The organism is Bosea sp. BIWAKO-01 (assembly GCF_001748145.1).
Classification (GTDB): domain Bacteria; phylum Pseudomonadota; class Alphaproteobacteria; order Rhizobiales; family Beijerinckiaceae; genus Allobosea.
This window is the reverse complement of the sequence record NZ_BCQA01000001.1, coordinates 1,547,501-1,658,822: the sequence shown is the minus strand read 5'-3', so window position 1 is coordinate 1,658,822 and position 111,322 is coordinate 1,547,501. Positions and strand designations below refer to the sequence as shown.

112 protein-coding genes, 1 tRNA gene and 1 riboswitch (2 of these 114 cut by a window edge) are annotated in these 111,322 nt (G+C 65.8%); of the genes, 44 read left to right on the top strand and 69 right to left on the bottom strand.

What is annotated here, in order from left to right; all coding sequences use genetic code 11:
* Together nirK and BIWAKO_RS07635 are read left to right on the top strand one after the other, a co-directional pair.
* A protein-coding gene (gene nirK / locus BIWAKO_RS07640; RefSeq protein ID WP_069882262.1) for a copper-containing nitrite reductase crosses the window boundary here: on the top strand, positions 1-526 show its 3' end. The gene continues 605 nt to the left of window position 1, outside the view; 526 of the gene's 1,131 nt are visible here — the last part of the coding sequence; its start codon lies beyond the left edge, outside the window; the stop codon is at positions 524-526.
* Positions 527-576: 50 nt separating this feature from the next.
* Positions 577-1,458 (top strand): formylglycine-generating enzyme family protein, encoded by an 882-nt coding sequence (locus tag BIWAKO_RS07635; RefSeq protein WP_069878049.1) that lies wholly within the window; start codon positions 577-579, stop codon positions 1,456-1,458.
* 151 nt (positions 1,459-1,609) lie between these two features.
* Here BIWAKO_RS07635 and BIWAKO_RS07630 read toward each other — a convergent pair whose 3' ends face one another.
* The 5 genes from BIWAKO_RS07630 to BIWAKO_RS07610 all read right to left on the bottom strand — a co-directional run bounded on the left by BIWAKO_RS07630 (position 1,610) and on the right by BIWAKO_RS07610 (position 7,265).
* Positions 1,610-2,248: a redoxin domain-containing protein gene (locus BIWAKO_RS07630; protein WP_069878047.1), complete on the bottom strand. Its 639-nt coding sequence runs from the start codon at positions 2,246-2,248 to the stop codon at positions 1,610-1,612.
* A 22-nt stretch (positions 2,249-2,270) separates the two neighbouring features.
* Positions 2,271-4,451 (bottom strand): protein-disulfide reductase DsbD family protein, encoded by a 2,181-nt coding sequence (locus BIWAKO_RS07625; RefSeq protein ID WP_069878046.1) that lies wholly within the window; start codon positions 4,449-4,451, stop codon positions 2,271-2,273.
* 264 nt (positions 4,452-4,715) lie between these two features.
* The gene (locus BIWAKO_RS07620; protein WP_084651208.1) at positions 4,716-5,480 is read right to left on the bottom strand and encodes an ABC transporter ATP-binding protein; all 765 of its coding nucleotides are present in this window, start codon (positions 5,478-5,480) and stop codon (positions 4,716-4,718) included.
* A complete protein-coding gene (locus BIWAKO_RS07615; RefSeq protein ID WP_069878042.1) occupies positions 5,468-6,220 on the bottom strand; it encodes an ABC transporter permease in 753 nt (250 codons plus the stop codon). Before BIWAKO_RS07615 ends, BIWAKO_RS07620 begins: the two co-directional genes overlap by 13 nt.
* Before the next feature lie 19 nt (positions 6,221-6,239).
* A complete protein-coding gene (locus BIWAKO_RS07610; RefSeq protein WP_069882261.1) occupies positions 6,240-7,265 on the bottom strand; it encodes an ABC transporter substrate-binding protein in 1,026 nt (341 codons plus the stop codon).
* A gap of 160 nt (positions 7,266-7,425) precedes the next feature.
* On the opposite strand from BIWAKO_RS07610, the gene BIWAKO_RS07605 reads away from it, so the two are divergent.
* Positions 7,426-7,893, top strand: coding sequence for an Lrp/AsnC family transcriptional regulator (locus BIWAKO_RS07605; RefSeq protein ID WP_069878041.1), 468 nt, complete (start codon positions 7,426-7,428; stop codon positions 7,891-7,893).
* Between the two features lie 9 nt (positions 7,894-7,902).
* Here BIWAKO_RS07605 and BIWAKO_RS07600 read toward each other — a convergent pair whose 3' ends face one another.
* Entirely contained in the window at positions 7,903-8,793 is an 891-nt protein-coding gene (locus BIWAKO_RS07600) for a hypothetical protein (RefSeq protein ID WP_141740015.1), read from the bottom strand.
* Positions 8,794-9,125: 332 nt separating this feature from the next.
* Between BIWAKO_RS07600 and dnaK the strand changes: the two genes are divergently transcribed.
* Both dnaK and dnaJ read left to right on the top strand, forming a co-directional pair.
* A complete protein-coding gene (dnaK, locus tag BIWAKO_RS07595) occupies positions 9,126-11,051 on the top strand; it encodes a molecular chaperone DnaK (protein ID WP_069878037.1) in 1,926 nt (641 codons plus the stop codon).
* Between the two features lie 153 nt (positions 11,052-11,204).
* Positions 11,205-12,344: a molecular chaperone DnaJ gene (gene dnaJ / locus BIWAKO_RS07590; RefSeq protein WP_069878036.1), complete on the top strand. Its 1,140-nt coding sequence runs from the start codon at positions 11,205-11,207 to the stop codon at positions 12,342-12,344.
* A gap of 75 nt (positions 12,345-12,419) precedes the next feature.
* Here dnaJ and BIWAKO_RS07585 read toward each other — a convergent pair whose 3' ends face one another.
* Positions 12,420-12,611: a CsbD family protein gene (locus BIWAKO_RS07585; protein WP_043234134.1), complete on the bottom strand. Its 192-nt coding sequence runs from the start codon at positions 12,609-12,611 to the stop codon at positions 12,420-12,422.
* An 89-nt stretch (positions 12,612-12,700) separates the two neighbouring features.
* On the bottom strand, positions 12,701-13,537 hold the full coding sequence (locus BIWAKO_RS07580) for a helix-turn-helix domain-containing protein (RefSeq protein WP_069878034.1): 837 nt from the start codon (positions 13,535-13,537) through the stop codon (positions 12,701-12,703).
* Positions 13,538-13,679: 142 nt separating this feature from the next.
* Here BIWAKO_RS07580 and BIWAKO_RS07575 point away from each other — a divergent pair, with 142 nt between their 5' ends.
* Entirely contained in the window at positions 13,680-14,090 is a 411-nt protein-coding gene (locus tag BIWAKO_RS07575) for a hypothetical protein (protein WP_069878032.1), read from the top strand.
* Positions 14,091-14,307: 217 nt separating this feature from the next.
* A complete protein-coding gene (locus BIWAKO_RS07570) occupies positions 14,308-16,509 on the top strand; it encodes an esterase-like activity of phytase family protein (protein ID WP_069878030.1) in 2,202 nt (733 codons plus the stop codon).
* A gap of 140 nt (positions 16,510-16,649) precedes the next feature.
* On the opposite strand, the gene BIWAKO_RS07565 is transcribed toward BIWAKO_RS07570, so the two are convergent.
* The 6 genes from BIWAKO_RS07565 to BIWAKO_RS07540 all read right to left on the bottom strand — a co-directional run bounded on the left by BIWAKO_RS07565 (position 16,650) and on the right by BIWAKO_RS07540 (position 20,240).
* Entirely contained in the window at positions 16,650-17,045 is a 396-nt protein-coding gene (locus tag BIWAKO_RS07565; protein WP_069878029.1) for a cupin domain-containing protein, read from the bottom strand.
* Between the two features lie 158 nt (positions 17,046-17,203).
* Positions 17,204-18,004, bottom strand: coding sequence for a MetQ/NlpA family ABC transporter substrate-binding protein (locus BIWAKO_RS07560; protein ID WP_069878027.1), 801 nt, complete (start codon positions 18,002-18,004; stop codon positions 17,204-17,206).
* 43 nt (positions 18,005-18,047) lie between these two features.
* Complete coding sequence (locus BIWAKO_RS07555; RefSeq protein WP_069878025.1) at positions 18,048-18,713, bottom strand: methionine ABC transporter permease; 666 nt, start codon at positions 18,711-18,713, stop codon at positions 18,048-18,050.
* The gene (locus tag BIWAKO_RS07550) at positions 18,703-19,809 is read right to left on the bottom strand and encodes a methionine ABC transporter ATP-binding protein (RefSeq protein WP_069882260.1); all 1,107 of its coding nucleotides are present in this window, start codon (positions 19,807-19,809) and stop codon (positions 18,703-18,705) included. The genes BIWAKO_RS07555 and BIWAKO_RS07550 overlap by 11 nt, the downstream gene beginning before the upstream one ends.
* A 7-nt stretch (positions 19,810-19,816) precedes the next feature.
* Complete coding sequence (locus tag BIWAKO_RS07545) at positions 19,817-20,002, bottom strand: hypothetical protein (protein WP_069878024.1); 186 nt, start codon at positions 20,000-20,002, stop codon at positions 19,817-19,819.
* Between the two features lie 13 nt (positions 20,003-20,015).
* Complete coding sequence (locus BIWAKO_RS07540; protein WP_069878022.1) at positions 20,016-20,240, bottom strand: hypothetical protein; 225 nt, start codon at positions 20,238-20,240, stop codon at positions 20,016-20,018.
* Positions 20,241-20,682: 442 nt separating this feature from the next.
* Here BIWAKO_RS07540 and BIWAKO_RS07535 point away from each other — a divergent pair, with 442 nt between their 5' ends.
* Together BIWAKO_RS07535 and BIWAKO_RS07530 are read left to right on the top strand one after the other, a co-directional pair.
* Positions 20,683-21,087 carry a hypothetical protein gene (locus BIWAKO_RS07535; protein WP_141740014.1) on the top strand — a complete coding sequence of 135 codons (405 nt, stop codon included), beginning with the start codon at positions 20,683-20,685 and terminating at the stop codon, positions 21,085-21,087.
* A 108-nt stretch (positions 21,088-21,195) separates the two neighbouring features.
* Positions 21,196-21,675 (top strand): copper chaperone PCu(A)C, encoded by a 480-nt coding sequence (locus BIWAKO_RS07530; RefSeq protein WP_069882259.1) that lies wholly within the window; start codon positions 21,196-21,198, stop codon positions 21,673-21,675.
* Positions 21,676-21,738: 63 nt separating this feature from the next.
* Here the strand turns inward: BIWAKO_RS07530 and BIWAKO_RS07525 are convergent, their stop codons facing one another.
* From BIWAKO_RS07525 to BIWAKO_RS07470, 12 genes are all read right to left on the bottom strand, one after another.
* Positions 21,739-22,668 carry a dihydrodipicolinate synthase family protein gene (locus BIWAKO_RS07525; protein WP_069878017.1) on the bottom strand — a complete coding sequence of 310 codons (930 nt, stop codon included), beginning with the start codon at positions 22,666-22,668 and terminating at the stop codon, positions 21,739-21,741.
* A gap of 22 nt (positions 22,669-22,690) precedes the next feature.
* Entirely contained in the window at positions 22,691-23,377 is a 687-nt protein-coding gene (locus BIWAKO_RS07520; RefSeq protein WP_069882258.1) for a fumarylacetoacetate hydrolase family protein, read from the bottom strand.
* A gap of 109 nt (positions 23,378-23,486) precedes the next feature.
* Entirely contained in the window at positions 23,487-24,161 is a 675-nt protein-coding gene (gene thiE, locus BIWAKO_RS07515; protein WP_069878015.1) for a thiamine phosphate synthase, read from the bottom strand.
* On the bottom strand, positions 24,158-24,907 hold the full coding sequence (locus BIWAKO_RS07510) for a hydroxyethylthiazole kinase (protein WP_069882257.1): 750 nt from the start codon (positions 24,905-24,907) through the stop codon (positions 24,158-24,160). Before BIWAKO_RS07510 ends, thiE begins: the two co-directional genes overlap by 4 nt.
* Before the next feature lie 8 nt (positions 24,908-24,915).
* The gene (gene thiC, locus BIWAKO_RS07505) at positions 24,916-26,778 is read right to left on the bottom strand and encodes a phosphomethylpyrimidine synthase ThiC (RefSeq protein ID WP_069878013.1); all 1,863 of its coding nucleotides are present in this window, start codon (positions 26,776-26,778) and stop codon (positions 24,916-24,918) included.
* A 78-nt stretch (positions 26,779-26,856) separates the two neighbouring features.
* Positions 26,857-26,961, bottom strand: a riboswitch (TPP riboswitch).
* Between the two features lie 82 nt (positions 26,962-27,043).
* Positions 27,044-27,244: a hypothetical protein gene (locus tag BIWAKO_RS07500; RefSeq protein ID WP_069882256.1), complete on the bottom strand. Its 201-nt coding sequence runs from the start codon at positions 27,242-27,244 to the stop codon at positions 27,044-27,046.
* 108 nt (positions 27,245-27,352) lie between these two features.
* Positions 27,353-28,267 carry an OmpA family protein gene (locus BIWAKO_RS36590; protein WP_141740013.1) on the bottom strand — a complete coding sequence of 305 codons (915 nt, stop codon included), beginning with the start codon at positions 28,265-28,267 and terminating at the stop codon, positions 27,353-27,355.
* A 1,497-nt stretch (positions 28,268-29,764) separates the two neighbouring features.
* A complete protein-coding gene (locus BIWAKO_RS07490; RefSeq protein WP_069878010.1) occupies positions 29,765-30,664 on the bottom strand; it encodes a polysaccharide deacetylase family protein in 900 nt (299 codons plus the stop codon).
* A 12-nt stretch (positions 30,665-30,676) separates the two neighbouring features.
* Positions 30,677-32,404 (bottom strand): dipeptide ABC transporter ATP-binding protein, encoded by a 1,728-nt coding sequence (locus tag BIWAKO_RS07485; protein WP_069878008.1) that lies wholly within the window; start codon positions 32,402-32,404, stop codon positions 30,677-30,679.
* Complete coding sequence (locus BIWAKO_RS07480; protein ID WP_069878006.1) at positions 32,401-33,279, bottom strand: ABC transporter permease; 879 nt, start codon at positions 33,277-33,279, stop codon at positions 32,401-32,403. The genes BIWAKO_RS07485 and BIWAKO_RS07480 overlap by 4 nt, the downstream gene beginning before the upstream one ends.
* Positions 33,279-34,250, bottom strand: coding sequence for an ABC transporter permease (locus BIWAKO_RS07475; protein WP_069878004.1), 972 nt, complete (start codon positions 34,248-34,250; stop codon positions 33,279-33,281). The genes BIWAKO_RS07480 and BIWAKO_RS07475 overlap by 1 nt, the downstream gene beginning before the upstream one ends.
* A gap of 25 nt (positions 34,251-34,275) precedes the next feature.
* Complete coding sequence (locus BIWAKO_RS07470; protein ID WP_069878003.1) at positions 34,276-34,977, bottom strand: creatininase family protein; 702 nt, start codon at positions 34,975-34,977, stop codon at positions 34,276-34,278.
* 93 nt (positions 34,978-35,070) lie between these two features.
* Between BIWAKO_RS07470 and BIWAKO_RS07465 the strand changes: the two genes are divergently transcribed.
* The 10 genes from BIWAKO_RS07465 (at position 35,071) to BIWAKO_RS07415 (ending at position 44,249) form a co-directional block, all read left to right on the top strand.
* A complete protein-coding gene (locus tag BIWAKO_RS07465; protein ID WP_069878002.1) occupies positions 35,071-35,613 on the top strand; it encodes a MarR family winged helix-turn-helix transcriptional regulator in 543 nt (180 codons plus the stop codon).
* Between the two features lie 222 nt (positions 35,614-35,835).
* On the top strand, positions 35,836-37,428 hold the full coding sequence (locus tag BIWAKO_RS07460) for an ABC transporter substrate-binding protein (RefSeq protein ID WP_069878000.1): 1,593 nt from the start codon (positions 35,836-35,838) through the stop codon (positions 37,426-37,428).
* Between the two features lie 203 nt (positions 37,429-37,631).
* Positions 37,632-38,600, top strand: a complete 969-nt coding sequence (locus tag BIWAKO_RS07455; protein WP_069877999.1) for an isoaspartyl peptidase/L-asparaginase family protein — start codon at positions 37,632-37,634, stop codon at positions 38,598-38,600.
* Between the two features lie 2 nt (positions 38,601-38,602).
* The gene (locus BIWAKO_RS07450) at positions 38,603-39,640 is read left to right on the top strand and encodes a ketopantoate reductase family protein (RefSeq protein ID WP_069882255.1); all 1,038 of its coding nucleotides are present in this window, start codon (positions 38,603-38,605) and stop codon (positions 39,638-39,640) included.
* Positions 39,613-40,368, top strand: coding sequence for an SDR family NAD(P)-dependent oxidoreductase (locus tag BIWAKO_RS07445; RefSeq protein ID WP_069877997.1), 756 nt, complete (start codon positions 39,613-39,615; stop codon positions 40,366-40,368). The genes BIWAKO_RS07450 and BIWAKO_RS07445 overlap by 28 nt, the downstream gene beginning before the upstream one ends.
* A 126-nt stretch (positions 40,369-40,494) precedes the next feature.
* On the top strand, positions 40,495-40,704 hold the full coding sequence (locus tag BIWAKO_RS07440) for a cold-shock protein (RefSeq protein ID WP_043234173.1): 210 nt from the start codon (positions 40,495-40,497) through the stop codon (positions 40,702-40,704).
* A gap of 565 nt (positions 40,705-41,269) precedes the next feature.
* Positions 41,270-42,937, top strand: a complete 1,668-nt coding sequence (gene aspT, locus BIWAKO_RS07430; RefSeq protein WP_084651206.1) for an aspartate-alanine antiporter — start codon at positions 41,270-41,272, stop codon at positions 42,935-42,937.
* Between the two features lie 301 nt (positions 42,938-43,238).
* Entirely contained in the window at positions 43,239-43,448 is a 210-nt protein-coding gene (locus BIWAKO_RS07425) for a cold-shock protein (protein ID WP_043234255.1), read from the top strand.
* Between the two features lie 145 nt (positions 43,449-43,593).
* Entirely contained in the window at positions 43,594-43,860 is a 267-nt protein-coding gene (gene rpsU / locus BIWAKO_RS07420; protein ID WP_069877991.1) for a 30S ribosomal protein S21, read from the top strand.
* A gap of 134 nt (positions 43,861-43,994) precedes the next feature.
* Positions 43,995-44,249, top strand: coding sequence for a hypothetical protein (locus tag BIWAKO_RS07415; RefSeq protein WP_069877989.1), 255 nt, complete (start codon positions 43,995-43,997; stop codon positions 44,247-44,249).
* A gap of 64 nt (positions 44,250-44,313) precedes the next feature.
* Here the strand turns inward: BIWAKO_RS07415 and BIWAKO_RS07410 are convergent, their stop codons facing one another.
* Both BIWAKO_RS07410 and BIWAKO_RS07405 read right to left on the bottom strand, forming a co-directional pair.
* Positions 44,314-45,552, bottom strand: a complete 1,239-nt coding sequence (locus BIWAKO_RS07410; RefSeq protein WP_244523374.1) for a multidrug effflux MFS transporter — start codon at positions 45,550-45,552, stop codon at positions 44,314-44,316.
* A 159-nt stretch (positions 45,553-45,711) separates the two neighbouring features.
* Positions 45,712-46,347: a glutathione S-transferase family protein gene (locus BIWAKO_RS07405; protein WP_069877988.1), complete on the bottom strand. Its 636-nt coding sequence runs from the start codon at positions 46,345-46,347 to the stop codon at positions 45,712-45,714.
* Between the two features lie 111 nt (positions 46,348-46,458).
* Here BIWAKO_RS07405 and BIWAKO_RS07400 point away from each other — a divergent pair, with 111 nt between their 5' ends.
* A complete protein-coding gene (locus BIWAKO_RS07400) occupies positions 46,459-46,845 on the top strand; it encodes a SpoIIAA family protein (protein ID WP_069877987.1) in 387 nt (128 codons plus the stop codon).
* 146 nt (positions 46,846-46,991) lie between these two features.
* Entirely contained in the window at positions 46,992-48,257 is a 1,266-nt protein-coding gene (locus BIWAKO_RS07395) for an alkyl sulfatase dimerization domain-containing protein (protein ID WP_069877986.1), read from the top strand.
* Between the two features lie 55 nt (positions 48,258-48,312).
* Here BIWAKO_RS07395 and BIWAKO_RS07390 read toward each other — a convergent pair whose 3' ends face one another.
* From BIWAKO_RS07390 to ugpB, 5 genes are all read right to left on the bottom strand, one after another.
* Positions 48,313-49,392 (bottom strand): sn-glycerol-3-phosphate import ATP-binding protein UgpC, encoded by a 1,080-nt coding sequence (locus BIWAKO_RS07390; RefSeq protein ID WP_069877985.1) that lies wholly within the window; start codon positions 49,390-49,392, stop codon positions 48,313-48,315.
* A gap of 71 nt (positions 49,393-49,463) precedes the next feature.
* Complete coding sequence (ugpE, locus tag BIWAKO_RS07385) at positions 49,464-50,312, bottom strand: sn-glycerol-3-phosphate ABC transporter permease UgpE (RefSeq protein WP_069877984.1); 849 nt, start codon at positions 50,310-50,312, stop codon at positions 49,464-49,466.
* Positions 50,312-51,070, bottom strand: a complete 759-nt coding sequence (locus BIWAKO_RS07380; RefSeq protein WP_069877983.1) for a creatininase family protein — start codon at positions 51,068-51,070, stop codon at positions 50,312-50,314. The genes ugpE and BIWAKO_RS07380 overlap by 1 nt, the downstream gene beginning before the upstream one ends.
* Positions 51,070-51,951, bottom strand: a complete 882-nt coding sequence (gene ugpA / locus BIWAKO_RS07375; RefSeq protein ID WP_069877982.1) for a sn-glycerol-3-phosphate ABC transporter permease UgpA — start codon at positions 51,949-51,951, stop codon at positions 51,070-51,072. The genes BIWAKO_RS07380 and ugpA overlap by 1 nt, the downstream gene beginning before the upstream one ends.
* A 61-nt stretch (positions 51,952-52,012) precedes the next feature.
* Positions 52,013-53,335 carry a sn-glycerol-3-phosphate ABC transporter substrate-binding protein UgpB gene (gene ugpB, locus BIWAKO_RS07370; protein WP_069877981.1) on the bottom strand — a complete coding sequence of 441 codons (1,323 nt, stop codon included), beginning with the start codon at positions 53,333-53,335 and terminating at the stop codon, positions 52,013-52,015.
* 207 nt (positions 53,336-53,542) lie between these two features.
* On the opposite strand from ugpB, the gene BIWAKO_RS07365 reads away from it, so the two are divergent.
* The 4 genes from BIWAKO_RS07365 to BIWAKO_RS07350 all read left to right on the top strand — a co-directional run bounded on the left by BIWAKO_RS07365 (position 53,543) and on the right by BIWAKO_RS07350 (position 58,621).
* Positions 53,543-54,721, top strand: a complete 1,179-nt coding sequence (locus BIWAKO_RS07365) for a fumarylacetoacetate hydrolase family protein (protein ID WP_069882253.1) — start codon at positions 53,543-53,545, stop codon at positions 54,719-54,721.
* Positions 54,718-55,656 carry a PfkB family carbohydrate kinase gene (locus BIWAKO_RS07360; RefSeq protein ID WP_069877980.1) on the top strand — a complete coding sequence of 313 codons (939 nt, stop codon included), beginning with the start codon at positions 54,718-54,720 and terminating at the stop codon, positions 55,654-55,656. The genes BIWAKO_RS07365 and BIWAKO_RS07360 overlap by 4 nt, the downstream gene beginning before the upstream one ends.
* Before the next feature lie 13 nt (positions 55,657-55,669).
* Positions 55,670-56,698: a proline racemase family protein gene (locus BIWAKO_RS07355; protein WP_069877979.1), complete on the top strand. Its 1,029-nt coding sequence runs from the start codon at positions 55,670-55,672 to the stop codon at positions 56,696-56,698.
* 210 nt (positions 56,699-56,908) lie between these two features.
* A complete protein-coding gene (locus BIWAKO_RS07350) occupies positions 56,909-58,621 on the top strand; it encodes a hypothetical protein (protein WP_141740012.1) in 1,713 nt (570 codons plus the stop codon).
* Positions 58,622-58,634: 13 nt separating this feature from the next.
* Here the strand turns inward: BIWAKO_RS07350 and BIWAKO_RS07345 are convergent, their stop codons facing one another.
* Complete coding sequence (locus BIWAKO_RS07345) at positions 58,635-59,537, bottom strand: methylated-DNA--[protein]-cysteine S-methyltransferase (RefSeq protein WP_069882251.1); 903 nt, start codon at positions 59,535-59,537, stop codon at positions 58,635-58,637.
* Between the two features lie 199 nt (positions 59,538-59,736).
* Here BIWAKO_RS07345 and BIWAKO_RS07340 point away from each other — a divergent pair, with 199 nt between their 5' ends.
* Together BIWAKO_RS07340 and BIWAKO_RS35890 are read left to right on the top strand one after the other, a co-directional pair.
* A complete protein-coding gene (locus BIWAKO_RS07340; RefSeq protein ID WP_069877978.1) occupies positions 59,737-60,339 on the top strand; it encodes a class I SAM-dependent DNA methyltransferase in 603 nt (200 codons plus the stop codon).
* Between the two features lie 162 nt (positions 60,340-60,501).
* Positions 60,502-61,713, top strand: coding sequence for an HD-GYP domain-containing protein (locus tag BIWAKO_RS35890; protein WP_069877977.1), 1,212 nt, complete (start codon positions 60,502-60,504; stop codon positions 61,711-61,713).
* A gap of 91 nt (positions 61,714-61,804) precedes the next feature.
* Here the strand turns inward: BIWAKO_RS35890 and BIWAKO_RS07330 are convergent, their stop codons facing one another.
* Positions 61,805-62,191: a YybH family protein gene (locus tag BIWAKO_RS07330; RefSeq protein WP_069877976.1), complete on the bottom strand. Its 387-nt coding sequence runs from the start codon at positions 62,189-62,191 to the stop codon at positions 61,805-61,807.
* Positions 62,192-62,260: 69 nt separating this feature from the next.
* A complete protein-coding gene (locus BIWAKO_RS07325) occupies positions 62,261-62,800 on the bottom strand; it encodes a DUF2244 domain-containing protein (RefSeq protein WP_069877975.1) in 540 nt (179 codons plus the stop codon).
* Positions 62,801-62,820: 20 nt separating this feature from the next.
* Here BIWAKO_RS07325 and nth point away from each other — a divergent pair, with 20 nt between their 5' ends.
* From nth to BIWAKO_RS07305, 4 genes are all read left to right on the top strand, one after another.
* Positions 62,821-63,522 (top strand): endonuclease III, encoded by a 702-nt coding sequence (nth, locus tag BIWAKO_RS07320; RefSeq protein ID WP_069877974.1) that lies wholly within the window; start codon positions 62,821-62,823, stop codon positions 63,520-63,522.
* A gap of 104 nt (positions 63,523-63,626) precedes the next feature.
* A complete protein-coding gene (xylF, locus tag BIWAKO_RS07315) occupies positions 63,627-64,676 on the top strand; it encodes a D-xylose ABC transporter substrate-binding protein (RefSeq protein ID WP_069877973.1) in 1,050 nt (349 codons plus the stop codon).
* 64 nt (positions 64,677-64,740) lie between these two features.
* A complete protein-coding gene (locus BIWAKO_RS07310; protein ID WP_084652168.1) occupies positions 64,741-65,982 on the top strand; it encodes a sugar ABC transporter permease in 1,242 nt (413 codons plus the stop codon).
* A 15-nt stretch (positions 65,983-65,997) separates the two neighbouring features.
* Positions 65,998-66,804 carry an ATP-binding cassette domain-containing protein gene (locus BIWAKO_RS07305; protein WP_069877971.1) on the top strand — a complete coding sequence of 269 codons (807 nt, stop codon included), beginning with the start codon at positions 65,998-66,000 and terminating at the stop codon, positions 66,802-66,804.
* Positions 66,805-66,874: 70 nt separating this feature from the next.
* Here the strand turns inward: BIWAKO_RS07305 and BIWAKO_RS07300 are convergent, their stop codons facing one another.
* The 12 genes from BIWAKO_RS07300 to BIWAKO_RS07245 form a co-directional block, all read right to left on the bottom strand.
* Entirely contained in the window at positions 66,875-67,237 is a 363-nt protein-coding gene (locus tag BIWAKO_RS07300) for an SPW repeat protein (protein ID WP_069882250.1), read from the bottom strand.
* Positions 67,238-67,451: 214 nt separating this feature from the next.
* The gene (locus tag BIWAKO_RS07295) at positions 67,452-68,810 is read right to left on the bottom strand and encodes an esterase-like activity of phytase family protein (protein ID WP_069877970.1); all 1,359 of its coding nucleotides are present in this window, start codon (positions 68,808-68,810) and stop codon (positions 67,452-67,454) included.
* Positions 68,811-68,912: 102 nt separating this feature from the next.
* Entirely contained in the window at positions 68,913-69,857 is a 945-nt protein-coding gene (locus BIWAKO_RS07290) for a 2-hydroxyacid dehydrogenase (protein ID WP_069877969.1), read from the bottom strand.
* Positions 69,854-71,182: a thymidine phosphorylase gene (gene deoA, locus BIWAKO_RS07285; protein ID WP_069877968.1), complete on the bottom strand. Its 1,329-nt coding sequence runs from the start codon at positions 71,180-71,182 to the stop codon at positions 69,854-69,856. The genes BIWAKO_RS07290 and deoA overlap by 4 nt, the downstream gene beginning before the upstream one ends.
* Positions 71,182-71,943, bottom strand: coding sequence for a deoxyribose-phosphate aldolase (gene deoC, locus BIWAKO_RS07280; protein ID WP_069877967.1), 762 nt, complete (start codon positions 71,941-71,943; stop codon positions 71,182-71,184). The genes deoA and deoC overlap by 1 nt, the downstream gene beginning before the upstream one ends.
* Before the next feature lie 2 nt (positions 71,944-71,945).
* Positions 71,946-72,758, bottom strand: a complete 813-nt coding sequence (locus tag BIWAKO_RS07275) for a purine-nucleoside phosphorylase (RefSeq protein WP_074471518.1) — start codon at positions 72,756-72,758, stop codon at positions 71,946-71,948.
* A 57-nt stretch (positions 72,759-72,815) separates the two neighbouring features.
* Complete coding sequence (locus BIWAKO_RS07270) at positions 72,816-73,229, bottom strand: cytidine deaminase (protein ID WP_069877966.1); 414 nt, start codon at positions 73,227-73,229, stop codon at positions 72,816-72,818.
* Positions 73,229-74,203, bottom strand: a complete 975-nt coding sequence (locus BIWAKO_RS07265) for an ABC transporter permease (RefSeq protein ID WP_069877965.1) — start codon at positions 74,201-74,203, stop codon at positions 73,229-73,231. The genes BIWAKO_RS07270 and BIWAKO_RS07265 overlap by 1 nt, the downstream gene beginning before the upstream one ends.
* 2 nt (positions 74,204-74,205) lie before the next feature.
* Positions 74,206-75,306, bottom strand: coding sequence for an ABC transporter permease (locus BIWAKO_RS07260; protein WP_069877964.1), 1,101 nt, complete (start codon positions 75,304-75,306; stop codon positions 74,206-74,208).
* The gene (locus tag BIWAKO_RS07255) at positions 75,303-76,829 is read right to left on the bottom strand and encodes an ABC transporter ATP-binding protein (RefSeq protein WP_069877963.1); all 1,527 of its coding nucleotides are present in this window, start codon (positions 76,827-76,829) and stop codon (positions 75,303-75,305) included. The genes BIWAKO_RS07260 and BIWAKO_RS07255 overlap by 4 nt, the downstream gene beginning before the upstream one ends.
* The gene (locus tag BIWAKO_RS07250; protein ID WP_069877962.1) at positions 76,826-77,563 is read right to left on the bottom strand and encodes an MBL fold metallo-hydrolase; all 738 of its coding nucleotides are present in this window, start codon (positions 77,561-77,563) and stop codon (positions 76,826-76,828) included. Before BIWAKO_RS07250 ends, BIWAKO_RS07255 begins: the two co-directional genes overlap by 4 nt.
* Before the next feature lie 61 nt (positions 77,564-77,624).
* On the bottom strand, positions 77,625-78,626 hold the full coding sequence (locus BIWAKO_RS07245; RefSeq protein ID WP_069877961.1) for a BMP family lipoprotein: 1,002 nt from the start codon (positions 78,624-78,626) through the stop codon (positions 77,625-77,627).
* A gap of 160 nt (positions 78,627-78,786) precedes the next feature.
* On the opposite strand from BIWAKO_RS07245, the gene BIWAKO_RS07240 reads away from it, so the two are divergent.
* Positions 78,787-79,575, top strand: a complete 789-nt coding sequence (locus BIWAKO_RS07240; RefSeq protein ID WP_069877960.1) for a HesA/MoeB/ThiF family protein — start codon at positions 78,787-78,789, stop codon at positions 79,573-79,575.
* Between the two features lie 87 nt (positions 79,576-79,662).
* Here the strand turns inward: BIWAKO_RS07240 and gshB are convergent, their stop codons facing one another.
* The 3 genes from gshB to rsmI form a co-directional block, all read right to left on the bottom strand.
* On the bottom strand, positions 79,663-80,613 hold the full coding sequence (gshB, locus tag BIWAKO_RS07235) for a glutathione synthase (protein WP_069877959.1): 951 nt from the start codon (positions 80,611-80,613) through the stop codon (positions 79,663-79,665).
* Between the two features lie 70 nt (positions 80,614-80,683).
* Positions 80,684-81,064: a YraN family protein gene (locus tag BIWAKO_RS07230; protein ID WP_069877958.1), complete on the bottom strand. Its 381-nt coding sequence runs from the start codon at positions 81,062-81,064 to the stop codon at positions 80,684-80,686.
* The gene (gene rsmI / locus BIWAKO_RS07225) at positions 81,061-81,981 is read right to left on the bottom strand and encodes a 16S rRNA (cytidine(1402)-2'-O)-methyltransferase (protein WP_069877957.1); all 921 of its coding nucleotides are present in this window, start codon (positions 81,979-81,981) and stop codon (positions 81,061-81,063) included. Before rsmI ends, BIWAKO_RS07230 begins: the two co-directional genes overlap by 4 nt.
* Positions 81,982-82,174: 193 nt before the next feature.
* Here rsmI and BIWAKO_RS07220 point away from each other — a divergent pair, with 193 nt between their 5' ends.
* Positions 82,175-83,380, top strand: a complete 1,206-nt coding sequence (locus tag BIWAKO_RS07220) for a penicillin-binding protein activator (protein WP_244523373.1) — start codon at positions 82,175-82,177, stop codon at positions 83,378-83,380.
* Positions 83,381-83,482: 102 nt separating this feature from the next.
* Here the strand turns inward: BIWAKO_RS07220 and hemW are convergent, their stop codons facing one another.
* The 3 genes from hemW to rph are packed head-to-tail and all read right to left on the bottom strand — an operon-like array spanning position 83,483 to position 86,048.
* Complete coding sequence (gene hemW / locus BIWAKO_RS07215) at positions 83,483-84,685, bottom strand: radical SAM family heme chaperone HemW (RefSeq protein ID WP_244523372.1); 1,203 nt, start codon at positions 84,683-84,685, stop codon at positions 83,483-83,485.
* Positions 84,682-85,329, bottom strand: coding sequence for an RdgB/HAM1 family non-canonical purine NTP pyrophosphatase (gene rdgB / locus BIWAKO_RS07210; protein WP_069877956.1), 648 nt, complete (start codon positions 85,327-85,329; stop codon positions 84,682-84,684). The genes hemW and rdgB overlap by 4 nt, the downstream gene beginning before the upstream one ends.
* A gap of 2 nt (positions 85,330-85,331) precedes the next feature.
* The gene (gene rph, locus BIWAKO_RS07205; protein WP_069877955.1) at positions 85,332-86,048 is read right to left on the bottom strand and encodes a ribonuclease PH; all 717 of its coding nucleotides are present in this window, start codon (positions 86,046-86,048) and stop codon (positions 85,332-85,334) included.
* A 142-nt stretch (positions 86,049-86,190) separates the two neighbouring features.
* Between rph and hrcA the strand changes: the two genes are divergently transcribed.
* The 3 genes from hrcA (at position 86,191) to BIWAKO_RS07190 (ending at position 88,424) form a co-directional block, all read left to right on the top strand.
* Positions 86,191-87,273: a heat-inducible transcriptional repressor HrcA gene (gene hrcA / locus BIWAKO_RS07200; RefSeq protein ID WP_069877954.1), complete on the top strand. Its 1,083-nt coding sequence runs from the start codon at positions 86,191-86,193 to the stop codon at positions 87,271-87,273.
* Complete coding sequence (locus tag BIWAKO_RS07195) at positions 87,270-87,932, top strand: ankyrin repeat domain-containing protein (RefSeq protein WP_244523371.1); 663 nt, start codon at positions 87,270-87,272, stop codon at positions 87,930-87,932. Before hrcA ends, BIWAKO_RS07195 begins: the two co-directional genes overlap by 4 nt.
* Before the next feature lie 249 nt (positions 87,933-88,181).
* Positions 88,182-88,424, top strand: a complete 243-nt coding sequence (locus BIWAKO_RS07190; protein WP_069877953.1) for a DUF3297 family protein — start codon at positions 88,182-88,184, stop codon at positions 88,422-88,424.
* An 11-nt stretch (positions 88,425-88,435) separates the two neighbouring features.
* On the opposite strand, the gene BIWAKO_RS07185 is transcribed toward BIWAKO_RS07190, so the two are convergent.
* Positions 88,436-88,915: an anthrone oxygenase family protein gene (locus tag BIWAKO_RS07185; RefSeq protein ID WP_244523370.1), complete on the bottom strand. Its 480-nt coding sequence runs from the start codon at positions 88,913-88,915 to the stop codon at positions 88,436-88,438.
* A gap of 89 nt (positions 88,916-89,004) precedes the next feature.
* Here BIWAKO_RS07185 and BIWAKO_RS07180 point away from each other — a divergent pair, with 89 nt between their 5' ends.
* The gene (locus BIWAKO_RS07180; RefSeq protein ID WP_069877951.1) at positions 89,005-89,478 is read left to right on the top strand and encodes a MarR family winged helix-turn-helix transcriptional regulator; all 474 of its coding nucleotides are present in this window, start codon (positions 89,005-89,007) and stop codon (positions 89,476-89,478) included.
* Here BIWAKO_RS07180 and BIWAKO_RS07175 read toward each other — a convergent pair.
* Together BIWAKO_RS07175 and BIWAKO_RS07170 are read right to left on the bottom strand one after the other, a co-directional pair.
* Entirely contained in the window at positions 89,475-90,014 is a 540-nt protein-coding gene (locus tag BIWAKO_RS07175) for a GNAT family N-acetyltransferase (RefSeq protein WP_371331861.1), read from the bottom strand. The two genes, BIWAKO_RS07180 and BIWAKO_RS07175, sit on opposite strands and share 4 nt — an antisense overlap.
* On the bottom strand, positions 90,011-90,610 hold the full coding sequence (locus BIWAKO_RS07170) for a helix-turn-helix domain-containing protein (RefSeq protein ID WP_069877950.1): 600 nt from the start codon (positions 90,608-90,610) through the stop codon (positions 90,011-90,013). The genes BIWAKO_RS07175 and BIWAKO_RS07170 overlap by 4 nt, the downstream gene beginning before the upstream one ends.
* 113 nt (positions 90,611-90,723) lie before the next feature.
* Here BIWAKO_RS07170 and lepA point away from each other — a divergent pair, with 113 nt between their 5' ends.
* Positions 90,724-92,529 (top strand): translation elongation factor 4, encoded by a 1,806-nt coding sequence (lepA, locus tag BIWAKO_RS07165; protein WP_069877949.1) that lies wholly within the window; start codon positions 90,724-90,726, stop codon positions 92,527-92,529.
* Positions 92,530-92,615: 86 nt separating this feature from the next.
* On the opposite strand, the gene BIWAKO_RS07160 is transcribed toward lepA, so the two are convergent.
* Together BIWAKO_RS07160 and BIWAKO_RS07155 are read right to left on the bottom strand one after the other, a co-directional pair.
* Entirely contained in the window at positions 92,616-93,926 is a 1,311-nt protein-coding gene (locus BIWAKO_RS07160) for an MFS transporter (protein ID WP_069877948.1), read from the bottom strand.
* A 78-nt stretch (positions 93,927-94,004) separates the two neighbouring features.
* Positions 94,005-94,619, bottom strand: coding sequence for an HAD family hydrolase (locus tag BIWAKO_RS07155; RefSeq protein ID WP_069877947.1), 615 nt, complete (start codon positions 94,617-94,619; stop codon positions 94,005-94,007).
* 116 nt (positions 94,620-94,735) lie between these two features.
* Between BIWAKO_RS07155 and BIWAKO_RS07150 the strand changes: the two genes are divergently transcribed.
* Complete coding sequence (locus BIWAKO_RS07150; RefSeq protein ID WP_074471658.1) at positions 94,736-95,632, top strand: protein-methionine-sulfoxide reductase heme-binding subunit MsrQ; 897 nt, start codon at positions 94,736-94,738, stop codon at positions 95,630-95,632.
* Positions 95,633-95,691: 59 nt separating this feature from the next.
* Positions 95,692-97,422 carry an MFS transporter gene (locus BIWAKO_RS07145; protein ID WP_084651201.1) on the top strand — a complete coding sequence of 577 codons (1,731 nt, stop codon included), beginning with the start codon at positions 95,692-95,694 and terminating at the stop codon, positions 97,420-97,422.
* Positions 97,423-97,500: 78 nt separating this feature from the next.
* On the opposite strand, the gene corA is transcribed toward BIWAKO_RS07145, so the two are convergent.
* Positions 97,501-98,469: a magnesium/cobalt transporter CorA gene (gene corA, locus BIWAKO_RS07140; RefSeq protein ID WP_069877945.1), complete on the bottom strand. Its 969-nt coding sequence runs from the start codon at positions 98,467-98,469 to the stop codon at positions 97,501-97,503.
* A 148-nt stretch (positions 98,470-98,617) separates the two neighbouring features.
* Complete coding sequence (locus tag BIWAKO_RS07135; protein WP_069877944.1) at positions 98,618-99,415, bottom strand: undecaprenyl-diphosphate phosphatase; 798 nt, start codon at positions 99,413-99,415, stop codon at positions 98,618-98,620.
* 244 nt (positions 99,416-99,659) lie between these two features.
* Between BIWAKO_RS07135 and BIWAKO_RS07130 the strand changes: the two genes are divergently transcribed.
* Genes BIWAKO_RS07130 through BIWAKO_RS07120 form a run of 3 tightly spaced genes read left to right on the top strand, consistent with a single transcriptional unit; the run spans position 99,660 to position 102,351 of the window.
* Positions 99,660-100,352: a glutathione S-transferase family protein gene (locus BIWAKO_RS07130; protein WP_069877943.1), complete on the top strand. Its 693-nt coding sequence runs from the start codon at positions 99,660-99,662 to the stop codon at positions 100,350-100,352.
* Complete coding sequence (gene queG, locus BIWAKO_RS07125; protein ID WP_084651200.1) at positions 100,250-101,488, top strand: tRNA epoxyqueuosine(34) reductase QueG; 1,239 nt, start codon at positions 100,250-100,252, stop codon at positions 101,486-101,488. The genes BIWAKO_RS07130 and queG overlap by 103 nt, the downstream gene beginning before the upstream one ends.
* Positions 101,485-102,351 carry an SDR family oxidoreductase gene (locus BIWAKO_RS07120; protein ID WP_069877942.1) on the top strand — a complete coding sequence of 289 codons (867 nt, stop codon included), beginning with the start codon at positions 101,485-101,487 and terminating at the stop codon, positions 102,349-102,351. Before queG ends, BIWAKO_RS07120 begins: the two co-directional genes overlap by 4 nt.
* Positions 102,352-102,358: 7 nt before the next feature.
* Here BIWAKO_RS07120 and olsB read toward each other — a convergent pair whose 3' ends face one another.
* From olsB to BIWAKO_RS07090, 7 genes are all read right to left on the bottom strand, one after another.
* On the bottom strand, positions 102,359-103,222 hold the full coding sequence (gene olsB, locus BIWAKO_RS07115) for a l-ornithine N(alpha)-acyltransferase (RefSeq protein ID WP_244523625.1): 864 nt from the start codon (positions 103,220-103,222) through the stop codon (positions 102,359-102,361).
* Positions 103,223-103,410: 188 nt separating this feature from the next.
* Positions 103,411-105,492, bottom strand: coding sequence for an ATP-binding protein (locus tag BIWAKO_RS07110; protein ID WP_244523369.1), 2,082 nt, complete (start codon positions 105,490-105,492; stop codon positions 103,411-103,413).
* Between the two features lie 134 nt (positions 105,493-105,626).
* The gene (locus BIWAKO_RS07105) at positions 105,627-107,165 is read right to left on the bottom strand and encodes a YifB family Mg chelatase-like AAA ATPase (RefSeq protein ID WP_069877939.1); all 1,539 of its coding nucleotides are present in this window, start codon (positions 107,163-107,165) and stop codon (positions 105,627-105,629) included.
* 69 nt (positions 107,166-107,234) lie between these two features.
* Positions 107,235-107,360, bottom strand: a complete 126-nt coding sequence (locus BIWAKO_RS37090) for a hypothetical protein (RefSeq protein ID WP_274533577.1) — start codon at positions 107,358-107,360, stop codon at positions 107,235-107,237.
* Between the two features lie 98 nt (positions 107,361-107,458).
* Positions 107,459-108,433 (bottom strand): TAXI family TRAP transporter solute-binding subunit, encoded by a 975-nt coding sequence (locus BIWAKO_RS07100; protein ID WP_069882242.1) that lies wholly within the window; start codon positions 108,431-108,433, stop codon positions 107,459-107,461.
* A 263-nt stretch (positions 108,434-108,696) separates the two neighbouring features.
* On the bottom strand, positions 108,697-109,353 hold the full coding sequence (msrA, locus tag BIWAKO_RS07095; RefSeq protein WP_069882241.1) for a peptide-methionine (S)-S-oxide reductase MsrA: 657 nt from the start codon (positions 109,351-109,353) through the stop codon (positions 108,697-108,699).
* A gap of 81 nt (positions 109,354-109,434) precedes the next feature.
* On the bottom strand, positions 109,435-109,758 hold the full coding sequence (locus BIWAKO_RS07090; protein WP_069877938.1) for a hypothetical protein: 324 nt from the start codon (positions 109,756-109,758) through the stop codon (positions 109,435-109,437).
* Positions 109,759-109,908: 150 nt separating this feature from the next.
* On the opposite strand from BIWAKO_RS07090, the gene BIWAKO_RS07085 reads away from it, so the two are divergent.
* A tRNA-Ser gene (locus BIWAKO_RS07085) sits at positions 109,909-109,998 on the top strand.
* A 218-nt stretch (positions 109,999-110,216) separates the two neighbouring features.
* Here BIWAKO_RS07085 and BIWAKO_RS07080 read toward each other — a convergent pair.
* Positions 110,217-111,322, bottom strand: the 3' portion of a protein-coding gene (locus BIWAKO_RS07080) for an MFS transporter (RefSeq protein ID WP_069877937.1). It continues 475 nt past the right edge of the window; 1,106 of the gene's 1,581 nt are visible here — the last part of the coding sequence; its start codon lies beyond the right edge, outside the window — the gene reads right to left on this strand; the stop codon is at positions 110,217-110,219.

Genomic DNA, 111,322 nt, shown 5'->3' with positions numbered 1-111,322 from the left:
TCGCGTCTACTACATCGGCGAGCATGATTATTACGTTCCGCGCGACGAAAAGGGCAAATTCAAGCAGTACGACACGCATGGCGACGCCTACATGGACACGATGGAGGTCATGCGAAAGCTGGTGCCAAGTCACGTCGTGTTCAACGGTGCGGTCGGAGCCCTGACGGGCAAGAACGCGATGCCCGCAAAGGTCGGTGAGAACGTGCTGATCGTGCATTCCCAAGCAAGCCGCGACACACGTCCACATCTGGTCGGCGGGTTCGGAGACTATGTCTGGGAGACCGGCAAGTTCTCGAATCCTCCCGAGACCAATCTCGAAACCTGGTTCATTCGGGGCGGATCCGCGGGCGCGGCGCTCACCAAATTCCTTCAGCCCGGCATTGTCGGTTACGTGAACCACAACATGATCGAGGCCTTCGAACTTGGTGCGACAGCCCATTTCAGGGTCGAGGGTCAATGGAATGATGACCTGATGACCCAGGTAGTGGCGCCCGAACCGATTCTGAGCAACGTCGCGCACAAATGATCTGACCATCACCCGCCTAGGGCCGTCGGACGGCCGCCTCGGGAGGCATCATGCTGTCCGCGTTCAAACTCATGGCCCTGGCCACCGCGGCGCTCGCACCCATCGCGATCTCGGCCCTCGCGCCAGGATATGGCACGGGCCCGGCGACACCGCATGTTCCGCTTCCAGAGTTCGTGGAACTCCGGCCCGGCACGATCCAGTTCCGTGCCAGCGGCGAGTTCCTGGGGGGCGGGAAGCCGATCGTCGCGCCAATCGTGGCGGTCACGGTCGACAGGTCTCTGGCCGTGATGAAAAGCCAGGTCACGGTTGCTGACTATCAACGCTGCGTCAAAGCCGGAGCATGTCCGGTGGCGGGCTCCGGCGAGACCGCCTCCAACCGTCCCGTCGTCGGGGTGAGCTGGCGAGACACTCAGGCCTATATATCCTGGCTGTCGCGTGAGACGGGGACGAGATTCCGGCTGCCGACCGACGAAGAATGGGCTTACGCAGCCGCAAGCCGGTTCCACGACGATGCCCTGCCGGAAAGCCTCGATCGCAGCGACCCCGGCCAGCGGGCGCTTGCGATTTATGACAGGGACGCGAGTCGCGTGATGGCGGCCGGCAAGGCGCCACAGCCGATTGGAAGTTTCGGCGCGAACGAGAATGGTCTTCTCGATATGGCCGGCAATGTCTGGGAATGGACCGACACCTGCTTTCAGCGCATCACCCTTGATGCCGCGGGGGCGACGACGGCCGCCGTGGCCAATTGCGGGGTCCGCGTCGTTGAGGGCCTTCATCGCGCCTATATGACGGATTTTGTGCGCGATGCGCGTGCCGGCGGCTGCGTATCGGGCACGCCGCCGAGCAATTTGGGCTTCCGCCTCGTACGCGATGACGTGTCCTGGCCTGGGTTGAGCCTTGCCTTGGGGTTGGTCCGGCCGGCCGCGAGGTAGGCGACATTCAGCGTATCAGAAGCGTCCCAAGATCTTCCGCCGGACCAGCGCCCCGCTCGCTGAAGAGGCAGGTCATGCATCAGGTCGCGGTGGCGTCGGCGCGGGTGATGTGGCCGCAGCGCGACGGCGCTGGTGGCCACGCCCACTGCCGTCAGCTGAGCGGTGCGAGCTTGATCCCGCAGCCATAGGCCTTGGTCGTGGCTTCCGAGATCGGCTTGCCGGCCTTCATTTCGGCCACCGCCTGGCGCACATAGCTCTTGGCGCCGTTCAGGCTGGCCGCGCTGGCCGAGGGCTTGTCGTCGATCGCGCCCGCATAGACCAGCGTGCCCTTGCCATCGATGATGTACATATGCGGCGTGGTCTGCGCCCGATAGGCGCGGCCCATGGTGCCCTTAGGGTCGAGCAACAGGTCGCTGGGGGCGGCGTTGCGCGAGGCGGTCAGCCCCTTGGCCTGGGCGGCCGTGACATAGCCCTGCTCACCCGGCGGTGAGGAGACGACGCTCAGCCAGACAATGCCTTCCTTCGTCATATCGCGCTGCAGGCTCTGCATGGTGCCGCCGTTGTAGTGTTTGCGGACATAGGGGCAGTCGTGATTGGTCCATTCTAGGATCACGGTCTTGCCCGGGAATTCCGAGAGCGACCGGGTCCGGCCGTCGACATCGATCACTGAGAAGGCGGGAGCCGGCGCACCGATCCGCGGGGCGCTCTGCGCGAGCGCCGGGCCCGCTGCGACTGTGAGGCCCGCAAGGACCAGACTTGCGATGAAACTCTGACGTGTCACAGCTGTCATGTCTGCCTCCGTCTTCCGGGGATCAGGGTCGGTTCTGCGCGGTCCTAGCCTCTTTGCCGGCGGCACGGCTGGCAGCCTCGACCAGCATGTCGGTCGTCAGGAGTTGCGGCATGATTTCGGGCGGCGCGCCCTTCGTGCCGGGATAGAACAGGTAGAGCGGCACGCCGGCCCGGCCGTGCTCGGCAAGCGCGGCGGCGATGGTGGCATTCCGGTTGGTCCAGTCGGCCTTGAGATAGGCGACGTTCAGCTTGGCAAAGGTGTCCTTGACCTCCTGCCGGACCAGCGCGACCCGCTCATTGGCGAGGCAGGTGATGCACCAGGCCGCGGTGAAGTTGACGAAGACGGGACGCCCTTCCGCCTGCAGCGCGGCGACGCGCTCGGGAGACCAGGGCTCGATGTCGCCCGCCCGTGCTGTGTCCGTCGCGCTCGGAACGGCGCTCTGAAGCACGAAGGCCCCGGCGCCGACGGCGACGAACAGGGCGAGGGCCGAAAGGGCGATTCGGGTCCGCCCGCCAGCACTGCGGCCGAGGCCGAGCAGCCAGACGAGGAAGCCGGCCGCGAGGATCGCCGCCAGAGCGGCAAGCACGCCGCCGGGCCCGGCCTGGACGGAGGCGACCCAGACCAGCCAGGTCGCGGTCGCAAACATCGGGAAGGCAAAGGCCTGCTTGAGGATGACCATCCAGCGGCCGGGCTTTGGCAGCAGACGCAGCCAGCCGGGAGCGAAGGACAGGAGGACCACCGGCGCGGCAAAGCCGAGCGCGAGCGCCAGGAAGACCGCAAGTGCGATCTGCGGCGGTTGCGTTACGGCATATCCCATGGCCGCGCCCATGAAGGGGGCGGTGCAGGGCGTCGCGACGATGACGGCGAGCGCCCCGGTCATGAAGGCGCCCAAGCGTCCGCCGCTGGAGGCAAGCCCGTGCCCGGCGCCCTGGACGGAGCCGCCGATTTCGAATGCGCCGAGCAGGTTGAGGCCGATCAGCACCATGATGACCGCCAGCGCGATCACGACGGGCGGCGATTGCAGCTGGAAACCCCAGCCGATGCTGGTGCCAAGCGCTGCCAGCGCGATCACCGCGCCGGCAAGGATGATGAAGCTGGTAAGGACGCCGCAAAGGAAGAGCAGACCCTGCTCGCGCACCTCGGCGCGGCTCGCCTGTGCGGCCTGGGCGAAGCCGAGCGCCTTGATGAACAGCACCGGCAGCACGCAAGGCATCAGGTTGAGGATCAGGCCGCCGGCGAAGGCGAAGGCCAGTGCTGCCCAGAGCGTCAGGTTGCTTTCGGGCGCTGCGGCGACGCGCACCACGGCCAGGGCCTGGGCAGCTTGCGGCGCCGCTGCCGCAGGCGTGGAATTGACCAGCGCAGGCTCGACATCGGCCATCAGGCTGAGCGCGCGCGGCACGCCGGCCTCGCGATAGGTGATGACCCCGTTGAGTTCGGTCTCGCCGATCTTGAACGAGCTGGAACGGGCAAGTCGCAAGACCGTGCCGTCGGAAGAGTTCGTCGCGGTCTGCGGAGCGGCATGCTCGATCAACGTCTCGAGCAGCGGGAAGTAGCGCAGCTCCTCGACGGGCTGCCCGAGGCCCGGCAGCGCGAGGGCTAGAGCATCGCCGTCCTGCGTCAGCTTCGCCCGGAAAGCGGCAGGTTGCGGCAGCGCGGCGCGGGCCGCATCGATCCGCGACTGTGCCGCCTCATCGGCGACCGGGGCCGGGCCGACCTTGAGGTCGAGCGTGAAGGAGCCTTCCTCGGGGATGCAGATCTTTTCGCAGACCAGCCAGGTCGCGTTCGCCTTGAGGGTAAGGCGCTCGCCCGGCTGTGCGCCTTCGGGAACGGTGATCTCCACCGGCAGCAGCACGGCGTCGCTGAAGCCGAAATTGACGAGCGGCTCGACCGGGAGCGCCTTCGGCGCCGGCCATTGGATCGCACCGGCGCTGTAGCCCGCAGGCAATGTCCACTCGATCCGCGTCGGCTCGCCGGAATCGCCGGGATTGGCCCAGTATGTGTGCCAGCCCTTGGCGATCTTCTGGCTGAGCGCGACCTGGAAGCGCTCGCCGGGCGCAACGACGTCGCGGCTGGAGAGCAGGGTCGCAGTGACGCGGGGGCTGGTGACCGCGGCCGATTCAGCGGCAAGGGCGGCGCCGGGCAGGAGCAGTGCGAGGATGAGAAGGCCCCGCCGCAGCAAGCCGTTTGTAATGCGCTCGACCATGTTTTCCGTCGTCAAATCCGTAAAAGCCTCAGCTCACCTGCCCCAAATTGGCGCTGCGCGCCAATGACAAGCCGGTGATAGCGCGTGAGCAGGGCCTTCTTCGGGCATCGGGCGCAAGGATGCCCCGCGCCATGATGTCGCCCCGCGCACGGGAGCTTCACCATTCCGGGTAAGCCGGGCCGCGGCGCCGCTCCGGGCGCCCTTCGAGAGCGTCCGAGGCTATGCTGCGCTGCGGCTGGAACGACGACGTGGTGTGAGCGGCAATCAGATCGCTGCGCCATCCGCGACGATATCGGCGCCAAGTCCGCGGCGCACGGCACGCACGATCTCGGTCTCGGCAGCGGCTCCGCGGCGGCGCGGGCGCGGAGCGGTGATCCGATGCTCGGCGATGATCTGGCCGGGTGCGCCCGAGAGCACGACGACGCGGTCGGCGAGATAGGCAGCCTCGTCGATGTCATGCGTGACGAAGAGCACGGTCTTGTCGGTGCTTTGCCAGACTCGGATCAGCTCGTCCTGCAGGGTTTCGCGCGTCAGGGCGTCCAGTGCCGAGAAGGGCTCGTCCATCAGCAGGATCTCCGGCTCGACCGCGAGCGCGCGCGCCAGCGAGACGCGCTGGCGCTGGCCGCCTGAGAGCTGCTGGGGCCAGCGCTGTGCGAGCGGACCGAGCCCCACGAGATCGAGCATCTCCTGAGCCTGCTTGAGCCGCGCGGGGCGCGAGGCCCGCCCCTCGAGCCCAAAGCCGACATTGGAGATCACCTTGCGCCAGGGCAGCAGGCGCGAATCCTGGAAGACCAGAGCGACCGGCCGGCGCGTCCGGTCCCTGGCATGGAAGATGACCTCGCCGCCGCTCGGCTTGGCGAGCCCGGCGATGACGCGCAGCAGGGTCGACTTGCCGACGCCGGATGGGCCGACAATGGCGAGGAATTCGCCGCGCGCGACCTGCAGGTCCAGCTTGTGCAGCACCTCGGTCGCTTCCCCGTCGCGGGTGAAGGTCAGCGACAGGGCCTTGATGTCGATCACGCTTTCCATCGCAGAACCCATCCCTGGAAAGCGACGAAGGCGGTGTCGAGCAGGCCGTAAAGCGCGGCCATGGTCAGCATGTAGATCACCACGATGTCGGTCGCGAGCAGACTGGAGGCCTGCATCATGCGCTGGCCGACACCGGCGACGCCAAAGATCTCGGCGGCGACCACCGCCATCCAGGCCTGGCCGAGCGCGGTGCGGACGCCGACCAGAATGCCGGGCATTGCGGCCGGCAGCAGGATCTTGCTCAGACGCTGCCAGGCCGATCGGAAACCAAACGCGTCCGCAACCTCGATCAGGTCACGGTCGACGCCGCGGATCGCGCCCTGCGCCGCAAAGAAGACGATCCAGAACACGCCGATGGCGATGATGAAGACCGCCGCCGACGGATTGACCCCGAACCAGATGATGGCGAAGGGCACCCAGGCGAGGCCGGGAATCGGCCGGAGCACGCGCACGACCCAGGCCGTGGCCTCTTCCGCGGTGCGCGACATGCCGACGAGCACGCCGGTGGCGATGCCGAGGCCGGCGCCGACGATCAGGCCCGTGAAATAATGGCCGAGCGAGCCGCCGATCGCCGACAACCACGCACCCGAGCTCACTTCGCGCCAGAATGCCTTCGGCAAGGCAGACGGGCCAGGCAGGAAGGCCGGGTTCACCAGGCCGAAATAGGGGATAGCCTCCCAGAGTAGCACGAAGGCGAGGAGGCCTGCGAAGGCGAGGGCCGGAGCCCTGAGCGAGGTCAAGTTCAGCCGCCGGATTCTGTCAGAGGGTTTTGATGGCGCGCTCGTAATACTGGGTCTCGAACAGGCCGTCGAAAGGCAGTTCCTTCTCGAGCGAGCCCAGCTTGACCTGATAGGCCTGCATGGCACGCGACGGCTCGATGATGACGCGCGGATCGATCTGGAACTTGCTGGCGGGCGAGGTCAGCGCCTGTCGGATCAGGGCCGGGTCGACGATGCCCTTGCCAAGCGCGGCGCCGACATGCGGGGCAGCCTTGTCGGGGTCCTTGGCGATCAGAGCGGCGGCACGCACCAGGCTGGTCACCAGCTTCTGCACGGCGTCAGGATTCTTGGTGACGAAATCGCCTGATGCTGCGACCACGGTCCCGGGCTGGCCGGGGAACAGTTCTTCGCCGCCGGCGATCAGCTTGATGCCGGGATTGCGGGTCTGGATGATCGACAGCGCCGGCTCGCGCACGATCGCGCCCTCGACGGCTGCTGCGAGCACGGCCTGCTGGGTCGCGTCGATGCCCATGGGCACGACCTCGACATCGGCCTTGTCGGCCTTGGCGACCTCCCAGAGCCAGTATTGCAGGGTGGTGTTGGGCACCGAGCCGGCCGGCTGGGTCGCAAGCCGGGCCGGCTTTCCGGTGGCGGCCTTATGTGCCTTGAAGGCCGCAGCCGGTGCGGTGCCGGGCGTGAAGAACTTGGCGAGCGCGGGCGCTGCGACGAAGACGTTCTCGGCGACCGCAGTTGCGGCCACGACGCGAATGTCGACGCCGCGCGAGCGGGCGACGGCAAGCGGCGCGATGCCCGCGACATAGAGGTCGATCGTGCCCGAGGCCAGTGCCTGGATCATGTTCGGACCGGATTCGAAGACCGTGAAGGCGGCATTGATGCCCGCCTCCTTGAGCCAGCCTTCGCCATTGGCAACGAAGACGGGCGCCGTGCCGATGACCGGGATGTAGCCGACACGGGCTGTCACGCCGCTCTGGGCCCATGCAGCGCCGGCAAGGGGAGTGCTCGCGAGAAGCGAAGAGCCGGCGAGCAGAAACTGGCGGCGATCCATCGATCCATCCTTCATGAAAATCGGTCCGGCGATAACGCCGGTTGACAGATTGAGAAAAGGATTTTCTATCTGAATGCAAGATGCGGGCATCGAAAAGATGATTTTTCTCTAGATTCCCAATTCAATAGGAAATCAATTCTCCAATTGATGGGCTGAGAGAATGGATGCGATCGACCGGAAAATCCTGACTGTCCTGCAAGGTGATGCGAACATCTCGATCGCCGAGCTGGCCGATCGCGTCGGCCTCTCGCAGACGCCCTGCTGGAAGCGGATTCAGCGGCTGGAGGCGACGGGCGTCATCACCAAGCGTGTCGCGCTGGTGGCGCCGGAGAAGATCGGACTCGGGCTCACGGTCTTCGTCCAGATCGAGACCGCCGACCATTCCGGTCCCTGGCTGGAAAAATTCGCTCAGATGGTCGCGTCGATGCCGGAGGTCATGGAGTTCTACCGGATGGCCGGCGATGTCGATTACATGCTGCGCGTGGTGGTGGCCGACATGGCGGCCTATGATGGCTTCTATAAGCGGCTGATCGAGACGATTCCGCTGAAGAACGTCACCTCCCGCTTCGCGATGGAACGCATCAAGGCGACCACGGCCTACAAGGTTCCGGACATGCCGAAAGTGTAAGGGCCGGGCCTACTGGGTCGGAACGGCAACCGGCGGCGCGACCGGGCGGGCCACGGCGGGTCGGGCCGGCTTGGGCCGTTCGGGCTTGGGTTCGGGCAGGCCGAGGCGGGCGCGGATTGCGGCAGCCTTGGCCTCCGTGATGCGCGCGGCGCAGAAACCGAGCGATCCTTCGCGCTGGAAATCACGGCAGGTCAGCTCACGTTCGGAGGTGAACCCGGCCTGTTCCCGCGCGATGCTGCGCTGCGTGCTGAGATCGCCCTTGGCTGCAAGCGCGCGAAAGCCCTCGCGCACGGCGCGCTCCGCCCTGCCGCGCTCGGATTCGATCTCCTTGGCGCGCGCCGAGAGGGTGCGTGCATCAGGCCCCCAGAGACCTCGCGGGTCGATCCGGCAGGCGGCTGCCTCGATCACGCAGGGTTGCTCAGGCTCGACCACCAGAAAGGCGCCCTCCAGGACATCGAACACGATCGGGCAGGCCGAGGCCTCCAGCTTGTAGCGTGGCACACCGGCCGGTTTGCCGAGCGATGTCACCGGCAGCGGCGTATCGCCGAAGGAAATGGCACAGGGCTCCGTCAGGTTGCCGGGCTGGAAGCCGGCAGCGTTGAGCTTGAGGCCAAAGCCGGTCGGCGTCTTCTCGAAGACCGCTTCGCCGGCGCCGCCATTCTGCCGGAGCACGCGGCCGATGATCCCTTCCTCGGTCGGCAGCTTGATGGCCGGCATCGAGGGGGTGTGCGGCTTGGCCGGTCCGCCCGTGCCGGGGGGCGCCGCCTGATGTGCGCCCGGCGGATTGAAGGGTTGCGCGCCTGGCAATTGCATCGGCTGAGCCTGGGCAAGCCCACCCGAACCGGCTGCAGCCAGCATCACGAAGATCTTGAGGGCTATGCGGCCGGGTCTGGTCAGCATCGGGTGCCGTGAAATGGTAAACGCAATCTTCTGCATGAATTGGCGAGCGAACGCATGCAAGAGCATTGGCGCAACACTGCTTGGCAATGATGCGGCCGCGACCTCTCCCCCGCGTGACGCGCGCGTTTGCCGATTCTTAATCCGGCTCCGTGTCTTGCAAGGGCGGGAACACCCTCACTATATACGCCGCCAAGAGGCGGTTTGACGACCGCGAAACGTGGAATGCCGGTTCCGTTTGCCGCGTAAGGCGGGGGCGGGCCGGTCCATGGGCCGGCAGGCGGTGCGAAATGCGTCGCCGGTCGGCGATCTGCTAATCGAAAGGGATCCCGTCCATGGGTAAAGTTATTGGTATCGACCTCGGCACGACGAACTCCTGCGTTGCCGTGATGGAAGGCACTACACCGAAGGTTATCGAGAATTCCGAGGGCGCGCGCACCACGCCCTCCATCGTCGCCATCACCGATGACGGCGAGCGGCTTGTCGGCCAGCCGGCCAAGCGTCAGGCCGTCACCAATCCGGAGCGCACTTTCTTCGCCATCAAGCGCCTGATCGGTCGGACCTTTGAGGATCCGATGACGAAGAAGGACATGAATCTCGTCCCTTACCGGATCAAGAAGGCCCCGACGGGCGATGCTTGGGTCGAGGCTGACGGCAAGGACTATTCGCCTTCGCAGATTTCCGCCTTCACCCTGACCAAGATGAAGGAGACCGCCGAGGCCTATCTCGGGCAGCCGGTCACGCAGGCGGTCATCACCGTTCCCGCCTATTTCAACGACGCCCAGCGTCAGGCCACGAAGGATGCCGGTCGCATCGCCGGCCTCGAGGTGCTGCGCATCATCAACGAGCCGACGGCGGCTGCGCTCGCCTATGGCCTCGACAAGAAGACCGCTGGCACGATCGCGGTCTATGACCTCGGCGGCGGCACCTTCGACGTCTCGATCCTCGAGATCGGCGACGGCGTCTTCGAGGTGAAGTCGACCAATGGCGACACCTTCCTGGGTGGCGAAGACTTCGACATGCGCCTGGTCGAATACCTTGCGGACGAGTTCAAGCGCGAGCAGGGCATCGACCTGAAGAAGGACAAGCTCGCCCTGCAGCGCCTGAAGGAAGCTGCCGAGAAGGCCAAGATCGAGCTTTCCAGCGCCGCGCAGACCGAAATCAACCTGCCCTACATCACTGCCGACGCCTCCGGGCCGAAGCACCTCGCCATCAAGCTCTCGCGCGCCAAGTTCGAGAGCCTGGTCGACGATCTGATCCAGCGCACCATCGAGCCCTGCCGCAAGGCGCTCAAGGATGCCGGCCTTTCGGCGGGCCAGATCGACGAGGTCGTTCTCGTCGGCGGCATGACCCGCATGCCGAAGGTCCAGGAGGTGGTGAAGCAGTTCTTCGGCAAGGAGCCGCATAAGGGCGTCAATCCGGACGAGGTCGTCGCCATCGGCGCCGCGATCCAGGCCGGCGTGCTGCAGGGCGACGTCAAGGACGTGCTGCTGCTCGACGTGACCCCGCTCTCGCTCGGCATCGAGACGCTCGGCGGCGTGTTCACCCGCCTGATCGACCGCAACACCACGATCCCGACCAAGAAGAGCCAGGTCTTCTCGACCGCCGAGGACAACCAGGGCGCGGTGACGATCCGGGTCTTCCAGGGCGAGCGCGAGATGGCTGCCGACAACAAGATGCTCGGCCAGTTCGACCTGATGGGCATCCCGCCGGCGCCGCGCGGCATGCCGCAGATCGAGGTGACCTTCGACATCGACGCCAACGGCATCGTCTCGGTGACGGCGAAGGACAAGGCCACCAACAAGGAGCAGCAGATCCGCATCCAGGCTTCCGGTGGTCTCTCCGAGGCCGACATCCAGAAGATGGTGAAGGACGCCGAGGCGAATGCCACCGAGGACAAGAAGCGCCGCGAGCTGGTGGAAGCCAAGAACCAGGGCGAGAGCCTGGTCCACTCCACCGAGAAGTCGCTGAAGGACTATGGCGACAAGGTTTCTGCCGCCGACAAGTCAGCGATCGAGACCGCACTTGACGCGCTCAAGGCCGCGCTGGCCGAAGAGAATGTCGAGGCGATCACCTCGCGCACGACCGACCTGATGCAGGCCTCGATGAAGCTCGGTGAAGCCATGTATGCGGCGAGCCAGGCCGAGGGTGCCACGGCTGAAGGCGGCGAAGAGCATGCCGACGCCAAGAAGGACGACGTCATCGACGCCGACTTCAAGGATGTCAGCGACGACAAGAACGACAAGAAGAAGAGCGCCTGATCGCGCTCTGATCTCTCCACGACGACCTGGCCGGGCTTGCCCCGGCCATCTCGTTCGGGAAGGGCCTCTTGCAAGGGAAATGTCGTTCTTCTGACGAACATGGTCGGGTTCCCCCGGCCATGATGCCGAGAAGAACGAAGGGGTGGCTGTTTGATGTCCAAACGCGACTACTACGAGATCCTCGGCGTCTCGAAGACGGCTAACGAGGCGGAGCTCAAGAGTGCTTTCCGCAAGCTCGCCATGCAATGCCATCCCGATCGCCATCCCGGCGACAAGGGGGCCGAGGCCAAGTTCAAGGAACTGAACGAGGCCTATCAGGTGCTTGCCGACGGCCAGAAGCGTGGCGCCTATGATCGCTACGGCCACCAGGCCTTTGAGAATGGCGGCGGTGGTCCCGGCGGCGGAGCCGATTTCTCCGACTTCATGTCGGACATCTTCGATTCCTTCTTCGGCGATGCGCGGGGCCGCGGTGGACCACGCGGAGCCAATGGCCGCGAACGCGGTGCCGATCTCCGCTACAATCTCGAAATCGGGCTGGAGGACGCCTTCGCCGGCAAGAGCGCATCGATCCGCGTACCGACCTCGATTGCCTGCGAATCCTGCTCCGGGACCGGCGCCAAGCCGGGCTCGACGTCGCGCCAGTGCCCGACCTGCGGCGGCCATGGCCGCGTGCGCGCCAATCAGGGCTTCTTCTCGGTGGAGCGCACCTGCCCGACCTGCAACGGGCGCGGTGAAGTCATCGATGACCCCTGCAAGAATTGCTCGGGCGCCGGGCGCGTCACTCGCGAGCGCACGCTGTCGGTCAACATTCCGGCCGGCGTCGAGGACGGCACCCGCATCCGGCTTGCCGGTGAGGGCGAGGCTGGCCTGCGCGGCGGGCCGGCAGGCGATCTCTACATCTTCCTGTCGATCAAGCCGCACGCGATCTTCCAGCGCGACGGGGCCGATCTGTTCTGCCGGGTGCCGCTTGGCCTCACCTCGGCGGCTCTCGGCGGCGAGATCGAAGTCCCGACGCTGACCGGCGAGAAGGCACGGGTCAAAATTCCCGAGGGCACCCAGAACGGCAAGCAGTTCCGGCTCAAGGGCAAGGGCATGAGCGTGCTGCGCTCGCGCGAGGTCGGGGATCTCTATATCGAGGTCGTGGTCGAGACGCCGCAGAAGCTGACGGCGCGTCAGCGCGAATTGCTGCTCGAGTTCGAGCGCGAATGCTCCGGCGCAACCCACCCGGAAACTGCCGGCTTCTTCGGTCGTGTCAAGGAATTCCTGGGCGGTATGAGCGGCGGCGCGGCCTGAGGGCGGGCTCCGCAATTGAAAAGGCGGGCGACCCATCCGGGGCACCCGCCTTTCAGATCGCCGGCCTGATGGAGATCAGGCCTTGTCGATCACTTTCTTGACCGCATCCTTGGCTTTACCAACGGCCTGCTGGGCCTCGCCCTTGCGCTCCTGCGCAATCCCTTCGGCCTGAAGCCCCGGCTTGTTCATCGCCTTGCCGACGCCCTGCTTGACGTTGCCAGCGGCCTCGTTGGCCATGCCCTTGATCTTGTCCGCGGTGCTGCCCATGGGTCGTGTTCCTCTGTTAAAAAACGCATGTCGCATCAGCGACTTGTGCTGAGGAAACGGCTGGAACGGGCAAAGGTTCCCGGAAAAGTTCACGCTGCTCCGGATCGGTCCGCGGATGCGATTGCCATCGCCCGCAGCGCCTCGGCCGTCTCCGCATCGGCCGGAAAGAAGGTTTCCAGGGCCAGTTCCGACAGCGTGATGTCGACCGGCGTGCCGAAGACGGTTGTCGTCGAAATCAGGGAGAGCACCTGGTCGCCGACCTTCAGCTGCATCGGCACGACGATGGCAGCTTCCGCCTCGTGGTCCGGCGCGTGGCCCTTGCGAGTGGGCTGAGGCGGCGCCGGATAGGTCAGCAGCTCGACGAGGAGATCGGCCAGGATCGGATCGGCCGTCGCCCTGATCTGCTGCCTCAGCCTTGCGATCAGATGGCTTCGCCATTCCGCGAGATTGACGATGAAGGGGGCGAGCCCGCCGGGATGCAGGCTGAGCCTCAGCACGTTGACGGGTGGGCGCAGCAGTTCGGCATCCGCGACAAGGCCGAGCAGAGGTGTCACCGCGGCATTCGCGGCAAGCAACGTCCAATGCCGGTCGACCGCGACGGCCGGATAGGGCTCGTGACCTTTCAGCACGAGATCGATCGCCGACTTGGCTGCCTGCAAGCTCGGATCCTCCAGCGACCGTTCGAGATAGACCGGGGCATAGCCCGCGGCGAGCAGCAGGGCGTTACGCTCGCGCAGCGGCACGGCGAGATACTCCGCCAGGTGCAGAACCATGTCGCGGCTCGGCGCCGAGCGGCCGCTCTCGATGAAGCTGAGATGCTTCTGGGAGATCTCCGCTTCGAGCGCGAGGTCGAGTTGGCTTAGCCGGCGCAGCTGGCGCCAGTCGCGGATGAGGTGGCCGACGGTGGGTTGATGATGCTTGTTCATGGCGAGAAACCTATCCGGGCTGTCGGTTCGTTCCAATTACCTCTCGCTTAATCGACGGGCCGACACGACAGCGTCAGCATGGCTCCAACATCAACAGCCCAGGCCGGCCGCCGGAACGGGCTCACACCAAGGAGACCACGCCATGTCCTCGATCCAGTCCTCGCGCTTTCTCCGCAATGCCCTTGCTCTCGATGCCGCTGCCTGCGCCGCCACCGGCCTGCTGCTCGCCTTCGCTGCTGCGCCGCTCGCCGAATTGCTCGGCTTCCCCGAGGCTTTCCTCCGCGGCGCCGGCCTGGTGCTGCTCCCCTGCGCCGCGCTGCTTGCGCTCTTCTCCAGTCGCGAGACCCTGCCGCGGGTCGCCGTCTATGCGGTGATTGGCATCAACCTCCTCTGGATCGCCGACAGCATCCTGATCCTGGTTGCCGGCTGGTTTGCGCCGACCGGGCTCGGCATCGCCTTCGTGCTGGCGCAGGCTGCAGCGGTCGCGATCGTCACCGAACTCGAGATCATCGGCTTCAAGCGCTCGACCGCCGCCGCCGTCGCCGCCGCCTGAACGTAAGCAGCAGGCATCTCCAACTCGACGCCTTCCGGCCCCCGCCGGAGGGCGTCGTGCTGTTTTCACAAAGCCATTACGTGGCGGGGGCGTCTTGTTCGCGGCCCAATGGGGGAGCGCGGGCTCCGATCGGGGAAAGCGTCACGAAACTGTCGTGCGCACTCAATAGCTGATGCGGCCTGCACAGTTTTGTTGCCCCACGGAACAGGATCGCCCCATGCGCACCTCACTCGTTCTCGCGGCTCTCGCCTCGGTCCTGCTTGGCGGAACGGCTCTGGCCGAGCCGATGTTCAACCGTGTCGCGACCTTCTCCGTGCCGCTCAACCTGCCGGCCGATCGCGACGCGTCCAAGAAGACGGTGTCCGAAATCATCGCGGCCAACGAAGCGGGAACGCTTCTGGCCTATACCGATGCCGAGCAGAAAGCCCTCGGCCTGATCGACATCACGACGGCCTCCGCCCCGAAGCCGGCAGGCTTCATTCCGCTCGAGGGAGAGCCGACCTCGGTCGTGATCCTTGGCGACAAGGCCTTCGTCGTGGTCGTCACCTCCGGCGACAATTTCAAGGAGCCGGCCGGGCATCTTGCCACGGTCGATCTCAAGGCGCGGCAGGTCGTTGCCAAATGCGAGCTCGGCGGCCAGCCGGATTCGATCACGCTGACCAAGGACAAGGGTAAGCTCGCCATCGTCATCGAGAACGAGCGCGACGAGAAGCTGAACAAGGGTGCGCTGCCGCAACTGCCCGCCGGCAACCTGACCCTGGTCGGCATCAAGGATGGCGGCGCCGACTGCGCCTCACGTCAGGTGGTCGACCTGACGGGCATTGCCGCCGTCGAACCGACCGACCCGGAACCGGAATTCGTCGACGTCAACCTGGACGGCCTTGCCGTGGTGACGATGCAGGAGAACAACCACCTCGCCATCGTCGACACCAAGACCGGCAAGATCGTCACCCATTTCTCCGCCGGCACCGTCGATCTGAAGAACATCGACAAGACCCGCGACGGCGAGATCAAGCCGGTCGAGGAACTCAAGGGCGTCGCCCGCGAGCCGGACGCGGTGCGCTGGATCGACACCGAGCGCTTCGTCACCGCCAATGAAGGCGATTGGAAGGGGGGCTCGCGCGGCTTCACCATCTTCCGCAAGGACGGCACGATCGAGTTCGATTCGGCGGCGATGGTCGACCATATCGCCATGCGTCACGGCCATTATCCGGAAAAGCGCTCGGCCGCGAAGGGCAGCGAGCCGGAAGGGATCGAGGTCGGCACCTACGGCAATGACAAGCTGATCTTCGTCGGCCTCGAGCGCGCCTCCCTCGTATTGGTCTTCAAGGACGAGGGCGCCGGGAAAGCACCGCGTTACCTCCAGGCCCTGCCGGGTGGCATCGGTCCGGAAGGCCTGCTTGCCATCCCGCAGCGCAATCTGCTCGTTTCGGCCTCCGAGACCGATGTCGGCGAGAAGGGCGGCGCCCGTTCCGCAGTGACCATCTATGAGCGCAACGAAGGCCCGGCCGCCTATCCGACGATCGTCTCGCAGGATCATGAGGGGCTGCCGATCGGCTGGGGCGCCCTTTCCGGACTTGCCGCCCATGGCAGCACGGCTGGCCCTCTCTTTGCGGTGACCGACAGCGCCTATACGCCGTCCCGCATCCTCGAGATCGACACCACGCAGAAGCCGGCCAGGATCGTCGCCGGACTGACTGTGACCAAGGATGGCAAGCCCGCCTCCTATGACCTGGAAGGGATCGCGACCCGGGCCAATGGCGGCTTCTGGCTGGCTTCGGAAGGCAATCCCGAGATCAAGGACAAGCCGACCCGCAACATCCTGCTGCGGGCGACCGCAAAGGGTGAGATCGAGGAGGAGATCCACCTTCCCGAAGAGCTCGACAAGCATGCGGTGCGCTTCGGCTTCGAGGGCGTGACGGTGACCGGCGAGGGCGCGGACGAGACCGTCTGGCTCGCCGTGCAGCGCGAATGGAAGGATGATCCCAAGGGCAAGACCAAGATTCTGTCCTACAAGCCGGCCAGCAAGCAGTGGGGCGTGCTGCATTACCCGCTGACGGCTCCGGCCGCCGGTGCCTGGATGGGCCTGTCGGAGTTGACCTATCTCGGCAACGAGACCTTTGCCGTGATTGAGCGCGACAATCTCTTCGGCGCCAAGGCGGTAAAGACGCTGGCCACCTTCTCGGTCAAGGGTCTGACGCCAGCCGCTATCGGCGCCGCCGCCATCCCGACCGTCGAGAAGAAGTCGCTGCGCGATCTCACGCCAGATCTGATGAAAGCTGGCGGCTATGGTCTCGACAAGGTCGAGGGCATGGCTGTCGATAAGGCCGGCAATCTCTTCGTTGTCACCGACAATGACGGTGTCGACGATTCCTCCGGCGAGACCCAGTTCTTCGCCCTCGGCAAGATCTCGCAGTAAGGCAGGCGCAATCGCCCGGCAGCGGGCCCAGGCACCGCCCCGAAATGCGGATTGCGCCTTTCGGGAAAGGTGACGAAAATACAGATGCTTGGATCATCGGACCGAAAGATCCGGTCTGATGATCCGACGCTGTCGGGTTTCTAGCGAACCGGATCCAGGAACGGCGTGTCCGGCTCGCTGACATAGAAGATCACCACCTTCAGCATTTCGTTGCCGCGGTTGTAGCCGGTCATCTTGACGTTCGGCGGCTCGACCAGCGATTCGCCGGCCTTCACCGTCACGGCCGTACGTCCCTGCATTTCCAGGGTGAAGGCGCCTTCGACGACATGGACCGTCACCGGGAAACGGTGGGTATGGAACGGTGTCCTGTCTCCCGGCTTGATCATGGCGGTCATCACCCTGATTTCCTGCTGGAGACCGGTCGGCATTCCCGGAATCACGGTCTTGAGCACAAGCTCGGGGCGTGCCAGACGCTCCGTCTGGGCGGCGGCCGGCAGCGAGGCGAGGACGCAGGCGGCAAGCGGCAGGCAACGCATGATCTCCTCCTCTGATCACGGTAATCCTGCGCCATCATAGCCGCCTGCACCGCGGCAGGCCCGGTCTATCTTGTCTGCAAAGAAAAACCCCGGATGCTCGCGCATCCGGGGCAGGTGCCTGGCCGCAACGCGTGACCAGGTGGGAGGAACGATTGAGGTCACCAGCCAGCGAGCACGTTGCCTTTGAAGCGCTCGGTGACGAAGGCCTTGATTTCGGGTGAGTGATAGGCTTCGACCAGGGTCTTGACCCAGGGCTTGTCCTTGTCCGCCTCGCGCACGGCGATGACGTTGACATAGGGGCCCTTCGGGTCTTCGCGCAGGATGGCCGAGGTCGGCTCGATCTTGGCGTCGACTGCGTAGTTGGTGTTGATCGAGGCGGCCCCGACATCGGCAAGCGAGCGCGGCGCCTGCGCCGCATCGATCTCGATGATCTTCAGCTTCTTCGGATTGGCCGTGATGTCGGCGACGCTCGGCTTCACGCCGACGCCGTCCTTCAGCTTGATCACGTCCTTGTCCTGCAGCAGCAGCAGCGAGCGGCCGCCATTGGTCGGATCGTTCTGGATGGCGACTGTTGCACCATCCGGAATCTCGGCCCAGCTCTTGTACTTCGACGAATAGATCCCGAGCGGGAAGTTCACGGTCAGGCCGACGCTGACGAGCTTGTAGCCGCGGTCCTTCACCTGATTGTCGAGATAGGGCTGGTGCTGGAAGGAGTTGGCCTCCAGTTCGCCTGCATCCAGCGCCTGGTTCGGCACGACATAGTCGGAGAACTCGACGATCTTGATATCGAGGCCCTTCTTGGCGGCGATCGGCTTCACCTTCTCGAGGATTTCGGCATGCGGGCCGGGCGAGACGCCGATGCGCAGCGTCTGATTCTGCTGGGCGAGGGCCGGTACCGAGAGGAGAAGCGCGAGGCTGGAGGCGGCAAGCGCGGCGCGGCGGGTCAGATTGATCGACATGATGTTTCCTTGCGGGTGTTTGAACTGTTGGGGACGGATTGGCTCAGGCGTGGCGCAGGCGCTTGTTGAGGTGGCCGGCAAGCCGGTCGCCGATGCTCTGCACGGTCTGGACGAGGACGATCAGCACGGCGACGACGACGGCCATCACGTCCGGCATGAAGCGCTGGTAGCCGTAGCGGATGCCGAGATCGCCGAGGCCGCCGCCACCGACTGCGCCGACCATGGCCGAGAAGCCGATCAGGCTGACGATGGCCAGTGTCAGGCCGAGTGTGATCGCCGGCAGTGCCTCGGGCACCAGAACCTTGCGCACGATCTGCAGCGGGCTCGCCCCCATGGCGCGCGCCGCCTCGACCAGGCCCTGATCGACTTCGCGGATGGCGCCCTCGATCAGTCGGGCGATGAACGGAGCGGCCGCGACGGTGAGGGGGACCATGGCGGCATTGGTGCCGATCGAGGTGCCAGCGAGCAGCCGGGTGAAGGGGATGATCGCGACAACGAGGATGATGAAGGGCGTCGAGCGCGTGGCGTTGACGAGCATGCCGAGCACGGCGTTGACGGCGGGCGCGGCGAAGAGCTCGCCACGTTTGCTGGTCGCCAGGAAGACGCCGAGGGGCAGGCCGATCAGCGTTCCGATCCCGGCAGCGACTGCAACCATGAGCAGCGTGTCGGCGGTCGCCTGGGCGATGAGGCGGATGAGTTCAGGAGACATGGCCGATAACCTCCGCCTTGAGTTCGAGGCTCTTCAGGGCGCCGAGCACGGCAGCGAGTTCCGGCTCATGGGCCGTGACCGAGACGAGCAGGCTGCCAAAGGGCTGGCCCGCGATGGCATCGATCCGTCCGGCCAGGATGTTGACATCGACGCCGACGATCGAGCTCAGCCGGCTGATCACCGGGGCTGTCGCATTCTCGCCGATGAAGGTGATGCGCAGCAGGGCGCTGTCGCCAGGACGTGCCTCCGGCCTGACCCGGCCCGCGAGATGGGCGGGAAGTTCGACGCCGGTCACCGTCTCGACGAAACGCGCGGTGGTCGGATGCCTGGGCTGGGTGAAGACGGTGAAGGTCTCGCCTTCCTCGACGATGCGCCCGCCCTCGATCACCGCAACGCGGTCGCAGATCTCCTTGATCACCGGAATCTCGTGGGTGATCAGCAGGATGGTGATGCCGAGCTCGCGATTGACCCGCTTCAGCAGGCCGAGGATCGACTGTGTGGTCTCGGGGTCCAGCGCCGAGGTCGCCTCGTCGCAGAGCAGCACCTTCGGCTCGGTCGAAAGCGCGCGGGCGATACCGACGCGCTGCTTCTGGCCGCCGGAGAGTTCGGCCGGATAGCGCTCGCGCTTCTCGGACAGGCCAACGAGATCGAGCAGCCGCGTGACCTGGCGTTCGATCTCGGCCTTTGGCGCGCCGGCGATTTCCAGCGGCAGCGCGACATTGTCGAAGACCGTGCGAGACGAGAGCAGGTTGAAGTGCTGGAAGATCATGCCGATCGTCCGGCGGCGCGCCCGCCAACCGGCTTCGGTCAGGCCGGTGACATCCTCATCCTCGATCAGGATGCGGCCGGAGCTCGCTCGCTCCAGGCCGTTGACCAGCCGGATCAGCGTGGACTTGCCGGCGCCGGAGCGGCCGATCACGCCAAGGATTGCGCTACGCGGCACGGTGAGATCGATGCCCGAGAGCGCGGTCACGGCGCCTTGCCCGGAGCGGCCGGAGAAGACCTTGCCGACATTCTCGAACCGGATCGCGGGTTCGGAACTGAAGACGGGGTTGGCACCGACGCTGAAGGCATCGGGCTTCACGAGAGCGTTCATCATAACCTCAGAGGAGCGTGTGGCAGGACCAGTGCGAGATGCCGAGCTGTTCCAGCGTCACGTCGTTGATGGAGCGTCGTGTGTTCTCGTCTTCGTCCGCTCGCTCCGGGGGCGAAGAGGGCGCGAGCGCTGTGGGAAAGGCCCGGTCGAGCCAGTCCCGCAGCAATGCGCTGAGGGTTGTGATCAGTGCCATCGGCCTGTCCCCGCTATGACGCCAGCCGCAGAACCGGACGGCGCTGCGAGGCGGCGAGCTGCCGGGCTGCGATCTCGGCAGCGCTCGGTGTTGCGAAGCGGTGGCCCTCGAGGGCGCGAAAGGCGGACGAGGCGGAGATGAAGGTGAAGAAGCGTTCGTCGTTGCGGCGATTGACGAGCCCCACCTGGGTCTCGCCGATTTCGATGATGAATGCTTGCTGGGTCTGCGATTGGGTCATGGCTTGCCTCCGCCGCAGGGGCGGCGTTCGATTGAGCGGATCGGATTGGGAGAGGGGCCCGGCGTTAGCCTGGGCCGTCTTTCAATGCAGGATCAGCATCGACAACAGCAGGCAGCCATCAGCATCGCAGCAGCGGACCGGCGCAAGGTCGAAACGGTCATGTTCATCTCCTCGTCACTGGAGCCCACGACCCGGTCGTGGCGCTTTAGCGTTTGGTGACGCGGCGCAAGCTGCTCGCTCAAATCTCCGCGGCCGCCGAACTATGTCCAGCGACAACGTCAATTTGGGTGAAAGTGTCCTCTTTGTCAACCCGATCGTTCTTTTAAAGAAACGAATGAAAGGGAATGAATCTTTCGTGCGCCGTTGCCGAGGGGGCAGAAATCTCTCTCCGATCGTCCCGCGGACCTCACCCTGCGACAGAGCGCGGCTTGACGGAGAGCAGGTGACGAGGCCAAGTCGCGCCATGTCGGCCCTTGGTTCCTCGCTTGAGACGCTGCGCCGCTCCGTCCTCGGAGCCTGGCTTGCGGCCGTCTATGCGCTGGCCGTTCTGGCGGCAGGCCTCGTGCCGACACCAGCCTTTGCCGCTCATCCCGCGCTGGCAGGTGCCGTGCTGTGTTCGGGGCAGTCCGCCTCGGAACCGTCGGAGGGTTCAGAGCCGGCGAAGGATGCACAGCATTGCATCGGCTGCCCCGTCAATCCCGTGCTGGCGACCCCTCCTGCGCCGGTTCAGCCGTTGGGGGTTCGCCTCGCGGCGCCACTGGAGCGGTCCGTTCCATTCCTGACGGAGGCAACGCATGGCGCGGTCCTCGGGCTGCCGCAATCAAGAGCGCCACCGATCGGATCCTGAACACGGTTTCGTCTCTCCCTCTCGTGTTACGGCCAGCCGGACAGGCCGCCGCAAACCGGGATTTCCGGCCATTCGCGAAAGGCCGCGACCTCTTTCAGGACCATGCTCATGAACAAGCCCGTTCACTACCTCGCCGCGCTCGCGCTCACACTCGCGAGCGCCGCCGCCTTCGCCCATGACTACAAGGCTGGCCCGCTGAAAATCGGCCATCCCTGGTCGCGCGCCACGCCGGCCGGCGCCAAGGTCGGCGGCGGCTACCTTTCGATCGAGAATACCGGTTCGACATCCGACCGGCTGATTGCGGTCTCTGCACCCTTCGCCGGTCGCGGCGAAATCCATGAGATGGCGGTCACCAATGGCGTGATGACGATGCGCGAGCTTGAAAAGGGCATCGAAATCCCGGCCGGCGCCAAGGTCGAGCTCAAGCCCGGCGGCTTCCACATCATGTTCCAGGAGCTGAAGCAGCCGCTGAAGCAGGATGAGCGGGTCAAGGGCACGCTGACCTTCGAGAAGGCTGGTGCGGTCGAAGTCGAGTTCAAGGTCGAGGGGATCGGCGCCAAGGGCGCAGCTGCCGAGCACACGCACTGAGCGCTTGAAGACAAGGCGATGGCCCCCCTCTCGTCGAGAGGGGGGCCATCGCGATTCCGGCTTTCAGAATTTGGCGCGCGGGTCGTGCTTCGCCAGTCGCGCCAGCAGATAGTCCACTTCCGCTTTGGCCGCGGCGGTCAGACCGGCGCCCGGATTGCGCTGGGCGTCGCTGGCCAGGATGCCGCGCTTCATCATCGTGTACTTGCGGACGGCAAGGCCGACACCCTGCTGCTGCTCGTAGCGCAGCAGCGGCAGATGCGCGTCGAAGATGTCATGCGCCGCGTCGCGCTTGCCCTCGCTGGACAGGCGGACGACGTCGATCAGCATTTCCGGGAAGGCATAACCGGTATTGGCGCCGTCGGCGCCGCGCTCCATCTCGAAATCGAGGAAGAGCCCGCCATTGCCGGTGAGAATCGCGATCTTGCGCAGGCTGCCTTCCGCCTGGAACTTGCGCAGCGTCGAGATCTTTTCGAGCCCCGGCCAGTCCTCGTGCTTCAGCATCACGCAGGACGGGTTGTCCTGGACGATGCGGCGGATCACGGCCGGCGTCATCACGACCGAGAGCGTCAGCGGATAATCCTGGATGACGAAGGGAATGTCGCTGCCGATCGCCTCGACGGCCTGGGCGTAATAGCCGACGATCTGGTCGTCGGTGCGCAGGCTCGGCGGAGGGGCGATCATCACGCCACCGGCGCCGAGATCCATCACCTGCCGCGCCAGCGAGCGCATTGCCGCAAAGCCCGGCGCCGAGACGCCGACGATGATCGGCTTGCCGCCCATCTTCGCGACCGCGCGCTTGACGAGGCCGACCGACTCCTCCGGCTCGAGCTTCGGCGCCTCGCCCATGATGCCGAGCACCGTGATGCCGTCAGAGCCGATGCCGGCATAGAAATCGAAGAGCCGGTCGGTGCTCGTCCAGTCGATGGCGCCATCGGGCGTGAAGGGGGTCGGTGCGATGGGATAGACGCCGCGGGCGTCAGGGGTCAGCTGCATGGTCAGGTTCCTTGAAGTCTCTTCAGGCGATCCGGGTGCGGACGGTGCCGACGCCGTCGATGGCGCCTTCCAGCACGTCGCCCTTGACGACGGCCGCGACACCTTCCGGCGTGCCGGTGAAGATCAGGTCGCCGGGAGCCAGAGCGACGAGGCCAGAAAGATAGGCGATCGTCTCCGGAACGCTCCAGATCAGCTTGGCGAGATCGGAGGTCTGGCGAACGCGGCCATTGACCGTGAATTCGATCTTGCCGGCCGCGGGATGGCCGCTCTGGCTCGCCGGCACGATCTCTCCGATCGGGGCCGACTGGTCGAAGCCCTTGCCCATGTCCCAGGGGCGGCCGGTCTTCTTGGCCTCGCCCTGCAGGTCGCGACGGGTCATGTCGAGCCCGGCGGCATAGCCATAGACATGCGAGAGAGCCTCGGACACAGGGATGTCGCGCCCGCCGGTGCCGATCGCGACGACCAGCTCCATTTCGTGATGCAGGTCCCGGGTCTTGCTGGGATAGGGCATGTCGGTGCCGTTGATCACCAGCGCGTCCGCCGGCTTGGTGAAGAAGAACGGCTCCTCGCGGTCGGGATCGCCCCCCATTTCGCGGGTATGTTCGGCATAGTTGCGCCCGACGCAGAAGATGCGGCGCACGGGGAAGAGCCCGCCGCCTGCTACCGGAACCGCGCTGATGGCGGGCGGTTCGATCACATAATTCGTCATGACGCAGCGCTCCCTCGATGTCGTGCCGTTCATGGGCGAGCGACGGGCGCGAAGCAAGGGGCCGGGCGATCGTGGCGGGGCTGCGCGCCCGGCATTGCCGCGTCGCGGTTCAGGCGGATGCGGGAGGTTCAGGCGGCGTCGGCAGCAGCCGCTCGATTGTCGCGCGCAGTGCGCGCGCGGCGGCCTCGACATCGTCCTGCACGAACAGCGCGCCGATCACGGCAATGCCGTCAGCCCCTGCCTCGATGACTGAGGCCGCATTCAACGCCGTGATGCCGGCGATGGCTCCGACCGGGAGCGGTCCCAGTACGCCAGCAGCCTTGCGCCGCAGAGCCGCGAAGCCGTCGAGCCCGAGGGAGGAGCCCGCATTGTCCTTGTGCGCGGTCTGGAAGACGCCGCCGATGCAGGCATAGTCGATCTTCGCCAGGGCCAGCGCCGAGAGTTCGTCCTCATGCTTCAGCGTCGCGCCAATGATGGCGCGGGGTCCGAGCAGGCGGCGGGCATCGTTTGGCTTCATGTCGTCGGCGCCGAGATGGACGCCGTCAGCACCGGAGGCGAGCGCGACATCGACGCGGTCATTGATCAGAAGCGGCACCCTTGTGCCGTGCAGGGCCGAGCGGATGGCCCGGGCCTCGCGCACCATCTCGCGCGTCGTCTCGGTCTTGGCGCGCAGCTGGATCAGGGTGGCGCCACCATCGACCGCGGCGCGCGCCAGGTCGGCCAGCGAGCGCCCGGCCGCGATCTGCGGATCGACAATGCCGTAAAGGCGGATATCAACGCTCACCCGTGCTCTCCCATCCGTTCGCGCAGCGTTGCCTCGTCCATCCCTGCCAGGGCGTCGATCAGGTGCACGGCGAAGCTGCCCGGCCCTTGCGATGTCTCTGCCGCAATCTCACCGGCGATGCCATAGGCTGTCAGCGCTGCAGCGGCCGCGATCGTCGGATCGCTCTCCACCGCGCAGCATGCCGCGATCAGGGCGCCCGCAGCGCAGCCGACCCCGGTGACCTTCGTCATCAGAGGATGGCCATGGGCGACGGAAAACGTGCTGCCGGCGTGCATGATCCGGTCGACCTTGCCGGTGGTGACGAGCGTGAGGTTGCGCTCGCGCGCCGTCTCAAGATCGGCCGCAAGCGCGGCCATCTCGGTCGCGTTGCCGCGCACGACGATGTTCGGCAGGCGCAGGACCTCGCGCGCCACGTGCTGGCGCAGCGGCGAGAGCTCGACGAAGACCGGATCGAAGACGAGCGGCTTTCGTCGGTCGCGCGCCACCTCCAGCAGCTTCGGGATGGCGAGTTCGCTCTCCGCATTGATCGTGCCGATATTGATCAGGATCGCGCCGGCGCCCTCGGCCATTGCCGCGACTTCGTCGACATGGATCGCCATGGACGGAATCGCGCCGAAGGCGAGCAGCATGTTCGCCGTGATGTTCTGCGCCACCGTATTGGTGAGGCATTGCACACGCGGGCGGCTCGCAGCCACCCGCGCCAGCACGCCTGCGACGACCGTCGCGTCGAGGCGGGCTGCGGTCATCGTCGCACTCATTCTGCCGCCGGAAGGTAGAGTTGGCCGCCCTTGGCGAGGAATTCCTGCGATTTCTCCGCCATGCCTTCGAGCGCCGCGCGTTCGTTCTCACCCATCGCCAGCACTTCAGCGCGCAGATCCTGCGTGATCTTCATCGAGCAGAATTTCGGCCCGCACATCGAACAGAAATGCGCGACCTTATGGGCGTCCTTCGGCAGGGTCTCGTCATGGAAGGAGCGCGCCGTATCGGGATCGAGCGCCAGGTTGAACTGGTCCTCCCAGCGGAAGTCGAAGCGGGCGCGCGAGACCGCGTCGTCGCGGATCTTGGCGGCTGGATGGCCCTTGGCGAGATCGGCGGCATGGGCCGCGATCCGGTAGGTGATGACGCCGGTCTTGACGTCGTCGCGGTTGGGAAGACCGAGATGCTCCTTGGGCGTGACGTAGCAGAGCATGGCGCAGCCGAACCAGCCGATCATCGCCGCGCCGATGCCCGAGGTGATGTGGTCGTAACCCGGCGCGATGTCGGTGGTCAGCGGTCCCAGCGTGTAGAACGGCGCCTCGCCGCATTCGCGCAGCTGCTTGTCCATGTTCTCCTTGATCTTGTGCATCGGCACGTGGCCGGGGCCCTCGATCATCACCTGGCAGCCCTTGTCCCAGGCGACCTTGGTGAGCTCGCCCAGCGTCTCCAGCTCGGCAAACTGGGCGCGGTCATTGGCGTCGGCGATCGAGCCCGGACGCAGGCCATCGCCGAGCGAGAAGGAGACGTCATATTTGCGCATGATCTCGCAAATCTCGTCGAAGCGCTCGTAGAGAAAGCTCTCCTTGTGGTGCGCGAGGCACCAGCGCGCCATGATCGAGCCGCCGCGCGAGACGATGCCCGTGACGCGGCTCGCAGTGAGCGGGACATAGGGCAGGCGCACGCCGGCATGGATGGTGAAATAGTCGACGCCCTGCTCGGCCTGCTCGATCAGCGTATCTTTGAAGACCTCCCAGTCGAGTTTGATCGGGTCGCCGCCGACCTTCTCCAGCGCCTGGTAGATCGGCACCGTGCCGATCGGAACCGGCGAGTTGCGCAGGATCCAGGAGCGGATGTTATGGATGTTGCGGCCGGTCGACAGGTCCATAACCGTGTCGGCGCCCCAGCGGATCGCCCAGACCAGCTTCTCGACCTCCTCGGCAGCGCCCGACGTCACGGCCGAATTGCCGATATTGGCGTTGATCTTGACCAGGAAATTGCGGCCGATCGCCATCGGCTCCAGTTCGGGATGGTTGATATTGGCCGGGATGATGGCGCGGCCGCGGGCGATTTCCTCGCGCACGAACTCAGGGGTGACGAATTCCGGAACCGAGGCGCCAAAGCTCTCGCCATCGGCATGGCGCTCGCGCGCGCCTTCGAGCATCGCGGCGCGGCCGAGATTCTCGCGGTGTGCGACATAGATCATCTCGGGCGTGATGATGCCGGCCCGTGCGAATTCGTACTGTGTCGCCATCTGGCCGGCCTTCGCCTCAAGGATCGGTCGTGCGGCCGGGCAGGCGGGAACGAGCTGTTCGGGCGAAATATGGCCGTTATCGGCGGCGGTGACGGCGCGGCCGGGCACGGTCGTGAAGCCGCGCGTATCGAGCCAGGCCCGGCGCGGCTGCGGCAGGCCTGCATTCAGATCGATCGTCACGTCGGTCTCGGTGAACGGACCGGACGGGTCATAGATGCGGACCGGCGGCTCGGAATCGGTGGTGAGCTGCACTTCGCGGAAGGGCACGCGCATCTCGGGATGGTCCGGCGGCGCGACATAGATCTTGCGCGAGCCGATGATCGGGCCGGTCGTCACGCTTTGCGGCGCCGCCTTGACGGTATTCTTCTGTGGCTTGGTATGGGCGTTCATGGGATCTCCTCCTTGGTCCAAGGTTCAGGAGATCCGGGTTTAGAAGCGGTCCAGTCGCTGTCTGCGGGTACAGGTGTGGTGCACGCCGCGTTCCAGTCCCTCCGCCGGTATGACCCGGATCAGGTTCGACGGGTTCGGCGTTGGACGCCATCTCAGCTCTTGCGAGCACCCCTCGGAACGAGGCGGAGGTTAAGGCCGGCGGCTCGTGAGCGCAACCGGCAAGCGGCCGGATGCGGCCCGGCCATGCGGCGCCGGAATGCCGGGTTCAGGCGAGAATGTCGACGTTCTGGCCCTGGCCGGTGGCAAGAGTAGCCTTCTGGGACTCGGCGCTCTGCTGCAGCATATCGACGAGCGCCTGGTCGGACGTCGCCTGCTGCTTCACCATCGCTGTCTGCAGGGTCTGGCGGGTCGAGGCTGCCTGGCTTGCAGCAAAGCTCTGCGCGATCGCGACGGATGTCTCACTCATCATCAACTCTCCTTACGGGAGGTCTTAAGCCGGAGAGCTTGCTTATTCCTGAATCCCCTGATCGGGGAGGCCGGCGCGACGGTCGCCCGCCGCGCCGGTTCAATCGGTTCACTGCGGCTGGTTCTGGCCGGCCAGCAACGGGGTGATGCGTCGGAGCGTGACGCGGCGGTTCTCGCGGGCGGCCTCCTGCGTCTGCACCTTGAGATACTGCTCGCCATAGCCCTGCGTCGTCAGGTTCTCCGGCGGCACCTGGAAATCGCGTGTCAGGATTTCGGCGACGGATTGGGCCCGCCGATCCGAGAGCGAGAGGTTGTCGACATCCGAGCCGACGGCGTCGGTATGGCCCTCGACCAGGAAGACCTCGTTCGGCGCGCGCTGCAGTGCCTGGCTGATCGAGGCGGCAATCACCGAGAGCCGCTGCGCCTGGTTGGGGGTGACCTCCCAGGACCCGGTCTCGAAAGTCACCGTGTCGATATCGACGCTTCGCATGCGGGCGCGCAGGTCCGGCGAGTAGCGGACCTCGTCGAGCGTGTAGCGGCGTGGGATCGCGGCGATCGGCGGGGCGGTGATCGTCTCATAGATCAGGCGCTCATCGGCCTGTTCGGCGTCGACGATATAGCGCTCGCGCGGGATCGGGAGCGGCGGTGGCGGCAGCACGACGACCTCGTCCGAGAAGCGCATGTCCGGGCGATCGCGGCGGGTATTGTCGATCATCACGATCTCATCGCCATCGCGCATGCGCCGGGTCCGGCGGATCAGGCGGCCGTCCTCGTCGGTCACGGTGATGATGCGGCTGCCGTCCGGCCGCTCGAACACGGTGACGTTCTCGTCCCCGTGCCGTTCGGTGCGCCCCTGCCAGCCGAGATCGCGAAAGCGTTCGGTCTCGTCACGGCGGATGATGGCGCGGTCGTCGTCGCGGATGATGGTGCGACCCGGCTCGCGGATGATCGTGACGTCGCCCTCGCGGCGCTCCTCGCGGCGCCCGCGGACATCATCGAGGCGGGTCGCGCCCTGCGTCGCCATGATGCCGCCGAGCACGCCTACGCCCAGGCCGATCGCAGCCGCGCCACCGAGGCCGATGCCACCGCGACGGCCCTGCCGGTCAGGAGGGGGCAGCTGCGCGGGGCCGGCTGCTGGAGGCTGGCCGCCCGGAGGAGGCGCGAGCGTCTGGCCTGGCTGCGGCGGAGCAACTGCGCCGGGCGCGCGACCGCCGGGGGGCGGGGCGAGCGGGGCTGTTGCCGGCTGCTGAGCGGGGAGGGGCGCCGGAGCCTGACCAGGCGTTGCTGAAGGCGGCTGACCGCCTGGCGGCACACCGGGGGCGCGACCACCCGGAGGCGGGGCCAGCGGCTGGGTCACGGGCGGTTGGGCTTGCGGGGCGGTGCCTGGAACCGGCGCTGGTGTCGGGCGAGCCGCCGGGGGCTGGCCGGGAGCCGTCGCTGGCGCCTGGCCAGGCGCACGACCACCCGGAGGCGGCACCAGCGGCTGGGTGGCAGGCGGCTGAGCTTGCGGAGCAGTGCCTGGAACTGGCGCCGGTGCCGGCCGAGCCGCCGGGGGTTGGCCGGGAGCCGTCGCTGGCGCCTGGCCAGGAGCGGTCACAGGCGGTTGGCCGGCTGGCGGCGCGCCGGGCGCTCGACCGCCCGGAGGTGGCACCAATGGCTGGGCTTGCGGAGCAGTGCCTGGAATCGGCGCAGGCGCCGGACGCTGCACCGGCGGCTGGCCGGGTGCTGGCGTCGAAGGCTGACCGGCGGAGGGTGGCGCACCGGGAGCGCGCCCTCCCGGAGGCGGCGTCAACGGTGCGGTCGCGGGTGGCTGCGCCTGCGGTGCGGGACTTGGACGGGCTGCTGGCGGCTGCCCGGGGGGCGGGACGGGCGGCTGGGCGCGCGGCGGCACGGCCTGGGGCTGGCTGGGCTGGGCTGGCGGAGCCGGGCGCGGTACCGCCGGGGTTGGCGCAGGCGCAGAGGGCGGGGGGGCTGGTTGCGGCCGCAGGGCTGGTGGGCGGCCGGGTTCGCCGGCGCCCGGCGCGACGCCCGGCGGCACGGCGCGCGGCATCTGTGGCTCGCGGCGCGGTTCAGGCTGCGGCGCGGCAGGTGGGCGTGGCTGCGCGGGTGGCGCTGCGCTTGGCGCCGGAGGCGCAACCGGCCGCTGGATCGCCGGCGGCGCCCCGGGCGCTCCGGGAGCGGGCCGCGGGCGTTCGGCCCCAGGCGGGCGCGCCTCGCCGGGCGCGGCTGGCGCCCCCGGGGGGCGAGGCCGGCGTGGCTGTCCGGGCTCTTCGTCCGACGGCACAGGAGCCTGCGCTAGTCTCATCGGTGCCTGCGCCGGTTCGACCGCGAAGCCGCCATGCGACAGGGTCAGGCCGGGAAGGACAGTACCGATCAGAAGCCAGTTTTTCGTGCGCGTCATGAGTTCCGTTTCCGTTTCAGTGGCTCGGGCTATCAGCGCGCTTACGCACTGAACCCGCCATGAACCGAAAACGGCCGAAATCGGGCAGGGTTCCTCCCTGCCCGAGCCGCGTTGTGCGAGCTAAAGCCCGGCCTCGGCCTTCACATAGCGCGCAATCTCGGCGTGGCTGGCAAACCAGCAATCGCCCTTCGCCTTGGCATGCCGGATCAGCTCCTCGAGGATCCAGATGCGCGAGCGGTAGGTGATGACATGGGGATGCATGGTCAGCAGGAAGAGCCCGCCTTCCTCATGAGCGCGGTCGAATTCGCGGCGGAAGATGTCGAATACGGCTTCCGGCGCCGTATAGGGCCGCAGCGCCTGGAAGCGGTTCATGTTGAAATAGACCGCATCGTCGCGAATCCATTCGACCGGGAGCTCGACTATGCCCGTCGGCTCGCCCTTCTCGATGATCTCGTAGGGGTCGTCATCGGCAAAGAGCGAGGAATCGTAGAGCAGGCCGAGTTCGCGCTCGATGCTCAGGGTCACTTCCGAAAAATCCCAGGACGGAGTGCGCATGCCGACCGGCCTGACGCCGGTGATCTTCTCCAGCGTATCGGCTGAGCGCAGATGCAGCTCGCGCTCGGCCGCAGGCGGCACGGCGGTGTTGACCTCGTGGATCCAGCCATGCAGGCCGATCTCGTGGCCTTCCGCGATGACGCGGCGTTGCTCGTCGGGATAGAGCAGGGCGGTGACCGCCGGCACGAAGAAGGTCGCCTGGATCTGTTCCTTCGCCATCAGGCTGAGGATGCGCGGCATGCCGACGCGGTTGCCATACTGGCCCCAGGAGAGGCGGCCGACCGATTTGCCGCCATCGCGCAGTTCGTTCGTCTCGTGATCGACATCGAAGGAGAGGGCGACGGCGCAGCGCGCGCCGTTCTTCCATCGGGCCGGCTTCAGGTTGCGGCCCGCGCGCACGCGCTCGACCTTGCCGCGCCAGACCTCCTCGGGCCATTGCCAGGGTTCGAGAGCAGGTTCGGTCATGGCAGGTGTCCTTCAGGCTGGCGGGGCGGTCGGCAGGACCGGCACGGCGGCCAGGAGCCTGCGTGTGTAGTCGTGACGCGGATTGTCGTAGATCTGACCCGCTGGCCCCTCTTCGACGATCTTGCCGCGATACATGATCGCGACCCGGTCGCAGAGATGGCGCACCACCGAGAGGTCGTGCGAGATGAAGATCAGGGTCAGGTTCAACTCGGCTCGCAACCGCATCAGCAGGTTGATGATCTGTGCCTGGATCGAGACGTCGAGCGAGGCGACCGGCTCGTCGCAGACCACGACATCTGGCTGCATGGCGAGCGCACGCGCGATCGCGACGCGCTGGCGCTGGCCGCCGGAGAATTGATGCGGATAGCGGCTGGCGAAGGCGGGATCGAGCCCCACGGCGGCGAGCCATTGCCGGACATAGTCGGCCGCCCCCGCCCGAGTGACGATGCCATGGGCGATCGGCCCTTCGGCAATGCTGTCGCCGATGCTCATGCGCGGATTGAGCGAAGCGAACGGGTCCTGGAAGATGGTCTGGATCCGGGTCGTGTTCTTGTGCGGCCGCGCGCCGCCGCCCATCACCGGCTCGCCCTCCAGCCGCACCGTGCCGGAATTCGGCGCGTAGATGCCGGCCGCCATGCGCCCGAGCGTCGATTTGCCCGAGCCCGACTCGCCGACGAGGCCGAGCGCCTCACCCCGCGGGACGGTCAGGCTGACGGAATCGACGGCCTGGATGCCACGGCTTGGCTGCGACAGCCCTAGCTTCTGGCCGAGCAGGCGCAGGAGGCCGGGCGGGGTCTGGAACAGCTTGCTGACGTCCTGAATGACGAAATAGGAGGCGTCCGCCTTCGATCCACGCGACGCTGAGGCGCCGGAGGTGCGTGCCGGCGGCGATGCATCGGGGACACCGCCGCCCCGGGCGAGGAAAGTGCCCGGCTTGGCGCGGGATGGTAGCGAATCGAGCAGGGACTGGGTGTAGGGATGCTGGGGCCTGGTCAGCACGTCGAGCACCGGCCCGGTCTCGACGATCCTGCCATGACGCATCACGCAGACGCGGCTGGCGATCGAGGCGACTGTCGCCAGATCATGGCTGATCCAGATCAGTGCCGTGCCGAGCTCCGCCACCAATTCCTTCATTTCGGCCAGGATCTCGGCCTGGATCGAGACATCGAGCGCCGTGGTCGGTTCGTCGCAGATGATCAGCTTTGGCCGGTGCAGCAGAGCGATGGCGATGGCGACGCGCTGGCGCATGCCGCCGGAGAACTGATGCGGGTAGAAATCGACCTTCGCCTCGGGCTCTGGAATCCTGACCTGGGCAAGCGCCGCGATGGCGCGCCTGCGCCCTTCTTCGGCCGAAACCTTCTCATGGGCTTCCAACGCCAGCAGGATCTGGGCGCCGATCGTCAGGACCGGGTTCAGCGTCATCAGCGGGTCCTGGAAGACCATCGAGATGATCTTGCCGCGAATGGCGCGCAGGTCGCGGGACGGCAATCCGATCAATTCGCGCCCTTCGAGCCGGATCGAGCCGCTCTCGATTTTTCCCGGCGGGTCAATCAGTCCGATGATCGAGAAACCCGTGATGCTCTTGCCGGAGCCGGATTCGCCGACGAGGCCCATGACCTCGCCGCGCTTCAGCGAGAAGGAGACGCCGTCGACGGCTTTCACAACGCCGGCACGGGTGTGGAAATGCGTCGCGAGGTCACGGACCTCGAGCAGCGGCACTGCCTCGGCCGAGCCACTCATCGCCTGAGCCTCGGGTTGACCTGGTCGCGGATCTGGTCGCCGACGAGGTTGATGGCGACGATCAGGATGATCAGCGCGACGCCGGGATAGATCGAGATCCAATAGCGGCCTGACATCATGTACTGGAAGCCGTTGGAGATCAGCATGCCGAGCGAGGGCTCGGTCACCGGCAGACCGACGCCGAGGAAGGAAAGCGTCGCTTCGAGCGCAATCGCATTCGCCACCTGCACTGTCGCGACCACGATCAGGGGCGGCAGGCAGTTCGGCAGGATATGGCGCCAGACCACCCGGCGCGCCGGTAGCGGCGTCGAGAAGGCGGCCTCGACATAGTCCTTGCCGCGCTCGGCCGCGGCTGCGCCATGGGCCGTGCGGGCAAAATAGGCATATTGCGCGGCCGCGAGCGCCGCGATGAGCTGGAATTTGCCCTGGCCGAGCACGGCCGAAATCACCAGCGCGAGCAGGATCGCCGGGAAGGCGAGCTGGAGATCGACGATGCGCATGATGAACGCTTCCCAGCGGCCACCGAGATAGGCGGCGGTGATGCCGAGCGTGACGCCGACCGTGAAGGCGAGCGAACCGGCGATCAACCCCATCTGCAGCGAGATGCGCAGGCCGTAGAGGATCGCCGAGAACAGGTCGCGGCCCTGCGCGTCGGTGCCGAGCAGATGGGTGAAGCCGCCGGAGCCGACATAGCCCGGCGGGCGGCGCGCATCTGACAGGGTGAGATTGGCGAGATCATAGGGATCCTGCGGCGCGATCCAGGGCGCAAGGAGCGCCACGCCGATCATCAGCACGACGACAATGAGGGCTGCGAGCGCCACCTTGCTCTCGCGGAACTCGTTCCAGAATCGGGCGAGGGGCGAAGCCTGCTTCATTACGCGCGCGCCTTTCTCAGGCGCGGATCGAGCGCGACATAGGTCAGATCGACCAGGAAATTGATGGTGATGAAGACGAAGGCGACGAGCATCAGATAGGCGACCATGACCGGTCGGTCGAGCGAGGTGATGGAGTCGATGATCAGCTTGCCGATGCCGGGCCAGGAAAAGATCGTCTCGGTGACGACCGCGAAGGCCAGCGTCGAGGCGAATTCGAGCCCGAAGACGGTGACGATGGGGATCGCGATCAGGCGCAGCACATGCCGGCGCAGGACGGTCCATTCCGAAAGTCCGGCGGCTCGGGCAAATTTCACCGTGTCGGTCAGCATCACCTCACGCGTCCCGGCCCGGGCCAGCCGCGTCATCAGGGCGAGCTTGAAGAAGGCGAGGTTGAGGGCCGGCAGCAGCAGGTGGCTGAGCCCGTTCAACGTCAGAAAACTCCACTCGACGCCGAAAAGCGAAGCGGTCTCGCCGCGGCCGCCGGCAGGCAGCCATTGCAGCTCGACGGCGAAGGTGATGATCAGAACCAGGCCGATCCAGAAGGTCGGTACGGAGAAACCGAGGATCGAGATCGCCATGATGATCTTGGCGAGCAGGCTGTCGGGCTTGTAGCCGGCATAGATGCCGGCCGGAACGCCGATCAGGGCCGCTCCAAAGACGGCGGCCAGCGTCAGTTCCAGCGTCGCGGGCAGGCGCGACAGGATCAGTTCCAGCACCGGCATGCCGAAGACGAAGGAACGGCCGAAATCGCCGTGGAGCACACGCCCGAGGAAGGTGAAATACTGTTCCCAGAGCGGTCGATCGAGCCCGTAGCGGGCAATCGTCTCGAGTCTCATCTCCTGGCTGACATCGGGCCCGATCAGCACGTCGATCGGGTTGCCGATGGCGTAGACGCCGACGAAAACCAGCGCCGACATGACGAGCATCACCAGCAGCGCCTGGACGATGCGCCCGAGGATGTGCCCTAGCATCTGACGAAGCGCCTGGCGCCTGCGGTCACGGCCAGTTCTCCGCGATCACCGCCCGTGTCTCCTCGACGCCGACCTGCCAGAGGCTGAGCATCTCGTTGTCGGAGCGCTGATAGCGCCCGTGGAAATTGCCGTCGCCCAGAATCTCGCGCTTCTTCGCCGGGTTCGATGCCTGATAGAGTGCGCGGTCGAAGGGCGGCTTCACCGCATCCGGCATGGCGACGCCGTCGAGCCGGGTCCAGGGGAAGTTCTCCATCCAGGAGGCATGCGAGGCGGCGGGGTCGACCGCCTTCACCGCCGCCTGGAAGCGCGGCCCTGCCCACCAATCATGCAACTTGACGCTGGCATCGGGGCGGCGGCCCATCCACTCCGTGCAGAAGGTCATCACGGGTGCGTTGCCGCCATGGCCATTGACCAGCACGATGCGGCGGAAACCGGAGCGGTAGAAACCCTCCAGCATATCCTCGATCAGCGCGACATAGGTGCTCATCCGCAGCGAGACGGTGCCGGGGAAGGCGACGAAACCTGGCGTCATGCCATAGGCCAGCACCGGAAAGACGGGTACGTTCAGCGGCTCGGCCGCGTCGCCTGCCACTTTCTCTGCCAGAATCGCGTCGGTGGCGAGGCTCAGATAGGCGTGCTGCTCGACACAGCCGAGTGGCAGCACGCAGCGGTCATCCCGCTGGGCCTGCGCTTCGATCTGCATCCAGTTCATCTCGGCGACACGCACGGCCCGTTCCTTGCTTTTCTCCGGCAGTGCGCCATCCTTGACTCCCAGTCAGAACGTCGTCAAGTTCCATTTGGAACTAAACGGGAGCTCATCATGCGCCGCGCCCCCACATCACTTTCGCGTCTCGACCATGAGCGCGAAGCGGCGTTGCGTGATCTCGACCCGCTCACCGTCACCAAGCTCTGGGACAATCCCTGCTGGCTGTCATTCCGGCTGAACTTCGTCGCCTTCCGCTTCAACGACCCGGTCTATCGCTGGATCGAGACCCGCTACGGCCTGGTCCGCCCGGAATTCGTCGCGCTCTACGCAGTCGGCCTGAAGGAGGGGGTGGCTGCAAAGAACATCGTGGCGTCGTCGGGCTTGCCGAAGAACACGCTCAGCCGCGCCATCCAGAAGCTGCTGACCCGGCGCTTGCTGAAGCGCGAGACGGACCGGGACGACCTGCGCAGCTTCGTGCTGCGCCTGACACCAGCAGGACGCGCCATTTTCGAGGAAACCATGCCGCTGATGGTGAAGCAGCAGAGCGCCATGCTCTCGGCCTTGACCGAGGCCGAGCAGCGCCAGCTTTGCGAATTGATGGACAAGCTCGTCATTGCCTCTCCGGTGTGGCCGGCGGATCTCGATCCCCAGTCATAGACCGGGTCGGGCGAAGCGTTCTTCCAAAGAGTTGCGGGATGGTGGTGGGTCTTCACTGCTGCACCGCGCCAATTCAGAACAACAGTCGAGTCAGGATCGCCTAATCAAGTGACACCACGGCGCCTCGCTGCGTGGGCCGACTGCCACCGCCGAGGCGACACAATAAACCAGCGGGAGAGCCGAGATATCGGCCCTTACCGAAACAAAACAGGGGAACTCGTCATGAAGCTTGCCACGACCGCCCGCATCTTCGCACTCGCGGCCGCACTCAGCGCCTCCGTCTCCGGGGTCGCCCTTGCGCAGACGCTCACCATCGGCGTTCGCGCCGGCCCGGAATCGATCGATCCGCATTTCACCGCGACCGGCACCCATGCCGAAGCGCTGAAGCATGTCTTCGACACGCTGACCTGGTCGGGCGACAAGCTGCAGATCGAGCCGCGGCTCGCGACGAGCTGGAAGGCGATCGAGCCCGCGGTCTGGGAGTTCAAGCTGCGCCCTGGCGTCAAGTTCCATGACGGTTCCGACTTCACCGCCGAGGATGTGAAATTCTCGATCGAGCGCATCCCCGTGGTCGCCGGGCCGAACCCGACCACGATCTATGTGCGCCGCGTCAAGGAGGTGAAGATCATCGATCCGCTGACGGTCCATATCGTCACCGACGGGCCGGCTCCGAACCTGCCGAACGACTTCATCCGCCTCTTCATCGTCTCCCACAAGGCGGCCGCCGGACTGACCAAGGACAACGCCAACGAGGCCTTCAATACCGGCAAGGCCGCGGTCGGCACCGGCCCCTACAAGTTCGTCTCCTGGACGCCGAAGGACCAACTCGTGCTGGAGCGCTTCGACGGCTATTGGGGCGAGAAGGAGCCTTGGGCCCGCGTGCTGCGCAAGGAGCTGCCGAACGACGCGGCCCGCGTCGCCCAGCTCAAGGCCGGGCAGGTCGACATCATCGTGCGTGCGCCGGCATCCGATGTGCCGACCCTGAAACGCGACTCCAAGCTCGCGGTCACGACGGTCGACACGGTCTACGTCTTCAACATGGAGCTCGACATGCGGGACAAGTCCCCGCAGGTCAGCGCCAAGGATGGCTCGGCCCTGCCGAAGAACCCGCTCCAGGACGTCAAGGTGCGCGAAGCGATCGATCTCGCCATCGATCGCCCGGCCCTGGCGGAGATTGCGATGGAAGGTCTCGGCTCGCCGGTGAACCAGCTCGTGACGCCGGATATCGCAGGCTACAACAAGTCGCTGCCGCCGCTGAAGCCTGACCTCGCCAAGGCCAAGAAGCTGATGGAAGAGGCCGGTTACGCCAACGGCTTCAAGGTCGCCTTCTCGTTCACCAATGATCGCCTCCCCGGCGACCGCCAGGTCGGCACGTCCATCGCCCAGATGCTGGCGCGGATCGGCATCGAGGTGAATGCCAATGCCCAGCCGGGCGCGGTCTTCTTCCCGGCCCGCCTGCGCGGTGATTTCTCGATGTCGATGTCCGGCTGGGGCACGCTGACCGGTGAGTCCAACTACACGCTTTCCTCGGTGGTGCACTCCAACGATCCGGCCAAGAAGCTCGGCGCCTTCAACGTGCTGGGCTACAAGAACGCCGTACTCGACAAGCTGATCGAGGATGCGGCGGTCGAGATGGATGAGGCGAAGCGCAACAAGTTCCTCTCCGATGCCAACGCCATCGTCGCACAGGACCGGCCGCGTCTGCCGATCGTCGCCGTCGGCTCGGCCTGGGCCATGCAGAAGGACAAGGTCGTGATCAAGCCCCGCGTGGATGAAGACACGCTCGCCATGGACATCAAGCCCACCAAGAAATGAGGCTTCGGCTTCGGTCGCCCGGTTCCTGCAACGATGCAGGAACCGGTATAAAAACGCGCCGGACGAGTATCGGGCATGCGTGGAGAGACTAGCCGCAGGGCCAGCAGGTGGGGTATGTGCCCCGCCGCCTGCTCTCCCCTTTCCCGACTACACGGTTCGACCTCTCCCACTGCGGGAGAGAGGGAAACGCACCAGGATTACCCATGACAACCTCACCTATTGCCCTGGCCATTCATGGCGGTTGTGGCACTTTGCCCAAGGCCGAGATGACCGAAACGGAGTGGACCGAGGCCAAGGCGGATCTCGCCGCCTCGCTCCGGGCCGGCTGGGCCGTTCTCAGCAAGGGCGGCTCGGCCGTCGATGCGGTCGAGGCCGCGGTGCTGGTGATGGAGAATTCGCCGCATTTCAATGCCGGCCACGGGGCCGCGTTCAACGCGGATGGCGAGCATGAGCTCGACGCCTCCATCATGGATGGCGAGACGCTGGCCGCCGGCGCCCTCTGCGGCGTCAAGCGCATCCGGAACCCGATCGGCGCCGCCAAGGTGCTGATGCGCCGCGGCGATCCGCTTTTCCTGGCCGGCACGGCCGCGGACAGCTTCGCCGAGTCGGAGGGGCTCGACATGGTCGAGAACGAGTATTTCTCGACCGAACGGCGCCGCAAGAATCTGTCCTCGATGAAGATCCGCGAGCTCGTCGGCACCATGTCCGAAGCAAGCGAGGCCGAGAAGCACGGCACGGTCGGCGCGGTCGCGCTGGATGCCCAGGGCCATCTCGCTGCTGCGACCTCCACGGGCGGCTACACCAACAAGCCGGCCGGCCGTGTCGGCGACTCGCCGATCATCGGTGCCGGTACCTATGCGCGCGACGGGCGTTGCGCGGTCTCGGGTACGGGCAAGGGCGAATATTTCATCCGCTACTGCGTCGGGCACGAGATCGCCTCGCTGATGGCCTATGCTGGCCTGAGCCTCGAGGAGGCGACCGCCCGGGCGATCGCCGAGCTCACCAAGCACAGGATCGGGGCTGGCCTGGTCGCGATTGGCGCCGATGGTAGCATCGTCGCGCCCTATAATTCCGCGGGCATGTATCGTGGCTGGGTGACGCCTGATGGCTTCATCCATGTCGCGACCCATGGCGATGTCGAAGTCGCCGGCCAGCTCGAGGCGGCTGCGTGAGCATGCCTGAGCCGATCGTCATCTGGGGCGCGGGCGCGATCGGCGGCACGCTTGGAGCCTATTGGACGCGCGCGGGCATTCCTGTCCTGCTCGTCGATGTCGTCCCCGAACATGTCGAAGCCTGCCGGGCGACGGGCCTCACGATCAGCGGGCCCATCGAGGAGTTTCGCCAGGTCGTGCCCGCGGTGACGCCGGCGGAGCTGACAGGAACCTACAAGCGCATCGTGCTCGCGGTGAAGGCGGGCGCCACCCAAACGGCACTCGACGCGCTCGCCCCGCATCTGGCCGAGGACGGTTTCGTGCTCTCTGCCCAGAACGGCCTTAACGAACTTGCCATTGCCAGGCACGTCGGCGAGGCCCGGACCATGGGTTGCTTCGTCAATTTTGGCGCGGACTGGCACGGGCCGGGCGAGATTCTCTACGGCAACCGCGGCGCTGTCGTCGTGGGCGAGATCGATGGCGCGATGACGCCGCGCGCCCTGGAAATGCACAAGCTGATGCTGCTCTTCGAGCCCGACTCGGTTCTGACCAGCAATATCTGGGGTTATCTGTGGGGCAAGCTCGCCTATGGAGCGATGCTGTTCGCCACGGCGCTGACGGATGATTCGATGTCGGCGAATTTCGCCGATCCGAAGCGGCTCGCCGTCTGGCTCGAACTCGGGCGGGAGGTCGGCGCGGTCGCGGCGGCGCGTGGCGTCTCCTCGCTCGGCTTCGGCGAGTTCGATCCGATGGTCTTCGCGCCGGGTCGGCCGGAATATCCGCAGATCGCGGCGATCGCCTGGCTCGCCGACTACACCTCGAAGACGGCCAAGACGCATTCCGGGATCTGGCGCGACCTTGCCGTGCGCAAGCGCAAGACCGAGGTCGATCCCCAGATCGGCATCATCGCGCGCCTCGGGCGCGAGGCCGGCATTCCGACCCCGACGATCGAGACGCTGGTGAGACTGGTCCACGAGGTCGAGGACGGCGAGCGCCCACTCTCCTTCGATACGCTGAAGGTGCTGATCGACCAATGCAACTCCGCTTCGACAATCGCGTAGCCCTCGTCACAGGCGCTGCCCAGGGCATCGGCCGGGCCATCGCAACCGCCCTGGCTCGGTCCGGGGCTAGGGTGCATCTCGCCGATATCGATGCCGAGGGGGTCGCAAGAACCGCAGCCGAGATCGGGGCCAGGTTTCATGCCGTCGATCTCGCGACGCCGGACGCGGCGCGCGATCTCGTCGGCAAGATCTCGACCGGAAACGACTCGCTCGACCTGCTCGTCCATGCGGCGGGCGGGGTACGCGGCCAGATCGGCCGGCCGATCGAGGAGATTCCGGAAGCGGACTGGCGCACCATTTTCGCCGCCAATGTCGATGCCGCCTTCTTCCTGGCGCAGGCCGCAGCACCGGTGATGAAGCAGGCCGGTTATGGCCGCATCGTCACCATCTCGTCCGGTGCGGGGTTGCGCCCGAGCCTCACCGGCATCCAGGCCTATGCCAGCGCCAAGCACGCGCTGGTCGGGCTGACGAAGCAGCTCGCCTGGGAGCTCGGCCCGCACGGCATCACGGTGAACTCCGTCGCGCCCGGCTTCGTGCGTTCCAATCCGGCAACGGAACGGCAATGGCAAAGCTATGGCGAAGTCGGCCAGAAGAAACTGGTCGAGAGCATCCACACCCGACGCCTCGGTACGCCCGAGGACATCGCCAATGCCACGCTGTTTTTCCTGAGCGAACAGGCCGGCTGGATCAGCGGCCAGGTGCTTTCGGTCGACGGCGGCCGCTCCTGAGCATTGGGGCGTTTTGCGGGCGCCGACGCGGTTTTTAACGGCATCATTGCCACATGCGTATTTTCGACCCTACAGTGTTCCCGGGCTGGCATGAGCCAACCTGAATAGCGACTGAAGGAATAGCACGTGAGCACGGGTACCGTGAAATGGTTCAACGAGACCAAGGGCTATGGTTTCATCACCCCTGACGCGGGCGGAAGCGATATTTTCGTCCATATCAGCGCTGTCGAGCGCTCGGGCCTGCGCGGCCTGAACGAAGGCCAGAAGATCAGCTACGATCTCGAGGCCGATCGCAAGACCGGCAAGTCCTCGGCGGTGAACCTCAAGACGGCTTGATCTCCGCCTTCTGCGGGAGGGCGATCGGCGGCGTCACCTCCCGAGCCAAAGCGAATCTCTATCTCTCTATCCGGACTGAAGACGATTCCCGGCATGCCCGTCGCCCCAAGGCGGCGGTAGAAAGGACCAGGGCCAGCCCGAAAAAGGCCGGCCCTCCCGATACCCATCCAGAGCTTGAACAGCTCCCGCCTCGTCTGATGGGCACGGATGTAATCCCAGTCATAGCTCACGCCGAGGCCTGGCCCCGAGGGCACGGGAAAACAGCCATCCTTGTCGACACCGTCGAGCTGGTCGCTGTACCCGCAGGTGTAGACCGACGGCACGGCGTCGGGGCGATCCGGGCCGACCAGCGCAAGTTCATGGAAATTGGTGGTACGCGTCGCGGCCATGCAGTGGCGATGCGCAGGCCCGTAGGCGTGGATCTCGACGTCGACGCCAAAGGCCGAGGGCGGGCGAACGATCCCAAACGCCGGTGAAGGGTGTTGCGCCGGGCAATGGCCCTTGCAGAACAGGGGGCGGCAGCGAATAGTCACTGTCGACCACTGCTCGGGAACTGGGGTCCATCGTGGCATTTGTTGAACAGCCGGTTGTTGCACTGTTCATTTCGCTGGCCCTTGGCCATTTGATCGGAAAGATCAGAATTGGCCCTGTTCAGATCGGCGGTGTCTGCGGCACGCTCTTCGTTGCTCTGGCTCTTGGGCAGCTTGGCGTCACGATCAGCCCGGATTTGAAGAACACGGCGTTTGCGCTGTTCATCTTCGCTCTCGGTTTTACGGCCGGACCGCAGTTCTTCAACAATATCCGCGGTGGCTGGCGCTACGGAATTCTGTCCTTCGTCGAGGTCGGGACCGTCCTGCTGCTGCTTGCGGCGGCCATTATCATGTTCCGCCTGGATCCCGGCACCACGTCGGGGCTCTTCGCCGGCTCGGCCACGGAATCGGCCGTGCTCGGGACGGCTTCGGATGCGATCGCCCGGCTGGCCCTGCCGGCCGCCGAAGTGGCGCGGTTGCAGTCCAACATGGCGACGGCCTATAGCGTGACCTATCTGTTCGGCCTCGTGGCGATCGTCGTCTTCACGACGCAGATCGGTCCCCTGCTGCTGCGGATCGACGTACGCGAGGAATCCGCGGCCCTTGCAAAGCAACTGGGAGCCGAGGACGAGGCCGGCAAGGAGAACGGCGTGCCCGAGATCGTCTCGCGCTGCTTCCATGCCGGGCCGATTGCGGGAAGCAGCGTCGGCGCCTTCGAGAACAGCGTCAACGGTGTCGTGACCATCGAACAGGTCGGCCGCGGCGACGGTTTCACCAAGGCAACCACGGACATGGTGCTGGAGGCCGATGACGTTGTCCTCGTGCTCGGCCGCCGCCGCGCCGTCATCGCGATCAGCGAGAGATTGGGCGCCGAGGTGCCGATGCCGGCAGGCGACAACGTGCCACTCGTCGAGCGCGAGGTCGTGCTCGTCCGCAGCGAAGCGATGGGGCGCCGGATTCGGGATCTTCGCCGGCTGGCGAGCGCGGAACAGCGGCGCGGCGTCTTCATCTCGCGCATCAGGCGGCTTGGGCATGTCGTTCCTGCCTTGCCGGGGACCGTTCTCGAGCAGGGCGATGTCCTGACGCTCTACGGGTCCGAGGACGCGATCACGCGGGCAGCCCCGGAGCTCGGCCACTTGCTCCCGGCGACTTCGAGTACCGACTTCGTGATGCTCGGGTTGGGAGTGGTCGTGGGTCTCCTGCTGGGAGAACTGAGCTTCAGGGTCGGCGCCCTGAACCTCACGCTGGGGACCGGCGGTGGTGCGCTCGTCTCTGGCCTGGTCTTCGGCTGGCTCCACATGCACCGCCCACATTATGGCGCGATACCGCTGCATGCTGCGGAGTTCATGAAGGACTTCGGCCTGGCGACCTTTATCGCGGCAATTGGTCTTTCGGTTGGGCCCGATGCCTTCGCGCTGCTCAAGCAGTACGGGCTGGTTCTGCCGGTCCTGGCGATTCTCGTCTCCGCACTGCCGGCCGTGGCTTCGCTCTATATCGGGCATTACCTGCTGAAGATCGAGGCTCCGATTCTGCTCGGAGCCATCGCTGGCCAGCACTGCAGCACCCCGTCGATCAGCGCATTGGTCTCCCTCGCGGGCAATTCGACGCCGGTGATCGGCTACACCGTGACCTATGCGATCTCGAATGTCCTGCTGCCGCTGATGGGGCCGGTCGTGGTTGGCATGGTCGGGCTGATCGGGTGAAGGGCATTGGCTGCGGCTGCTTCAGCGACAGCCCGAAGGGCTCGAAGAGGCGTCGTGAGCTCGGGGCTGTGCTGGGTGGGATCGATGACCGCACAAGGGCACGCAAGGCTCCGGTCTTGCTTCCACGACAGGTTGCATTGACAAATTGGTCACAATCACCCATATAGGGGCATCGATCTTAGGCCGAATGAATTGGCCCCCGCGCTAATGGCGCGCTAGCTGACGAACTTCCCGCTCAAAATCGAACACCGTGTGAGGCGTCGTCTCACGCGAATTAATGCCTTGCGAGAAGGAATTCGTCATGGCCACCGGCACTGTTAAATGGTTCAATTCGACTAAGGGTTTCGGCTTCATTCAGCCCGATGATGGCGGTCAGGATGCTTTCGTCCACATCAGCGCTGTCGAGCGTGCTGGTCTGCGCGAGCTCCGCGAAGGTCAGAAGATCACCTTCGAGCTCGTCCAGGACAAGCGCTCTGGCAAGATGTCTGCGGACAATCTTCGCGCCGAGTGAGCTGCATGACCGTGCAAACGTAGCATTCCGAATCGAGTGGCGACCACGGATGTACTGGCGCCCCCTTTCAGGACGATACGCAGCACGGTTGGACGAAGGGTCGGGATTTACCCGGCCCTTTTTTCTTTTCTGAAAGGAGCCCGAGATGCAGGTTCTCGTTCGCGACAACAATGTCGACCAGGCGCTGCGCGTCCTGAAGAAGAAGATGCAGCGCGAAGGCGTCTTCCGCGAGATGAAGCGGCGTGCGGCGTATGAGAAGCCGTCCGAGAAGCGGGTTCGCGAGAAGGCTGACGCCATTCGACGTGCACGCAAGCTGGCTCGCAAGCAGGCTCAGCGCGAAGGACTGATCGCAGCGCCGAAGCCCAAGGCCAAGCCTGCTCGTCCGCCGCGTCTTGCACCGGCGGCAGCCTGAGCTCAGGCCAGCCTGACAATGCCGGCGCAAGGGGCTGCCCGACGCAGTCCAGTGCGCCTGGATGCGCGCTACCGACAGGGCGCGTCGCTGTGAGTGCCGCCAACCGGGCGGCAATCGTGAAGGAGTAGACTGCCATGTCGACCAAAGGACTCTCGGCCGACGAAGCCAAGCGCCGGACCCAGGCGAATCTGGAGAAGGCCGAGCAAAAGCGGCAGGAAGCCCAGCGTGGGCTGGACGCGCAGCGCGCCGCCCAGGTTGCCGTCACGGAGAAGACCGCGCGCTTGCGCGCGCTCCGGCTGGCGAAGGAAGCCGCAGACGCAGAGGCCGCCGCGATCGCCGAGGCTGCACGGCCCAAGACCGTAGCGTCCAAGCGCACAAAGCGGGCCTGACGACCCGAGGGCTTGCGACCTGCGCTCTATCCGCTTGGAACGACATCCCGCGCCCAGAGGGCCGCTAGCTGCGCCCCGGCGCCGGATGGAAGAGCCGCCCCTTCTCGACCACCAGCACCACCGCGAGCGCCATGAGCCCGCAGAGTGAGAAGCCGAGTGTCAGCGGCACGACCGTGCCGTTGAAATGCTGGCCGACATAGAAGCCGAGCAGTGCTCCCCCGACGGTGGTGATGAAGCCCTGCACGGACGAGGCCGTGCCGGCGACATGGCCAAGCGGGTCCATCGCCATCGCCCCGAAATTCGGCGCCAGCAGGCCAAAGCAGAACATTGTCCCGCCCTGCATGATGGCGAAGAGCCAGAGCGTTTCCTTTCCGGCAAGGGCCAGCGCCGCGTGCAGGCTGGTCAGCGTGATGTAGCCGAGCAGCGCGCCATGCGAGACGCGGCGCATGCCGAGCCGGCCGACGATGCGCGAATTCAGCAGCGATGCGGCCGCCATGCAGGCGGCGATCAGGGCGAAGATGGTGGTGAACCATTCCGGCGCCCGGAAGACATCGACAAAGACCTGCTGTGCCGAGTTGATGAAGCCGAACAAGCCGCCGAGAACGAAGGTCATCGCCAGCATGTAGCCGACGCCGATGCGCGAGGTCAGCACCGTGCGGAAGGCGGAGACGATGCTCGCGAACTCAATCGGCGTACGGTCCTCCTCATGCAGCGTCTCAGGCAGCCGCATCGCGGTCCAGAGCATCACGATGGCGCCGAAGGCGGTCAGGACGCCGAAGATCCAGCGCCAGGGGGCGATCCAGAGGATCGCCTGGCCGATCGAGGGCGCCAGAATCGGCACGGCCAGGAAGACGATCAGGGCCAGCGACATGACGCGAGCCATGTCGCGGCCGGAATAGCAGTCACGGACGATCGAGACCGCGAGCACCCGCGTCGCGGCTGCGCCGACGCCCTGAAGCACGCGGGCCGCCATCATGATCTCGAAGGAGCCGGAGAAGGCGGCGAACACGCTGGCGACGACATAGATGCTGAGCCCGATCAGCAGCACTGGCCGTCGGCCGAAACGGTCGGAGAGCGTGCCGTAGATGATCTGGGCCACGCCAAAGCCGAGCAGGTAGCTGGTCACGATCCACTGCCGGTCGTTCGGTTCGGCAATGCCGAGTGTCTCGCCCATTTGGGGCAGGGCCGGCAGCATCGCGTCGATCGCAAGCGCGTTCGTTGCCATCAATGCGGCCATCATCGCCACGAAAGGATAGAAGCCCATGCCGTGGCGCGGCCGGGCAATGTCGATTGTGTCGGTCATCTCAGCCTGCTGCCGGGAGAACGGCCCGGATCGTCCCGTCTCGCGGACGGGAACGGCCAGCGAGATAGCCGGCCGGATTGCGCAGGATTAGGCGATGTGCCGCGGCGCAACAACCCGGCCGAAGGCCGGGTTTGGCATGCGCTCAGCGTGGAGCGGCGCCTATTCCGCTGCCGGCTGCTGCTCCGGCATCAGCGCATTGTCGATCTCATTGGCGCGGATCGCCGCCGGCCGGGCCTGCAGTCGCTTGGCATAGGCCTCGAAGGCCGGCCGCCGTTCCATGGTACCGAATTGCAGGCCCCAGCCGATCTGCGCGCCGAGATAAACATCGGCCGCGCTGAACCTGCCGACCAGATACTCGCCCTGCGATACCGCCTTCTCCAAGGTGTCCATGACATCGGCGAAGCAGCCATAGCCGACCCAGCCGGTCTTCTCCGGCGGCACCTCGACGCCGAGCGTCTTGTTGGTCACCGCGGCTTCGGTCGGGCCCGCACCGAAGAAGAGCCAACGATAGTAGGGACCGCGCTCCCTGCTGCCCGGTGCAGGCGCCAGTCCGGCCTGCGGAAAGGCATCCGCGAGATAGGCGCAGATCGCGGCGCATTCGGTGACGATCACGTCGCCATGCTTCAGGGCCGGCACCTTGCCCATCGGATTGAGCGCCTTGTACTCGGCCGTTTTCATTGGCGGCCCGAAGCCGACGACCTCGGTGCGGTAGGGCTGCCCGACTTCCTCCAGCATCCAGCGCACGATCCGGCCGCGCGACATCGGGTTGGTGTAGAAGATGAGTTCATCGCTCATGCTGCGTTCCTCCTGTGGCGGGCGAGACTAATCACGACGCATGACCGCGCAATGGCAGCAATCGAATCCGCGGCACGCCTGCTGCGTTGTTGATGCGAAAGGATGACGTCCATGTTCGAAATCCTCGCCGCGCCCGATCATGTCGCGGCCTACCGCCTCTCCGGCACGCTGACCGTGGAGGATTATGACAGTCTGATCGCCGATATCGAGGCGCGGTTGACCCGGCACGAGAAGATCGGCGTTCTGGTCGATCTGACCGGCTTTCACGACATCACACTCGGGGCGGGTGCCAGGGATCTGCGCTACGGCTTCAGCAAGCTGGCAGAACTCCGGCGCTTTCCACGTGAGGCGCTGATCAGCGACAAGGGCTGGATCGAGACGCTGGTGGCGATCGCCAATCCGGTCATCCCCTTCGTCGAGATCCGCTGCTTCAAGCCGATCGAGTACGAGGCGGCGCTGGCCTGGGTCAGCGAGATCGAGGGCGGGCCGGAGGCGTAGGTTGCGGGCACCCGGAGCGCATTGCCGCGACCGCGAACCGCCCGCCTGGCTCATCGCTGACATCGCGTGTCAGGACTGCGCGTGCGTGGCCTGTCATTCCTCCCCAGCGGTGCTATCGACATGCTCGGGTCGACGGAGGAATTCAGATGCGGCAGGACGCGTTGTTCGAGCGCCTTTGGAGTGGCGCAGCGCAGATGGAGGAATGGACCGAGGCGGTCTCTGCCGGCGCCATCACTGCGGTGGCAGAGAACATCATCACCGTCCACACCACCTATTTCTGTGGCAGCGTCACGGCCATTCGCACGAGTGAAGGCCTTGTCCTGATCGATACGGCCAAGCCAGACACTGCCGCCCAGACGCTCGCGACGATCCGCAGCTGGGACGACAGCCCCATCCACACCGTGATCTATACCCACGGCCATATCGACCACACCAGCGGCATCAAGGTCATCGACGAGGAGGCCGATGCGAGGGCGAGGCCGCGGCCGAGAATTGTGGCTCATCGCAACGTCGCACGCCGGATGGAGCGATATGAAGCCTCCCATGGCTTCAACAGCATCGTGCAGGGGCAGCAGTTCAACAAGCCGGACTATGTCTATCCGATAGGCCAGCGGCGTCCCGATGACGTCTATGACGACGTGCTGTCGCTTGCGATCGGTGGCGAACAGCTCGAACTCATCCACGGGCGTGGCGAGACCGACGATGCCACGTTCGTCTGGCTGCCGCGGCGGCGCGTGCTGGCGAGCGGGGACTTCGTCATCTGGGTTTTCCCGAATGCAGGCAATCCGCGCAAGGTCCAGCGCTATGCAGCCGAGTGGGCTGTCGCCCTGCGCAGGATGGAGCGCCTGAAGCCGGACACCCTGATCCCCGGACATGGCCCGGTCATCGTCGGGGAGGGCCGGGCATCGCAGGTGTTGCGCGACGGGGCCGAAGCGCTTGAACACCTGGTTGGCGAGACACTCGCGCTGATGAACAAGGGCGCGACGCTCGACGAGGTGCTGCGTGCGGTCAAGGTACCGGCCGCCTATCTGGCGAAACCCTATCTCGTGCCGAAATATGATGACCCCGAGTTCCTGGTCCGGGGGATCTACCATTTCTATGCGGGCTGGTTTGACGGAAACCCGGCGAACCTGAAGCCGGCGAAGACCTCTGACCTTGCGTCGGAGCTGGCTCGGCTTGCGGGCGGTGCCGAGAAACTGGCCGAGCGGGCCGCAGCGCTGGCCGAGGACGGCCAGACGCGCCTCGCCGTTCATCTCGCCGAGTTCGCGAGTTCAGCAGCGCCCGAGGATGGAGGGATCCAGGCGATCCGGGGCGCCGTGCTCCGGAAAGCCATCGATGGCGAAAGCTCGTTGATGGGCAAGGCGTTCCTTGCCGTCTACGAGCGCGATGCAAAGGGGCGGTCGACAGGCTGAGACATGCGTCCGGCGGCTGTTCCCGGCCGCTGCGACCTTCCGCGGTCGATCCCTTCTATTCGCGCCCGAGCCGGGCTCCCGACTGCGCATCGAAGACGTGGACGCGGTCGGGGTCGACTGAAATCCACAGGCGCTTGGCCTCGGCGGCGACATCGCCGGTTGCGGCCTGCATCACGAAAGGCTGTCCGGCGAGCTTGCCGTGGAAGAGCTGCGTCGCGCCCAGCTCCTCGATGAACTCGACATCGAAGGGCAGCGCCCCGGCCTGGCCTTCGGAGGCGATCTCGATATCCTCGGGCCTCAGGCCCACCTCGACCTTCGTTCCCGATGCGAGGTCCTGCTTGAGGTCACGCGCTTCGAGGAGCGCGTCGCCGAGCGCAACGATGCCGGGTCCGTCGATGGCTGCCGGCAGCAGGTTCATCGGCGGCGAGCCGATGAAGGTCGCGACGAAGCGGCTTGCGGGTTTGCGGTAGACCTCGGCGGGAACGCCGATCTGCTCGACCTGGCCGCCATTCATCACCACGAGCTTGTCGGAGAGCGTCATCGCCTCGACCTGATCGTGCGTGACATAGATCGCGGTGACGCCGAGCGCCCGCTGCAGCTTCTTGATCTCGACGCGCATCTGCACGCGCAGTTTTGCGTCGAGATTGGAAAGCGGCTCGTCGAACAGGAAGACCTGGGGCTTGCGCACGATGGCGCGGCCCATGGCGACGCGCTGACGCTGGCCGCCCGAGAGCTGGCGCGGCCGGCGCTCCAGCAGGCCTTCGATCGCGAGGATGCGAGCTGCCTCCTTGACCCGCTTCTCGATCTCGTCCTTCGGCGTCCCGCGGTTGCGCAGGCCATAGGCCATGTTGTCGTAGACGCTCATATGCGGATAGAGCGCGTAATTCTGGAACACCATGGCGATGTCCCGGTCCGCCGGTTCGATCTGGTTGACGACCCTGCCACTGATCGAGACCTCGCCGGACGAGATCGTCTCCAGGCCTGCCACCATCCGCAGCAAAGTAGACTTGCCGCAGCCGGAGGGGCCGACCAGCACGCAGAAGCCGCCATCGGGAATGTCGAAAGAGACGCCCTTCACGGCCTCGACGCCGCCGGCATAGACCTTCTTGACGCTGGAAAGAGTAACCTGGGCCATTGGGTTCCTTGGTCAGTCGGTAACGGATAATCGGCGATCGGGTCAGCAGGCCGGTCGGCCGGTACGCAATGTCACTTCTCGGTTTCCACCAGGCCCTTCACGAAGAGCCGCTGCATGGCGATGACGACGAAGACGGGCGGCAGCATCGCCAGCATCGCGGTTGCCATGGCGAGCTGCCATTCGGTGAGCGCATCGGCCGTGGTGATCATCTTGCGGATGCCGATGACGATGGTCTGCATCGAATCCTTGGTGGTGACCAGCAGCGGCCAGAGATACTGGTTCCAGCCATAGATGAACTGGATGACGAAGAGCGCCGCGATCGTGGTGAGCGAGAGCGGGACCACCGTATCCTTGAAGAACTTGAACGGACCGGCGCCATCGATCTTCGAGGCCTCGAGCAGCTCGTCGGGGATCGTCATGAAGAACTGCCGGAACAGCAATGTGCCGGTCGCCGAGGCGATCAGCGGCACGGCAAGGCCCTGGTAGGTATCGAGCATGCCGAGATCGGAGACGACCTTGAAGGTCGGGAAGATGCGGACTTCTACCGGCAGCATCAGGGTGACGAAGATGATCCAGAATGCCGCCATCCGAAACGGGAAGCGATAATAGACGACCGCGTAGGCAGAGAGCACGGAGATGAGGATCTTGCCGAACGCGATGGCCAGCGCCATCACGAAGGAGTTGAACATCATCACGGCCACCGGCTCGCGGGTCGAGCCCGAGGTGCCGACGAAGAGGATGCGGTAGTAGTTCTCGAAGAAATGCGGGCCAGGATAGAGCGGCAGCTGGCCGTTGATGATGGTCGCAGCATCCCAGGTCGAGGCGACGAAGGTCAGCCACACCGGAAAGGCGACGATCAGCACGCCGATCGTCAGGATGATATAGGCGACGATGTCGCCGAAGCGGCGGTTCTCGACCATCAGTGCCAGGCCTCCCCGTCGCGCAGCAAGGCCGCGAGCGCCTCGGCGCAGGCGTTGAGAAATTCCTCGCCCTTCTTCGGCGTCGCACGCCGCGCATCGCCGATCACGCCGGTCTCCGTCATCTCACGGAAGGGGCGGTAGCGCGCAACGGTCGGGCGCATCAGGCCACGTGGATCGGCGCCGAGCATGCCGAAGGCTTGCCCCAGCCGCTCCTGCTTCACCGTTTCCGGAGCCAGCACCATCATCATCGAGGTCTCGATCTCGCAGGCATGCATCACGCTGGTCTGATCCTGCATGAAGGGCAGCATCGCGGTTTGCGCCAACTCGAAATAGGTGGTCGCGATGATGCGCAGGCCGGTCTCGCGGGCGAAATCCGGCAGGAAGGCACCCAGCGCGGCGATATTGCCGCCATGGCCATTGACGATCACGACCCGGCGGAAGCCGTGCCGCTCGATGCTCCTGAGCAGCGAAAGCAGCACGGACCGATAGGTTGGGATGTCGAAGGTGAAGGTGCCGCCGAAGGCCATGTGATGCTCGGCCATGCCACACCAGAGCGTCGGGGCGACCACGACATCGGCCTCGTCCAGGCGCTCGGCCGCGGCCTTGCACACGCCCTCGCAGAGGATGGTGTCGACGCCGACCGGCAGGTGCGGACCGTGCTGTTCCATCGAGGCAACGGGCAGGACGACGATCGCATCCTTCGCCGCCTTGTGACGCAGATCCTCGGCCGTCAGTTCCTTCCAGAGCACCGAGGCCATCAGTAATTCACCTTGCGCTCGATGAACCGGAACTGCACCGCCGTCATGGCTATGACCATCACGAGCAGGATGACCGATTGTGCCGCCGAGCCACCGAGATTGGAGCCGCCCTTGCCGTCGGAATAGACCTTGTAGACCAGCGTCTCGGTCGCGCCCGCAGGCCCGCCGCCTGTGACTGTATCGATGATGCCGAAGGTGTCGAAGAAGACATAGACGATGTTGACGACGAGCAGGAAGAACGTCGTCGGCGAAAGCAGCGGGAAGATAATGGACCAGAACCGGCGCATCGGCCGCGCGCCGTCGATCACCGCCGCCTCGATCACGCTCTTGGGGATCGATTGCAGCCCGGCGAGGAAGAACAGGAAATTGTAGCTGATCTGTTTCCAGGTCGCGGCGAGGATGACGAGCGTCATGGCGTCATTGCCGTTGAGCCGGGGATTCCAGGCGATGCCGAGGCTCTGCAGCCCGCGCGCGAGCATGCCGAGCGAGGGATCGAACATGAAGATCCAGAGCACGCCGGCAATGGCGGGAGCCACGGCATAGGGCCAGATCAGCAGCGTCTTGTAGATCTCGGCGCCGCGGATCTGCCGGTCGGCCATCACGGCAAAGAGCAGCGCGATCGAGAGCGAGAACACGCAGACAAAGGTCGAGAAGACCGCGGTGTTGCGCAGCGCCTTGAAGTAACCCGGATCGGAAAAGAGGCTCTGGTAGTTTTCGAACCAGACGAACTGGGTCGACGTTCCGAAGGCGTCTTCCAGCAGGAAGGACTGCCAGACCGCCTGGCTCGCCGGCCAGTAGAAGAACACGACCGTGATCGCGAGCTGCGGCAGGAGCAGCAGAAGCGGGATCGTCAGGCTCCGGAAATAGGCGTTCTTCTGCATGCAGCCCGTGAAGCAAGAGAAAAGCCGGGGCGGAATGCCCCGGCTCTGGATCGTAACCGGTTCAGCGCGAGGCGGTCCGCTCGAACTGGCGCAGTGCCTGATTGCCACGCTCGACGGCGGCGTCAAGCGCAGCCTTCGGCGTCTTCTGGCCGTTCAGTGCCGCTTCGAGCTCTTCCGACCAGATGTCGCGGATCTGGACCAGGCCGCCGAAGCGCAGGCCGCGCGAATTCTCGGTCGGCTCCTTGTTGTTGAGCTCGAGCAGCGGCGTCTCGAGATAGGGCTTGTCCTTGTAGAAGCCCGAGTCCTTGACCTTGGCATAGGCGGCCTTGGTGATCGGCAGGTAACCGGACTCGGTGTGCAGCTTCACCTGGCGGTCGACATCGGACAGGAAGGTGAAGAACTTGGCGACGCCCTTGTATTCGTCGGCCTTCTTGCCGCCCATCACCCACAGCGAGGCGCCGCCGATGATCGAATTCTGCGGTGCGCCGGCCGCTTCCGGATAATACGGCATCGCGGCGTTGGCCCAGTCGAACTTGGCGTTGGCCTTGACGTTGCCGAAGAAGCCCGACGAGGTCAGCATGATCGGGCATTCGCCCGAGGTGAAGCGGCCTTCGCCATTATTGGTGCGGCCGGAGTAATCGTAGGTCTTGTCCTTCTGCAGCTCGACCAGGTTGGTCCAGTGCTTCAGGAAGAGCGGGCTGTTGAAGTTCAGGACCGTGTCGAAGCCGTCGAGACCGTTCGCCTTGGTCGCGATCGGGACGTTGTGCCAGGCGCCGAACTGCTCGATATTGGCCCAGGTCGCCCAGGCATTGGTGAAGCCGCATTTGTCATATCCGGCGGCCTTCAGCTTCTTGGCGGCCTCGAAAACCTCGGGCCAGGTCTTCGGCGGGGCGTCGGGGTTCAGGCCCGCCTTCTTGAAGGCGTCCTTGTTGTACCACATCACCATGCTCGACGAGTTGAACGGCATGGAAAGCATGTCGCCCTTGGCGGTCGAGTAATAGCCGGTGATCGCCGGCAAATAAGCCTTGGGATCGAAAGCCTCGCCGGCTTCCTTCATCAGTTCGTGCACGGGCTTCACGGCGCCCTTGGCCGACATCATCGTGCCGGTGCCGACCTCGAAGACCTGCAGGATGTGCGGCGCGGTCCCGGCGCGGAAGGCGGCGACGCCGGCATTCAGCGTATCGGGATAGGAGCCCTTATAGGCCGGAACGACCTTGTATTCCTTCTGGGAGGCGTTGAACTCCTCGGCCAGCTTCACGACAACGTCGTTATTGGCGCCGGTCAGCGCATGCCACCACTGGATCTCTGTCTGCGCGACGGCCGGAGCCGCACCGGCCAGCGTCAACACCGCGGCCGAAATCATCAAGCGCGATCTGGATGTCATCTATCTCTCCCTTACGCCCCGCTCGTGCGGGCTGCTCTTGTCGTTGGTGCGCAAGCTAGCATGAAGAACAGGTGACGTTTCAATGACAATCGCACGACATGTGCGCCATGTCTGATCCGCGTCCCTGCACTCTTGCACATTGGCGCCGAAGCGGCTGTTCTCGCCTGCGCCTTTCAACGTGACAATTCCACCAACGGACGATCGATCATGCCCGAGCTTGCCCTGACGCCACGGAACACTTTGCCGGCGGACGCCGCAACCGCCGCGCTCGCTGGCCGGGTCTGGCGCCCGGACGTCGCCGGTCCCGCGGTCGTCGTTCTGCGTGGTGACGAGCTTGTGGATATCACCGCTGCCTTCGCCACGATGCGCGATCTCTGCGAGACGGCCGATCCCGCAGCAGCCCTTCGCGCCGCCAAGGGCCAGCCCATCGGGACGCTCGCCGATATCCTTGCAAACACGCCGCCCGCGCATCGCGATGCGACGAAGCCCTGGCTGCTCGCGCCGCTCGACCTGCAGGCGGTCAAGGCCGCCGGAGTGACCTTTGCGGTCTCGATGCTGGAGCGCGTGATCGAGGAGAAGGCGCGGGGCAACCCGGCTGCCGCCGCCACGATCCGCGAGGAGATCGGCAAGCTCATCGGTGACGATCTCTCGAAGTTGAAGCCCGGCTCGCCCGAGGCGATGCATCTCAAGGACGTGCTGATCAAGCAGGGAGCCTGGAGCCAGTATCTCGAGGTCGGCATCGGGCCGGATGCCGAGATCTTCACCAAGGGGCCACCGATGTCGGCCGTGGGCACCGGTGTCGATGCTGGCCTGCACCCGGCCTCGACCTGGAACAATCCCGAGCCGGAGATCGTGCTGATCGTCGCCTCGACCGGCGCCATCGTCGGTGCAACGCTCGGCAATGACGTCAATCTGCGCGACGTCGAGGGCCGTTCGGCGCTGCTGCTCGGCAAGGCCAAGGACAACAATGCCGCGGCAGCGGTCGGTCCCTTCATCCGCTTCTTCGACGCCGGCTTCTCGCTCGACCATGTCCGCAGGACAACCGTGACGCTGACGGTCGAGGGCGAGGACGGTTTCAGGCTCGAAGGCTCGTCCTCGATTGCAAAGATCAGCCGCGACCCGGCCGATCTTGCTGCGCAGATGCTCAATCGCAACCATCAGTATCCCGATGGCGCGGCGCTCTATCTCGGCACCATGTTCGCGCCGATCAAGGATCGCGACACGCCGGGCGGCGGCTTCACCCACAAATATGGGGACATCGTCACGATTGCCGCGCCGGAACTGGGGGCGCTCGTCAATTGCATGCGCCGCACCGATGAATGCGAACCCTGGACCTTCGGCGCCTCACATCTGATGCGCAATCTGGCGAAGCGCGGGCTTCTGTGAACCAGGGGGCGGTCCTCGTCTTCGGCGAAGCGCTCGCCGATCTGGTGCCGGAGGACGGGTGCGGCGAGCGCTATCAGTGCGTGCTGGGCGGATCCGGTTTCAACACGGCGCTGGCACTCGCCCGCTGCGGCACCTCGGTGGCTTATTGCGCGACGCTGTCGCGCGACGTCACAGGACGGCGCTTCCGGGCCCGGCTTGTGGCAGAGGCGATCGATCGGCGCTTCATTGCTGAGAGCGACGCCCCCACACCGCTGGCCGTCGTTGCCCCGCTTGGGGCCGATGGCGGGGCGCGATATCACTTCCACCTCGCCGGTACGGCGCTGGCCGAGCCTCCGCCCTTGCCCGACAGCCTCACAGGCTTTGGCCATCTGCACGTCACCTCGTTTGGAGCGACGATCGGCCCGTCCGGGGACGCGGCGTTGACGCTGCTGCGCCAGGCGCGCTCCGCCGGACTGAGCACCAGCTATGACCTCAACATCAGGCCGCCGGCACTGCCGGATCGGGAGGCGGCGCTTGCCGCGATCGAGCAGCGCATGGCGCTGTCAGACCTCATCCGGCTCAGTACGGACGATGCCGACTGGCTCTATCCCGGCGGCTACGCGGTGCCGCTGCGCCGTTGGTTCGACAGGGGCGTATCGTCGATCCTGCTGACCGAGGGCGATCGCGGCGCGACGCTCGAGCAGGCTGGGGGCAAGCCCATTCGCGGCTTCGTCCCGGTTGCCGAGCTGGTCGATACGATCGGCGCCGGCGACAGCTTCATCGGCGCATTTCTCGCTTCGCTCGCGCAGGCGGGCGAACTTGGAGCACGACTGCGCGGGTTGTCGGACGGCGTTGCCGCATCCGCGATGGGTTTCGCGGCAGAGGTCGCAGCCGAGACCTGCGGCCGGCGCGGCTGCGATCCGCCGCGTCTCACACCCAAACCACCCTATGAGTGAGGGGAACGCGCCAATGCGCCTGAGCTATCTCGACTACCACACCTGCGGCGAGCCGGTGCGCATCGTTACGGGCGGCTATCCCGAGCTGACCGGCGCGACGATTCTCGACAAGCGTCGACAGGCGCGCGACAGCCACGATCACCTGCGCCGCGCGATGATGCTGGAACCGCGGGGCCATGCCGGAATGTACGGTGTCATTCCGGTCGAAGCGAGCCATCCCGAGGCTGCTTTCGGCGTGCTCTTCACTCATAACGAGGGCTACTCGACGATGTGTGGCCACGCCACCATCGCGCTCGGCCGCTATGCGATCGAGCGCGGCTTGGTGCCGGCGGTCGAGCCCGTTACGCGTTTTGCCATCGAGGCGCCTTGCGGCTTGCTGCGGCTCGCCTGCGACGTCGCCGCAGGCAAGGTCGGGGAGGTGCGCTTCGAGAGCGTGCCGGCCTTCGTCCATGCCCGCGACCGTGTGGTCCAGGTGCCGGGCTTCGGACGCATTACGACCGACATCGCCTATGGCGGAGCCTTCTACTGCATCCTTCCAGCTTCGCGCTTCGGGCTCGATCTCTTCGAAACCCCGGTCGAGCGGTTGACCGAGGCTGCTGCTGCCCTCACCGACACTGTGCGGGCAGGCGCGCCGATCACGCATCCGGCGGAGCCCGATCTCGGCTTTCTCTATGGGACGATCGTGACCGACGAGGCGGGACCGGGCGAGACCAGTTTCAACCTCTGCATCTTCGCCGAGCGGCAGATCGACCGCTCACCGACCGGCTCGGGCGTGACCGCGCGCATGGCGCTCGACCATGCCAAGGGGCTGGCCGGGCTGGGGCGGACACGGAGTTTCCGCAGTATCACAGGCGGGCGTTTCTCGGGGCGTGTCCTCGGACCTGCTGCCTATCCCGCCGAAGGAGCGGTCACCGTCGAGGTCGGCGGCCTCAGCTACCTCGCAGGCGAGGGCGCCTTCATTATCGAGGCCGACGATCCACTCGGACTGGGTTTCGCCTTGCCGGCCCGTTTCGCGGAGATCAGCGTTCCGCACGAACGGTGAGAACGATCCGGCGACAGCTCCGCAGGAAGCGATATTGCGCCCCGGCCCGTCATGGGGCGATCGGCGTCGCATAGTGCTGAACGTTCTCGGTGCGATATCGCCGAGAGCGTTGCGCCTGTTCACTCGACCACAGGGTGTATTGGCTTTGCCTTGTGCAGGATACGAGTAAGGTTTCTCTGTCATGTTGGCCTTAAGGCCAAGGATCTGGGCATGACGGTTGGGGACATGAGAGAGGGCAGAAAGCCCGGCTCCGCGCTTGGCGTCGTGCAGATGTTGGGTCGGCTCGCTGGTTCACCGCTGATCTGGCTGGTCGCGTTCGCGGCGGCAGTTGTCGTTGGCCTCATGCTGCCTTTGCGGCTGCCGCTGGGCGCGAACTATTGGGATACGAATATCTATCTTGATGCCGCGCAGCGCATCGAGATCGGTCAGTTGCCCAATATCGATTTCTTCGCTCCCGTCGGCCCGCTCGGCTACTATCTCGTGACGTGGCTCCACGCCCTCTTCCCGCAGGCCCAGCCGATGCTTCTGGCCAACTGGGGCGTATTGCCGGTCGCCTTGCCGATGATGGCGCTGATCGTCGCCCATGTCGGGCAGCGCTCGCGTGGCCAGGCTCTGGCCCTGCTGCTGCCCTTCCTGTTGTTCGCGTCGCTGCCGATCAACCTGCACAGCCTGTATCCGATGCCGGGCTTCGATGGCTTCGGCCACTACAACCGGCATATCAGCCTGCTGCTCTACCTGCTTGTGACGGTGCTGCTCTTCGTCGATGCGCGCCGGCTCCAGGTCGGGCTTGTCGTCCTGCTGATGCTCGCGCTGTTCCTGGTCAAGGTCACGGGCGCGGTGTCGGGGACGTTCCTCGTCGGCTATGCGGTTCTGGCCGGACGGATGCGCCTGCGCGACGCATCTGTCGCCGCGGCGTTGGTCATTGCCGTGCTCGCGCCGCTCGATTTCGTGACCGGCATCGTGCGCGCCTATGTCGATGACATCCTGACCCTGCTCGGCCTGAACACCGGCGCCTTGCTGCCGCGCTTTCTCACCGTCGCCTCGGTGAAGTTCAATGTCGTCGGGCCGAGCCTGCTGCTGCTTGCCGCCCTGGCCTATGCTGTCTGGCTGGAGGGCGGCAGGCTTTCCTGGGTCCGATTGCACCGGCTCCTGGCCTCGCCGCTTGGATGGTTCGCCGCGGTTCTGCTGGCGCTGACCCTGTTCGAGACACAGAACACGGGCTCGCTCGAATTCATCGGGCTCTGGCCCGTCCTCCTGCTGATCCTGGTGGAATGGGGTGGTCGCACCGATCGGCTCGGCAGGATCGTGACGGTGCTGGTCCTGATGGTTGCGCTGCCATCGGCCTTGATCTTCGTCGAGCGCAGCGCGCGCGCCGTCATCGGCGCGGTGAACTACAAGGCGCTTGCCGTGCCCGATCTCGGCCCGCTCGGTCGGGTCAGCGTCAAGCCCGACATCGCCGAGCGTGCGGTGATCATGCTCGCACATTATGCGGCGCAGCAGGCGGGCTATCGCGATCTTGCCGAGCGCGGCGAGCTGCCCTCCTACATCCTCTATTCGGAGATCGACTATCAGGCGACCTGGCTGCTCGAAGTGCAGCAGGGCATCACGGCGATCCGCGCCTGGGAAGCGGCAAATGGGCGCCGGCTCGACAGTCTCTTCACGCTCGATTTCACCGATCCGTTCAACCAGCTGCTCAACCGCAGGCCGCCGAGAGGCGTGCCGATCGGTGTCGATCCCGGCCGAACCACGCCGGAGATCGATCCGCCAACGCTGGAAAGCCTGAATCAGGTCGACGCCATCCTGGTCCCGAAATGCCCTCTGACGACGGCGCGCGAAACCATCGCCACGCATTTCTCGGAAGCCCTGAAAGGGCGCCGGCTGGTCGCGCTGGCGCCCTGCTGGGACATGTATCTGAAGGCGTAAGGGCGATGGCCTCTCAGGCCGTCACCCCGCCGGTCTGGCCTGCCTCCCAGCCGAGGATGGCGCGCTTGCGCGTCAGGCCCCAGTGATAGCCGGTCAGCGCCCCGGACTTTCCGATGACGCGATGGCAGGGCACGACGAAGGAGATCGGATTCTTACCGACCGCCATGCCCACTGCCCGCGCCGCCGTTGGCCGGCCGAGATGGCAGGCGACATCGCCATAGGTCGTCGCTCTGCCCACCGGGATCTTCAGCAAGGTCTCCCAGACACGCACCTCGAAATCGGTGCCGATCAGCACGACACGCAATGGCGTCTCGGCGGCCCAGGCCTTCGGGTCGAAGATCCGGCCGGCATAGGCGCGGGTCGAGGCCGGGTCGAAGCGGTAGTCGGCATGTGGCCAGCGCCGCATCATGTCGGCCAGCGCCTCGGCCCGGCCGCCAACGACCTTGCCGCCATCGACGCTGGTCGAGACCCAGCCGAGTCCTGCAAGCCCGCGTTCCGTCACCACGATCAGCGCTTCGCCGAAGGGCGACTCATGGAAGCCGTAGGAGAGACGCAGGCCCTCGCCACCGCTCTTCCACTCGCCCGGCGACATCGCCTCATGCGTGACGAAGAGGTCATGCAGTCGACCGGGGCCCGAGAGCCCAACCTCCAGCGCCGTGTCGAGCACGCTGGCCGACGACCCGAGCAGGCCCTTGGCATGGTCAAGCGTGATCGCCTGAAGAAAGGCCTTGGGGGTGAGCCCACACCAGCGCCGGAAGAGATGGTGCACGTCGGTCGGCGTCGCGCCGGCCGCGTCCGCGATCGCCTCGATCGTCGGCTGCTCGCGCCAGTTCTCCGTGATGTAGGCCAGGATGCGCCGGACCGTATCGTAGTCGGATCCGGGCGCGGGGGCCGGAAAATCCGCCTCCGCCGGCATGGCCTGTGCGGCGCGGGCCAGCACGGCATTGGAGAAGCGGGTTGGTGTCATTGCCGTTTTCATCGGGGCCTGAGCGTTCATGGTCGTGAGCCTCGTGTCATGGATCATGACCGGGAATCTAGGGGTGGGAGGATGCCGCCTCCACCCGAAAGCTGGCAAGCTCTGCGGCCTCGCCACGCGATTCGAGCCGTCTGCTACCATGTCCCGACTGGACCAGGAGATCATCGGCCTCTACCGGCGCCATGCGCGCGCCTTCGACGAGGTTCGATCCAGGACGCTCGTTGAAAGGACCTGGCTTGATCGCTTCCTGCAACTCCTCCCGGCCAGAGCATCGATTCTCGACATCGGTTGCGGCGCTGCGGAGCCGATTGGCCGCTATTTCATCGAGAATGGCCACGGCGTGACCGGCATCGATGCCTGCGCACCCCTGATTGATCTCTGCAGGCAACGCTTCCCGGCCGATGACTGGCAGGTCGCCGATATGCGCAAGCTTTCGCTTGAACGCCGCTTTGACGGGCTGATTGCCTGGGACAGTTTCTTTCATCTCAATCCCGAAGACCAGCGGTCGATGTTCCCGATCTTCAGAGAGCATGCTGCGCCAGGCGCGGCGCTGATGTTCACCAGCGGGCCTCGGCATGGCGAGGCAATCGGCTCCTTCGAGGGCGAGCGGCTCTATCACGCGAGCCTGGCGCCTGCGGAGTACAGGGGGTTGCTTGATGAGAACGGCTTCGACGTCGTGTCCCATGTCGTCGAGGATCCAGCCTGCGGAGGGCACACGATCTGGCTGGCAGGGTTGAGGTAGAGGCCAGCCCGCAATCATATGGGGCGGCCGGGTGTGGGGCTGCTTTTGCACTGCCTGTTAATGACATTCCCGCAAATGTCGAAAACACTGTGAAAGCACGTGTTCCATCCTGTAGCGTGCCGTGGTTCCCTAGCGTCATTATGTGGATCGTCGAGCTGTTCCATGAGCGAGCCGCCTCATCTGCTTAGCCTCAACGATGAAATGGGGGTTCTGACCAAGAACATCCCCTACGACGTCCCACTCACTGATCTGGAGGAATTATCTCTCGAGCTATCGATGGCGCGGGGTCTCGACGAGATCATGGCGATCGTGCGCGGCAGCGCGCGAAGGCTTGTTGGCGCAGACGGAATCACCTTCGTCCTGCGCGAGGGCGACCAATGCTACTATGCCGACGAGGATGCGATCGCGCCGCTCTGGAAGGGCCAGCGCTTCCCGTTTGAATCCTGCATTTCCGGCTGGGCGATGGGGCATCGCGAGGTCGTCGTCATCGACGATATCTATGCCGACAGCCGTATCCCGCACGCCGCCTATCGTCCGACATTCGTGCGCAGCCTCGTCATGGTTCCGGTTCGGCCGGAGGACCCCGTCGCTGCAATCGGAGCCTATTGGGCGAGCAAGCAGCCGCCGTCCGAAGCCAGCGTCATCGTTCTCAAGCGCATCGCCAACAGCGCTGCCGTCGCGATGACCAATGTCGCTCTCCTCAACTCGCTTCGTGCGGCCAAGGAAGAGGCTGTGCGGGCGAAGGACGCAGTCATCCTGGCAATGGCATCGCTGGCCGAGACCCGAGACAGCGAGACGGGAAACCATATCCGCCGCACCCAGCATTATGTTCGGGCCCTCGCCAACGCTTCGCGCGACCGTGGTCTGTACATGCAGGTGCTCGATACGGATATGGTCGATCTGATCTACAAATCCGCGCCACTGCACGACATCGGCAAGGTCGGCATCCCCGACAGCGTCCTGCTCAAGCCCGGCAGGCTCGACGCGGACGAGTTCGCAGTGATGAAGACGCATGCCGAGTTGGGCCGGCAGGCTATTGCCGAGGCCGAGCGGCATCTCGGTGGAGTGAGTTCGTTCCTTGGCCTGGCCATGGAGATCGCCCATAGCCATCACGAGAAATGGGATGGCAGCGGCTATCCAAGAGGACTGAAGGGGGAAGAGATCCCTCTCTCGGGGCGGTTGATGGCGATCGCCGATGTCTATGATGCCCTCGTCACCGAGCGGACCTACAAATCGGCGCTCCCGCACGCCCAGGCGGTCGAGATCATCGTCGGCGACCGAGGGCGCCATTTCGATCCCGCGCTGACCGATGTCTTCGTAGAGATCGCTGCCAGCTTCGAGACGATCCACCGGACATTCTCGGACGGCCCTTAGGTCAGGACTCAGGCGGCCAGTTCGGCTCGTATCCCCGCCACGGCCCTTCAAGTCTGGGCTGGATCAGCCTGCCGCTTCCGGCACACCCGGATCACTCCATCTCCGTCAGCAGATTGGCATCCCGTGCCAGCCTCCAGCGCCCGTCTGCCTCCTTCCTGAACAGGGTCAGCGTGTAGCCGGCCCGGTGCCGCGATGAGCCTGTGGCGAGAGATGTCGCGGTCATGTCGAGATGACCGCGCACGAAGGCCCAGTCGCCAAGGACCTTCAACTCGTCGATCGTGCTGTTTCCCTCAATCTTGAGGTCGCTCATGGTGTCGGACATTGCGGCGAACGTCGCCTTGCCGAACGGGGCCTGCCCCGGAACCATGAAAATGGCATCCTCCGTCATCAGCTCCAGCACCGATGCCACATCGCCGGCCTTGCTCGCGGTGAGCCATTTCTCGATGAGCGTGCGTATCTCCCTCTCGTCATCACCCATGCCGCCTCCTTCAAGGGGGGATTACCAGCGCAGGGGCCATGGTTGCCGGGTGCGAGAGGTTGCCGGCCTTCACGCCGTGCTGAAATCCGTACCCCGCCTTGCGCTGGCGAGCGCGGCGCCGAGTGCATCCGCGAAACCCTCCCGCTCCTGCGGGGAGAGCGCGGCAGCCACCGATACGCTGCGGCCACGCGAGACCAGCGAGAGCCCCATCAGCCCGTAATCCTCGTCTCGCTCCCTCTCGAGTTTGGTCCAGGCCGGATTGGAGCGCCAGATTGCCTCCGTGCCGTGGTGCGAGACCTTGCGCAGCAGCACCTCGAGCGGGGTCACCACGATGCGCTCGAAGGCGCGCGCCGCGTTGAAATTGACCTTGAAGGCGATGAAGAGTGCGAGGATGTCGAGGCCGAAAAAGCCGGCGACCGGCCACGCGCCCAGCACGACGAAGGGAATCGAGGAGACGATGCTGGCGAGGCAGACGAGCGTCATCACGATGCGAAAGCCGTTCCGGCCGAGCGAGCGATGCGGAGTGATGGTCGCGTCGAAGACCGGCCGCTCCGTGGTCTGCGTCGGCTCGCCGGCATATCCATCGCGATCGTGCTTGCCGATGCTCATTGCGCAATTATAACGCCCACATGAGCGAACGGAACAGGCCTGCGGGCCGCGGCCAGGGCCTGGCAAGGATCACGACACCGAGACCGCGCAGCGCGGCGGGCATCCGTGAGATCTTTCTGCGCTTCCAGGCCGCCAATCCCGAGCCCAAGGGCGAACTCGAGGCGACCAACGCCTTCACCTTGCTGGTCGCCGTCGTGCTGTCGGCGCAGGCGACCGATGCGGGCGTCAACAAGGCAACGCGCAAGCTCTTCGAGCTTGCCGACACGTCGCAGAAGATGGTGGCGCTCGGCGAGGACAAGGTGCGCGAGCTGGTCAGGACGATCGGCCTGTTCCGCACCAAGGCGAAGAACGTGATCCTGCTCAGCGAGAAGCTGATTGCGGAATTCGGTGGCGAGGTCCCTGCGGACCGTGCCGCGCTCGAAAGCCTGCCCGGTGTCGGGCGCAAGACCGCCAATGTCGTGCTCAACATCGCCTTCGGCGAGATCACCCACGCCGTCGACACCCATGTCTTCCGCATCGCCAATCGCCTGCGCATCGCGCCGGGCAAGACCGTGCTCGCAGTCGAGATGGGATTGGAGAAGGCGGTACCGCCGGAATTCGGCCGCCATGCCCATCATTGGCTGATCCTGCACGGCCGCTACATCTGCAAGGCGCTGCGCCCCGAATGCGACCGCTGCCTGCTCAACGATCTCTGCGACTCCCCCGACAAGCGGGTGGCTTGACGCCTTTCTCGCGATAGGCTGTCCTCTGAATGTGAGGCGCTCCGGACGCTGACCAGGCGATCCCCCAAGAGAGCGCACGGCCAGAGGAATCGCGGGAGATTGCCATGCTCAGACATATGATGCTTGCCGCCGGTGTTGCCCTGGCGGCAGCGGGCGGCTTCTCGCCTGCCTTTGCTCAGACGAAGGGCCCGGTCGTCGGGGTCAGCTGGTCGAATTTCCAGGAAGAACGCTGGAAGACCGACGAGGCCGCAATCAAGGCGGCGATCGAGAAGGTCGGCGGCACCTATCTCTCGGCCGATGCGCAATCCTCTCCCGCCAAACAACTCACCGATGTCGAAAGCCTGATCGCCCGTGGTGCCAAGGCCCTGATCGTCCTGGCCCAGGATGCGCAGGCCATCCGGCCCGCCGTCGAGAAGGCGGTCAATGAAGGCATTGCAGTTGTCGGCTATGACCGGCTGATCGAGATCCCGCAGGCCTTCTACCTGACCTTCGACAATGTCGAGGTCGGTCGCATGATGGCGCGCGAGGTCCAGAAGGCGAAACCGGAAGGAAACTTCGTCTTCATCAAGGGATCGAGCTCCGATCCGAATGCCGGCTTCCTTTATCAGGGCTCCGTCGAGATTCTGAAGCCGGCAATCGATTCCGGCAAGATCAAGAATGTCGGCGAGGCCTTTACCGACGGTTGGCTCCCTGCGAACGCCCAGCGCAACATGGAGCAGTTCCTGACCCGCAATGCCAACAAGGTCGACGCGGTGATCGCGGCCAATGACGGAACGGCCGGCGGCGCCATTGCGGCGATGGCCGCGCAGGGGCTAGCCGGCTCGGTGCCGGTTTCCGGCCAGGACGCCGATCGCGCGGCATTGAACCGCGTCGCGCTCGGGACGCAGACGGTGACGGTCTGGAAGGATGCACGGGAGCTCGGGCGGAATGCGGCCGAGATCGCGATCAAGCTTGCGGGCGGCGCCAAGCTGACCGAGATCGCGGGCGCGGCAAGCTGGAACCAGGGGCCGACCAAGCAGGCGATGACGGCGCTCTTCCTCAAGCCCGTACCGGTGACGAAGGACAATCTCGGTGTGGTGATCGAGGCGGGCTGGGCGCCAAAGGCCGCTGTCTGCCAAGGCGTTGCAGCGGGCAAGGTCAAGGCTTGTGACTGAGGTCGCTCCAGCCCCGGTTTCTGAGAAGGTGCCGGGGCCAGGCGCAAGGAGCGTGGCCGACCACATGCGCGAGATCGAGTTCGATCCGCGCATGATCGGCATGGTCGCCGCGCTCGGGGTGATCTGGCTCGGCTTCAACTGGCTTTCCGACGGAGCCTTCCTGACACCGCGAAATCTCTGGAATCTGCTGGTCCAGACGGCATCGATCGCCGTCATGGCCTGCGGCATGGTGCTTGTCATCGTGACGCGCAATATCGACCTCTCGGTCGGTTCGATGCTCGGCTTCGTCGGCATGGTGGTCGGGCTGGTCCAGGCGCGACTGCTGCCGGAGCTGCTTGGCTTCGAGCATCCCGCCACATGGTTCATCAGCATCCTGGTTTCCGTCGCGCTCGGCGGCGTCCTCGGCCTGTTCCAGGGGGCGTTGATAGCCTATCTCGCCATTCCCTCCTTCATCGTCACGCTCGGCGGCCTGCTGGTCTGGCGTGGCGCAGCCTGGTGGGTGACGCAGGGCCAGACCATCGCGCCGATGGACACACGTTTCCGCCCCCTTGGTGGCGGCATCGAAGGCGCGATCGGCACGGGTCCATCCTGGGCGATCGGTCTGGTGATCTGCGCCTTGATCCTTGCCGGGATCGTGCTTGCCCGCCGCCGCCGGCGGCGCTTCGGTTTCGGCTTGCGGCCGGTCTGGGCTGAAGGCGCCATTGCCGCGCTTGGCTGCGGCGCCGTGCTCGGCACCGTGATGGTCGCCAATGCCTATCCTCTGCCGGCCGGCGTTGCGCGCCGCCTGGTCGAGGCCAGGGGACTCGTCTGGCCGGAGGGCGGGCTGACCATCGGCCATGGCCTTGCGGTTCCCGTGCTGTTGGCGCTGGCGGTCGGCATCGTGATGAGCTTCCTGACCAAGCGGCTGCGTTTCGGCCGCTATGTCTTCGCGATCGGCGGCAATCCCGAGGCGGCGCAGCTTTCAGGCGTCAACACCCGCAAGGTGCTGACCCTGGTCTTCGGGTTGATGGGGGTACTTGTCGGCATATCCGCCTGCATCTCCACGGCCCGCCTCAATGCGGCGACGAATTCGGCCGGAGCGCTCGACGAGCTCTATGTCATTGCGGCGGCGGTGATCGGCGGCACATCGCTTGCGGGTGGTGTCGGCACTATCGCGGGTGCGATGCTGGGCGCGCTGGTGATGCAGTCGTTGCAATCGGGCATGGTGCTGATCGGTGTCGATACGCCGCTGCAGAACATCGTCGTCGGCGTGGTGCTGGTCGTGGCCGTCTGGCTCGACGGGCTCTATCGTCGCAAGCTGAGCTGAGGGAGGACGGACGTCATGAGCCTCGCCACGGCCCGGGACATCGAGACCCCAGCGCTCGTCGAGATGCGCGACATCTCGATCGCCTTCGGCGGCATCAAGGCGGTCGACACTGTCAGTGTCGACCTCAAGGCCGGCGAGGTCGTCGGCCTGCTCGGTCATAACGGTGCCGGCAAATCGACGCTGATCAAGATCCTGTCGGGAGCCTACCGGGCGGATGCCGGCGAGATCCGCATCAGCGGCGAGCCGGCTGCCATTGCCAATCCGCGCGATGCCAAGCGCTACGGCATCGAGACGATCTACCAGACCCTGGCTTTGGCCGACAATGTCGATGCCGCAGCCAATATCTTCCTTGGACGGGAGCTGCTGACGCCCTGGCACACGCTGGATGATTCCGCGATGGAATCCGAGACGCGCAAGGTGATGGGACGGCTCAATCCGCATTTCCGGCGCTTCAAGGAGCCGGTCAAAGCGCTCTCGGGCGGTCAGCGTCAGTCGGTTGCGATCGCGCGCGCGATTTACTTCAACGCCCGGGTTCTGATCATGGACGAGCCGACGGCAGCACTCGGGCCTGCGGAGACGAAACAGGTTGCCGACCTCATCCTTGAGTTGAAGCGTCAGGGAATCGGCATCTTCCTGATCAGTCATGACCTGCATGACGTCTTCGACCTCGCCGACCGGGTCAGCGTCATGAAGAACGGCCGGGTTGTCGGTACCGCGCGCACCAGCGATGTGACGCAGGACGAGGTGCTGGCGATGATCATCTCGGGGAAATGTCCCGCGGGCGCCACTCCGGGGCCGGGCGCGCTGCGCGGCCAGGCGTAGTGTGGGGCGTTCCATAGAGCCCGCCGCCTTGCAGCGGCGGGTCAGGAGATCGCGCGGTGTCGCGACCCGTTCAGGCCGTCGCGTGCGGCTCGTGCCGGTAGTCCCAGACAGCCCAGGCCGAGACCCCAGCCGTCAGCACGCCGAGGACCGTGTGGGTCCAGAACGCGTTGAAGTTGCCAGTAAAGCCGAGCACCCAGGGAGCTGCCATCAGCCAGACGCCGAGCACCAGGTTCACCCACTCCTCCCATTCCTTGAACATCGAGAGCGCCGCGACCGCCACGAGGGCGAGCACGACACCGACGATCCAGGCGTTGCGGGCGGCCATCATGTCGCCCGTAAAACGCATGATCCAGGGAGAGATGAACAGGCACGCGGCGAGGAGAAGGTTGCACAAGTCCTGCGGCCGTTTGTCGTCCGTATTCGCGGTCAACATGATCACCTCCATCAGTGACGATCATCCAAACCACCGTACCAAGCGCCTGAAGGCGCTTAGTAAGGGAAATGTGGTGTTGCCAGAAGAGCTGTTCAAGTTCGTCAGGTCGAAACGACAATGGCCGGCACTAGGCCGGCCATGATGTTGCGAGTGCTGCGCACTGCGGGAGGCTTACTTGGCTACGACTTGGTCGGTGCAAGCCCGGTCGCCTCGCTCACTTGGCGTCGAGCAGGTCCTTGACCGAGAGCAGCACGAGTTCGTTGTCATCGGCCTTCTTCGGGTCGCGCGACGAGGAGAAGGGCAGGTTGTTGTCGTTGCCGACGATGATGATGCCGTTGGCGCGGTCGACGACATCGACGTTCTCGATGGTGAAGAAGGGGAAGGGCAGCACGCCGTCGATGGCACCCTGCTTCGCCTTCTTGTCCGGGTCGGCGATCTTCATCAGGTCGATGAAGCCGATCTTGCGCACCGACTTGCCGACATTGGCGTCGGTCATCTCGATCTTCACGATCCGCTTGAACTTGGCGAGGTCGTGGAAGCAGTCCGGGCCCTTCTGGCCGGGCGCGCAGGCCTTGTCGGCAGTGCCTTCGCCATTGTCGCGCTCGATGATCAAGGCCGTGGTGGCGTCGATCATGTTGAAGTCGCCGATGGCGAGGCCCTTCTGGTCGAGCGGGAAGAACCAGGAGCGGCCGGTCCACTTCTCGTTCTGCACGTCGAATTCGAGGATGCGCAGCACTTCCTTGCCGTCGACTTCCTCATTGCCCTTGGTCTCGGCGTTCCAGAGCGGGCCTTCGAGCAGCGGGAAGAGGAAACGCCCGTCCGGCGAGGCCGCCATGCCCTCATAGCCCTTGGAGCGGCGTACATTGAACTCGACGGGCAGGTTCGGCGCGCCAGGCGTCGTCACGGCGTAGTGGTCGGGCGAGCGCGCCGGCTTGCCGTCGACCGTGGTCTCGAACACCGCCTCGACCTTGCCGTTGCCGTCGACGCGGATCAGGTAGGGGCCGAATTCTTCACCGATCCAGAACTTGCCGCCGATCGGCTGGATGGATTCGGGGTCGAAATCGGCGCCGGTCAGATAGCGCTTCTCGGTGCCCTCGTGGACGATACGGAACGGCACCTTCTTGTCGGGGTCGTGCAGGAAGGTGGTCGCGAGACGTTCGATCTTGCCGCCGTTGAAATCGGCCTTGAGGCGATGGAAGAACAACATCGCGTCGGGCGAGTTCACCTTGGAGCCGAAGCCGTTATCGGTCAGCACCAGGAACTCGCCGTTGCCGAGTGAGCGGATGCCGGAGAAGCCCTGCACCGGCTGACCGGCAAATGGTGTGGACAGCCCGGTCGGGCGGCCGCCCGACGTGCCCATCACGGTGCCGACGGCCTCGACGCGTTTGCCGGGCTGGACGAACTTGCCGGAGACCTTGAGGTCAGCCGGCGCATCGGCCGGGGCCGGGATGATGGTGTTGGCCGGCAGGAGCGCATGGCCGACGAGCTTGGCGGGGAATTCCTTCGGCGCGTCCTGCGCACCGGCGAGCATGGTCGAGGACAGCAGCAGGGCTGCGGCGAGGGCAAGGCGCATGGGTCACTCCGGCGCGGGTAAGAAGACCGCGCCGGCTTGGCGGTGCAGCATCTCAGCACAACGACGGTGCCGTGACGCTTGCGTGACGGAGCGGCAGGCCGCTCAGTAACCCCGGGCGGGATCGACGACATGCTCCAGCGCTTCGCCGGCCTGCAGCCGCCGGATCTGCGCCGCGATCAGTGTCGCGATCGCCTCCGGGTCCGACATCGCGGCATTATGCGGTGTCACGGTCACGGCCGGGTGGCTCCAGAGCGGGGAATCGGCCGGCAATGGCTCGGTCTGGAACACGTCCAGCGTCGCCCCCCTCAGCGTGCCGGTTTCGAGTGCGGAAAGGATATCGGTCTCGACCTGCAGGCCGCCGCGACCGGCATTGATCAGGAACGGCCCGCCGAGCCGCCCGTCCTGCGCGAGACCGCCGAGCAGCTTTGCATTGATGACCCCACGCGTATCCGGTGTCAGCGGGAGGAGGCTGACCAGGATGTCGGTGCGGGCGAGGAAACCTGCCATGCCGTCTTCCCCGGCGAAGGTGACAAGCCCGTCGACGCTCTTCGGCGACCGGCTCCAGCCGGCGACGTCGAAGCCGAGGACCTGCAGTTTTCGCACCGCGTCGAGCCCAAGCTCGCCGAGCCCCATGACGCCGACACGCACCGAGCGGGCGGCCGGCTGGTTGCGGTCGTCTTCCCAGGATTTGGCCAGTTGTTGACGATCGTAGCGGCGCTGCTGACGGAGATGCATCAGGCAGTGCAGCACGATGTATTCGCTCATGCGTGTCGTCAGATCAGGATCGACCACGCGCGCGATCGGCACTGGCGGCAGGCGGCTATCGGCGAAGATGTGGTCAACGCCGGCGCCGAGCGAGAAGATCGCTGCGAGATTGGGCAGGCCCGCGAGGCTTCCCTCGGGATGCTTCCAGCTCGCGACGTAATGCACGGCCCGGCGGTCGAAGGGCTCGCCGAGCGTGACGACCGGGAGTTCCGGCAGCAGGGCGGCAAATCGCCCCCGCCAATCCTCGACATGCCAGCCGGTCATTGCCAGAAGCAGACTCATGATCCTGAAGTCTCCGTGATGCGTTGCGCGATCAGCGGACCGTGTCCGGCCGCGTCCTCGCCGAGTGTGTAGGCCCGCCGCAGCCGGGCCTCGGCCGCGGTGAAGCTGGCCTCGTCGCGGGCATGGATGATCGCGAGCGGCCGTTCCGGCCCGACATCCTGGCCAAGCCCTGCCAGTTCTATGAGACCGACAGCATGGTCGATCGCATCCTGCGGACGCGTCCTCCCACCGCCAAGCGCCACCACGGCAAGCCCGACACCACGCGTGTCGACGGTGCGCACGGCTCCGCTCGAGGTTGGATAGGCCGCCCGGACGACCGGGGCGGGCGCGAGATGCTTTGTCGGCTTCTCCAGCAGGTCGGCCGGGCCACCAAGCGCGACCACCATCTCCGCGAAACGCTCCGCGGCGGCGCCGCTGCTGAAAGCTGCCTCGATCTTCGCCCGGGCTTCGTCGAGGTTATGCGCAAGCTTGCCGAGCAGCAGCATCTCGGCGGCCAGTGCCACGGTCACCTCATGGAAGCGTGGTTCGCGCCGGCGTCCGGTCAGGTGGTCGAGAGCATAGGCGACTTCGAGCGTGTTGCCGGCAGCCGACGCGAGCGGCTCGGCCATGTCGGTCATCAGCGCGGTTGTCGGCAGGCCGGCGCCATTGGCGACACCGACGAGTGCCTCTGCGAGGTCATGCGCCTTGTTGAAGTCGGGCAGGAAGGCGCCGGAGCCGAATTTCACGTCCATGGCCAGGCCGTGCAGGCCCGCGGCGAGCTTCTTCGACAGGATCGAGGACACCAGCAGCGGGATCGTCTCGACCGTCGCGGTCACGTCGCGGATGGCATAGAGGCGCTTGTCGGCGGGGGCGAGATCGGCGGTCTGGCCGATGATGGCGCAGCCGGTTTCGCGCACGACCTTGCGGAACACCGCGATATCCGGTTGCGTCACATATCCCGGCACCGCATCGAGCTTGTCGAGCGTGCCGCCGGTATGGCCGAGGCCACGTCCCGAAATCATCGGCACATAGCCCCCGCAGGCCGCGACAACTGCGGCCAGAGGCAGGCTGACCGTGTCGCCGACGCCGCCGGTCGAGTGTTTGTCGAGTGCGGGACCAGGCAGGTCGTCCCAGTTCAGGACCGTGCCGGAATCGCGCATGGCGAGCGTCAGGGCAACGCGTTCCTCGGCGTTCATGTCGCGAAAGAATACGGCCATGGCGAATGCGGCGGCCTGGCCCTCGCTGACGGAACCGTTGGTCAGCCCGGCGACGATCTGGCGGATATCCTCGCCGGGAAGCGTGCCGCCATCGCGCTTGGCGGCAATGATCTCCTGAGGCAGCCGCATCAATAGGCCCCGTCGATCCGTTCGCCGGCGGTCCTGCCCTCGATGATGTCGACGAGGACCTGGTGCAGGCCGCTGGCGCCAATGCGGAAGGTGGAGGGCTTAGCCCAATCCGGCCCCATCGCCTTGTCGGCCAGCGCAAGATAGGCGTTCGCGTCGGGAAGCGTCTTGATCCCGCCTGAGGGCTTGATGCCGACCGGCCGTCCGGCTGCCTTGATGACGGCCAGCATGGTCTCGACTGCCGACAGGCTGGCGGAATGGGCTGTCTTGCCGGTCGAGGTCTTGATGAAGTCGGCTCCGGCCGAAATCGCGAGGATTGAGGCTCGCTTCACCGCGTCGAGATCAGGATACTCGCCGGTTTCAAGGATGACCTTCAGCAGCCTGTCGCCACACTGGTCCTTGGCGCTCGCCACCATCTCGCGGGCGATGTCGCTGTCGCCATCGAGAAAGGCGCGCCAGGGCAGGACGAGGTCGATCTCATCGGCGCCGTCCCCCAGTGCCTCCGCGACATCTCCGGCAACCAGCGTGCAATTGCTGCCCCCGGCCGGGAAATTGACCACGGTTGCGATCTTCATGGTCGAGTCGCGCAGCGCCTTGCGCGCAATCTCGACGAAGCGCGGCCAGATGCAGACGGCGGCAACGGGGCCAGGTGCTGCGACGGCGCGCGCGCAAAGTTGCAGGGTGCCGGCCTCGCTCGCCTGGTCCGAGAGATCGGTCAGGTCGAGGAGACTCAGTGCACGGGCTGCGGCATCAAGATCGGTCATCCCTAGAGCTCCGCCAGGAGAGAGCGGAACAGGCGCCGCAGACCCGTCGAGGCGGCCGCCGCAACGTCACGGGTCTCCCCGTGGCTCGGCGCGCCGCCAAGAATACCCGCTCCCATATTGGTGATCACCGAGATGCCGGCGACGCGAATGCCATGCCGGCGCGCGATGATGACCTCCGGTACAGTCGACATGCCGACGAGATCGGCACCGAGCATCTTCGCCATCCTGATCTCGGCCGGCGTCTCGAAGCTCGGCCCGGAGAACCACATATAGACCCCTTCGCCCATATTGACGCCTGCAGCGGCCGCCGCCTTCTTCAGGCGCGCCCGGAGATGCGGATCATAGGCATCGACCATCGGTACGAAGCGCCCGTCGCCGGTGTCGCCGATCAACGGGTTCGGCGCGTTGAGATTGATGTGGTCGGTAATCAGGGCGAGGCTGCCGGGCCGCAGGTCCGGCTTCAGCGAGCCCGATGCGTTGGTCAGGACCAGTGGCGGCGAGCCGAAGGCTGTCAGCATGCCGATCGGCACGCGCATCACCGCAGGATCTCCGGTTTCGTAGAAATGCGCCCGCCCCTGGAAGATCAGGACGCGCTTGCCGTGCAGCGTGCCATAGCAGACGGCACGGGCATGGCCCGAGACATGGCCCTGCGGGAATCCCGGAATCTCCGCGAACGGAATGACGACCGGGTCCACCACATCGTCGACGATGCGGCCGAGCCCGGTGCCGAGCACGAAGGCGCAGTCGATCCCACCGTCGACGCCGCGGTCGATCAGCGTTCCCGCTGCCTTGTCGAAACTCGGGTCAGCCGCCATTCCAATGCCTCAGTATCGGGGTCGGCCTGCACGCGGATGCGCGCGGGCCTGCGCAAATCAGGTGCGCAAATTGGCCGGTCCGAACGAGGCTGGCAACAGCTCGGCGAGCGAAAACCGGGCACGCATGCCATCGGGGCCCGCAATCGCGATGGGTGTTTCCGGGGCGGCGAACTCGCGGATGCGCTGACGGCAGGCGCCGCACGGGGTGACCAGCTCCTCGCCGTCGCCAAGGACCAGAACGGCATGGATCGCCCGTCCGCCCGCCGCGATCATCGCGGAGATGGCGCCGGCCTCGGCGCAGACCCCGACGGGATAGGAGGCGTTCTCGACATTGCAGCCGGAATGAATCGCGCCGTTGTCATCGAGGATGGCGGCGCCGACCCGGAATGCGGAATAGGGCGCATAGGCCCGGATCTGCGCGCGCCTGGCCGTAGCGAAGAGGGCGTCGAAATTGGGCGCAGACTCACTCATCAACGCTCCTTCACATAGGGAAGGCCGGAGGCCTTCGGTGGCACGGCCTTGCCGATGAAACCAGCAAGCAGGATGACGGTGAGAAGATAGGGCAGGGCCTGGATCGCCTGGACGGGAACCTGCCCGATACCAGGAAGCAGCACGCCCTGCAGCCGGATCGCGATGGCATCGAGCAGCCCGAAGAGCAGGCAGGCCCCCAGCGCCGGCCAGGGACGCCAATTGGCAAAGATCACGGCGGCGAGCGCGATGAAGCCCTTTCCCGCCGTCATTTGCGGCAGAAAGCCGGCCGATTGCGAAACGGCGAGATAGGTGCCGCCCAGCCCGCAAAGCACGCCGCAGATCACCACCGCGCCATAGCGCAGCCCGGCGACCGAGATGCCGGCGGTATCGACCGCTGCAGGGTTCTCGCCGACGGCGCGCAGCCGCAAGCCGAATCGTGTGCGCTTCAGCACGAAGGCGGTGATGGGAACCGCGAGGATGGCGAGATAGACCGGTGCCCCATGGCCGGAAATGACCTCATCGTAGAGAAGGCCGAGGACGGGGACGTGTTCGCGCATGGCCCCGGCGAAGGGCAGGGTGAGATCGCCGAAGCGCGCGGCCCCTTCGAGCGGCGGGGTCCGTCCTCCCTGTCCATACCAGGCATTGCCGAGCACCACGGTGACGCCCGCCGCGAGCATGTTGATGGCGACGCCGGAGACGATCTGGTTGCCGCGCCAGGTGATCGCCGCGAAGCCGTGGACGAGCGAGAGCAGGACCGAGGCCAGGATGCCGGCGCCGAGCCCCGCCCAGGCGGAGCCGGTCACGAAGGCTGCGACGGCGGAAGCGAAGGCCGCGACCAGCATCTTCCCTTCCAGCCCGATATCGACGACGCCGGAGCGTTCGGACCACAGCCCGGCGAGTGCCGCGCAGAGCAGCGGAATCGACAATCGGATCGTGGAATCGAGGATGACGGCGATGGTCGTAAGCCAGTCCATGACTAGGCCACCCGTCTGAGGCGGAGGCCGTTCGCGACGAGCTTGCGAAAGAGCCCGTCCAACGCCCCGGCGAAGAGGATGACCACCCCGCCGATCACGACGACCATGTCGCGGGTGATGGTCGGCTTGTCGAAGGAGAGTTCCGCACCGCCCTGATAGAGCACGCCGAACAGGAAGGCGGAGAGCGCCACGCCGACCGGGTGCCCGCGCCCCATCAGCCCGACTGCGATGCCGACGAAGCCGTAGCCGGCTGTGAAATCGATCAGGAGGCGATGCTGTACGCCCATCGCCTCGTTGACCGCGAGCCCGCCAGCCAGGGCGCCGGAGAGTGCCATCGCAACCATGGTCATCCGGGCGGGCGAAATGCCGGCATAGGCGGCAGCGCGCGGATTGGCGCCGACGGTGCGGATCGCGTAGCCGAGGCGCGAGCGATAGATCAGCGCCCAGATTGCGACGAGCGCGGCGAGCGCGAGCAGGAAAGCGGTGTTGAGGGGGGTCGCCGGCAGCTTGATCCCGAGCGGCGCGAGCAACTGGTGCATCGGCGTCAACACGGCGTGTCCGGCGAATTCCGGGGTCTCTGCCTGCATCGAACCCGGTTTCCCCATCACGTTGACGAGCAGATAGACGCTCAGCGTCGCGGCCAGGAAATTGAACATGATCGTGGTGATGACGACATGGCTGCCGCGCGTCGCCTGCAGCCAGCCGGGGATGAAGCCATAGAGCGCGCCTCCTGCCGCTCCCGCCAGGATGGCGAGCGGCACCAGCAGGATGCCGGGCAGGGGCGCGAGCCAGAGGCAAGCCAGCGCGAGGAAGATGCCGGCGATGGTCGCCTGGCCCTCGCCGCCGATGTTGAACAGCCCGGCATGGAAGGCGACGGCGACGGCGAGGCCCGTGAAGATGAAATTCGTGGTGTAATAGAGCGTGAAACCCAATCCCTCGATGCTGCCGAGGGCACCCTTGAGAAGCAGGGCCGTGGCTTCCAGGGGGCTCTCGCCGATGCCGAGCACCACCAGCCCGGCGACAAGGAGCGCTGCAGTGACGCTGACCAGCGGAACCAGCCCGGCATCGGCCCAGCGCGGCAAGTCGATCGGCGTGGCGCTCATGCGGCTTCCTGGTTCACACCGGCCATCAGCAGGCCGAGATCGCGCTCATTGGTGGCCTCGGCTGCTCGCTCGCCGGTGATCCGGCCCCCGCACATGGCCAGGATCCGGTCGGACAACGCCATCACCTCCTCGAGCTCGACCGAAACAAGCAGGATCGCAACGCCCGCATCGCGCAGCGCAATCAGGCGGCGATGGATGAACTCGATCGCACCGATATCGACGCCGCGTGTCGGCTGGCCGACCAGCAGGACCTTTGGCGCGCGCTCGATCTCGCGGGCCAGCACGATCTTCTGCTGATTGCCGCCCGAGAATTTCGCGGCCTTCAGGGACGGGTCTGCCGGGCGCACATCATACGCCGTCATTCCGGCGAACGCGTGCGCCGCGATCCTGGTCGGCGAGAGGAAGGGGCCTGGTCCGAAGGCCGGGTCGTCCTGGTAGCCGAGGATGCTGTTCTCGGCCGCGGGAAAGGCGGTGACCAGTCCCATCCTGTGGCGGTCCTCGGGAATATGCATCAGCCCGAGCTCGCGCAGATTGGCGGGCGTTCGGTCGCCAGCGCCGAGGATCTGGCCGTCGAGCCGGATGACGCCGCGCGATGGCGAGAGCAGCCCTGCAAGCACCTCGAGCAGCTCGCTCTGGCCATTGCCGGCGACACCGGCGATGCCGACGATCTCGCCGGCATGCAGCGTCAGGCTGACATCGCTGAGCTTCTCGCAACCACGCTCGTCGCAGAAACCGAGGCCTGCAGCCTCCAGAACGGGTGCCCCGCGCGGATGCACCGTCTTCTCCACCCGCAGCAGCACGCGCCGTCCGACCATGGCTTCGGCAAGCTCAGGAGGCGAGGTCCGAGCGGTCTCGACATGCGCGATCATCTCACCCCGGCGCATCACCGAGACGGTGTCGGTCACATCCATGACCTCGCGCAGCTTGTGGGTGATCAGGATCACCGTCTTGCCCTGCGCCTTCAGCGACCGCAGCAGCGCAAAGAGCTGGTCGGCTTCCGACGGGGTCAGTACGGCGGTGGGTTCGTCGAGGATCAGGATCTCGGCGCCGCGATAGAGCGCCTTCAGGATTTCGACGCGCTGCTGAAAGCCGACGGAGAGATCGCCGACGATGGCGTCCGGGTCGATGGCGAGGCCGTAGTCGCGGGAAAGGCGTGCAAGCTCGGCCCGCGCCCTGGCGATGCCGCCCTTGAGCAGCTTCCCGCCCTCCGCGCCGAGCACGACGTTCTCGACGACGCTGAGCGGTTCGACCAGCATGAAATGCTGATGGACCATGCCGATGCCGGCCGTGATCGCATCCGCCGGTCTGCGAATCCGCAAGGGCCGGCCTGCGACTCTGATCTCGCCGGAATCGGCCTCATAGAAGCCGTAGAGGATCGACATCAGTGTCGATTTGCCGGCTCCGTTCTCGCCGACGATGCCGTGGATCGAGCCGGCGGAGACGGAAAGCGAGACGTCCTTGTTGGCCAGGACCGGGCCGAAGCGCTTGCTGATCGCGATCAGTTCGATGGCGGGAGCGCTCATGGCACGATCACCAGGCCGTCATGGGCCCGCTCTTCCGGCAACGGCCCACTATAGGCAAGCATGCCCGGCCCCATATGGGTCAGCACGATGCGCGGGGTCGCGAGATCGCCGCGCCGTGCCGCGAGCGTCTTGTAGTCGAGATGGTTGGCCAGCGGCCGGTCGTAATTGTAGCACTCGACAAGCAGCACGTTGGCTCCGGCGGCCAAGGTGATCAGCTCATCGCTCCAGGCCGTATCGCCGGAAAAGGCAAAGACCTTGCCGTCGCGTGCCAGTCGATAGCCCTGGCAAGGGCCGGCGCGCTCGTCATGCACCATCGGGAAGGCGGTGACCGCGAGCCCGGCCAACATCGCCGGTGCTGCCGGCGTCACCTCGATGAACCGGATCGGGAAGCGCCAGGGGTTGGCCGAGGCGCCGGGGAAATCGGCCTCCAGCGCGTGCCATGCTCGGTGTTCGATGCCGGCCGGCCCTGCGATGGTCAGGGGCTCGTTCCGGCGCGAGACGAATTGCGCATCGAGCAGAAAGGCCGGCAGTGCGCCGAAATGGTCGCCATGGAAATGCGTGAACAGCAGGCTCGAGATCGGGTTGCGGGCGACGTCCGCCTTATTCAGCGCGACCATGCTCGACGAGCCGCAGTCGAGCAGCATGCGCTCGCCGGCAGCCTCGACGAGCAGGCAGGTGTTGAACCGCCCGCCGGAACCGAAGGCGTCGCCGGAGCCAAGGATGGTGATCTTCATCCGGATGCGGCCCCGAAGCGACGCCCTCCCCGAGAGGGAGAGGGCGTCATGCGCCTGCTCCTCACATCGTGCACTTAGAGTCCGACATGTAGTCGTGGACCTTCACCGTGCCGGCGATGATGTCGTCGCGCGCCTTGTCGGCGGCGGCCTTCATCTCGGGCGTGATCAATGCCCGGTTGGCATCGTCGAGCGCCCAGGCAACGCCGTCCTCCTTCAGCCCGAGCACGGAAATGCCCGGCTTCCAGCCGCCCTCGCGGGCCGCCTTGAAGGAGGCGTAGGTCGCGACATCGACGCGCTTCAGCATCGAGGTCAGCACCTTGCCCGGCTGCAAGGCGTTCTGGTTGGAATCGACGCCAATGCCGAGCTTGCCGGCATCCGCCGCAGCGCGCAGCACGCCGATGCCGGTGCCGCCGGCGGCGTGGTAGATCACGTCGGCGCCGCGGTCGATCTGCGATTTGGCAAGCTCGCCGCCCTTCACCGGGTCGTTCCAGGCGGAGGGCGTCGAGCCCGTCATGTTCTGGAAGACCTCACCATCTTTCTTCGCCGCCTTGACGCCCTGGACATAACCGCAGGCAAATTTCCGGATCAGCGGGATATCCATGCCGCCGACGAACCCGACCTTGCCGCTCTTGGATGCCATGCCGGCGAGCAGGCCGACGAGATAGGAGCCCTCATGCTCCTTGAACACGACCGACTGCACGTTCGGCAGGTCGACGACCATGTCGATGATCGTGAATTTCAGGTCGGGGAATTCGGCTGCCACCTTTTGCAGGGCGGTCGCCTGGCTGAAGCCGACCGCGATGATCGGGGAATGGCCGTCGCGCGCGAAGCGCCGCAGGGCCTGCTCGATCTGCGCCTCGTTGGTCGGCTCGAAATCACGGAACTCGACGCCGGTTTCCTTCTTGAATTTCTCGGCGCCGATGAAGGCAGCTTCGTTGAAGGATTTGTCGAATTTGCCGCCCTTGTCATAGACGACTGCCGGCTTGATTGCGGTTTGCGCCATGGCGGCGAGAGCCGAAAAGGCGACGCCCGCTAGCGCCAGCGCAAGAGATCTGACCCGCATATGTGCTTCCCCTGTGAACGCGCGGCGCGGTTTCTCCGCCCCTGCCTGTGCGCACGATGGCACGGCTTCCTCGCCCGGCCAAGCCGGGCGGCAGGCCATTTCCCTTGGCCCCGCCAACGCCACGATTGCCCAATTCAGCGGTTCGGCTTAACTCTGGTGCATGAGCCTGCACGGTGACGAGATCGAACGCTATGCGCGCCATCTGGTGCTGCCGGAGATCGGCGGTCCGGGGCAGGCCAAACTCAAATCGACCAGCGTACTCGTGATCGGCGCCGGCGGCCTTGGCGCGCCGCTGATCCAGTATCTTGCCGCCGCCGGTGTCGGCATGATCGGTATCGTCGACGCCGATCATGTCTCGCTTTCGAACCTGCAGCGTCAGACCATCTTCAGCAGTGCCGACATCGGTGCAACCAAGGCGGTGGCGGCCGCGGGCTTCATCAAGCGGCTCAACCCGCATGTCGCGGTCGAGGAGCATGTCACCCGTATCGACCCGCATAATGCCCGCGCCATGGTTGCCTTCTACGACGTGATCGCCGACGGCACCGACAATTTCGAGACGCGGTACGCCGTGGCCGATGCCTGCTTCTACGAGAAGAAACCGCTGGTCACCGCGGCCCTTGGCCGCTTCGATGGGTCGCTGACCACGCTGCGCCCGCATGAGAAGCGGCCGGACGGGCGGCCGAACCCGACCTATCGCTGTCTCTTTCCCAATCCGCCGCCGCCGGGCACGGTCGCACCCTGTGCCGAGGCCGGTGTGCTGGGCGCGCTCGCCGGTGTGATGGGCTCACTGATGGCGCTGGAGGTGATCCGCGCAATCACCGGCTTCGGAGAGCCGCTGGTCGGCAAGCTCCTGCTCGTCGACGCGATGACGATGCGCTTCGATACGATGCGCTACGACTGGGACGCCGCCAATCCGTTGAACGGGACGGCGATCGCCAGGAGCGCCTGAGCCCCCGGCCCTGATGATCCGTTGCCCTTCGGGACAGATGCGGCTTCGCTCCGTCGGGAAGCCGGCTCCGCGCAATGGCGGGAGTCCTTAGCCTCGGCTGCTCACCTTCGTCTCGATCGCATCCCAGACCTGGGCGGCGATATCCGGCCCACCCAGCTTCTTGACGGCGCGAACGCCGGTCGGCGCCGTGACGTTGATCTCGGTGAGGTTACCGCCGATCACGTCGATGCCCACCAGGATCAGGCCTCGCTCGCGCAGTGTCGGGCCAATCGCCTCGCAGATCTCGAGTTCGCGCTTGGAGAGGTCGGTCGGTGCGGCGGCGCCGCCGCGCACCATGTTGGCGCGCAGGTCACCGTCGGCCGGCACCCGGTTGACCGCGCCTGCCGCCTTGCCGTCCACCAGCAGGATGCGTTTGTCGCCGGCGCTGACCTCCTTCATGAAGCGCTGGACCACCCAGGCCTCCTTGAAGATCCCGGAGAAGAGATCGAACAGCGAGCCGAAATTGGGGTCGCCCTTCCCGGTCTTGAACACGGTCGCGCCGCCATGGCCGTAAAGCGGCTTCATCACGATCTCGCCGAACTCCTCGCGAAAGGCCTCGATCTCGGCCTTGTCGCGGGTGATCAGGGTCGGCGGCATCAGTTCGGGGAAATGCGTGACCAGGATTTTTTCGGGCGCGTTGCGCACTTGCGCGGGATCGTTGACGACCAGCGTCTTCGGATGAATGCGCTCCAGCATGTGCGTGGAGGTGATGTAGGCCATGTCGAAGGGCGGATCCTGCCGGAGCAGCACGACATCGAGCGTCGAGAGATCGGTGCGCTCCTCGGCGCCGAGGGTGAAATGGTCGCCCTCGATATCGCGCACCTCGACCGGCCGGATCGGCGCGGTGACCTTGCCGTCCCGCAGAGAGAGCTTGTCCGGCGTGTAGGTGGAGAGCCTGTGCCCGCGCCGCTGTGCCTCCAGCATCAAGGCGAAGCCGGTATCGCCGGCGATCCTGACGCGTTCGATGGGGTCCATCTGGATGGCGACGGCAAGGGTCATGGGCAAGGTTCCTGTTGCGCGGCCTCATATCGGCCCAGGCCCCATGCCTGTGCAAGGGGCAGGCTGCGCGTCACAGGATCAGCTCGAAGGCGCCGGGCACATGGCGCGGCCGACGCCAGGGCGCGACGAAGACGGCATCGGCTCGCAAATGATGGTCCATCGCCCAGGCATTGCGCGAGAGCCATTGCCGGATGCGCGCCTCGATCAGCCGGCGTTTCTCGGGAGTGATCGCGGTCAGCGCATCGTCGAGCAGGCCCCGGGCCTTGACCTCGACGAAGGCGATGGTGCGTCCGCGCTTCACGATGAGGTCGATCTCGCCGCCCTTGCCGCCGAAGCGCCGGGCGAGCGGCCGGTAGCCCTTCGCGGCAAGCCACAGGATCGCCAGCAGTTCGCCGCGCTGGCCGGTCGTTCCGGCTCGTCTGGCCTTCTGGCTGCGAGCCCTGGCTCTCAAGGCTCGCGGGTCAGTTCGAGGGCGCGCGCATAGACCTTGCGGCGCGGCTGCCCCGTCTCGGCGGCGACCTGCGCGACCGCCTCCTTGAGCGAGAGCCGCGCCATGGCCTCGCGCAGACGCTCATCGATGACATCTCCCGCTGGAAGCAGAGCCTCGGCTCCGGGTGGACCGATGATCACGACGATCTCACCGCGTGCTTCTTCCTCCTCGCCATAATGGGCGGCGAGTTCAGCCAGCGTCCCGCGTTGCACGGTTTCGTGGTACTTGGTCAGTTCGCGGGCGACCGCTGCCGGCCTTGCGCCCAGCACTGCGCCGGCATCGCCGAGCATCTCGGCGAGGCGGCGCGGTGATTCGAAGAAGACGAGGGTCCCTGGAATGACCGCCAGCTCGGTCAGCCGTCCGCGCCGCGCGGCCGATTTCGGCGGCAGGAAGCCTTCGAAGAAGAACCGGTCCGTCGGCAGACCAGCAAGCACCAGCGCCGCCAGAACGGCCGAGGGGCCGGGAATGCCAGTAACCGGCAGGCCTTCGGCGACGACATCGGCGACCAGCTTGTAGCCAGGGTCCGACACCAGCGGCGTGCCCGCGTCGGAGATCAGGGCAAGTCGCCCGCCTTCCCGCAGCTTGGCCAGGATCTTCGGCCGCATCTGCGCGGCATTGTGCTCGTGATAGGGCAGGAGCGGTGTCGAGATCCCGTAATGCGCCAGCAGCGTCTTGCTGGTGCGTGTGTCCTCGGCGAGCACGGCATCGGCGGCGGCGAGCGTCGCCAGGGCGCGAAACGAGATGTCGCGCAAATTGCCGATCGGGGTTGCGACGATGTGCAGGCCCGGCGCCAGTGCCTCCGCTTCGGCGCGGAGACCGAAGGCCGTGTAGCTGGGTGCACGCTGAGATGCAGGCGGAGCGGAGGACGGAGCAGACATGTCCGCAAGCTGCCACAGCCGGCGCCCTTATGCCACGGCTGCACGCGGCTGCGCCTCGTTTCGGATGCGGCAAGACAGAGTTAACAACTTGAAAATACCATGTCGTACTGGCAGGAGTTCTCCGCGGTCGGGGGGCTGCAAGCTGGACGGTCGCAATGACCGCGTTCCCCCGTTCTCGACTGGAGATGATCCCGTGCGGCTCCAACGGCTCCCCCTTCCGGTCTCGAGGCTGCGTCTGGCGGCTCTGGCCCTTGGTGTTTCGCTTGGGCTCGCGGCCTGCAGCGGCGGCACGTCCGGTCTGCCGGGCTTTGACGGTGGCTCCGCGGCCCCAGGCGGCGAAGTGCCGACCGGCCAGACCATCGGCGCCGGTAAGGTCAAGGTCGGCCTCGTGCTTCCCCTGACTGCCGAGGGGCAGGGCGCGGTCGTCGGCAACTCCCTGAAGAACGCTGCCGAGATGGCGCTTGCCGAATTCCCGGGCGCCGACCTCACGCTGCTGGTCAAGGATGATCGCGGCTCGCCGGAAGGCGCGCAGGCCGCGGCCCAGGAAGCGCTGCGTGAAGGCGCTGAGCTGATCATCGGGCCGCTCTTTGCACCTTCGGTGCAGGCTGCCGCTCAAGTGGCGCGCGGCGCCAACCGCCCGATCATGGCTTTCTCCAGCGATAACAATGTCGCCTCGCGCGGAGTCTATCTGCTCTCCTTCCCGCCCGAGAACGACGTCAATCGCGTGATCGCTTATGCCTCGTCGCAGGGGCGCAAATCCTTTGCCGCGCTGGTTCCCGACACCGCCTATGGCCGGGTCGTCGAGGCCGCGTTCCAGCAGGCCGTCGCCAATCGCGGGGCGCGGGCGGTCATCATCGAGCGTTTCGGCTCCGACCAGGCCAGCATGCGCACCGCCGTCCAGCGCCTCGTGCCGGCCCTGCAGCAGGCGGACGCGCTCTTCGTCCCGGCCGCCGCCGACACCATGCCGGCGCTTGGATTAGCACTTCAGCAAGCCGGGTTCGATCCGGCCAAGGTGAAACCTCTCGGCACCGGCGTCTGGAACGATGCCAGCGTCGCGCGCGTCCCGGCGATCCAGGGAGGCTGGTTCGCATCGCCCGACACAGCTGGTTTCAACGCCTTTGCAGGCCGCTATCAGCAGCGCTTCAACAGTGCGCCCACCCGCACCGCGACACTGGCCTATGATGCGGTCTCGCTGGCGGCGGCACTGGCGCGGACGCAGGGAAGCCAGCGTTTCTCCGAATCGGTTCTGACCAACCCGCAGGGCTTCGCCGGCGCGGACGGCGTCTTCCGTTTCCGTCCGGATGGGCAGATCGAGCGCGGGCTTGCGGTTCTCGAACTGCGCAATGGCCAGATCGTGACGGTGAATGCCGCGCCGCGAGATCTTGGGCCGAGGACGTAACAGGGCCCCGCTCGCGGTTTCCGGGCGCTGCGACCCGCCGCTCATCGGTTCTCAGAAATAAAATGATGCCCGGCGCAAGGCCGGGCATGGGCGGCGGCAGGTCTAGGCCGCCAGATCCGCCACCAACGCGTCAAGGACAAGCGCCCCAACCGGTGTCGCGGCGAGCTTGCCGCCGGGCTTGCGTGTCAGCAGCCCCTCCTTCATCAGGCTGTCGACGCGGGAAGACTTCAGTTCACGCCCGGAAAGCGCCCTGAACGTGACCGGATCGATGCCCTCGACCAGTCGCAGGCCCATCAGCAGATATTCGTCGCCTTGCGCCTCGGCGTTCAGGCACTCGTTCTCAACCAGCGCATGCCCTTCGGTCTCGACGCGCTCGAGCCAGACTTCCGGTCGCTTCTCGGTCGATTGCGCCATCCGGCCGTCCGCCGTGACCAGCCTTCCATGCGCACCGGGGCCAATGCCGGCATATTCGCCATAGCGCCAGTAAACGAGATTATGCCGGCATTCGGCGCCCGGCCTGGCATGGTTCGAGATCTCGTAGACCGGCAGGCGGTGCTTTGCCGTGATCTCCTGCGTCGTCTCGTAGAGTGCGGCGCCGACTTCATAGTCCGGCACCTTCAACTTGCCGGCCTTGTACAGGGCTGCGAAGGCGGTGTCGGGCTCGATGGTGAGCTGGTAGAGCGAGAGATGCTCGGCAGCATGGCTGATGGCGAGTTCGAGTTCCTCGCGCCAGAGCGCGGGATTCTGCTCGACGGAGCGGGCATAGATCAGGTCGAAGGAGTAGCGCTCGAAATAGCGCCGCGCGATCGCGACCGCATCGAGCGCTTCCTGGGTCGAGTGCATCCGGCCGAGCGCCTTGAGGTCGGCGTCGTTCAACGCCTGCACGCCGAGCGAGACGCGGTTGACGCCGGCGGCGCGGAAGTCCCGGAAGCGTCCAGCCTCGACGCTGGTCGGGTTTGCCTCGAGCGAGACTTCGCAATTCGGGTCGACCGCCCAGGCGCCGCCGATCGCGTCGAGGATTGCGCCGACCGTGCGGCCCTCCATCAGCGAGGGCGTGCCGCCGCCGAAGAAGATCGAGGAGACGGTGCGTCCGGGCGCCAGCTGGGCGCGGTGCGCGATTTCGCGCCTGAAGGCTTCGATGAAGCGCTGCTGGTCGGGCGGCGTGTGCCGCACGTGCGAGTTGAAGTCGCAATAGGGGCATTTGGCCAGGCAGAATGGCCAATGCACATAGACCGCGAAACCGGCATCCGCGGTCGGATGCGGCGGGACCGCCTGTCGCTCGGCGATGGCGGCCGGCGCGTTCACTGGGGCAGCCTCAGGCAGGCTGCGGCGAGAAGCTGGAAGGCGCGGGCGCGATGCGACAACGCCTCCGAACCATCATCCGGCACGCCGTGCTTTTCATCGGAAGACATTTCGCCAAAGGTCTTGGCGCGGCCGTCCGGCTTGAAAATCGGATCATAGCCGAAGCCTGAAGGGCCCCGCGGCTCATGGATGATCTCGCCATAGACGCGGCCTTCGAACAGCTCCTGGTGTCCGTCCGGCCAGGCGATGACCAGCGCGGAGACGAAATGGCCCCGACGCTTGTCGGAGGTCGTTGCGCCGCGCTTGGCGAGCTCGGCCTGCACGCGGGCGAGCGCCGGGGCAAAGTTCTTGCCCGGCCCGGCCCAGTTGGCGGAGAACAGGCCAGGGGCTCCGTCGAGCGCATCGATGCACAGGCCGGAATCATCGGCAATCGCCGGCAGGCCGCTTGCTTGCGCAGAGGCCACCGCCTTGATCGCGGCATTCTCCGAGAACATGTGGCCATTCTCCTCGGGCTCGGGCAGGCCGAGTTCACCGGCTGAGACCAGATCGACGCCATAGGGCGCCATCAGCTCGCGCATTTCGCGCAGCTTGCCCTGATTATGGGTCGCAATCACGACCTTGCCTTGGAGAAGCCGATGTCCGCTCATGGTCAGGCCACCGCCGCCTTCTGCAACGCGACCAGCTTGCTGACGCCGCCTTTGGCGAGCCGGAGCAGGGCCATCAGCTCATCCTCCGAGAAGGGAGCGCCTTCGGCAGTGCCTTGCACTTCGACCAGGCCGCCTGTTCCGGTGATGACGAAGTTCGCGTCGGTCTGCGCGCCGGAATCCTCGACATAGTCGAGATCGATGACCGGGTTGCCGGCGACGATGCCGCAGGAAATCGCGGCGACATGATCCTTGAGCGGGTTCGATGCCTTGAGCATGCCGCGCCCCTCCATCCATTTCAGCGCGTCGTGCAGCGCGACCCAGGCGCCGGTGATCGAAGCCGTGCGCGTGCCGCCATCAGCCTGGAGGACGTCGCAATCGACCACGATCTGGCGCTCGCCGATGGCGGTCAGGTCCACGACCGCGCGAAGCGAGCGGCCGACCAGGCGCTGGATTTCCTGCGTGCGGCCGGATGGCTTGCCGGAGGTGACCTCGCGGCGTGTCCGTTCATGGGTGGCACGCGGCAGCATCGAGTACTCGGCCGTGACCCAGCCCTTGCCGGTGCCGCGCAGCCAAGGTGGGCCCTTTTCCTCGACCGTCGCGGCGCAGAGCACCTTGGTCTCGCCGAAGCTGACCATGCAGGAACCTTCCGCATAGCGCACCACGCCGCGTTCCAGCGTGACCTTGCGCATCTCGTCGGCCGCGCGTTTGGAGGGTCGCATGTTCACATCCCGATTTCGTGAGTTCGGCGGCTTGTAGGCGTTTGGGCCGGGCGCGGCAAGGCAAGCAGCCAGCGCTTGCCTCTTGATCCGCCGCCGCGCCGAAGGGACAATAGCCTATGTGCAAGCTGATACTCGCCTCGCCATGAGCGCGCCCACGCGGCAGGACAGCCCTGGCGGGCTGGTTGAGACCGACCAACGCTCCCGTGAGATTTTCCGGCAGATCGTCGATGGCTATCTCGCGACCGGCGAGCCCGTCGGCTCGCGCAACATCGCGCGGCTGCTGCCGGTGGCCCTGTCGCCGGCAACTGTACGCAATGTGATGACCGACCTCGAAATGGCCGGACTGATCTACGCGCCGCATACCTCGGCCGGGCGGTTGCCGACGGAGCGCGGATTGCGTTTCTTCGTTGACGCCATGATGGAAGTCGGCAACCTGACCTCCGACGAGCGCGCCCGCATCGAGGCGCAGATGCGGGCGGCGGCCTCGACCCGGACGCTGGACGGCGCGCTGACCGAGGCGTCTGCACTGCTGTCGGGCCTGTCGCGAGGGGCCGGTGTTGTCGTGACCACCAAGGCCAATTCGCGGCTCAAACATATCGAGTTTGTTCGGCTGGAGCCGGCGCGTGCGCTTGTCGTGCTCGTGGCGGAGGACGGCGCGGTCGAAAACCGCCTGCTTGCGCTGCCGCCGGGCTTGCCCGCCTCGGCCCTGACGGAGGCCGCGAATTTTCTCAACGCCCGTGTCCTCGGCAAGACTTTGAGCGAACTCCGCCGCGAGATCGCGGATGATCGCGCCACGATGGAGCGCGAACTCGATGCGTTGACGGCGAAACTTGTCGAAAGCGGCATCGCCACCTCATCCGGTCCGAGCAGCGATCGCCATCTGATCGTGCGTGGCCAGGCCAATCTGCTGGAGGATCTCAAGGCCCAGGAGGATCTCGAGCGTATCCGGCTGCTCTTCGGGGACCTCGAGACGCAGACCGACGTGATCGACTTGCTGTCCCGCGCCGAGGCCGGCGACGGCGTGCGCATTTTCATCGGCTCCGAAAACAAGCTGTTCTCGATGTCCGGCTCCTCGATGATCGCCGCCCCTTTCCATGATGCCGAGCAGCGTATCGTCGGCGTCGTCGGCATCATCGGCCCGACACGGCTGAACTATGCCCGTATCGTGCCGATGGTGGACTACACTGCCAAGGTCGTGGGGCGGCTTCTGGATGGTGCGCGGTGAAGCACGTCTTACGAGCGGGACTGATTCTGGTGCTGGGAGTTTTTGCGATGGCGGCGATGGGGCAGAACGGACAGGCGAGCCTCCTCGATGCGGCCGCCGCCGGCAGGACTGCTGAGGTCTCCCGGCTGATCGCGGCCGGGGCCGATCTCGAGGCTCGCGATGCGCAGGGGCGCTCGCCGTTGTTGCTCGCCGTGGCTGGCAATCATGTCGCGATCGCGAAGGCACTGCTTGCGGCGGGCGCCAACATCAATGCGCAGGCCGCCGATCGCGACACACCCTGGTTGCTCGCCGGTGCCGCTGGTCGCGCCGAGATCGTCGCTGCGATGATCCCGCTGAAGCCCGACCTGACGATCCGCAACCGCTATGGCGGCAACGCCCTGATCCCGGCCTGCGAGCGCGCTCATGTCGAGACGGTCAAGCTGCTCCTGAGCAGCGGCATCGACCTGGACCACGTCAACGATCTCGGTTGGACCTGCCTGCTCGAGATCGTCATCCTGGGCGATGGCGGGCCGCGGCATCAGGAGGTTGCAAAGCTTGTGCTCGATGCCGGCGCCGATCCCAGTCTTGCCGACAAGGATGGCCTTTCACCGCTCGCCCATGCCCGCCAGCGCGGACAGCGGGCCGTCGCGGCGTTGATCGAGAAGGCCGGCGGCCGCTGAACGATTCCAGCCCGCGGGTCATGACCTGCTCGCTGGCGTGAAGCTCGCTCGCTTCGAGTTGCCTCGGACCGAAACTGCTCCTCCGATCGGTCAGGTGGACCGCCATCCCGCGCTCCATGACGTCGCCGGCCCCGAATTTCGCAGTGGCCAGGAGGCCGCTCAAGCATCCCGATTTGGCATCGACGCATTCTGGCGTTACCTCTGCCGCCAAAGCGACCCAGGTGCGCTCCAGACCACAAGGCCAAAGACATGACCGACACGCTCCCCGACCGTCTCTCCGTCAACCCGGACAGCCCCTTTTACGACGCCGAGGTGCTGGCGAAGGATATCGGAATCCGCTTCAAGGGCACCGAGAAGACCAATGTCGAGGAGTATTGCGTCAGCGAGGGCTGGATCAAGGTGGCGGCCGGCGCCGCCAAGGACCGCTTCGGCAGGCCGATGACGATCACGCTCAAGGGGCCGGTCGAGCCATACTATCGCAAGGCGGAGTAAGGCTCAGGTCTTCACGGACGCCGCGACTGTGCCCAGCCGAAGCAGAAGACGGCGAATAGCCCGAGCCCGGCGCGGATGGCGTGAAGCTCGCCCCAACGCTGAATGAGATGGCGGCTCGCGGCGCTGGCTTGCGCCGCGGCCATGGCCTGCAGTTCCGTGTTGATCGGTGCGATGACCAGTAGCGTGAACGGCAGATTGGCCAAGATCGCGAACATGCCGATCAGCCAGGCGGGGTTACGGGCGGAGCGCCAGGACAGACCGGCGCAGAGCGTCGTGATCACGACCAGCGTCGCCTGCATCCGCGTCGCCGGGCCGATGGCCGCTTGCCATTGCCGCAGAAGCGCCCCGTCGTCGAGCGACAGCCGCGCCGGCTGCTCGGCGGCGAGGATGTAGATCGCTGCGCCAGTGAACAGCGCCGCCAGTGCCAATGTGATCGGTCCCATGCTTCGGGCGATCGCGGATTGCGGAATGAGGTCGGTCCCTTGGGGCATCGTCACCTCCCGATTTTGAACAGCATGCTATATATCATTGCATAGCATGCTGTTCAATTGATATCTCGACCCGGCAGGGGGATGCGATCGTGACGACCTTCAAGACTCATTCGGCCGGCTATCTCGCCAACCACATGGCGCGGCTTTTCGCCAAGGCCCTGGCTGAATCCATCCGGCCGCTCGGGCTTGCGCCGGCGCAGTTCATGGTCCTGCTCGAACTCTGGCGTGAAGACGGCGTCACGCAGAAGCACTTGGTTGAACGGCTCGATGTCGAGCAGGCGACGATGGCCAGCACGCTTGCGCGCATGGAGCGCGACGGTTTCATCGAGCGCAGGCCCGACCCTGCCGATGCCCGCGCCCGTATCATTCATCTGACAGGGCGGGCCCGGGAATTGGAGCAGGCTGCGCTTGCGGAGGCACGGCAGGTCAACCGGCGGGCGCTGGCCGGCTTCCCGGAGGAGGAGGCGGAGCAGCTGCTCGCTGGCATGCGCCGCGTCATTTCCTCACTCTCCGACAAGCCGGCCGAGCCCGGTCTGCCGGTCAGCCCCAATCCGGTGGATTAGGCGAGTGACTTGAAGAAGAAGGTCGAGCCGCAATCGCTGCCATCGGGCATCAGCGCATAGCGCGGGATGGTGCCGATCTCGGTCCAGCCCAGCCGGTTATAAAGCCGCCGCGCCGGGCCAGCCTCGTCCGTGTCGAGGCAGAGCAGCGTCCGTCCGGCCGCCAACGCCTCGGCCTCCGCCGCCAGCATCAGTGCTTCGCCGATACCCTGCCGGCGCGCTGAGGAATGCACCAGGACCTTGGCAATATCGGCTCGGTGCGGCTGGTTCGGCTTGCCGGCCGGGTGGACCTGCGCGGTGCCGACGATCTCGTTGCCCTGCCGTGCGACCAGAAGCAGGATCTGCCCGGTTTCGACGCCGGCTGCGACACCTGTCCAATAGGCCTTGAAATCGGCCTCGGTATTCTCCGCCATGAAGCCGACAGAGGCGCCGTTCGCGACGGAATCCCGAATGATGCCCGTGAGCGCAGGGATGGCGTTGCGCGCACCAGCGGCATCGAGACGCGTGATAGAGGCCATATCAACGAGCTGCGTCGTCATCGTGGTCTTTCCTGGGATAAGCCGTCTGCCGTCATCAGCACGACGGCGTAGCGGGCCGGCTCCGGGCCGGGATTGTGATAGGTGATCGGCCCGTCGAGCAGCATGTGGATGCAGTCGCCGCTCCGCAGTCGATGGCTGGCGCCGCCAAAGCTGAGCTCGATCTCTCCGGCGAGCAGCCAGACCTGCTGGTCGAGGCGGTGCAGCATGCGCGGTCCGTCGAGCAGGACGCGTGCTCCGGGTGGCAGCGTCACGTCGACGATCTCGACCGGCGAGCCGATGCCCGGCGACGAGACATTGCGCCGCACATAGCCCGTGCCAGGGTCGAGCCAGACCGGCTGATCGACCAGGCGCGCGACCGGGCCGGCATGGCGCTCCTCATGGAACAGGGACGACAAGGTCACGCCGAGTCCGGCGGTCAATCGGTCGAGCAAGGCTGCCGTCGGGCTCGATTCGCCCCGTTCGATTCGCGAAATCATCGCGCGGCTGACGCCGGTGCGCTCGGCAAGCACGTCGAGCGTCAGATCTCGCCGTTGGCGGGCCGACTTCAGGCGTGTCGCGAGGCGTTTGTCGATGTCTCTCTCGAGAGGGTGATCCATTTTAGTAGAGAAAATCTAATATAGTAGAATGTCAAGCGCCATCATGCTGCGCAGAAGCAAGGCACCTGCCACAAACCCTTGGCCCCGTGCGGCTTCACTGCTATTGCGCGCCCATGAGCACGCGCAGTTTCGACAACATCCGCAATTTCTCGATTGTGGCCCATATCGACCACGGCAAGTCGACCCTTGCCGACCGGCTGATCCAGCAGACCGGCACGGTCGCGGCCCGCGACATGAGCGAGCAGATCCTCGACTCGATGGATATCGAGAAGGAGCGCGGCATCACCATCAAGGCGCAGACTGTCCGGCTCGATTATCGTGCCCAGGACGGCAAGGATTACATCCTCAACCTGATGGACACGCCCGGCCACGTCGACTTCGCCTATGAGGTCTCGCGCTCGCTGGCCGCCTGCGAAGGCTCGCTGCTGGTCGTCGACGCCTCTCAGGGCGTCGAGGCGCAGACACTCGCCAACGTCTATCAGGCGCTCGATGCGGGCCACGAGATTGTCACGGTCCTCAACAAGATCGACCTGCCGGCCGCCGAGCCCGAGCGCATCAAGCAGCAGATCGAGGACGTGATCGGCCTCGATGCCTCGGAAGCCGTGCCGATCTCGGCCAAGACCGGTCTCAATATCGAAGGCGTGCTGGAAGCTATCGTCCAGAAACTGCCGGCGCCGAAGGGTAATCTCGAAGCGCCGCTGAAGGCGCTGCTGGTCGATTCCTGGTACGACGCCTATCTCGGCGTCGTCGTGCTCGTCCGCATCATCGACGGCGTGCTCAAGAAGGGCATGACCATCCGCATGATGCGGGCCAATGCCGCCTATGGCGTCGACCGTGTCGGCGTATTCAAGCCGAAGATGCTGGAAGTGAAGGAACTCGGCCCCGGCGAGGTTGGCTTCTTCACCGCCTCGATCAAGGAAGTCGCCGATACCGCCGTCGGCGACACCATCACCGACGACCGCAAGCCGATTGCCGAGCCGCTGCCGGGCTTCAAGCCGGTGCAGCCGGTGGTGTTCTGCGGCATTTTCCCGGTCGATGCGGCCGATTTCGAGGTGCTCCGCTCGGCAATGTCGAAGCTGCGCCTGAACGACGCCTCGTTCTCCTACGAGATGGAGACCTCGGCGGCGCTCGGCTTCGGCTTCCGTTGCGGCTTCCTCGGACTGCTGCATCTCGAGATCATCCAGGAGCGGCTTGAGCGCGAGTTCAATCTCAACCTGATCTCGACCGCGCCGTCCGTGGTCTATCATCTCAGGCTGCGGGACGGGACGACGCTCGAGCTGCACAATCCGGCGGACATGCCGGATGTGATGAAAATCGAGGCGATCGAGGAACCCTGGATCCGCGCCACCATCTTCACGCCGGACGAATATCTCGGCTCGGTGCTGAAGCTCTGCCAGGATCGGCGCGGCCTGCAAATCGACCTGAGCTATGTCGGCTCGCGGGCCAAGGTCGTCTATGACCTGCCGCTGAACGAGGTGGTGTTCGATTTCTACGACCGCTTGAAGTCGATCTCGAAGGGCTACGCCTCCTTCGACTACGCCATCACCGACTATCGCGAGGGCGACCTCGTGCGCATGTCGATCCTGGTCAATGCCGAGCCGGTCGACGCGCTCTCGATGCTGGTCCACCGGACCCGCGCCGAGGCTCGCGGCCGCGCCATGTGCGAGAAGCTCAAGGAACTGATCCCGCCGCACATGTTCCAGATTCCGGTCCAGGCCGCGATCGGCGGCAAGATCATCGCCCGCGAGACCATCCGGGCGCTGCGCAAGGACGTGACCGCCAAGTGCTATGGCGGCGACGCCACCCGCAAGCGCAAGCTTCTGGAGAAGCAAAAGGAAGGCAAGAAGAAGATGCGGCAGTTCGGCAAGGTCGAAATCCCGCAGGAAGCCTTTATCGCTGCATTGAAGATGGATTCCTGAGCGGAGCCCAGGCTCCTCTCTCTATCGCCAAGGTCATCCCGGGGCCGGCTTCGTTCGCCCGGGATGCAAGCCCCGGGCGGTCCCGACTACGCCAGAACGGCCTGACGCGTCTCGGCGTCGATCAGGAAAGCTGCAATCGCTGCAACCAGCAGCAATGCGGCAAACAGTGCGATTGCAGTGGCAAAACTCTGCGCAATCACGAGCGCTACCGCCGATGGTGCGAGCAGGCCGCCGAGCCGCGCCATGGCGCCGGCAACCCCCATGCCCGTGCCGCGGAGTTCTGTCGGATAGAGCTCGGGCGTAAAGGCGTAGAGGGCACCCCAGGTGCCGAGCAGCGCAAAGCTCATCAGCAGGATCGATGCGCCGATCATTGTTGAGCTGCCGGCGCCGACAAACAGGGCGCAGCCTGCCGCGCTGAGCAGCAGGAATCCGATCAGGGTCGGTCGCCGGCCCCATGTCTCGACGCCATAGGCGGCCAGCGCATAGCCAGGCAGCTGGGCCAGCGCGACGATGACGAGGAAGCCGTAGCCGCGGACGAAGCCGAAACCCTCGCCGGCGAGCTTGGCCGGCATCCAGGTGAAGACGCCGTAATAGGAGACCGAGACAAGGAACCAGATTCCGAGGATCAGCAGGGTGCGCCGGCGCAGATCGGGCGCGAGCAGTCCGGAAGACGTCGCCGCCGGCGGCAGGGTGATTGCCGAATCGGACGGGAGTTCGGCTTTCCCGTTGGCGCGCAGCATCTGGTTGAGCACGCGCTTGGCATCTTCCGCTCGCCCTTCCTTCAGCAGGTACAGGGGTGATTCCGGCACCCAGAAGCGCAGCCATATGCCGACCAGCGCGGGCAGCGCCGTCGCAGCAAAAATCCAGCGCCACGCGTCAGCGATCCCGGCGATGCTCGCTGCCCAGGCGGCCAGGGCGACAGCGATCGTGCCGACCGCCCAGAAACCCTCCAGCATGACCAGCCAACGCCCGCGATTCCTGGGCGGCAGGAACTCCGCCATCATCGCGTAATCGACGGGCAGCGTGCCGCCGACTGCGATGCCGGTCAGGAAGCGTAGCGCGAGAAGGGCTGCAAAGGACGGGGCGAAGACCGAGAGCAGCCCGAACACCGCATCGCAGGCGACCGTGATCAGGAGCACGCGACGGCGGCCATAGCGATCGGCGAGGCGCCCAAACAACGCGGCGCCGATCAGCATGCCGAGGAAGAACAGCGTTCCGGTCTGCAGGGCCTGTGGCACGCTGAGCCCGAAGGTCGCAGCGATCGAGGCGGCGGTGAAACCAACCGCCAGCACCTGCATGGCATCAGCCGCCCAGACGAGGCCAAAGATCCCGAGCAGCCGACGCTGGAACGGGCCGGTGCCGGCGGTGGACAGAACGCTCTCGACAGGAATGCTCATGGCGTGGCGAACTTTCTTCGAGGCGCCTGCGGGCTGTTCTGGTCTTCGTCGCGTGGTGGGTTCGGGGCGGGCTCTGCGCTAGATCTGGACGCCGAGACCACGCAGTGTCGCCCGCAGGTCGATCGGCTCGACGAAATGCACGGCCTGCATGCCGACATGACGGGCGCCCTCGATATTCTTGGCGCTGTCGTCGATGAAGATGCAGGAATCCGCGGCGAGGCCGTAGCGCTCCAGCAGCACGTGATAGATCGCAGGATCCGGCTTGATCAGCCGCTCATGTGCCGAGACCACGACGCCGTCGAAGGAGCCCAGGAAGGGAAAGCGGGCGACGCTCTCATCCCATTTCTCGCGCGAGAAATTGGTGATCGCATAGACTTTCTCACCCTTGGCCTTCAGGTCCGAGAGGACCGCGACGCTTTCGGCGATCTCGCCGGACACCGTCTCGTGCCAGCGTTCGTCGAAGGCCCTGATCTCGCGCTCCCATTCGGGATGCGCGGAGACCCGTTCGGCGACGGCTTCCGCCCAGGATCGGCCGCGATCCTGCTCGAGGTTCCAGGCCGAGGTGCAGATATTCTGCATGAACCAGTCCATGCGCGCTTCATCAGGGATCAGCTCGCGGTAGAGATGGCGTGGATCCCAACGGATCAGGACGTTGCCGACATCGAAAACAACGGTGGGGCTTGTCGAAGGCATGGCCGGTCCATTCTGAATGCGTGGCAGGTCGCAGAAGGCTCACGTCCTTGTGTGCAGACGTGCGAGACAGAGGCAAGGCCTCTCGCGTATTCGGGATAGCGATGGTGGAGATCGGTATGAAGGCATGGTTGCCGTGGCTGGACCGGCAGGGGCGCTTCTCGGGGCTGCGCGCTGCGACTTTCGCACTGGTCCTGGTGCCGGCGCTCTGGCTCGCCTTCGACGCGTGGACCGGTCAGCTCGGCTCGAAGCCCTGGACACGGGCGGTGCATGATACCGGCACCTGGGCGCTCAGGCTGTTGCTGGTTACCCTTGCCGTCTCGCCGCTGCGCCGGCTTCTCGACTGGAGCAAGCTCATCGGCATCCGCCGCATGCTGGGTCTCTCCGTGCTGGCCTATGCGCTCGCCCATCTCGCGCTCTATTGCATCGATCTCGGATTTGACGCCGGGCTTATCGTCTCCGAAATCGTCAAGCGCTTCTATCTCGTCGTCGGCATCACGGCGCTGACCGGGCTGGTCGCACTCGGTGTAACCTCGACCGATGGCATGATCCGCCGGCTGGGTTCCGCACGCTGGCAACAGCTGCATAACCTCGTCTACGCCCTCGCCGCGCTGGGGCTGCTGCACTTTGCTCTGCAGTCGAAGATCGACGTCACCCAGCCGGCGCTGATGACCGGGCTCTTCGCCCTGCTGATGCTCTACCGGCTGCTGCCGCGATTCGGCGTGATGCTCGATACGCCCCGGCTGGTCCTGACGGCGCTCGCGGCCGGTCTTCTGACTGCGCTCTGCGAGACGGCCTGGTATGCGTTGGCGACCGGTGCCTCGGCCTGGTTGGTGTTCCAGGCCAATGCCGATGTCGTCGTCTACGGTGATCTCGAGGCCCTCAGGCCCGGGCATTGGGTCGCGCTGGCGGGGCTTCTCGTCGCCTTCGCCCATTACTGGCGTGCGCCTGCGGCGCGGCAGGTCGAGCGGCGTGCGCGTCGCAGGGAAGGGCTTTCCGCGCAAACGGGGGCCTAAGAGCAAATCATTCCAAACTGATGGTTGGCAGCCCGCAGGCGAGGCTCTAACCCTATGGCATGCCTGACGATCCGAACGCCCAACCCACCGCCGACGTAGCCGCAGCCGATGTTGCCGCGACGGGGGATGGGGCGGTCGATGAGGGGCTGTCTTCGCCATTCGTGCCTCTGCGCCAGCCGATCTTCCGGGCTGTGTGGTTCGCAAGCCTCGCCTCCAATTTCGGCGGGATGATCCAGTCGGTCGGCGCAGCCTGGCTCATGACCTCGATCGCCAGTTCTGCCGATATGGTTGCGCTGGTGCAGGCCTCGACGACCTTGCCGATCATGATGTTCTCGCTGGCGGCGGGTGCGATCTCCGACAATTTCGACCGGCGCAAGATCATGCTGACGGCGCAGGGCTTCATGTTTACGGTCTCCGTGGCTCTCGCCGTCTCGGCCTGGTTCGGCGTGATCACCCCCTGGCTGCTGCTCGGCCTGACCTTCCTGATTGGCTGCGGCACGGCCTTGAATGGGCCCGCCTGGCAATCTTCGGTCGGCGAGATGGTGCCGCGTCGCGATCTGCCGGCCGCGATCACACTGAACAGCGTCGGTTTCAACATTGCCCGCAGCGTCGGGCCGGCGCTGGGCGGCTTCATCGTTGCGGCAGCGGGCGTTGTCGCCTCCTTCACGGTGAATGCACTGAGCTATATCGGGCTCGTCACCGTATTGGCACGCTGGAACCCTCCAAAGATCGAGCGCGTGCTGCCACGCGAGACGCTCGGCATCGCGATGAGCGCCGGCATCCGCTATGTCGCGATGTCGCCAAACATCCGCTCGGTGCTGCTGCGCGGTGCGGCCTTCGGATTCGGCGCCATTGCGGTTCAGGCGCTGCTGCCGCTGGTGGCGCGCGATCTCGTCAAGGGCGGGCCTTTGACCTTCGGCCTGCTGCTCGGTGCGTTCGGAGCAGGAGCGGTCGGGGGGGCTTTGCTGAGCGCGCGCGTACGCCGGGCGCTCACGACGGAAACGCTGGTGCGCGCCTCATTTGCCGCCTTCTCGGCAGCGGTCATCCTTGCGGGGCTGAGCGTTTATACCGTGACGACCATGGCGGCCCTGCTCATCGCCGGAGCAAGCTGGGTCCTTGCACTCTCGACCTTCAACGCGACCGTGCAGCTCTCGGCGCCGCGCTGGGTCGTCGGCCGGGCACTTGCGCTCTACCAGATGGCGACCTTTGGTGGGATGGCGCTCGGCAGCTGGGTCTGGGGTTACATCGCCCTGCATTTCGGCACCGACCGCGCTCTGCACTGCGCAGGTGCTGTTCTGCTTGTCGGAGCCGCACTGGGGCTGCGCTATGCGCTGCCGCCGCTCGAGCAGCTCAATCTCGACCCGCTCAGCCGCTGGCAGGTTCCGAAGGTGGCCGTCGACATTGAGCCACGCAGCGGCCCGATCATCGTCACCATCGAGTACATCATTCGCGAGGAGGACATCGTCCCCTTCCTGAACGTGATGGCCGAACGCCGCCGCATCCGCCGCCGCGATGGTGCCAGGCACTGGGCGTTGCTGCGCGACCTGACCGATCCGCGGCTCTGGATCGAGCGCTATGACAGTCCGACCTGGGTCGAATATATCCGCCAGAACCAGCGCGTCACCCAGGCCGATGCGATGATCGGCGACAGGGTACGGGCCCTGCATCAGGGGCCCAACCCGCCCGTGGTGCACCGTGTCATCGAACGACAGACCGGCTCGCTGCCCTTCGCCCAGCCGCAGCCCGTGCCGGATGCGGCGACCCCCGCGACCGATCCCAGGATCGGCTAGGGCGGGAAATTCGACGATGGCCTTCGGGGTTGCGGAGGTGTGCAAGCGGCCCTCTGGCGAAGCCGGGGAGGCTTCCCCTTACAGCCAGCCGAAACGCTTGAAGCGCATGTAGAGCGCGGTGCAGAACGCCGCGATGAGCCCGAGCACGATGAAATAGCCGTACTGGGTCTTGAGCTCCGGCATATGCTCGAAGTTCATGCCATAGATCCCGGCAACCGCGGTCGGGACCGCGAGGATGGCGGCCCAGGCCGCGAGTTGCCTGGTGATGACGCCCTGGCGCTGCTGTTCCAGCAGATGACTCGCCTCGAAGACGGAGGTCAGGATGTCGCGCAGGCTCCCGACCATGGCTTCGGCACGCCGCGCATGGTCCCAGACGTCATTGAAATAGGGCTTCGCTTCGGCATCGATGCAGGGCAGATCCAGATGCACCAGCTTGCGGCAGAGCTCGGACATCGGTCCGAGCACCCGCTGGAAGCGGATGAGCTGGCGGCGCAGTCCGAAGATGCGCGGCACGTCGACCTGGCCGAACTCGCTGGCGAGCATCTCCCGTTCCATCTCGAGGACATCCTCCTCGATCGTCTCCACGATCGGGAAATAGCCATCGACGATGAAGTCCAGCACGCCGTGCAGGACATAATCGACGCCGTAGCGCATCTGCGCGGTTGCGGCCTCGAGTTGGCTGCGCAGCTCCGTATGGGCACGTGCGGAACCGTGGCGAACCGTGATGATGTGGTGCTTGCCGACGAAGATCGCCGTCTCGCCATAGGCGATCTGGTCATCCTCGAGATGCGCCGTGCGCGCCACGATGAAAAGCTGGTCGCCATAGATGTCGACCTTGGGCATCTGATGCGCCTTGAGCGCATCCTCGACTGCGAGGGGATGCAGGCCGTAGCTGGTCTGGAGCGTGCGCAGCTCGTCTTCGGTCGGTTCGAGCAGGCCGATCCAGACGAAGTCGGATTGCTCCTGGGCACAGGCAGACGGTTGGTCGAGCGCAACGGTCCCGACCCGTATCCCATCGACATAGCGGCAGGCGGCAACGACACTCACGACAGGCACGCTCCTGGCATCTCGGGGCCGGCCGGAAACCGTACGGTCTGCCCAAAGCGGCAGCCGCCAAGATTAGCACAGCGGCGCTGGAAAAACCGAGACTCCCAAGCCTCTCAGCTCGGATCGTAGCGCGTGAGGAGCCCTGCGATCAGCCGAAGACCCACAGGCCCGCCAGGCCCGCAGCGCCGACGATGATGCGCCACCAGGCAAAGAGCCCAAAGCCACGGCGCGAGACGTAGTCGAGGAAGGTCTTGACCACGAGCAGCGCCGCGAAGAAGGCCGCGACGAAGCCGGCCACGATCAGCATGGAGTCGTCGAAGGTCAGGGTCTTGTAGCTCTTCAGGAGATCATAGGCGAAGGCGCCCGCCATGGTCGGCATGGCGAGGAAGAACGAGAACTCCGCCGCTGCCCGTTTGCTCGCGCCGAGCAGCATGGCGCCGACGATCGTCGAACCCGAGCGCGATACGCCCGGAATCATCGCCAGGCACTGGATGAAACCGATCTTGAGATACATTGGCAGCGGGAAGGTGGTCGCGTCGGTGTGCTTCACCTCGAGCTCGAGTTCGTCGACGACGAGCAGCACGAGCCCGCCAGCGATCAGGGCGCAGCAGACCAGGAAGGGGTTGAACAGAACGCCCTTGATGAAGCCATGCAGCAAGGCGCCGATTACCGCTGCCGGCAGGAAGGCGACGAGCACGCCGATGACGAAGCGCCGTGCCGCTGGATCCGTCCGCAGCCGCAGCGCAATGTCGAGCAGCCGCCGGAAATAGACCAGCAGGATGGCAAGGATCGCGCCGAGCTGGATCAGGACCTCGAAGGTCTTGCCGTTCGATTCGAAGCCGAGAAAGTGACCGAGCAGCAGGAGATGGCCAGTGGAGGAAACTGGCAGGAATTCGGTCAGACCCTCGACGATGCCGAGCACGATCGCTTCGAACAGGTTTTGCATGACTGTTTCCCAGGAAGCCTCAGATCGCCGCCGCGGCAGAGGTAAACCGTACCCCTCTATGGAACCAAGCTCTTTGCCAATTGGTTACCACTTCGCCAAGCCAATGCCCTGGATTCGTGGCTTCCCATGGGCAGCGGGTTGTGAGGGGGCGTAGCCGAGACTATAGCAAATGCGCGGCGCATAGCCCGATGCCTCCCCCTTCGACAGCCCTGCTTCGGCCGCATCCATCTGTTTCAAGAGTGCAATGGCGTCCCTTCATCACTATCCGTTATGCCCGCATTCGCGCTTCATCCGGCTCGTCCTTGGCGAGTTCGGGCAGGACGCGAAGCTGATCGAGGAGCGCGTCTGGGAGCGCCGGCGCGAGTTTCTGGAACTCAACACAGCTGGCACGACACCGGTTTTTCGCGAGGAGAACGGCTTTGCCGTCCCGGGCGCCGGACCGATCTCGGAATATCTCGACGAGACCCGCGGGCTGGCGCTGGGCCCCCGGCGTCTGTTGCCGGAAGGGACGGCCGAGCGCGTCGAGGTTCGTCGTCTGCTCGACTGGTTCAATCTCAAATTCGATACCGAGATCACCAGTCCGCTGGTGCTCGAAAAGGTCATGAAGCGCTTCATGAGCCGGGATGAGGGCGGTGGTCCGCCGGAAATGAGCGCCATCCGCGCCGCACGCGCCAATGTGCGCTATCATTTGCGCTATATCGCCTGGCTGACAGCCAAACGGAACTGGCTCGCAGGCAGTGCGCTGAGCTATGCCGATCTCGCCGCGGCCGCGCATCTCTCTTGCGTCGACTATCTCGGCGATGTGCCCTGGGAAGAGGACGAGGCCGCGCGCGCATGGTACGCGAGGATCAAATCCCGGCCGAGCTTCCGGCCGCTGTTGAGCGACCGGGTGCCGGGCATGGCGCCGAGCGCCCATTACGACAATCTGGACTTCTGAACGGCGAGAAGCTCAAGCGCGCGGTGCTGGAGCGCGCGAGCGCCGAAGGCTTCGTGGTCGCCCGCATCGCCTCCGCCAGTGCGATCCCCGAGGCGCCCGAACGGCTCAGGGCGTGGCTGGCGGCCGGACACCATGGCGATATGGCTTGGCTGACCGAGCGCAGGGACGAACGCGCTGATCCGCGCCGGCTCTGGAGCGAGGTGCGCAGCGTCGTGATGCTCGGTGTGAGCTATGCGGGCGAGGGCGATCCGCTCGCCATCCTCGGCCAGCCCGACAAGGCTGCGATTTCGCTCTATGCTCGCAGGCGCGACTATCACGATGTCATCAAGGGCCGGCTGAAGTGCGTCGCCGGGCTGCTGGCGGCCCGCGGCGGGGCGGATGTGAAGGTCTTCGTCGATACCGCGCCGGTGATGGAAAAGCCGCTGGCGCAGGCTGCGGGGCTCGGTTGGCAGGGCAAGCATACCGTGTTGGTCTCACGCGAGCACGGCTCCTGGCTCTTTCTCGGCGCGATCTACACTACGGCCGAACTGCCGGTCGATGGGCCGGAACGCGACCATTGCGGTTCCTGCCGGCGTTGTCTCGATATCTGTCCGACCGCCGCCTTCCCCGCACCCTATCAGCTCGATGCGCGCCGCTGCATCGCCTATCTCACCATCGAGCATCAGGGTCATATCGACGCCGCCTTGCGGCCCGGCATCGGCAACCGCGTCTTCGGCTGCGATGATTGCCTGGCCGTCTGTCCCTGGAACAAGTTCGCCGAGGCGGCGCACGAGACCCGCCTTGCCCTGAAGGACGAGCTTGAGGCATTGCCCTTGGCCGATCTCGCGGCTCTCGACGACCCATCCTTCCGCCAGCTCTTTGCCGGCACGCCGGTCAAGCGCACGGGCCGCGACCGCTTCATCCGCAATGTGCTGATCGCCATCGGCAATAGCGGCCGGCCGGATCTTGCCGCGAGCGCTGAGCAGCTGATTGCGGATGCTTCGCCGCTGGTGCGCGCCATGGCCGCCTGGGCCTTGATCAGGCTCGCGCCCGAGCGCGCGCGCGACCTTGCCGAGGCCGCGCTGTCCGGCGAAGCAGATCCTGACGTCCGCCAGGAATGGCTTGCCTTTCTCTCCACTCCGGAACCCGTCGCATGAAGCTTGTCATTCTCGGTCTCGGCTACTCCGCCGGGTTTTTCGCGCGTGCGGCGCAAGCGGAGGGCTGGGAGGTCACCGGCACGGTCCGATCGGCTGAGAAGGCGGGGCGTCTCAGTCGCGAGGGCTTGCATACGCTGGTCTATGACGGTTTTGCCGTATCGCGCCCCTTGGCCCAGGCCGTCGCCGAGGCTGACGCGGTCCTCGTCTCGGTCCAGCCCGATGACGAGGGCGATCCGGTGCTGAACGGACTCGGCGAGGCACTGGCTGCTGCACCGAACCTGCGCTGGATAGGCTATCTCTCGACCATCGGAGTTTATGGCGACCATGGCGGTGCCTGGATCGATGAAGGCGCCGAATGCCGGCCGACGAGCCGGCGCTCGAAGCAGCGCCTCGAAATCGACGAAGCCTGGCTTGCCCTGGGCGAGCGCAGTGGCAAGCCGGTGCAGGTATTCAGGCTCTCCGGGATTTACGGTCCCGGGCGCAATGCCATCACCAAGCTGCGCGCCGGCACCGCCAACCGCCTGATCAAGCCCGGCCAGGTCTTCAATCGCATCCATGTCGACGATATTGCCGGCATCCTGCTGGCTTCGCTTGCCAGGCCACGAGCGGGCGCGGTCTACAACGTCACCGACAACGAGCCGGCGCCGCCACAGGACGTGATCACGCTTGCCGCCGAACTGACGGGGCAGGCCCCGCCCCCCGAAGTCCCGTTCGATCCGGCAAAGCTCTCGCCCATGGCTGCGAGCTTCTATGGGGAGAACAAGCGGGTCTCGAACGCGCTGGTGACGCGCGAACTGCGTTATGAGCTGCGCTACCCCACTTACAGGGAGGCGCTGCGGGCGCTGGCGTCAGCAGGCGAGTGAGCGTTGCTCAAGCCGCGTAGCGCTGCCCTTCGTCGCCGAGATAGTCGACATAGCGCCGGTCGATCGCCGAGACCGGCACGATGACCAGCACATCGGTGGTGCCGAACTGCTTGTCGACGACCGCTCCGGAGCCGAAGCGGGCGCCGAGCCTGAGATATCCCTTGATCAGCGGCGGCAGCAACTTCAGCGCCGCCTTGGCATCGACCTGTTCGATCGGCAGCCGGTCCATCGCAATATGACGTTCCGGGCGCGCCGCGGCGGACCACTCGCCCTCGGCGCGCGCATGGTGATGCAGGAAGCTCAAGGGCAGCGCCAGCGCATCCGGGTCGGTGCCGTCAAAACTGGCGCAGCCGAACATCGCATCGATGCGATGGTGCCGGACATAGGCCCAGATGCCGTGCCAGAGCAGCTCCACCGTCTTCTTGGTGCGATAGGGCTTGAGCACGCAGGAGCGGCCGAGTTCGAGGAAGCGCAGGCCGCGATGGCGCTCGATCATTCCAGAAAGATCGAATTCCGATTGGGTGTAGAAGCCGCCGAGCCGCAGGGCTGAACCTTCGCGCATCAAGCGATAGGTGCCGACGACTTTCGGTTTCAGACCGCCGAACCGGCCGCGCGCCGCATGGTCGATGACGAGGAGATGGTCGCACGCCGTGTCATAGCGATCCGCATCGCGGCGGAACATGCGGGCGACGACATCCGGCTTTGCCGACATCTCCTGGTAAAACACCCGATAGCGCAGTCGCTGCGCGCGCCAGATCTCGCGCGGGCCGCGCGCCAGCCGCACTTCCAGCGAGCCGGAGCGGCCGAGCGTTTCGCCCAGGTGATCCTGCTTCCTACCGAAGCGGCGCACGGTGTCGCCGGTGATCAGCATGAGTGGGGAGAAGCGCGACAAGAGAGGGTGGCCCGCTGGCAGCTGATTTGCCGGCTGTCGGAGGCCGCGCAACATGTCGAAGGCCATTGTCCGTCTCGTCCCTGTGCCGTCGAATCTGCAGTTCGTCAGGCTAGTACCGATGTTCCTACGGGATCGCGACAGAACTGCGTCAGACTTGTGACTGTCCGTCAAGCGCGGAGTGTGACGCGGGGCGCCCCGGCGACACGCGCGATCCAGGCGCGAAGCGCCTCTCGGGCCAGTGGTTTAGCCAGGCAATCATTCATTCCGGCGGCCAGTGCGGCTTGCCGATCCTCCTCGGCGACATTGGCGGTGACCGCGACAATGGGTAGCAAGTTTGGCCGGCCGAGCGAGGCCTCCAGGGCGCGAATCCGGCGAGCGGCTTCCAGTCCGTCAAGCTCCGGCATCCGGATGTCGAGCAGAATGAGATCGAAGGGTGCGCGCTTGCCCGTGAGCCCGGCCTCGATGAGAGCGACCGCTTCCCGCCCGTCCCGAGCCCAGACGGCCGTGCAGCCGAGGCGTTCGAGGGTCCGTGTCACGAGCAGCCCGTTGATATCGTTATCCTCGGCGATCAAGACCGTCAGTTGAGGCGGACCGGGGTCCTTGGTCTGGATCGTGGTCACGCCCCGGGGCGGCAGAGTCTCGCGCCGCTGCCGAGCGGGCGGTGCAAGTCGCTCGTAGAGCGAGCGGGCGCGGACCGGTTTGACGAGAAAGCCGGTGAACCCACCAGCGAGCGGTGAACCGAATTGGCGACGCTCAAAGGGAGACATCAGGATCAGGCACTCGCCGACACCGGCCTGCCGGGCGGCGGCAGCGACGGCGCGTGCTTCATCGACCCCGATGGCCTGGTCTATCAGGGCGGCATCGAAACGCTGTGCTCCAGCGAGCAGCGCGAGCGCTTCTGTCACATTCTGGGCGCGCATGACCGATGCGCCGGCGATCTCCATGGTTTCAGCGAGATAGTCCGGGCCAAACGGCGCGGCGGATGCGATCATGATCAGCTTGCCGCGCCACTCCGGCAGCACTGTCATCCGCACCCCTGCGCCGCCCTCCGGAAGCGGCAATGTAACGCGGAAGATCGCGCCCGACCCCGGGGCATTCTCTGCCGTGACCGAACCACCCATCAAGGTCACGAGCCGGCGCACGATCGCGAGCCCGAGACCGGTGCCGTCATGGCGACGGGCCGCAGAGCTGTCGGCCTGTTCGAATTCCTCGAAGATCGCCTGCAATCGCCCTGGCGGAACGCCGGGTCCGGTATCGGAGACGCTGATGGCGATGGCGTCGCCCGCGCGCGCGACGCGAATGCCGACACCGCCGCTCTCGGTGAACTTGATGGCGTTGCCGACGAGGTTGAGCAGGATCTGGCGCAGCCGGTCGCGGTCTCCGATCCAGTGCGAGGCGAGATCCGGCGCGAGGAAGGTCGCAATCTCGAGCCCCTTGGCCTGGGCGCGTGGCGCCATCAATTCGCTGACCGTCTCGACCAATTGGCCGAGATCGAAGCGCTCCTCGGCGAGTTCCAGCCTGCCGGCCTCCACCTTGGCGAAGTCGAGGATGTCGTCGACGAGGCCGAGCAGGGCTTCGCCCGAGGTCCTGAGTGCCCGGACATAGGTGGTCTGCTCCGGGTCGAGCCTGGTGTCGTTCAGGAGGTCGGCCATGCCGAGAATCCCGTTGAGCGGCGTCCGGAACTCGTGGCTGACGGTTGCAAGGAAACGCGATTTTGCCTCGTTGGCGGTTTCGGCGCGGCTGCGCGCCTCCTCCAGCGCCTGCTCGCCGGCGATCCGGGCGGAGATATCGCGGCCGACACGCTGCAGCACGGTCTTGCCGAGGGCGACCGGCACGATGGTCTCGACCCAGGAGATCCAACGCTCGCCTCCCTCCGGCGAAGCAATGCATTCGTCGAAGATCCGCGTGCCATCGGTCAGCGCCTGCGCAGGTCGGCTCTCGATGACGCGCGGTGCCGTGCGGCTGCCGATGATCTCGGCCTCGTTCGCTCCGAGAAGGGCGGCATAGGCCGCATTTGCGTAGACGATGCTGCCTTCGTTCCGGCGGACGATCAGATCGCCCTGGGCCTCGATCAGGCTGCGATAGCGCTCTTCGCTGTCTGCCAGCGCCCAGAGACGATCGGTCAGCTTCTCCAGATCCTGGGTCATGTCTAGCGCTTGCTCCACGACGCGATTGCGTGCGCGTAGCTGCATCACCGCGGCAACGCCGGCCAAAACGGTCAGCAGGCTGGCGAGAACAGCCCAAATCACTGGGAAAGATGGAATCTCCATGATGTCAGTCTAGTATTCGTCCCCTTGAGAAAACGTTCGCGCGCGAACGCTGCTTTCGCGATCGTTTGAATGATTTCGTTAACCTGGCGGCACGGATGCGGCACGCTCCGACATTACGCGGCCTGCGCCACTTGATCGATGCGTGATCGGTAGGATAACGCTTCGGCGAGATGGATCCGGCCGACCTTCGCCTCGCCGTCGAGATCGGCCAGTGTGCGCGCGACTTTCAGCACACGATGGTAGCCGCGCGCTGTCAGCCTAAGGGCCTCGGCGGCGTCGCGCAGGAGCGAAATGCCGGCATTGTCCGGGCGGGCGATCTGGTCGAGCACTGGCGCGGGGCAGGCGGCATTGGTCGCGACCTCGGAGAGGCCGAGCGCTTCGAAGCGCGCAGTCTGCACCTGGCGCGCCACGGCGACCCGGGCCGCGACCTCGGCGGAGCCTTCGCAGTCGGCCGGTAGAAACAGGTCCGTTGCGGTTACGGCCGGCACATCGATGACGATGTCGATGCGGTCGAGCATCGGACCTGAGATCCGGGTCTGATACTGCGCCATGCAGCGCTCGTTCGGCTGCCGCCGGCAGGTATAGCCGGGCTCAGTTGCCTTGCCGCACCGGCACGGGTTCATCGCGGCGACGAGTTGGAAACGCGCGGGATAGATGGCGCGGTGATTGGCCCGCGAGATCAGCACCTCGCCGGTCTCCATCGGCTGGCGCAGCGCGTCGAGGGCCTGAGCCTGGAACTCCGGCAGTTCGTCGAGGAAGAGCACGCCGTGATGGGCGAGCGAAACCTCGCCGGGCTTGGCCTGCAGGCCGCCGCCGACGAGTGCCGCCATCGAGGCCGAATGATGCGGCGCGCGAAAGGGGCGGCGATCGGTCAGCGCTCCCTCTGCGAGATGCCCGGCGACGGAATGCACCATCGAGACCTCGAGCAGTTCGCGCGGCGAAAGCGGCGGCAGGATCGAGGGCAGGCGGCTCGCCAGCATCGATTTACCGGCACCGGGAGGCCCGTTCATCAGGAGATTTTGGCCGCCGGCGGCGGCGATCTCCAGCACGCGGCGCGCGCTTTCCTGGCCGCGAATATCGGCGAGATCGGGCAGGGGCCCGGATTGCCGGGCGATCGACGGCACCGGCCGGGCCATCACCTGCGTACCTTTGAAATGGTTGGCGAGTTGGATCAGCGAGCGCGGATTGAGGATATCGACATCGGCGGCAGCCCAGGCGGCCTCCGGCCCGCAGGCGGCGGGGCAGATCAGCCCTTGTCCGCGGGCATAGGCGGCTATCGCGGCTGGCAGCACGCCTGCGACGGAGGTGATGGAGCCGTCGAGCGCGAGCTCGCCGAGGACGGTATAGCCGGCGAGGGCATCGGCAGGGATCGCGCCGATGGCGGCCATGACGGCAAGTGCGATCGGCAGATCGTAATGGCTGCCTTCTTTGGGGAGGTCGGCCGGCGCGAGATTGACCGTGATGCGCTTGGCCGGCAGCGCCAGACCAGATGCGATCAGTGCGGCACGCACTCGCTCGCGGCTTTCCGCCACTGCCTTGTCCGGCAAGCCGACCAGAAGGAAGGCGACACCGCCCGGCGTGACCTGCACCTGCACGTCGACGGCGCGCGCCTCGATGCCCTCGAACGCAACCGTCGCGACCCGCGTGACCATCGGTGCCTCCCCGTTCCCTTAGGGGAGGCTAGCGAATGCTCAGCCGACTGGCAAGAACATATCAGGAACTCAGGCGGGCGCCATGCTGGCCCGTCGCGCCACCACCTGACGCAGCAGGACGGGGGCGGCGATGACGCGGCCCGCCAGGAGGCTGGCCGGAGTGGCCGGGATCATCGGCAGGGCGACGGTGCCCACGACAACGCCCTTTCCCAACCAGCCGGCGAAGCGGCCGATTGGGGATCAGCGGCTCCGGGGTGAACGCCCGGACGAAAGGGAGGAGAAGGGCCCTCGGCTTACTTCAGCAAGCCGGATTCCTTGTAGAATCTCTCGGCACCGGGGTGCAGCGGCACGCCCAGCAGGCCCGATAGCGCGGTCTCCTTGCGGATCAGTCTGCCCTTGGCATGGCCGGCATCGAGCGCGGCGCGGGTCTTGTCGCTCCACAGCGCCTTGGTCACGGCATAGACGGTATCTGCAGAAACCTTGGCGGAGGTCACCCAATGTGCGCCGACAGCGACGGTCTTGACCGCGCCGACATTCTTATAGGTCCCGGCCGGGATTTCGTCGGCAGTGAAGAAGGGAAACTCCTTGAAGAGCTTCTCGATCTGCGGTCCGGAGATCGGCAGGATCTCGATGCCAGAGTTGGTCGAGGCCAGTTCCGAGATCGCCGCAGCGGGGAAGCCGCCGGTGAAGAAGAATGCATCGACCGAGCCGTCCTTCATCTTCTCGGCGGCCTGGTTCGGCCTCAGGAATTCCATCGAGATATCGCTCCCGGCAAGTCCGAAGGCGTTGAGGATCGCCTTGGCGTTGAGCAACGTGCCGGAACCCGGCTCGTCGAAGGAGATCGTCTTGCCCCTGAGATCGGCGACGCTTTTGATATTCGAGGCCTTGCGAACGACGAGATGGACCGACTCGGGGTAGAGGTTGGCAATCGAGCGCAGATCCGCGACCTTCGGCTTGCCCTCATAGACGCCGGTGGCGGAATAGGCCCAATAAGCGACATCGGCCTGGACGAAGCCGGATTCGGCGGTACCCCCGATGATCGCGTTGATATTGGCGACCGAGCCGTTGCTGGCGACAGCGGTTGCGACCAGTTGCGGGGGGGCCGAGATCGCGTGCGCGATCAAGCTGCCGATCGGATAATAGGTGCCGGCGGTGCTTCCCGTGGCGATGCGAAAAAAGGCCGGCGCCTGGGCGAGGGCGAGACCTGCAGCCAGCGCGACGCCGCCGAGCACGACACCTGCGGCTGCAAGCTTCGATCTGAAAGCCATGGTCATGTCACGGAATCTCCTATGAATCGGGCAGTGTTCGCAGCTTTTGCCGGCTGATCAAGTGCACGGCGGGCAATCCCGGCGCGTTTCATGTGCGGGGCACGCCGGTGGTTATTTCGGGGCAGGGGCCTGCCCGGCATCAGCGCGCAGCGCGGCCCGTGTCGGTGTCCGATTGCGCCGCCCGCCTTGCCCTGCGCCATGATGCGAAGAAGCCCCGGAAGCGAGCCTGCGGGGCCTTCGTATCGGTTCGGGGCTGGGCGCGATCACGCGTCGACGCCGACGCCGATCTGGCAGGCGACGCCGGTGCCGCCGAGGCCGCAATAGCCTGCGGGATTCTTGGCGAGGTATTGCTGATGGTAGTCCTCGGCGAAATAGAAGGCGGGCGCGTCGAGGATTTCCGTGCTGATCGGACCATAGCCGCGCGAGGCGAGGGCGCTCTGGTAGTCTGCCTTGCTGCGTTCGGCAGCCAGCTTCTGTGCCTCGTCGAAGACATAGATGCCGGAGCGGTATTGGGTGCCGACATCATTGCCCTGCCGCATGCCTTGCGTCGGGTCGTGATTCTCCCAGAAGGTCTTGAGCAAGGCTTCGTAGGAGAGCTTGGCCGGGTCGAAGACCACGAGCACGACTTCGTTATGCCCGGTCAGCCCGCTGCACACCTCTTCATAGCTCGGATTGGGCGTAATGCCTCCGGCATAGCCGACTGCGGTGACCCAGATGCCGTGCTCGATCTGCCAGAACTTGCGTTCAGCCCCCCAGAAACAGCCGAGGCCGAACAGGGCCTTCTGCATCCCGGCGGGATAGGGGCCCTGCAACGGGCGGTCGTTCAGGAAATGGCGCTCGGCTGTCGGGATCGGCTCGGACCGGCCGGGCAGGGCCTCATCCGGGCTGGGCAGGGTCGTCTTCTTGCGCAGGGAGAACATGATGGGCTCCATCCTCTAACAGTTGCGCCCAAGATAAGCATGGCGCCGCCGGCCCGACAGGCACCCGTCCTGCATGGCCCTTCACCGTCGCGTGACGATACCGACCTGCGGCGCGGGCCTCGCGCCGAGCCAGAGCAGGAGGAAGCCGAGCACCAGCGCGACCAGCGCGACGGGCGACCGCATCAGCGAGAGCAGCATCGGGTCCCAGAGCAGCGGATGGAGGTTGCGCTCGATCGCCGGCTGCAGCAGCGGATAGCGCGTCGGCAGCAGAACGAGGAGGATTTCGCTGAGCGGCGTGAACTGAAGCGAGGAATTGGCGATCGAACGCGCGCCGTCGATGACCAGCGCCACGAATCCGCTGGCAACAGCAAGATAACCCAGCAAACGGATGAAAAAACGCAGCATCCCGCCCCATTCCCCGCACGCGCCCTTCGCATCCGATGTGCCCATTCGGGCACGGCTTTGCAACCTTGTCCGACGCTCTCCACGCAAGAATGCGAAAAGCGCGTTTCAGGCCTTGAAAGAAGCCGGCTCGGCGGTCATAAGCAGCCCGCCGGACAGGTGGCCGAGTGGTTGAAGGCGCACGCCTGGAAAGTGTGTATACGGGAAACCGTATCGCGGGTTCGAATCCCGCCCTGTCCGCCATTTCAAAACAGAATCGCCCACGTCGATCGTGGTCGATTTTACGCCGGATCCTGCGGCAAAGGGATCTGAGCAGATTCCCCTTCGATGCCGTGATCCGCATCTGGCTTCCCGTGACCTCGACAGATTGGGTCGGCACGGCTCTCACCTGATCCCGGATCGCCTCGGGGTCGGTGATGTGGCCCGTCAGCGCCGGACCGTCCCGAAGAGCTCCACCCGATTCAACGGGGCGGCTCGCTGGCGTCAATGACGCCAATGTGCCGCAGCGAAACGGCAGCGAGGATGGCGAGGACGGAAACCCCCACGGCACTGAACATGGCTGCGGTGCTGAATCCTGCTGTGAACGCGGCCTGCGCCTCTTCCATCAGGCCGGCAGGCAGTTGCGACGCAACCGAGGATGCCGCCCACAAGCTGTCGCCGACGGCCTCATGCGCTTCATGACCGAGATGATCGGGCATCCGGCCGAGCATGGCTCGGCGATAGATGGCGGTGGCGAGGCTGCCAAGCACCGCAATGCCGAGCGATACGCCGAGGTCCTGCACCGTCTCGGACATTGCCGATGCCGAGCCTGCCTTGTCGGCGGGGGCCGATCCAACCACGAGATCCGTACCCAGTGCAGCTATGGTGCCAAGCCCGAGATAGGCCAACGAGAAGCCGGCGACGACAATGGTCACGTCGGAAGCGCTGTTATCCAGGCGGGTCAGCAGCAGATAGCCCACCACCGACAACCCCAACGCTCCGGCCACCACGAAGCCGGGGCGAACGCGCCGGGCAATCAGCGGTGCTGTGACGCCGGCCGCGACCATGGCAAGCGCGGGCGGCCCCATCCAGAGACCCGCGACTAGCGGAGAAAATCCGGCCACGAGCTGCAGATATTGCGTGACCAGCAGCATCGTGCCGCCGACCGCGACGAGGCCAAAGAGAAGTACGATCAGCGCCACGCTGGAAGCTCTGTTGGCAAATAGCGAGATGTCGAGCAGCGGATCGGCGAGGCGCTGCTGCCGGCGCACGAACAGCGTGGCGAAGGCAAGTCCCACCGCAATGGCGCCGACTGGATGAGGTCCGAAGCCATCCTTGGCGACCTGCTTGATGCCATAGACCGCAGGCAGCATGGCGGCGAGCGAAAGGCCGACGCTCGCAAGGTCCAGCCTGCTGCCATGTGGTGCGCGATACTCCGGCAGAAGGGCAGGTGCCAGCAGAAGCAGAAGGCCGACAACGGGCACGGCTATTAGAAAAGCTGCACCCCACCAGAAATGCTCCAGCAGCACGCCGCCCACAACCGGTCCCAGCGCCATGCCGAACGCGAACATGGTTGCCCAGATCCCAA

Coding starts and splice junctions, on each gene's coding strand:
- BIWAKO_RS07635 (WP_069878049.1), top strand. CDS start 577: ATGCTGTCCGCGTTCAAACTCATGGCCCTGGCCACCGCGGCGCTCGCA.
- BIWAKO_RS07630 (WP_069878047.1), bottom strand. CDS start 2,248: ATGACAGCTGTGACACGTCAGAGTTTCATCGCAAGTCTGGTCCTTGCG.
- BIWAKO_RS07625 (WP_069878046.1), bottom strand. CDS start 4,451: ATGGTCGAGCGCATTACAAACGGCTTGCTGCGGCGGGGCCTTCTCATC.
- BIWAKO_RS07620 (WP_084651208.1), bottom strand. CDS start 5,480: ATGGAAAGCGTGATCGACATCAAGGCCCTGTCGCTGACCTTCACCCGC.
- BIWAKO_RS07610 (WP_069882261.1), bottom strand. CDS start 7,265: ATGGATCGCCGCCAGTTTCTGCTCGCCGGCTCTTCGCTTCTCGCGAGC.
- BIWAKO_RS07605 (WP_069878041.1), top strand. CDS start 7,426: ATGGATGCGATCGACCGGAAAATCCTGACTGTCCTGCAAGGTGATGCG.
- BIWAKO_RS07600 (WP_141740015.1), bottom strand. CDS start 8,793: ATGCTGACCAGACCCGGCCGCATAGCCCTCAAGATCTTCGTGATGCTG.
- dnaK (WP_069878037.1), top strand. CDS start 9,126: ATGGGTAAAGTTATTGGTATCGACCTCGGCACGACGAACTCCTGCGTT.
- dnaJ (WP_069878036.1), top strand. CDS start 11,205: ATGTCCAAACGCGACTACTACGAGATCCTCGGCGTCTCGAAGACGGCT.
- BIWAKO_RS07585 (WP_043234134.1), bottom strand. CDS start 12,611: ATGGGCAGCACCGCGGACAAGATCAAGGGCATGGCCAACGAGGCCGCT.
- BIWAKO_RS07580 (WP_069878034.1), bottom strand. CDS start 13,537: ATGAACAAGCATCATCAACCCACCGTCGGCCACCTCATCCGCGACTGG.
- BIWAKO_RS07575 (WP_069878032.1), top strand. CDS start 13,680: ATGTCCTCGATCCAGTCCTCGCGCTTTCTCCGCAATGCCCTTGCTCTC.
- BIWAKO_RS07570 (WP_069878030.1), top strand. CDS start 14,308: ATGCGCACCTCACTCGTTCTCGCGGCTCTCGCCTCGGTCCTGCTTGGC.
- BIWAKO_RS07565 (WP_069878029.1), bottom strand. CDS start 17,045: ATGCGTTGCCTGCCGCTTGCCGCCTGCGTCCTCGCCTCGCTGCCGGCC.
- BIWAKO_RS07560 (WP_069878027.1), bottom strand. CDS start 18,004: ATGTCGATCAATCTGACCCGCCGCGCCGCGCTTGCCGCCTCCAGCCTC.
- BIWAKO_RS07555 (WP_069878025.1), bottom strand. CDS start 18,713: ATGTCTCCTGAACTCATCCGCCTCATCGCCCAGGCGACCGCCGACACG.
- BIWAKO_RS07550 (WP_069882260.1), bottom strand. CDS start 19,809: ATGAACGCTCTCGTGAAGCCCGATGCCTTCAGCGTCGGTGCCAACCCC.
- BIWAKO_RS07545 (WP_069878024.1), bottom strand. CDS start 20,002: ATGGCACTGATCACAACCCTCAGCGCATTGCTGCGGGACTGGCTCGAC.
- BIWAKO_RS07540 (WP_069878022.1), bottom strand. CDS start 20,240: ATGACCCAATCGCAGACCCAGCAAGCATTCATCATCGAAATCGGCGAG.
- BIWAKO_RS07530 (WP_069882259.1), top strand. CDS start 21,196: ATGAACAAGCCCGTTCACTACCTCGCCGCGCTCGCGCTCACACTCGCG.
- BIWAKO_RS07525 (WP_069878017.1), bottom strand. CDS start 22,668: ATGCAGCTGACCCCTGACGCCCGCGGCGTCTATCCCATCGCACCGACC.
- BIWAKO_RS07520 (WP_069882258.1), bottom strand. CDS start 23,377: ATGACGAATTATGTGATCGAACCGCCCGCCATCAGCGCGGTTCCGGTA.
- BIWAKO_RS07510 (WP_069882257.1), bottom strand. CDS start 24,907: ATGACCGCAGCCCGCCTCGACGCGACGGTCGTCGCAGGCGTGCTGGCG.
- thiC (WP_069878013.1), bottom strand. CDS start 26,778: ATGAACGCCCATACCAAGCCACAGAAGAATACCGTCAAGGCGGCGCCG.
- BIWAKO_RS07500 (WP_069882256.1), bottom strand. CDS start 27,244: ATGAGTGAGACATCCGTCGCGATCGCGCAGAGCTTTGCTGCAAGCCAG.
- BIWAKO_RS36590 (WP_141740013.1), bottom strand. CDS start 28,267: ATGGCGACGCAGGGCGCGACCCGCCTCGATGATGTCCGCGGGCGCCGC.
- BIWAKO_RS07490 (WP_069878010.1), bottom strand. CDS start 30,664: ATGACCGAACCTGCTCTCGAACCCTGGCAATGGCCCGAGGAGGTCTGG.
- BIWAKO_RS07485 (WP_069878008.1), bottom strand. CDS start 32,404: ATGAGTGGCTCGGCCGAGGCAGTGCCGCTGCTCGAGGTCCGTGACCTC.
- BIWAKO_RS07480 (WP_069878006.1), bottom strand. CDS start 33,279: ATGAAGCAGGCTTCGCCCCTCGCCCGATTCTGGAACGAGTTCCGCGAG.
- BIWAKO_RS07475 (WP_069878004.1), bottom strand. CDS start 34,250: ATGCTAGGGCACATCCTCGGGCGCATCGTCCAGGCGCTGCTGGTGATG.
- BIWAKO_RS07465 (WP_069878002.1), top strand. CDS start 35,071: ATGCGCCGCGCCCCCACATCACTTTCGCGTCTCGACCATGAGCGCGAA.
- BIWAKO_RS07460 (WP_069878000.1), top strand. CDS start 35,836: ATGAAGCTTGCCACGACCGCCCGCATCTTCGCACTCGCGGCCGCACTC.
- BIWAKO_RS07455 (WP_069877999.1), top strand. CDS start 37,632: ATGACAACCTCACCTATTGCCCTGGCCATTCATGGCGGTTGTGGCACT.
- BIWAKO_RS07450 (WP_069882255.1), top strand. CDS start 38,603: ATGCCTGAGCCGATCGTCATCTGGGGCGCGGGCGCGATCGGCGGCACG.
- BIWAKO_RS07445 (WP_069877997.1), top strand. CDS start 39,613: ATGCAACTCCGCTTCGACAATCGCGTAGCCCTCGTCACAGGCGCTGCC.
- BIWAKO_RS07425 (WP_043234255.1), top strand. CDS start 43,239: ATGGCCACCGGCACTGTTAAATGGTTCAATTCGACTAAGGGTTTCGGC.
- rpsU (WP_069877991.1), top strand. CDS start 43,594: ATGCAGGTTCTCGTTCGCGACAACAATGTCGACCAGGCGCTGCGCGTC.
- BIWAKO_RS07415 (WP_069877989.1), top strand. CDS start 43,995: ATGTCGACCAAAGGACTCTCGGCCGACGAAGCCAAGCGCCGGACCCAG.
- BIWAKO_RS07410 (WP_244523374.1), bottom strand. CDS start 45,552: ATGACCGACACAATCGACATTGCCCGGCCGCGCCACGGCATGGGCTTC.
- BIWAKO_RS07405 (WP_069877988.1), bottom strand. CDS start 46,347: ATGAGCGATGAACTCATCTTCTACACCAACCCGATGTCGCGCGGCCGG.
- BIWAKO_RS07400 (WP_069877987.1), top strand. CDS start 46,459: ATGTTCGAAATCCTCGCCGCGCCCGATCATGTCGCGGCCTACCGCCTC.
- BIWAKO_RS07395 (WP_069877986.1), top strand. CDS start 46,992: ATGCGGCAGGACGCGTTGTTCGAGCGCCTTTGGAGTGGCGCAGCGCAG.
- BIWAKO_RS07390 (WP_069877985.1), bottom strand. CDS start 49,392: ATGGCCCAGGTTACTCTTTCCAGCGTCAAGAAGGTCTATGCCGGCGGC.
- ugpE (WP_069877984.1), bottom strand. CDS start 50,312: ATGGTCGAGAACCGCCGCTTCGGCGACATCGTCGCCTATATCATCCTG.
- BIWAKO_RS07380 (WP_069877983.1), bottom strand. CDS start 51,070: ATGGCCTCGGTGCTCTGGAAGGAACTGACGGCCGAGGATCTGCGTCAC.
- ugpA (WP_069877982.1), bottom strand. CDS start 51,951: ATGCAGAAGAACGCCTATTTCCGGAGCCTGACGATCCCGCTTCTGCTG.
- ugpB (WP_069877981.1), bottom strand. CDS start 53,335: ATGACATCCAGATCGCGCTTGATGATTTCGGCCGCGGTGTTGACGCTG.
- BIWAKO_RS07365 (WP_069882253.1), top strand. CDS start 53,543: ATGCCCGAGCTTGCCCTGACGCCACGGAACACTTTGCCGGCGGACGCC.
- BIWAKO_RS07355 (WP_069877979.1), top strand. CDS start 55,670: ATGCGCCTGAGCTATCTCGACTACCACACCTGCGGCGAGCCGGTGCGC.
- BIWAKO_RS07350 (WP_141740012.1), top strand. CDS start 56,909: ATGACGGTTGGGGACATGAGAGAGGGCAGAAAGCCCGGCTCCGCGCTT.
- BIWAKO_RS07345 (WP_069882251.1), bottom strand. CDS start 59,537: ATGCCGGCGGAGGCGGATTTTCCGGCCCCCGCGCCCGGATCCGACTAC.
- BIWAKO_RS07340 (WP_069877978.1), top strand. CDS start 59,737: ATGTCCCGACTGGACCAGGAGATCATCGGCCTCTACCGGCGCCATGCG.
- BIWAKO_RS35890 (WP_069877977.1), top strand. CDS start 60,502: ATGAGCGAGCCGCCTCATCTGCTTAGCCTCAACGATGAAATGGGGGTT.
- BIWAKO_RS07330 (WP_069877976.1), bottom strand. CDS start 62,191: ATGGGTGATGACGAGAGGGAGATACGCACGCTCATCGAGAAATGGCTC.
- BIWAKO_RS07325 (WP_069877975.1), bottom strand. CDS start 62,800: ATGAGCATCGGCAAGCACGATCGCGATGGATATGCCGGCGAGCCGACG.
- nth (WP_069877974.1), top strand. CDS start 62,821: ATGAGCGAACGGAACAGGCCTGCGGGCCGCGGCCAGGGCCTGGCAAGG.
- xylF (WP_069877973.1), top strand. CDS start 63,627: ATGCTCAGACATATGATGCTTGCCGCCGGTGTTGCCCTGGCGGCAGCG.
- BIWAKO_RS07310 (WP_084652168.1), top strand. CDS start 64,741: ATGCGCGAGATCGAGTTCGATCCGCGCATGATCGGCATGGTCGCCGCG.
- BIWAKO_RS07305 (WP_069877971.1), top strand. CDS start 65,998: ATGAGCCTCGCCACGGCCCGGGACATCGAGACCCCAGCGCTCGTCGAG.
- BIWAKO_RS07300 (WP_069882250.1), bottom strand. CDS start 67,237: ATGTTGACCGCGAATACGGACGACAAACGGCCGCAGGACTTGTGCAAC.
- BIWAKO_RS07295 (WP_069877970.1), bottom strand. CDS start 68,810: ATGCGCCTTGCCCTCGCCGCAGCCCTGCTGCTGTCCTCGACCATGCTC.
- BIWAKO_RS07290 (WP_069877969.1), bottom strand. CDS start 69,857: ATGAGTCTGCTTCTGGCAATGACCGGCTGGCATGTCGAGGATTGGCGG.
- deoA (WP_069877968.1), bottom strand. CDS start 71,182: ATGCGGCTGCCTCAGGAGATCATTGCCGCCAAGCGCGATGGCGGCACG.
- deoC (WP_069877967.1), bottom strand. CDS start 71,943: ATGACCGATCTTGATGCCGCAGCCCGTGCACTGAGTCTCCTCGACCTG.
- BIWAKO_RS07275 (WP_074471518.1), bottom strand. CDS start 72,758: ATGGCGGCTGACCCGAGTTTCGACAAGGCAGCGGGAACGCTGATCGAC.
- BIWAKO_RS07270 (WP_069877966.1), bottom strand. CDS start 73,229: ATGAGTGAGTCTGCGCCCAATTTCGACGCCCTCTTCGCTACGGCCAGG.
- BIWAKO_RS07265 (WP_069877965.1), bottom strand. CDS start 74,203: ATGGACTGGCTTACGACCATCGCCGTCATCCTCGATTCCACGATCCGA.
- BIWAKO_RS07260 (WP_069877964.1), bottom strand. CDS start 75,306: ATGAGCGCCACGCCGATCGACTTGCCGCGCTGGGCCGATGCCGGGCTG.
- BIWAKO_RS07255 (WP_069877963.1), bottom strand. CDS start 76,829: ATGAGCGCTCCCGCCATCGAACTGATCGCGATCAGCAAGCGCTTCGGC.
- BIWAKO_RS07250 (WP_069877962.1), bottom strand. CDS start 77,563: ATGAAGATCACCATCCTTGGCTCCGGCGACGCCTTCGGTTCCGGCGGG.
- BIWAKO_RS07245 (WP_069877961.1), bottom strand. CDS start 78,626: ATGCGGGTCAGATCTCTTGCGCTGGCGCTAGCGGGCGTCGCCTTTTCG.
- BIWAKO_RS07240 (WP_069877960.1), top strand. CDS start 78,787: ATGAGCCTGCACGGTGACGAGATCGAACGCTATGCGCGCCATCTGGTG.
- gshB (WP_069877959.1), bottom strand. CDS start 80,613: ATGACCCTTGCCGTCGCCATCCAGATGGACCCCATCGAACGCGTCAGG.
- rsmI (WP_069877957.1), bottom strand. CDS start 81,981: ATGTCTGCTCCGTCCTCCGCTCCGCCTGCATCTCAGCGTGCACCCAGC.
- rdgB (WP_069877956.1), bottom strand. CDS start 85,329: ATGAGCGGACATCGGCTTCTCCAAGGCAAGGTCGTGATTGCGACCCAT.
- rph (WP_069877955.1), bottom strand. CDS start 86,048: ATGCGACCCTCCAAACGCGCGGCCGACGAGATGCGCAAGGTCACGCTG.
- hrcA (WP_069877954.1), top strand. CDS start 86,191: ATGAGCGCGCCCACGCGGCAGGACAGCCCTGGCGGGCTGGTTGAGACC.
- BIWAKO_RS07190 (WP_069877953.1), top strand. CDS start 88,182: ATGACCGACACGCTCCCCGACCGTCTCTCCGTCAACCCGGACAGCCCC.
- BIWAKO_RS07185 (WP_244523370.1), bottom strand. CDS start 88,915: ATGCCCCAAGGGACCGACCTCATTCCGCAATCCGCGATCGCCCGAAGC.
- BIWAKO_RS07175 (WP_371331861.1), bottom strand. CDS start 90,014: ATGACGACGCAGCTCGTTGATATGGCCTCTATCACGCGTCTCGATGCC.
- BIWAKO_RS07170 (WP_069877950.1), bottom strand. CDS start 90,610: ATGGATCACCCTCTCGAGAGAGACATCGACAAACGCCTCGCGACACGC.
- lepA (WP_069877949.1), top strand. CDS start 90,724: ATGAGCACGCGCAGTTTCGACAACATCCGCAATTTCTCGATTGTGGCC.
- BIWAKO_RS07160 (WP_069877948.1), bottom strand. CDS start 93,926: ATGAGCATTCCTGTCGAGAGCGTTCTGTCCACCGCCGGCACCGGCCCG.
- BIWAKO_RS07155 (WP_069877947.1), bottom strand. CDS start 94,619: ATGCCTTCGACAAGCCCCACCGTTGTTTTCGATGTCGGCAACGTCCTG.
- BIWAKO_RS07150 (WP_074471658.1), top strand. CDS start 94,736: ATGAAGGCATGGTTGCCGTGGCTGGACCGGCAGGGGCGCTTCTCGGGG.
- BIWAKO_RS07145 (WP_084651201.1), top strand. CDS start 95,692: ATGCCTGACGATCCGAACGCCCAACCCACCGCCGACGTAGCCGCAGCC.
- BIWAKO_RS07135 (WP_069877944.1), bottom strand. CDS start 99,415: ATGCAAAACCTGTTCGAAGCGATCGTGCTCGGCATCGTCGAGGGTCTG.
- BIWAKO_RS07130 (WP_069877943.1), top strand. CDS start 99,660: ATGGCGTCCCTTCATCACTATCCGTTATGCCCGCATTCGCGCTTCATC.
- queG (WP_084651200.1), top strand. CDS start 100,250: ATGGTACGCGAGGATCAAATCCCGGCCGAGCTTCCGGCCGCTGTTGAG.
- BIWAKO_RS07120 (WP_069877942.1), top strand. CDS start 101,485: ATGAAGCTTGTCATTCTCGGTCTCGGCTACTCCGCCGGGTTTTTCGCG.
- olsB (WP_244523625.1), bottom strand. CDS start 103,222: ATGCTGATCACCGGCGACACCGTGCGCCGCTTCGGTAGGAAGCAGGAT.
- BIWAKO_RS07105 (WP_069877939.1), bottom strand. CDS start 107,165: ATGGTCACGCGGGTCGCGACGGTTGCGTTCGAGGGCATCGAGGCGCGC.
- BIWAKO_RS07100 (WP_069882242.1), bottom strand. CDS start 108,433: ATGGCTTTCAGATCGAAGCTTGCAGCCGCAGGTGTCGTGCTCGGCGGC.
- msrA (WP_069882241.1), bottom strand. CDS start 109,353: ATGTTCTCCCTGCGCAAGAAGACGACCCTGCCCAGCCCGGATGAGGCC.
- BIWAKO_RS07090 (WP_069877938.1), bottom strand. CDS start 109,758: ATGCTGCGTTTTTTCATCCGTTTGCTGGGTTATCTTGCTGTTGCCAGC.